We start from the raw sequence: 88,277 nt of genomic DNA, 5'->3' as shown, positions 1-88,277 counted from the left end.
ATCCTCGGAAGGCCTCGGCCACTATCCGGGCACCGACGCGCCGCGCCCTCCCACCACGGCTGCTGCGTCGCCTACACCCTCATCTGGGAAGAGCCGTATTAACCAGTACCAACAACCCAGCTACCGTTCTTCGTCACGAAGTACCAGAGATCATCCACACTCGCCAATTCGGTTACTTCGTCATCAAGGGTGAACTCATCCATCAGGTCCTTGGAATCGGACTCCTTGTCCATGCCAGTCACCTCCTGTTCCTGGGAGAGGCGGGACCAGTAGTTACTTAACATCATTTTGCTCGGCATGGCGGGAGTGTTCACTGATTGTTCACGTTGTCTACACCAGATGTGCTGCTTTCTCATCGACGACTCGACGAAGCACGGACAAGCAGGTGTCCCACTAACGATCGCCAATGGTCTGCCCCCGGCACTGGCTTCCACACATGACGTAGGGTGCTGCCGTGCGCTGGTACGCCAACATTCAGTAGTGAAGAGCAACAGGAACCGATATTCGGGTGAACGAACAGGGAACTGCAGCAGGCTTCCCCTCCAGCACAAGCCACCGAACTGATGATTTTGCTGTGACTTGAGTAGTACCCATATACCTCAGTCACGCGGTTTGAACGTGCCACATGGCTGCGTCCGATGAGCTGAGTCTCATACGACGCACCCCATCCCGCTGGACTTGAGAACCTTCACACCGAAGGAATCGACATGAAAAGGGGGACTGCTGTATGAGTAGGTGACATCTGATCTGTGGTGCCGGTTGGTGCCGCTGGAGGATGTCATCATGCCCAAGCCCTATCCCTGTGAGTTCGGCGACAATGTCGTGCGTGTCGCTCGCCGTCGCGAGGGCAGTGTGTCGATCAAGCAGATCGCGACCGGCCGCCGATTCGACTTCCACCCCCGCTAACGATCGTTTGCTGTAGAAAGCGAAAGGTGGGGCCCGCGTCAGCGGAGCCCCACCCTCTGATCTGGATAACCAGATCAGGCCTTACTTCTTGTCGGAATCCTCGTCGTCATCGGGCTTGTTGGCCACCAAGGTCTCAGTGGTCAGCAGCAGGCCCGCGATGGAGGCCGCATTTGCAAGCGCCGAACGGGTCACCTTCACCGGGTCGATGACGCCAGCGTCGATGAGATTGCCGTAGCTGCCGGTCGTCACGTTGTATCCCTCGTTGTCGCCGAGCTCGGCGATCTTCGAGACGATGACATAACCCTGCTCGCCGCCATTCTCGGCGATCCAGCGCGCCGGCTCGACAACGGCCTTCTTGACGATCTGGGCACCCACGGCCTCATCGCCCGACAGCGCGAGGCTATCGGCTGCTGCGGCGGCGTGCACGAGCGCAGCCCCACCACCTGCGACGATGCCTTCTTCGATCGCGGCGCGCGTGGCGGACACGGCGTCCTCGATGCGGTGCTTCTTCTCGTTGAGCTCCACCTCGGTCGCAGCACCGACCTTGATGACGCAGACACCACCGGCGAGCTTCGCGACCCGCTCGGACAGCTTCTCGCGGTCCCAATCGGAGTCCGTGCGCTCGATCTCGGCGCGCAGCTGCTTGACGCGGGCCTGCACGTCCTCGGTGCTGCCCGAGCCCTGGACGATCGTCGTGTTGTCCTTGCTCACGACGACGCGATGCGCCCGGCCCAGCACGTCGAGGCCGACCTCGCTGAGCTTGAGGCCGACAGTCTCGGAGATCACCTGGCCGCCGGTGAGAATGGCGATGTCTTCGAGGATCGCCTTACGACGATCGCCAAAGGCCGGAGCCTTGACGGCGACGGAGGTGAAAGTGCCACGGATCTTGTTCACGACCAGGGTGGACAGCGCCTCACCGTCGATGTCCTCGGCGATGATGACGAGCTGGCCCTTAGCGGCGATGACCTTCTCCAGCAGGGGGAGCAGATCGTTCATGGCCGAGATCTTGCCGTCGTTGATGAGGATGTAGGGATCCTCGAGCACGGCCTCCATGCGATCCTGGTCGGTCACGAAGTAGGGCGACACATAGCCCTTGTCGAACTGCATGCCCTCGGTGAACTCGAGCTCGGTGCCGAAGGTCTGCGATTCCTCGACGGTGATGACGCCATCCTTGCCCACCTTGTCGAAGGCCTCGGCAATGGTCTTGCCGATCTCCTCGTCACGGGAGCTGATGGTGGCAACGTTCGCCATGTCATCGGTGGTCTGGACCTCGCGGGCCGACGCGCGCAGCGACTCGGTGAGTGCCCCGACGGCCTTCTCGATGCCGCGCTTGAGGCCGACCGGGTTCGTGCCGGAGGCAACAGCCCGCAGGCCTTCGTGGACGAGCGCCTGGGCCAGCACCGTAGCGGTCGTCGTGCCGTCACCGGCCACGTCGTTGGTCTTGGTGGCAACCTCCTTGGCCAGCTGCGCGCCAAGGTTCTCGTAGGGATCGGTCAGCTCGACCTCCTTCGCGACGGTGACACCGTCGTTCGTGATGGTCGGGGCGCCATAGCTCTTGTCGAGGACGACGTAACGCCCCTTGGGGCCCAGCGTCACCTTGACGGTGTTGGCGAGGACGTCCACGCCGCGCTCGAGAGAGCGGCGTGCTTCCTCGTCGAACTGAAGTTGCTTAGCCATCTGTGTGGTCCCGCCCTCTTACTTCTCGACGACCGCGAGCACGTCGCGGGCATTCAACAGCAGGTAGTCCTCGCCGTTGTACTTGACCTCGGTGCCGCCGTACTTGGAGAAGATGACGACATCATCGACCTTGATGTCGACCGGTACGCGAACACCCTTGTCGTCCACACGGCCGGGTCCGACAGCGATGACCTTGCCCTCCTGGGGCTTCTCCTTGGCGGTCTCGGGGATCACCAGGCCCGAAGCAGTGGTGGTCTCAGCTTCCAGAGGCAGAACGAGGACCCTGTCCTCGAGCGGCTTGATCGTGGTTGCCACGTCAAACCCCTTTCTTCACTAGTCTCGCGCCGATTCTTCGACGCACGTGTTCTCTTGGGCGACCAGTGGGACGTCGTCGCGGTGCCATCCCCTGGACTGGCACTCCCCACCGGGGACTGCCAGAAATCACGCTATACCCCAGTTAGCACTCGATCAAGCTGAGTGCCAAGGTCAGTGGGGCATCCGCCTCACCACCAGTGCGCGGGTTCCCTCGGAGGTAGGAGTGAGTATCAGCGTGGCAGCATGGGGCCCTCTGGGGCGCAGCGCGCGTCGCAACTGCGCCGGGTCGACCTGTACGGCGCGCTTCTTGATCTCCAGCCGGCCCACCTCGTGCTCGCCGACCCATCGGCGCAGCACCTTCGTGGCCGGGTCGAGCACGTCGATCACCTCGAAGCCGGTGGCCAGGCCGGTGTCGATCGGCTCATCGGCAGCGAGATAGGCGACCTGGGGGTGCAATCGCCGCAGGCCTGCCCCGATGGAGGAGAGCGCCCCGGCGCGCGAGACCGCGGGATCGGGCTCGTAGAGCCAGTGGCCGAGTGGCCCCACGGGCAGTTCGTCCGCCCCATCGCGGCGGGTGACCTGCAGGCCCTGGGGCAGGAGCACGGCACCGCGCTGCCCCGCCCGGTGATCCGTCGCGGGCAGGGCCCACAGCCCGCACTCCACGAGTTCGCCGTGCTCGCTGACCCAGAGGGCGTCGAGAGCTGCCGGCAGAATCTCCGGAGCGATCCCCGGTCCGAGCTTGACGCACAGACCGGCGCGCCGCGCTGCCATGGCGAGCACAAAGGACCACGGCGGGGAGAGATCCTCGACCCGCCAGCTGCGCCCGCGGGCGGTGCGTCGAGCCGGATCGAGGAAGACGCATGCGTGGGGACCGGCCCGAGCGATCAGTTCATCGGCGACCGCCGTGGCATCCGCGCAGATCACCTGGGCCCCGGGCAGATTATGGGCTGCCAATACGGCTGTCGCGGGATCGGCCTCCACGGCGACGACTCCCAGGCCGGCGTCGAGGAACGCGAGCGCATCGGAGCCGATGCCGCATCCCAGGTCGAGGACCGTGCGCACCCGGGCACCAGCCATCCGCCGGGCTCGCCAGCGCGCCACCGCACCCCGGGTGGCCTGCTCCAGTCCGTCGCGCGTCCACAAGAGCTGTCCCGCCCGCTCCCCCAGCTTCGCCTCGGCCGCCCGGCGCAATTGAATCTGCGTCAAAGCCGCAGCCGCGAGTGCCGGAGGATAATCCCGGCGCATCGCCTCGCCAGCCGCCAGGGACTCGGGCGCCAGGAGCTCGGCAGCCGCCCGCAGCGCCTGCTCGCCGAGCGGCGAGACGAGTGCCCGGGCCGTGTCGATGTCCACCCGGCGATGCTATCGATCCCGGCGACCGCCCCGAAGCGCGCCGGGCGGCCGCCGAACGCGATGGCCGCCACGCCCTCTTCACCCCGCGCAAAGCCAGGCCTGCCGTTTCGCGGCAGCGCCAATCAGCGGCTCATCGACGTGCAGGCCTCGCTCGCGTCCGGGGACCTCACGGCGTGGCTCCCGCGCCAGGACCTGACGGCGTTGAGCCCGCGCCCGGACCCGGCAGCACCGACCAGCTGGCACCAGTCGGGTGACCATCGCGATAGGGGATGACGGCGTGGAACTGTCCGATCGCGTCGTCGAAGACCAGCGGCAGGAAATAGCGGTCGCCCTCCCACATATCCAGACGGGACAGGCCGTCGATGCGCTGCCAGCTCAGTGGGCCCTCGACATTGCCGGCCGGAATATCGCCGTGCCAGGAGTCGACGACGAAGATGAATCCGAACGCATCCGAGCCGTCCGGGTTGAACCCCGGCCAGCTCACCGTCCCCCGCAAACGCATTGAATCCGCTTCGAGGCGAGCCTCCTCGCGCAGCTCGCGGCGCATACCGGCCACCACATCCTCGTCGCGTTCCACCTTGCCGCCGAGGCCGTTGTACTTGCCCAACTGGTCGTCACCCGCACGGGCCGTGCGATGCACCATGAGCACGCGCTCACCATCCGGGTGCCTGATGAAGGCAAGAGTGGTGAGTACCGGGGTGATCACCGGAACACGTCCCAGCTGGGCAGGACGCTCACCGGACCGGCGAGCGCCGCGCGCACCTGACCAGGCACCCGCTGGGGCGCGACGACCACCTGGAAGACGTACTCGTCGAACCACGAGTCGTCCATCGTCCAATAGCCCTTCTCGCCCGCCTCATCGCCCCAGGAGTTCTCGACCCGCCAGCGCCTCGGTCTGGCGTCGACGAGGTCGACGCCAGTGAGGCACATCGCGTGGCTGAGCTCTATCTCGCAGCTCACCAGGCGTTGCTCCTTGGTCATCGCGAGCGGCACACCATAGACACCCTCGTAGTCGTGCAGGCGAGCATGCCAGATGCCAGCCTTCTTCTCGCGCTGCTTGCGTACATCGCAGACGAACCAGACCGGCTCACCGGCACGGATGGTCGCGACGGCCGCCTCCTTGAGCACCGCGAGCTCGGCGCTGACATGCTCGTAGTCCGGGCGGCCGACCATACGGGAGCTACGATCGATCGCATACCGATGGTTGAGGTCTATCCCCGCCCTGGGATCATGGGCGAGCACGAAGTAGTCTGCGAGCCCGTGGGCATAGCGTTCGGCGAACTGCGTGGGGGTCATTCGCCCGACACGCACGAAGTGCTTGTCCTTGTCGCGGTACTGCCACACAAAGTCCCGGGGAGGTGCACCGAGATGGGTGACGAGGATCCGGTGCGTGTCGGCAAGGGCCGAGCGCCTGATGGGCTCGGGATCATCGCCCGCACTGACGGACTCGCGCAGCATCAGGCCTGCCCGGCGCATGAGCGTGCACAGCTGCTCGTTCATGGCTGCGGAGTTCGTTGCGGACTCCGCGTCGGGCATCGCCCAGTGCGGCACGATGCCGTACTTGGTCACCAGATCCACGAACTCCTGCCAGTAGCCGCCGTCGCTGACCGGGGACTCGAAGTCGGCGCGCACCTCGCGATCGTCCAGCGGCCTGGCGGCGTCACGGATTGCGGTGGCGAGGAAGGCATTGCACTTCTCGGCCAGGTCGTGAAAGTAGACGAAGCTCTCGCTGAGTTCGAAGTCCGCCAGCCCCAGTTCGGCAGTGATCTGGGCCCGCAGCACGTTGAGGCCCGCAAAGGCCCAGCACCGGCCCGAGTGCTTCTGGTCGGTGACGGCATGGTCGTCGAGGCGCACCGACACGCTCGAATCCACAGAGCTGACCACCGCGCGGTCCAGACTCAGCGCCTCGACACTCGCGGTGGTGACGGCATTTCGCATTGCGCGGGCCATCGGCTCGTCGAGCATCTCGGCACTGCGGGCCGACAGCCAGCGGGGATCGAGGACGGCCGGCCGGCTGCTGTCCTCGCCACGCGGGCGATCTGCCGAGGTGGGTCCAGTCGTGGTCCTGTTCGGCGTCATCTGGTGTGTGCTCCGTTCCGTCGTAGCTGGAGTCCTGTCAGCAAGATCTGTGCCGCGAGGCAGGCGCCTACGCCTTCCCCGGCCCGCAGACGCAGGTCGAGCACCGGCTCAAGGCCCAACTCGGTGAGCACCTGAGGGTGAATGCCCTCTCTGCTCACCTGACCGGCCACCAGGTGCGACTGGACTGCCGGATTCACCTCGACCGCGGCGAGCGCCGCAACGCTGGTAGCCAGTCCGTCGAGGACCACCATCGCCCCGGCCTGCGCGGCACCGACCACCACTCCCGCGAGAACCGCGAACTCGGGGCCCCCGAGTTCGGCCAATGCCAGCACAGGGTCTCGACGCAGCGCAGCGCAATCGACGCGACCCAGTGCCGCCGCCACCACAGTGGCCTTGCGGTGCATCATCGCCGAATCGGCTCCGGCCCCCAGGCCGGCCGCCAGCTCGGGAGCGATCTCACACAGCGCACAGGCAAGCGCTGCAGCCACTGTGGTGTTCCCCACTCCGATCTCTCCGAGACAGACCAGGCCGTGGGCGGCGAGGCTCGCACCGAGCGCACGGCCCGAGTCGACCAGCCGGGTGGTGTCCTCGATGGTCATCGCCGAAGCCGCGACAAGATCGCCCCTGGGTCCCCTCGGTCGCATCGGGTGGGTCCCCGCGAGCGGTGGACCCTCGATGCCGGCGTCGACAAGGACCACATCGAGCCCGGCTGTCCTCGCGGTGAGGGCGCCCAGCGCAACCCCTTCGACGCTCGCAGCCATCACCTCCCTGGTCACGGCAGGATCGAATGCCGAGACGCCTCGGCCGACAACCGGATGATCCGCAGCGGCGATGACGAGCGTGCCTGTGGCGACCTGCTCACCGCACACGGCGACCAGCCGGTCCAGGGCCTGATCGAGGACGCCCAGCGAACCCGGCGCGGTGAGCATCAGGTCTGCTCGATCCCGGGCATGCACGACGCGTCGCGGTCCGGGGGCCACAAGATCGCTGCGCAGCCGCGAATCGGAGGGCGACCGTACCAGATCACCGGGTGACACGGTGGCGGCAGGTTCCCCCTCGTCCCCCGCCCTCGTCGTGGCAAGTCCCGAGGCGGGCGGCGGCGGCGCATCGTGCGGCCAGCGGTCGGTCATGACGACATCGCGCAGCGGGAGCCGGCGGGACCATCCGCGGCGCTCCAGTCCCGGGAAGGGTGGGCGTTCGTCGGGCCAGCCGAGGCACAGCCAGCCGAGCGTCTCGACGCCAGCGGGCAGGCCGAGCAGGCCGGCAAGCTCCCAGGGGCGCATCAGTGTCACCCAGCCCATGCCCAGGCCAGCGCCCCTGGCGGTCAGCCACATGTTCTCTATGGCGCAGGCGCAGCTCCACATGTCCGCGTCATGGAAGGTGTTCCGCCCGAGAATGCCCTGGGCAGGCGTGCGCCGATCGCAGGCAACGACGATCCCCAGCGGTGCCTCCCGGATTCCTTCGAGCTGGAGATCGAGCAGCTGCCGGGCGCGCTGCGGGCTGAGCTGGGCAGCCTGGCGCAGGCGCTCTCGGTCGGACATCACCGCAACCCGCTCGCGGATCCTCGGGTCACGCACAACGATGAATCTCCACGGCTGCGACTGGCCGACGCTGGGAGCGGCATGACCGGCTGCGAGCACCTCATCGACGAGTCCGGCCGCAACGGCATCGGGACGATAGCGGCGAATGTCGCGCCGCGCCGCGAGAACAGTGGCCAGCGCCTCGCGGGTCGCGGCATCGAAGGCCCAGCCCGCACGGTCCCCCGCCCGCTGGGCGGCCGAGCTGGAATCGCCGATGGTGGGAATCGGCCTGGCCCACAGATGCTCGTCCACAGCCCGCTGGGGCTCATCGGAGGTCACGGGTTCAGCCTAGTCATCGCGGGTCAAACGGCCGGCACGAGCACGGTCTGCACTGGCAGCCCGGAATCTGCGCCGATCCCCAGGCCGCTGGGTGCCAGACCGGCCTTGACAACCTGGGCACCCAGGCAGGCGATCATCGCGCCGTTGTCGGTGCACAGGCCCGGCCGGGGGCGCCTGAGCTCGATGCCTGCCGCCGCAGTGCGCTCCTCCAGCAGGCTGCGCAGCCGGGAGTTGGCCGCCACCCCGCCGCCGATGATCATGTGCCCGATTCCGAAGTGCTGGGCGGCCGCCACCGATTTCGCAGTGAGCACGTCGGCGACGGCCTCCTGGAAGCTTGCGCAGACATCCTCGAGGGGCACCTCGCGGCCCTCGAGCCGGCAGCTCTCGACCCAACGGGCCACCGAGGTCTTCAGACCGGAGAAGCTGAAGTCGAAACGGTGCCGTTCGAGGTCGTGCTGGGCGGTGAGCCCGCGGGGGAAGCGGATGGCTCGGGCATTCCCGCTGGCAGCAGCCTTGTCGATCACGGGGCCGCCGGGATAGGGCATGCCGAGCAGCCGCGCCACCTTGTCGTAGGCCTCGCCGGCTGCGTCGTCGATGGTCGTGCCGATCTCGGTGACCTTGGAGGTGATGTCGTCCACTCGCAGGATCTGGGTGTGCCCTCCACTCACCAGCAGGGCCAGGCAGGGCTGGGCAATGGGACGGGCGGGCTCGCCGTCGGGATGGTCGAGCAGATCGACGGCCACGTGCCCGATGAGGTGGTTGAGCCCGTACAGCGGCTTGTTGAGATAGGCCGCCAGGGCCTTCGCGGCCGACAGGCCCACGACGAGGGAGCCCATGAGGCCGGGTCCGGCGGTCACCGCGATCGCGTCGAGCTCACCGAGATCCACCCCGGAGTCGGCGAGGGCACGGCGCAGGGTGGGCCCGATGGCCTCCAGATGAGCACGTGAAGCCACTTCGGGAACCACTCCGCCGAATCTGGCGTGCAATTCCACCGAGCTGGCGATCTGATTGGCGAGCAGTTGCTCGCCGCGGACGATGCCTACGCTCGTTTCGTCACAGCTCGACTCGATGCCGAGCACCAGCGGCTCAGTCATTCTTCCCCCTCGTGGCAGCCGAGGTCATGGTCTTGGCCATGACCAGGGCGTCCTTGTCTGGACCGTAGTAGTTCTCGCGGCGATGGATCGGGACGAAGCCGGCAGACGCGTAGAGCGCCCGCGCCACGTCATTGTGCTCACTGACTTCGAGCAGCATCCGCTCGGCACCGCATTCGCGGGCACAGACGATGGCCTCGCCGAGCAGCCGCCGGCCCAACCCCTGGCCCCGCTGCTGGGGGGCAACGACGATGCGCAGCAGCTCGGCCTCGCCGAGCATGACACTCACCAGGCAGGCGGCCACGACGTCGCGGCCACGGCGCACCGCGAAACCGTGCCTGCTCGCGGCGAGCAGCTCGGCCTGCCAGGATCGAGCGCTCCAGCGTTCCCGCTGCCCGAAGCCGGCAGCCTCCAAGGCCAGCAGCGAGCTGAGATCCGCCGCACTGAGCACGGATACGAGCTGTGCGGTCTTCACCGGCCGGCCCGGCGCGAGGTGCCCATTCGACGATGCCGCCCCGTGAGGGCGGACTTGCGAGCACCGGGCAATTCGGCATCCGGCTTGCGCAGGTACAACGGCTCGACACCGGCATCGGGCAGCTCGTCGAGGTGGGCGGCCAAAAAGCCAGCGTCGATGGCGCGGGGCGCGGATTCGGGGCGCCGGTCCGCGAGGAGCTCGGGATAGACATCGACTCCCGGCCCGGCGATTGCCATCTCGGGGATCCTCTCCGGCGCACCGACCTGGGGAGTTCCCACCCGGACGCCTTCGCGGTAACGCGCCCAGTAGAGCTCTTTGCGCCGCGCATCGGAGGCGACGACGAATTCGTGAGGTGCCTGCTTGGTTGCCGACCACTGGGCAGCGAGGAGATCGAGGCTGGCAACTCCGCGCAGTGGGGCTCCGCTGATCAGTGACAAGGTGGCTGCCGCGGACAGACCGACTCGCAGCCCGGTGTAGGGGCCAGGGCCGACACCGACGCCGATCCGGCTCAGCTCCCCCCAGGTGGCTCCTGCCTGGGTGAGCATCGCGTCGATGGTGGGAATGAGCAGCTCCACGTGGGAGTGATTGTCGCCGACCGCGCGAGAGGCGACCTGCTGCCCCTCACGGGCGAGGCCGGCGCACACCAGGGTCGAGGTGTCGAGGGCAAGTGTCCAGCGTGTCATGAGGCCTCCTGGCCCGGATTCGATCGACCATGCTCGGGCTGCCCCGAGGCCAGCCGATCCTCGTGGGGGTCGGGGCGGACCTCGCGCCGCAGCGAGTAGAGGTCCTCGGTCTCCCAGCGCGGGCCGTGGGCGCTGAGGTAGACGGTCCTGGTGTCGTCGTCGGGGTCCTCGCTGCGCACGATGTCGATATCGAGGTGGTCTCGCGAGAGACCTTCGGCCAGGCCGGCCCCCCACTCCACCAGGGTCACCGAATCCGCCATCGACGAGTCGAGATCGATGTCCTCCAGCTCGGCGGCCGAGCCCATCCGATAGGCGTCCACATGGACGAGCCCGAGCCCCTCACCGAGGGAGCGATGGATGCGCGCGAGCACGAAGGTGGGTGAAATGATCGGTCCCTGTACCCTCAAGCCGGCGCCCAGGCCCTGGGCGAGCGTGGTCTTGCCCGCACCGAGCTCACCATTGGCGACCAGGAGGTCACCGGCTCGCATCCGCGCGGCGAGGGCACGGCCCAGCGCCCGCATGTCCTCGGCGCTCGGCACGGTGACACTGACCGGCAGCATTCGGGCCAGGATATAGCCGCCCTCGACGGCGTGGTCGATGGTGAAACCGTGCATCTGCCACCACGAGACGAGCTCGGGCAGATCGGACCTGGCCATGAGCTGGATTCGGCGTTTCCCCTGGTCTGCGGCCCACTCCCCGGCACCACGGACGAGCGCGGAGGCCACCCCCTCGTGCTGGTGGCCGGGCAGGACGCTCACTCTGTGCACCATGAGGGTGTCGTCCGGCTGGCTGCTCATGAGCAGGCAGCCCACCGGGGCTCCCCCGATGCTGGCGACCACCCCGCCGCACTCGCGAATCCGGCGTGCCACGTCCTCGACACCGTCCTTGAGGGCGGCTGGCGGCGGATCGACCGGCCGGCGGGCGGCGAAGGAGGTCCGGATGAGAGCCAGCAGGCTTGGCGCGTCGTCCTCGTCCGCCAGCCTCAGCTGCACCTCGTCTTCGGTCACGAGGGCACAGTTTACCGCTGTGGGGGCAGGTGCCCCGCAGCACGGACGCGATCGGGCCGGCCGGGCTGCCAGCCTCAGGACTGCTCGCGAGGGCGACGGGCACGGTTGTGGTCCCCGTGGCCGTGGCGGGGGAAGCGGCGCGGGCCCGAGCCCTGCCGGCGAGGCGGACGGGGCGGGGCCACGATGCCGCGATACTGCTCCTCGGTGATGGGCGCGCCCTCGGGACGTGTACCGCCGGTCAGCTCGGCCAGCACCTCGCCCTCGTGGGCGGGGCGCGGACGGGCGTCGACCCCGGCCTCGCGGGTGATCCGGGCCATCCGCCCGCGCTGACGCGCAGTGACGAGGCTGATCACCAGGCCCTCCTCACCGGCCCGGGCGGTGCGCCCGGCACGATGCAGGTAGTCCTTCGAATCGTGGGGCGGATCCGCCTGCAGGACCAGCGAGACATCGTCGACGTCGATGCCGCGCGCTGCCACATCGGTGGCCACCAACACCGGAATGCGGCCCTCGCGGAAGGCGTGCAGCACGCGGGCGCGCAGCCCCTGCGGCAGCCCGCCGTGCAGGGCACCGGCCATGATGCCGACATGGCGCAGCGCGTCGGCAGTGTCGTCGGCGTCCACCTGGGTGCGCACGAATACGATGGTGCGCCCCGGACGGTTGACCGTCTGGGCGATGATGCCTGCGCGCTCCCGAGCGCTCACCGCGAGCAGCTCGTGACGCATCGTCGTGACACTGGCCTGAGCGCTGTCGACGCCGTGCTCCACCGGGTTGCGCAGATAGCGCCTCACCAGCTCATCGACCTGATTGTCCAAGGTGGCGGAGAACAGCAAGTGCTGGGCCGACCCGGGGATCTCGTCGAGAATCCGGGTGACCTCCGGCATGAAGCCCATGTCCGCCATCTCGTCGGCCTCGTCGAGCACGATGATCTCGGTGACACTCAGATCGGCCGCGCCCCGCTCGATGAGATCGATGAGCCGTCCGGGCGTCGCAACGACGATATCGACTCCGCGCTGCAGGGCGCGCAGCTGTGGGGTGTAGCTCATGCCTCCGGCGACGAGCACGATGCTCAGGCCCATGGTCTGGGCCAGCGGGCGCAGCACGTCATGCATCTGCATCGCGAGCTCTCGGGTGGGGGCGAGCAGGACGGCGCCCGGGCGCGAGTCCTTGCTCGGCTCGCGCGCCGCGAGCCGCGTGATGGTGGGCAATCCGAAAGCCAGCGTCTTGCCCGAGCCGGTCTGGCCACGGCCCAGCACATCGCGTCCCGCCAGTGCGTCGGGAATCGTCGCTGCTTGGATCGGGAAGGGCACGGCGATGCCCTGACCGGCGAGCAGACTTGCCATCAGCTGTGGCACTCCGAGTTCGGCGAAGCCCTCGGAGCGCCTGAGCTGACGCTTCACGGCCTCGGCGCGCGGTTTCTTCGCGACGCGGGGTGCCACCGCGGCGGGAGCCTCGCCGCGATGGGCCTCGCCGCGGCGGGCCTCGTCGCGGCGGCCATGGTTCCATTCGCGGGCCTGTCCTGCCTCGCGGCGTTCAGGACGCGAGCGGCCGTCGTCGCCACGTCCCCAGCCATTGCTGCCGTCCCTGCGGGGCCGATCATCCCAGCCGCCCCGCTCGGGACGCCCGCCGCGGGAGTTCATGGGGCGGGAACCCCAGGCGCTTCGTTCCACACCGCCTCCCCCCGAGCGGCGTTCCGCACCGGCACGACCGGAGCGGGGACGGTCATAGGGGGCACGGTCCTCGCGCGAACCGGCTCTGCCACGCGACCCGGTCCTTCGATCCCGCGCGCCGCGGTCGCCAGCATCGAAGCGATCACCCGATGGGCTGCGGCCCTCATGGTCCGGACCACCTCCGTGCCCGCGCTGGGGGCCGGAGTGGTCGCGCCAGTCATTGCGGTCGCGGTCGCGCCAGTCCTTGCGGTCCCGGTCGCGCCAGTCCTTGCGGTCCTCGCGCGAACGACGGTCCTCGCGCGAACGATCCTGCCAGCCCTCGGAGGCCGGACGCTCCCCGCGCTCATCTCGGCGGCCGGTCGACGGCCCCCACTCGTCGCGGCGGCGCCCCCCGCGTCCGCGAGGGGCATCCGCTCGCCATGCTGGCTTCGAGCCGCCCCTGGACCATTCGCTGCGATTGTGGCGGCCCTGCCCCTCCCGGCTGCCTGCCTCGTCGCGTTCGGCACCGGCATCGCGCCAGCCTCCCCGAGACGCCGGGCGCCCCTGAGGACGCCGATCGACATCGCGGCGCGCATGGTCATGGACATACTTCTTGGGCATCGGCACTCTCATGAGGAATCGGAAGAGCCCAGCAACAGATCTCACGGGGCCGGGGATTGATTAAGACCATCGTAGACGACTGTTCACCGGGGCGACCATTTGGCTGCCGAGCCTTCGCCAGGTGTTCACCCGCTCAGGGCCTGCATGGGCCCGCAGCGACCACCCCGAACTCTAGAATCGAGTTGTGCGTGTGGCGATCGTGACCGAATCCTTCCTCCCCCAGATCAACGGCGTGGCGAATTCCGTCCTGCGGGTCCTGGAGTCACTGAAGGCCGGTGGACACGAGGCGATGGTGCTGGCACCCGATGACCCGAAGGGCGTCCCCTCGCACTATTTGGGCTTCCCTGTGCACACCGTCGGATCGCTGCCTCTGCCGTGGTACACCGACTTCCGGGTGGCCACCGTCACCGTTGCCACCCTTGAGCGCAAACTCGCCGAGTTCGCTCCCGATGTGGTGCACGCTGCCGCCCCCGTGCTCCTCGGGCGCACGGCACTCATTGCGGCCGGCAGGCTCGGCCTGCCCAGCGTCGCGCTGTACCAGACAGACGTGCCGAGCTATGCGGTGCGCTATGGCTACGGCCTGGCGGAGAGCGCGGTGTGGCGCCACATGCGCCGCGTCCACGAGATGGCCACCCTCACGCTGGCCCCGTCCAGCTTCACCATGGGCCAACTGCTCGACCACGGCTTCCCGCGCGTGGGGGTGTGGGGCCGTGGCGTCGACGCGATGCGCTTCCAGCCGGCTCGGCGCGACGAGCACTTGCATGCCACCTGGGCTCCGCACGGTCAGTGCGTGATCGGCTACCTGGGCCGGCTCGGCGCCGAGAAGAGGGTCAGCGATCTGGCAGTGCTCGACGACATCCCCGGGACCCAGCTCGTGGTCATCGGGGACGGGCCACAGCGCGACGAGCTGCGCGAACAGCTCCCCCACGCGATCTTCACCGGCGCCAAGACCGGGGACGAGCTGCCGCGCCACCTGGCCAGCGTCGATGTCTTCGTTCATCCCGGCGAGCTGGAGACCTTCGGACAGACCCTGCAGGAAGCCTCCGCGTGCGCACTGCCGGTGGTGGCACCGAGGAGGGGCGGGCCGATCGACATCGTCCAGGAGGGACGCACCGGCCACCTCTACACCCCGGGCGACATGACCGATCTGCACGACTCGGTTGCCCGTCTGGTTGCCGATCCCGTGCTGCGCCACCGGCTCGGCCAGTCGGCGCGCCTGACCATGGAGCCGCGCACCTGGCCGAAGCTGTGCAGCCAGCTCCACGGCTACTACCTCCAGGCCCTCTCGATGACCCGCCGCAGCGCCGTCGTCGCCGCCTGAACCAGGCCAGCCCCGATCGACGCCAGCCCCGATCGACGCCAGCCCCGATCGACGCATACCCCTCACTGGCTGACGGCTCCCCATGATCACCGTGCCGGGAACTCAGCCCGTCCCAAGATCAACATCGCGCACCCCGGCGCGCCTATCGACAGGCGCGGTGGCGACCAGCTGGGCGATGAGCTGCGGGAAATGACGGGCCAGCACATCGGGGGGATGAGGTCCGGGCATGTCCAGGGCAGCGAGGGCCTGCACCGAAGCGCCGAGCAGGGCTGCCCACCGGGCGTCAAGTCCTGCGGCCAGCAGGGTGCCGCAGACACCGGCCAGGCAATCACCCGATCCGGCCTGGGCAGTCCATGCCGGGCCGGGCACCGCAATGCTGATCCGTCCGTCCGGCTCGGCGATGTACTGGCTGGCTCCCTTGAGCAGCACCACCGCCTGGTGCCGGCGGGCCGCCTCACGTGCCGCACCCAGCGGGTCGGCCGCGACAGCGGAGCGATCGATGCCCAGCAGCGCGGCGAGCTCCCCGGCGTGCGGGGTGAGCAGACAGCCGGCCGGCATGGTGCGCGGCAGAACGCTGAGAGCGTCGGCGTCGATGACAGCGGGGCGGCCGTGAGCCAGCACCGCGTCGAGCCTGGCGCGATCGCCATTACCCCAGCCGCAGCCGGCCACCCATGCCTGGACGCGCCCCGCACCGAAGGTGACCGAGGGCATCGTCGTGGCGATGATCGCGGCGCTGGCCGGCGCACCGCAGAAACGCAGCATCCCGGCGCCTGCCTCCAGTGCCCCGAGAGTGCTCAGCACACCCGCCCCGGGGAAGCGCTGCGAGCCGGTGTCCAGCCCCAGCACCCCCCTGGAGTACTTGTCGCTGCGCGCGTCGGGAACCGGCCAGCGCATCGCCACGTCGGCCGGTTCGGCAAGCTGGATGCGGGGTTCGCCGAGGGCAATGCCGATGTCGGCGACCTCCACCTGTCCGCAGTGCCCAGCGGCGGGCTGCGCCACGTGGCACAACTTGAGGGCCCCGAAGGTGATCGTCCGGGTGGCGCGGAAACAGTCTCGCTCCTGCCAGCCCACACCATCGGCAGCCAACCCGGACGGCAGGTCGACCGACAGCACCGGCACCTCGAGATCGGCGCAGGCCCGGGCGAACTGCGCCACCACGGGATCAAGCCCGGGGCGCCCGCCGATGCCCAGCACCGCATCGATGACGAGATCCACCTCGGGCAGCCCTTCGATGGCATCGACCGGCTCCACCATCGCGCAGCCGGCCGAGAGCGCCGCCTGGTGGCCGGCCGGATGCCAGTGTGACGAGGTGCACCAGACCGCCACATGGCAGCCGGCACGGATCAGATCGCAGGCGGCGAACAGCCCGTCGCCGCCGTTGTCCCCGCGGCCCGCGACGACGAGCACCCGCCCCGGCACGGCCCCGAGCATCTCCATCGCGGACGCCGCGACATGGCCCGCGGCGACGCGCATGAGATCCTCGCCCGGATGCGCGGCGAACCATGCCTGCTCCGCTGCACGGATCTGCTCAACAGTGGCCACACTCTTCATGACACTCAGCGACCTTCCGCGATGGCATAGGCCAGCGACACCCCGGCGTCGTGGCTCAGCGAGAGGTGCACCCGAGTCACTCCCAGAGCCACCGCCCTCGCCGCGACGGTGCCGCGCAGCTCGAAGTGCGGACGGCCCATGTCGTCCACGATCACCTCGGCATCGTGCCAGGCCAGTCCCGGCGGGGCACCGAGCGCCTTGGCCAGCGCCTCCTTGGCGGCGAAGCGGGCGGCGAGTGACTCGGCTCTGCGGGGCCGGCCATCCGCCAGCCGCTCGTGGGGGCACAAGATCCTCTCGACGATGCCCGGACGGCGCTCGCACATCGCCGCGAAGCGCGCCACATCGCACACGTCGACCCCGATGCCGACGATCATCGTGCCCCCTTCGTGATGGGCTTGCGTCTATTCGACTGTCACCGACTTGGCCAGATTACGCGGCTGGTCGACGTCATTGCCCAGCGCCGTGGCCACCTCGCAGGCGAACAGCTGGAGGGGAACGACCGCCAGCACCGGCTGCAGCAGGGTGCTCACGGTGGGCAGCCCGATGACCGTATCGGCGAACTGCACGACGTGCTCATCGCCCTGCTCGGCGAGCACGATGGTCCGCGCACCACGCGCCCTCACCTCCTGGATATTGCTCACCACCTTGTCGTGGAGCTGGTCGCGGCCCTGGGGCGGCACGATGACGAAGACCGGCATGTCGGGATTGATGATGGCGATCGGCCCGTGCTTGAGCTCTCCGGCCGCGAAGCCCTCCGAGTGCAGATAAGCGATCTCCTTGAGCTTGAGTGCCCCCTCCAGCGCCGCCGGGTAGCCGACATGGCGCCCGAGGAAGATGTAGTCCTCCTGGTCGGCCAGCTGATGGGCGAGCTCGTAGACCGTCGATGCGTGGTCGAGCAGTTCCTGCACCTTGGCCGGTAGCTGCTGGAGCTCGTCCATCACATCGCGGATCTCGTCGCCGTACTTCATGCCCCGGATCTGGGCCAGGTAGAGCCCCAGCAGATAGCAGGCCACCAGCTGCGTGGTGAAGCCCTTGGTGGACGCCACCCCGATCTCCGGTCCCGCATGGGTGTAGATGACCGCATCGGATTCCCGTGGGATCGTCGAGCCGTTCGTATTGCAGATCGCGATGACGTGCGAGCCCTGCTCGCGGGCATGACGGATGGCCTGCAGGGTGTCCGCGGTCTCGCCGGACTGGCTGATCGCCACGCACAGCGTCTGGGGGTTGACGATCGGGTCGCGGTAGCGGAATTCGCTGGCCAGCTCCACCTCGCAGGGAATCCGCACCCAGTGCTCGATCGCGTACTTCGCGACCATCCCTGCGTAGTGCGCGGTGCCGCAGCCGATGATGACGATCTTGTCGATTCGGCGCAGCGTCTCGGGGGAGATCCTGATCTCGTCGAGAACGAGCTCGCCACGCGCCGAATAGCGCCCGAGCAGGGTGTCGGCGATCGCCTTGGGCTGCTCGAAGATCTCCTTGCGCATGAACCAGTCGAAGCCGCCCTTCTCGGCGGCCGCCGTGTCCCAGTCGACGTGGTAGCGGCTGGTCTGTACGGGCTGGCCCCAGAAATCGGTCACCTCGAACGACTCGGCGGTGATGGTCACCACTTGGTCCTGGCCCAGTTCGACGGCTTCGCGGGTGTGCTCGATGAAGGCGGCGACGTCGGAGGCGATGAAGTTCTCTCCCGTGCCCAATCCGACCACGAGGGGTGAGTTCCGGCGGGCTGCGACGACCCGGGTCGGGTCCTGCGCGTCGATCGCGACGAGGGTGAAGGCGCCTTCCAGACGGCGGCTGACCGCCTGCATGGCATGGGTCAGATCGGCTCCGGCATCGACTTCGCGGCCGAGCAGGGCCGCGGCGACCTCGGTGTCGGTCTGGGAGATGAAGCGCACGCCGTCGTTCGCGAGCTCGGCGCGCAGGACATCGAAGTTCTCGATGATCCCGTTGTGGACCACGGCGATCCGCCCGTCGCCCGACAGGTGGGGATGGGCGTTCTCGTCGGTCGGGGCACCATGGGTTGCCCAGCGGGTGTGCCCGATGCCAAGGGTGGCGGCAGGCAGCGGCTGGTCCGCCAGCGCCGCTTCAAGGTTGGCGAGCTTGCCGGCCTTCTTGCGCCACTCGATCCGCCCATCGGTCTGGACAGCGACTCCCGCCGAGTCATAGCCACGGTATTCGAGCCGGCGCAACCCGGCGATGATCACGTCAACTGCCTGACGGGGGCCGACATATCCGATGATTCCGCACATGCTTCCCAGACTACGGAAGCCCACCGGCCCGGTCATCCCCGACACGGCGCCGCAGTCCATGCCCGGTAGTGGACAGGCGCGCACTCACGTGATGGGCTCAGTCGCGAGCAGGCGCCCGGCCGTGTGACGCCGCGAAGAACGAGGACGATGTGACAGTCAGCAGACCCGTCGAGGATGCCGCCAACTCCCCCTGGGTGGAACTTCCGCGTGCCCGATGGGCCGAGCTCGCGCAGGACTCCCACATCCGGCTGAGCCGCCAGACCATCGAGCAGCTTCGCAGCATCCAGGACCCCACCGATGACCACGATGTGCGGGAGGTGTACCTGCCGCTCGTCCAGCTCATGGAACTGCACCGCGCCAATCTGGGCCGCCTCTTCGCGGCCCAGAACGGATTCCTCGGCATCATGGACGAACGCACCCCATTCGTCGTAGGGGTGGCAGGTTCGGTCGCGGTGGGGAAATCCACCGTCGCCCGGCTGATCCGCGAGCTGCTGGCGCGGGGCGCCCGCCGGCCCAATGTCGCGCTGGTCTCCACCGACGGCTTCCTGCGTCCCAACGCCGAGCTGCAGGAATCGGGTCTGCTCGACCGCAAGGGCTTTCCGGAGAGCTATGACCGCAAGGCGCTGCTGCGCTTCGTCTCCGATGTGAAGTCGGGCGTTCAGGACCTGTCGGTGCCGGTCTACTCGCAGATCACCTACGACATCGTGCCCGGAGCCAGCGTCACTGTGCATGCCCCCGACATCCTGGTGCTCGAGGGTCTCAATGTCTTGCAGCCGGCACCAACCGGCGGTGTGGCGGTGAGCGACTTCATCGACTTCTCGGTCTATGTGGACGCCGAGGAGGCCGACATCGTGACATGGTTCGTCAATCGGGCGGTCGCCTTCCGCAAGACCGCCGACGATCCCTCGAGCTACTTTCGGACCTTCGCCTCGCTGAGCGACGAGCAGTTCCGCGAGATGGCCCGTCAGGTGTGGGACACCGTGAACGGGCCGAATCTGCGCCGCAACATCGCTCCCACCAGGCCCCGGGCGAGCGTCATCTTGCGCAAGGGCCCGGGCCACCACATCGAGTCGGTGCGGCTGCGGCGGATCTGAGCCGCCCGTTCAGCCGAGGCCGACGCGCTGAGTCACGACCGCCGCGAGCTGCGCGGCGATCCGGTCGGCGTGTTCCTGGCTCTCGGCCTCCACCATCACCCGCACCAGAGGCTCGGTGCCGGAGGGCCGCAGCAGGACCCGTCCTGAGCCGTCGAGTTCCTGGGTGGCGGCTTCCACCTCGTGGAGGATCACCGGATCCAGCGCGGCGCGGGCCTTGTCCACCTGGGCGACGTTGATGAGCGCCTGGGGAAGCCGGTGCATGACAGCAGCCAGCTCGGCCAGCGGACGGCCCGTCTGAGCCACCCGGCCGGCCAGGTGCAGCCCGGTGAGCACGCCGTCTCCGGTGGTGGCGTACTCACTCATGATGACGTGGCCGGACTGCTCGCCGCCGAGCGTGAAGCCGTGGGCGACCATGTCCTCCAGCACATAGCGATCGCCGACCTTCGTGGTGTCCACGGTGATGCCATGCTCGCGCATCGCGAGCAGGAGGCCCAGATTGCTCATCACGGTGGCCACCAGCGTATTGAAGGCGAGCCTGTGGTGTTCCTTGAGGTCAAGGGCAAGAATGCCCATGATCTGGTCGCCGTCGACGACGGCGCCCTTCGCGTCGACACCCTGGCAGCGGTCGGCATCACCATCGAAGGCCAGGCCGAGGTCGGCTTTCTCGGCGACCACCCGAGCCTGGAGACCCTCGATGTGGGTGGAGCCGCAGTGATCGTTGATGTTGAGCCCGTCGGGGCTGCAGTTGATGGCCACGACCTCGGCGCCCTTGGCCTCGAAGGCCCGCTTCGCCGTCACCGAGGACGCGCCGTTCGCGCAGTCCAGCACCACCCGCAGTCCCTCCAGGCTCTGCTCACCCAGCGAGCCCACGAGATGGTCGATGTACAGGTCGAGCAGGCGCTCGTCGCGGCGGATGTGCCCCACGTCGCGGCCGGTCGGGCGCTGCCAGTCGGTGTTGAGCCGCTCCTGGATGGCGTCCTCGATCGAATCGTCGAGCTTCACTCCACCGCGCTGGAAGAACTTGATCCCGTTGTCGGGCATCGGGTTGTGACTGGCCGACAGCATGACCCCCAGATCCACATTGCGGGATTCCACGAGATGTGCCAGGCCCGGGGTGGGGATGACACCCACATCGATGACGTCGACACCGGCGCTGGCCAGGCCGCTCATCACCGCAGCCTGCAGGAACTCCCCCGAGATGCGGGTGTCGCGCCCGACGATCGCCACGGCGCGCCGCCCGTCGAATGCCCCGCTCTCGCCGAGCACGTGAGCAGCGGCCACGGACAGTTCCAGGGCCAGATCAGCAGTGAGGTCGACGTTTGCGATTCCGCGCACGCCGTCGGTTCCGAACAGTCGAGACATAGCGCCGACTCTAGCGGTTCGGGTCCGCGCACCGCCCCGGTGGCATCGCCAGCTCACCGAGGAGGACACCGCAAGCCTCTCCCGAGACGAGTCCGCAGGGTCCGGACGCGACAAGGCCCGGCACCCCCACAGGGTGCCGGGCCGGACTGCGCGGATACCCGGATCAGCGCTTGGAGTACTGGGGAGCCTTGCGGGCCTTCTTGAGACCGGCCTTCTTGCGCTCCTTGATGCGGGCGTCGCGGCTGAGCAGACCGGCCTTCTTCAGGCCGGGACGGTTCGCCTCTTCGTCGATCTGGTTGAGGGCGCGGGCAATACCCAGGCGCAGCGCGCCGGCCTGACCGGTGGTGCCGCCGCCATCGATGCGCGCGATGACGTCATAGGCGCCGACCGCGCCTGCGGTGACGAGGGGCTCGTTGATGAGCTGCTGGTGCACCTTGTTGGGGAAGTACTCCTCCAGGGTGCGACCGTTGACCGACCAGCTCCCGGTGCCGGGCAGCATCCGCACGCGCGCAACGGCTTCCTTGCGTCGGCCAGTGCCGGTGCCGGGTGCGATGACCGCGGGGCGGGAGGTGGAGGCCACTTGGGCGGTTCCCGCCGAGTCGGAGCGATAGGCGATCTCGCGGTTGTTCTCGTCGGTGAACGGCGTGACGCCGGTCTCGATGTCTTCTGCAGGAGTCTGTGACACGGTCGAATCCTCGTTCGTCGGTGCGCTCACTGGGCGACCTGGGTGATCTGATAGGCCTGGGGCTGCTGGGCCTTGTGCGGGTGCTCGGAGCCTGCGTAGACCTTGAGCTTGTTCATCTGCTGATGGCTCAGCTTGTTCTTCGGCATCATGCCCCAGACAGCCAGCTCGACAGCGCGGCGAGGGTCGTGGTCGAGCAGCTCACCGACGGTGGTGGTGTGCAGGCCGCCGGGACGACCGGAGTGACGGTAGCGCAAGGAGTTGGTGCGCTTGTTGCCGGTCACGGCGATCTTGGAGGCGTTCACGATGACGACAAAGTCACCGGTGTCCACATGCGGCGCGTAGGTGGGCTTGTTCTTCCCACGCAGCAGCGTGGCGGCGGTCACGGCAAGACGACCGAGCACGACATCCTCGGCATCGATGACATGCCAGGCCCTGGTTACTTCGCCAGGCTTCGGGCTGTAGGTTGACACGGTCGCAGACCATCTTCCACTAGATTCTCAATGGCTTGTGCGCGAACCCTTGGGTTCGGCCGCGCGATCCGTACCCGTCGCCGGGTCACCAACCACACGTTCCACCCTGGGGGCGCAACAGCGCTCAAGAATAGTCCGGCGAGTGGTTGCCGGTCAAACCACCGATGAGGGTGAGCTGGCCGAGACCGCACGCTGGACCCCTCACCAGGCCCGCCACCAGGACTCGTCGGCTCCGGCCGCACAAGTGCTCCGACGCCCTGGTCGTATTCCAGAAGGTCTGAACCCTGACCGGGGAACCCTCCGGCACAAACCAGATCGCAGCGATTGACTTAGCCTCGATTCACCGATGCCCGAGTGGTCCGATCTTCGGGTCAACGTGGCCGGAATGATCATTCGGGGTATCTCCGGGGGCATCGTCTGGCTGATATTCGGGGCGGCCCTCTGGTTCCACGTGCTGAGCCTGTGGATGATCCTCGTGCTCGTCATCTTGACCCGACTGTCCGACGGGCTTTTCGGCCTGGCGGACAACGCAGTCCTTCGCACGATCGTGCACGACAACGACACGATTGTGCACGACAACGAATCGTTCGTGAAAACCACCAGCATCAACCAGGTCCGCGAGGCGGTAGTGCGGATCGGCGGCGGCCCACTATGCCGCGAAACCTCCCCCTGGCCGGCGCCGGTACCGATGCTGCCGGGCACCATCGCGGCCCGTGGCGGCCCGAGCTCATGCGCGCACCGCGCGGGGCAACCGGACTCGACGGGACGGTCTATCGCGACCAGGGGCCGAATTCCTCACGCTGGCTCTGCGCACCGCCGACGTCGACGATCCGCTTGCCGAAGGGCATCACGCTCACCGGAATCATCTTGATGCTCACCACGGCATTGGCGATCCCGACGATCGTGATGCTCTGCGTGATCGCCGTGAGAATGTGCACCAAGGCGAGCAGCCAGCCGACCGTGACGAACCAGATCACGTTCATCACTGCCGAGCCAGCGCCCGCCCCCGGGCTCTGGACAACGGTCTTGCCGAACGGCCACAGCACATAGCGGGCCATCCGGAACGACGCGATCCCCGCGGGGAATGTGATGATGAGCACGCAGCCGACGATCCCGGCGAGCAGATAGGCCAGGCCGAGCCAGATGCCGCCGAGCAGCAGCCACAGCACATTGAGAATGGTGGACAGAGGTTTGGGCACGACGCTTCCTTTCGTCACGGTGGAATCGAGCCTAGGGGCCACGGACCCACCACGGGCCGGCCATGGCGAGCGGCCCGGGTTCGCACCGGGTATCGCCCGGCCCGCGCCGCGGCCACAGCTGCCGCGGCCCTTGTGCGTTCGTCACGTATGCTGGGGGATCGTGTCCGAGACCACCCAGCACCAGGCCGAGACGCTCGAGCGCCCGCGCCGCGGTGTCGTCTCCTTCGTGCGGCGAAGTCCCCGGATGAACAGTTCCCAGCACCACGCCATGGACACCCTGGCCGGTGAGTTTCTCATCGAGGTGCCCCGGGGACAGCTGTCCACCTCGGTCCGGACGGGTACCCACATCGATCTGGCCCGGGCATTCGGACGCCGGGCCCCCCTCATCGTGGAGATCGGCTCGGGGGTCGGCGACTCGCTCGTCGCGATGGCCGGTGCACGCCCCGAGCACAACGTACTGGCCTTCGAGGTCTACGCTGCGGCAATCGCCTCGACGCTCGGCAAGCTGGCTCGGGCCGGTGTGCGCAATGTCCGGCTCGTCGCCGCGGACGGCACCGAGGGCCTGCGCGAGCTCATCGGAACCGGCACCTTGCGCGAGCTGTGGACCTTCTTTCCCGACCCCTGGCCCAAGAAGCGCCATCTCAAGCGCCGCCTCGTCCAGCCGGCATTCGCCGCGCTGGTCGCCGACCGCCTCGAGGACGGCGGTTGCTGGCGGCTGGCCACCGACTGGGCCGATTACGCGGAACAGATGCGGGCGGTGTGCGAGGCCACACCGGGCCTCGTCAACGACGAGCCGGCCCGGCCCGGGGGCTGGGCTGCGCGTCCGGACCGGCCGATGACCCGCTTCGAGAGGCGTGGCCTGGACGCCGGGCGCGTCGTGCGCGATCTGCGCTACCGCAGGCTCCCCCGCCAATGATTCCCGTGACCACCCGGCGGCTGCGCCTCGACATCGGCTACGACGGCAGCGGATTCCGCGGCTGGGCCGCCCAACCCGGGCAGCGAACCGTCCAGGGTCTGCTCACCGAGTGGATCGACCGGCTGGTGCGCAACCGTCCGCCGACCCAGCTCGTGGTGGCCGGACGGACCGACGCCGGCGTCCACGCCCGAGGGCAGGTCGCCCACATCGACCTGCCGCTCGAGGTCGACCCCGATGACCTCGGTCACCGGCTGGCCAGGGTGCTGCCCCCCGATGTCGTGGTCACCCGGGTGTCCGTGGCACCCGCGGACTTCGATGCCCGCTTCGCGGCGCTGTGGCGTCGCTATGTCTACCGCCTGTGGGACGACAACTCGGTGCCCGACCCGCTGGTGCGCCATCATGTGGTCCGCGTGCCCGGATCGCTGGATCCGCAGCTCATGACGATGGCGGGGTCCCGGCTGCTGGGGCTTCGCGACTTCGTGGCCTTCTCCAAGCACCGCGACGGCGCCACCACCATCCGCACCCTGCTGGAGTGCCGGGCCGGGCGCGGTGAGGACCGCTGCCATGGCGTCGAGCTCACCGTCCGCGCCGACGCCTTCTGCCATTCGATGGTGCGCTCGCTGACCGGGGCGCTCGTCGCGGTGGGCAGCGGCCGGCGTCCACTGGACTGGATCGACGAGGTGGCGTCCAGCACCCGGCGCCATGGCGCAGTGAGGGTCATGCCGGCGGCGGGGCTATGCCTCGAGGAGGTCGCCTATCCCCCACCGGATCAGCTGGCCACCCGAGTAGGGCAATCCCGGGCTGTGCGCTCGCTGGCCCCGGACTACGGCTGTCGGTCCGCCGATCGCCACGCGTCGGGAGGACTGCAATGAGTCACTACTTCGTCACTCCCCAGGGACCCGCCCGTCTGCACCCGGTGCGCGCCAGGCTGTGGGGCCGCGAGGTCGAACTGGATTCCTCACCCGGCGTATTCAGCCAGCACCGCCTCGATCTGGGCACCTCCGTGCTGTTGCGCACTGTCGACCCGCCACCGGACCGCCCGTCCCGCCTGCTCGATCTGGGCTGCGGATTCGGGCCCATTGCGGTAGCACTGGCTCTGGCCTGCCCCCAAGCCTGCGTCGACGCGGTCGATGTGAACCTGCGCGCAGTCGAACTGACCGCCCACAACGCCGCACGGCTCGGTCTGGCCGACCGGATGCGCGCCATGACGCCCAGCGACGCGGATCCCGCGCATCGCTACGACGAGATCTGGTCCAACCCACCCATCCGGGTGGGCAAGCAGGCCCTCCACGAGTTGCTCCTGGAGTGGCTGGGCCGGCTCGCCCCCGAGGGAGTGGCGCACCTGGTGGTGGGCAAGAACCTGGGGGCTGATTCCCTGCAGGGCTGGCTCGTGGAACAGGGCTGGGATGCCCTCCGGGTGGGCTCAGCCAAGGGCTTCCGGGTGTTCGACGTCCGGCGCGCCCTCGGCGGCGCCGAGCAGCCGCCCTCGCCATCACAGCGCTGAGCCGAGCCGGCCGGGCTCCCGGACCCCGCACCGAGGGCTCGTGCCCTGACAACCTGCCCATCGGCCTCCCCCGGTGCGCTCGGCGTGGGGCATCCCCTACAGTCGAGATGACCGTGGACTGCCCTGCATGCCTCGCCGACGACATCCGGGCCGGCCACTCCTGCGCGACCACGAGACCTGGCGCGCACACCTCGTGAGGAGCGCCCATGTCGAGCCAATCCCCCAGTTCACCGATCCTGCGCGATGCCTCAGGCGCCCTGGTGATCGTTTCCCACGACCAGGTCGTCGCTGTCGCCCACGACCCTGCCGGATTCTCGAACAATGTGTCCCGGCATCTGCAGATTCCCAATGGCCTCGACGGGCCGGCCCACACGGCGGCCCGCCGTCTGCTCGATCCCTTCCTGGCCGGCGAGCGGGTGAACGCGCTCGAGCCCAAGCTCGCGGCCATCGCCGAGGAGCTGGTGGCCGAGTTCCACGACGGACACAGCTTCGATGCGGTCGCCGAGCTGGGAGCGCGCTACTCCGTCCGGGCCCAGTCGGCCTGGTTGGGCTGGCCAGCCGAACTCGAGCAGACCCTGCTCGAGTGGGTTCGCGACCACCGCCAAGCGGCCCGCGAGTCCACCCAAGGCGCCCATGCCGATGTCGCGCGCCGCTTCGACGAGATCGTCTCCCAGCTCCTGCAGGAGCGGCGCGAACGGCCTCGTCACGACGTCACCACTGAGCTCGTCGAACTGCGCGACGAGGACGGGATGGCGCTGAGCGACGAGCAGATCATCTCCGTGCTGCGCAACTGGACCGGCGGCGATCTGAACTCCGTGGCGCTGTGCGTCGGGGTCGTCGTCGCCTGGCTGGCCCGCCATCGCGAGCACCAGGCACAGCTCGCCGCGCTGGCGGGCAAGGATCCGCCCGAGGCAGCCCAGCTGCTCGACCATGCCATCGACGAGATCTTGCGCGCCGACGATCCTTTCGTCTCCAATCGACGCCGCGCCACCAACGACACGTCCGTCGCCGGGTGCCCGGTGGCGAGTGGCGAGGTGGTGGTGCTCGACTGGCGGCGAGCCAACCGCGACCCGGCCGTCTTCGGCGATCCGGACAGCTTCGATCCGCAGACCCATGCAGCGGCGAATCTTGTCTACGGCACCGGAGCGCACGCCTGCCCCGGCCGCACGCTCGCCACCCGCGAGCTCCGCGTCCTCACGCAGGCGCTGCTGGGCGCTGGGCGGCTCGTCATGGACGGCCCTGCGGCACTGCGGCGCGAGCACGACCCGGACATCATCCGTTCGGTGAGGGTGCGCATCGAAGGCTGAGAACCGCAGCCGGCGACCCAGCACTTACCAGCAGCCCCTCGGACAGGTAACATCTCGACACGCCTCGCGTCGGGGGAACTCGGTGGGAATCCGAGACTGACCCGCAACCGTGATCCACGATCGTGTGGAGAGCCGGAACACCTGACACGAGGTGAACACCCCAGGATCCGTCGAGGTCACGGAGAAGGTGCAGTCGCTCTTCCTTTCAGCGGCACGCCCGATCAGTGCCCGTGAAAGGAAGAACAATGAAACCAGCCCGCACGATCGCCGCCGTCACCATCGGGCTGTGTGCCGCAGTGAGCTTTGTCGGCTGCTCGTCGTCGGCGTCGACCACCTCTGGCGCGACCGGCACCGCGACTGCCACTGCCACGGCATTGTCCCAGGACCAGTGCACCAGCGACGGCAAGGTGTGGCTGGTGGTCTCCACCGACACCGGAAAGACGCTCGCCAACGAGTGCGTGGGCAACCCCACCACTGGTACCCAAGCGCTGCAGGACGCGAACCTCGCCATCGTGCGTGACGCGAAGGGCCAGTTCATCTGCACCATCGGGAACTATCCCGAGACCTGCCCCACCACCTTCGACAAGTTCTGGCACTACTACCACGCCACACCGGGCGGCAGCTGGGAGTTCTACCAGGTCGGCTCCGACACCTCCAAGCCCGCGGCCGGCAGCATCGAAGGCTGGTGCTATGGCTCCGACTGCACTCCGCAGGGAGCCAAGGGCATTTCGGCACCCTCAGCCAGCGCGTCCGCCTCGGCCTGAACGCAGCCCGCCCGTGAGCAGACTCCTCGCCCGCCCCATGCCGGCGGTCGTGCCAGCACCCCATGCGATCACGGCGACCCGCCGGGCCACCCACCCGTGGGCGTGGTGGTGCTGGGCGATCGGCGCGGCCGCCGCCGTGAGCCTCACCCACAATCTCGCCCTCATCGTGGCGATCAGCGTGGCGGTCACCCTTGTCGTGCTGACCCGCCGCAGCGATGCCCCGTGGGCTCGGGCGATGGGTCTGTACCTCGGCTTGGCAGGCATCATTGTGCTCACCCGGCTCGTCTTCCAGATCACCATCGGCGGGATCCGCTACGGAACGGTGTTGTTCACCCTGCCCCATGTCGCACTGCCCCGGTGGGCCGCAGGCATCGAGATCGGCGGCCCGGTGACCCTTGAGGGCATCGTCTTCACCTTGTCGGACGCCGGCCGGCTCGCCGCCATGATCATCTGCCTCGGCTGCGCCAACGCTCTTGCCAACCCGAGGCAGGCGCTGCGCTGCGTCCCGGCCGCCCTCTACGAGGTCTCGACAGCGCTTGTCATTGCCCTGTCAGTAGCTCCCCAGCTCGTCGAGTCCGCGCAGCGGGTAGCTCGGGCCCGTCGGCTGCGCGGCGGGGGCGCGCGGGGTGTGCGCGCCGCGGGGGCACTCATCGTCCCGGTCCTCCAGGACGCCGTGGAGCGCTCGATGAGCCTGGCTGCCGGCATGGAGTCCCGCGGCTACGGATCCACCCGCGACCAGACCCGGGTGGGACACGGCGCCGGGGCAGCAATGCTGGCCTCACTGGCGTTGCTCGGCTTCGGAGCCTTCGCCCTGTTGTCGCTGTCGGACGGTGCTGCGCTGGCGCTGGTGAGCCTGGGAGCTGGACTTGGCTGCGCGGTGGCCGCGCTGCGCATCGCGGGGCGCCGGCTGGCGGTGACCCGCTATCGGCCCAGCCCCTGGCAGGCCCGCGAGTTCATCACCGCATTCTCGGGTCTGGCGACGCTGGGTGCCATGCTCGTCCTGGCGAGGACAGCGCCCCAGGTGGCGACCCCGACGAACAGCCCGGTGAGCTGGCCGCCGCTCGACCCTCTTATGGCGGTTGTTGTCGGACTCATTCTCGTGCCGATCGCCGTGACGACCGTCCCTCCCGAGGGTCAGGCATGATCACTTTCGACCACGTCGGGTTCCGCTATGCGCCCGGCCTGCCAGCAGTCCTCGACGATGTGAGCTTCACGATTCCCGAAGGCGACCTGTGCCTTCTCGTAGGCAGCACCGGCTCCGGGAAGTCGACCCTGCTCAATGCGGTCAACGGGCTCGTGCCATGGTTCACCGGCGGGCGTCTGTCGGGAACCGTGTGGGTCGACGGGCGCTCCACGCGCACCCACCGGCCCCGGGATCTCGCGGGAGTGGTGGGCAGCGTCGGACAGAATCCGCTGACCAGCTTCGTCACCGACCGCGTCGAGGACGAGATCGCCTACGGCATGGAACAACTGGGCCTGGCGCCCTCCACGATGCGCAAGCGCGTCGAGGAGACGCTGGACCTCATGGGCATCGCCGATCTGCGGAACCGCCCGCTGGCCGATCTGTCCGGCGGGCAACAGCAGCGGGTGGCCATTGCCGCCGTGCTGGCCGCGCAGCCGCGCGTCCTCGTCCTGGACGAGCCCACCAGCGCGCTGGATCCCACGGCCGCCCAGGACGTGCTCGCCTCGATCACCACTCTTGTGCACGAGGTGGGGCTGACCGTCCTGCTCGCCGAACATCGACTGGAACGGGTGATGGAATTCGCCGATACCGTGGCCTGGCTGCCCGGGGACGGCTCGGTGCAGGTGGGCCCTGCTGCGCAGGTCTTGGCGCGCGCCGATGTGCGCCCGCCGCTGGTGGACCTGGCCCGCCGGCTCGACTGGCCTTCCGTGCCCCTCACCGTGCGGGACGCCCGCAGGCGTGTCCGCGCGCTCGGAATCGCCGTCCCCGACCCGCCCCAGCGGGTCCTGCCCACGACATCGGCGGTGCTCGAGCTTGGCGAGCTGGCCGTGCGCTATGGCGAGCTGGTGGCGGTGGACCAGCTGAGCGCCGGTTTTCGGGCCGGCGAGGTCACCGCTCTCATGGGGCGCAATGGTGCCGGGAAGAGCTCTCTGCTGTGGGCCATCCAGGGGGCCGTCGCTAGTTCCGGCAGGGTGGATGTCGACGGCGAGGATCCCCGCACGACGAGTGCGGCAAGGGCGCGCGAACTCGTCACCCTCGTGCCCCAGATCGCCGCTGACCTGCTCTACCTGCCCAGCGTCGCGGCGGAGTGCGCTCAGGCGGACAAGGAGAGCCGGCGACCTGCCGGCACGACCGCCGCCCTGCTCGACGAGCTGGGCGTGCACCTTGCGATGGCACGCGACCCGCACGACCTGTCCGAGGGCCAGCGACTGGCCCTCGTACTGGCAATCCAGCTCGCCAGCCATCCGACGGTAGTGCTGCTGGACGAGCCGACCCGTGGCCTGGACTACGCCACCAAGGCGGCATTGGCGCTCACTGTGCGCGAGCTCGCCGCGCGCGGCAGCTGTGTCATCGTCTCGACCCACGACGTGGAGTTCGCCGCAGCCAGCACCGACCGGACGATGGTGATGGCGGACGGGCAGATCATCGCGGATGGCCCCACCCGCACCACCTGCACGAGCTCCCCGAGCTTCTCACCCCAGCTCGCGAAGGTCTTTTGGCCCCAGCCGATTATCACCGTTGCCGACCTGCCCGTTCCGGTGGCTCGGGCATGAGCACCTCGCTGACCACCCGGCGCCCCGACAGCAGGCCGACTGACAAGGCTGTGGAGGCACCGACTCCCCAGATCCGGCCCCGGCTCTCCCGACGCGCCAGGGCGATGCTCGCCCTGGCCTGCGTCACCGGAGTGCTCGCCTTCTTCTGGCCGCTGTTCCTGCGCCCAGGGGCGCTGCTCGGGTCGGATTCCTCGGGGCGCACCGCCACCCCCTTCGTCATGGCGGCCATCATGGCGGTGGTCCTCGCTCTGCTCATCAGCGAGTTGTCGAACCACGAACTCGATGTCAAGGCGCTCGCCATGCTCGGGGTGCTCACCGCGATCGGTGCCGTGGTACGCCCGCTGAGCGCCGGCACGGCCGGTATCGAAACAGTCTTCTTCCTCATGATCCTGGCCGGGCGGGTCTTCGGCCCGAGCTTCGGCTTCATGCTCGGCGCCCTGACAATGTTCGCCTCTGCGCTCTTGACCGGCGGGGTGGGTACCTGGCTGCCCTATCAGATGCTGGGGGCCGGCTTCGTCGGCCTGCTGCCCGGGCTGCTGCCCCGCCATCACCCGCTACCGGGCAGCAGAGCTGAGATCGTGATGCTGGGCGGCTACGGTTTTGTCTCGGCATTCCTGTACGGCTATCTCATGGACTTCGCCTTCTGGCCCTTCGCTGCCGGGCTCGGTGCCGGTACCCAGGGCGGATTCGACCCCCATGCGAGCCCGCTGCGCAACATCCACACCTTCCTCGTGGTGAACACCGTCACCTCCCTGGGGTGGAATCTGGGCAGGGCCCTCACCAATGTGGTGCTCGTGACGCTTCTCGGTCACCCACTGCTGCGCATCATGCGTCGCACGGCCCGCGTCGGGACTTTCCGCGCGCAGCAGCCTTCGGCTCAGCCCTGAGCGAACCGCGTCCCTGGCGTTCTGGGTGCTGGCCGGGCATCGGGGAATAGCACCCGCTACAGCCCAGTTGTATGCGATAGGTGGCGCCCCGCAGGTCTCTGCGCGTCGGGGCGCCCTGTGCGAAGTAGTAGCGACGTTCACGAAACACCGATCACGGAACGAGGAAACATGGCTGTTTACACTCTGCCGGAATTGCCCTACGACTACTCGGCTCTTGAGCCCTATATCTCCGGGCAGATCATGGAACTACACCACGACAAGCACCACAAGACCTATGTGGATGGGGCCAACACTGCCCTCGAGAAGCTCGCCGAGGCGCGTGACAAGGGTGATTTCGCTCCGATCAACAAGCTCGAGAAGGACCTGGCCTTCAATCTGGCCGGTCATGTGAACCACTCGGTGTTCTGGAAGAACATGGCCCCCAAGGGCAGCGCGCCCGAGCGCCCCGAAGGCGAACTGGGTGCTGCGGTCCAGGAGTTCTTCGGCACCTTCGAAGCGTTCAAGGCCCAGTTCGCGGCGGCAGCCACGGGTATCCAGGGATCCGGGTGGGCCTCGCTGGTGTGGGATCCGCTGGGCAAACGCCTCAACACGCTGCAGTTCTACGACCACCAGAACAACCTGCCGGCCGGCTCCGTGCCGATCCTCCAGCTGGACATGTGGGAGCACGCCTTCTATCTGCAGTACAAGAATGTCAAGGCCGACTACGTGACCAACTGGTGGAATGTCGTGAACTGGACCGACGTCGCCGAGCGTTTCGCCGCCGCCAAGGCCGCCTGAGTCTCGTTCCTGCGTCAATGCCCCCGCCAGTCGGCGGGGGCATTGCTGTCTTGGGCCCGTCGGCGTCCACGCCCCCAGCACTCCGGCTCCCAGCACCACCGGCAGCCTTCTCCCAATTCCTGAGAACTGTGGTTGGTCTTCTTCGCTCACTCTCAGACTTGGGCTAGACTGACTCGCGTCATCGGTGCGTTCCCCCGTGCCACCACGGTTCCATGGAACAACGGGAGTTCATGTGAAGAGGTCGCTTGCCACCGCTATCGCGGGCGGGGTCGGTGTGCTGAGCCTGGCTGCGGGCGGCGTCGGTTTCGCCGCAGCCGACACGAATGTCACGCTCACCGTCGAAGGACAGTCCAGCGAGGCGCATCGGATGGGTGGCACCGTCGAGGACCTCCTTGCCGACCGGGGCATCCATCTCGGCGAGCACGACCAGGTCCTGCCCAGCACGAGCACCCCGCTTCGCGACGGCCAGAAGATCACGGTCCGCTTCGGGCGGCGGGTGACCATCGACATCAATGGTTCCGTTCGCACTGTGTGGACGACCTCCACCACCCTGAGCCAAGTGCTCGCGGAGCTGGGCCTCGACGCGGACGGCACGAAACTGTCCGTTGCACGCACGACCGCAGTGACGCGCGACGGACTGACGCTGTCCGCCACGACTCCGAAGAACGTGACGATCACGGTCGACGGCAGGACCATCACTGCCACCACCACGGCGCCCAGTCTCTGGGCCCTCCTGGCAGAGCAGCACATCACTCTCGGCCCCGCTGACCTCACGAGCGTCAACCTCGATTCCGCCCCGACCGACGGCATGACGCTCGCCATCTCCCGGGTGTCCAGCCAACAGCTCACCACCACCGAGCCGATCGACTTCCAGGTGACGAAGACGCCAAGCGATACCCTCCCCGAGGGCACCACGAAGGTGCAGACTCCCGGGGTGAAGGGAGAGAAGGTCATCACCTGGGAAGTCCACACCATCGACGGCATCGAGAAGAGCCGGGACAAGATCGGCGAATCGGTCACCGCCAAGCCGGTGGACGAAGTGATCCTTGTGGGCACCAAAGAGCCCTCGCCTGCCCCCTCGGGGACGGCCTCGGCAGGCACGGCGGCGACGAGTGCCGCGCCCAGCTCGGCGGGCCTCGATGTCGCCAATGCAGCGATGTGGGACCGGATCGCCGCGTGCGAGTCCGGCGGCAATTGGTCGATTTCCACCGGCAACGGCTACTACGGCGGTCTGCAGTTCTCGGCCTCCACCTGGCTCGCCAATGGTGGCGGCGCCTACGCCCCCTCCGCCAATCTCGCCACACGCGAGCAGCAGATCACGGTCGCCAACAGGCTGTACGCCTCCGCAGGACTGAGCGCCTGGGGCTGCTCAGCCGGCTGACGGCCCCGGTGGCCTGCGCCCGAATCCCGCATCCCGGCGGGCACAGAGAGCGTCTCAGCACTCCCGCGCCGGAGCAGCCACTTCATCGTGGATGCTCAGCATCGCAGCCACGCTGGCCGGCCAGCCATAGCCCTCGGCTCTGCGACGCGCCGCCAGCCGCACCGCGCGGCGGGGGCGCGCCGCAAGCCGTAGCACGGCGTCGGCCAGGCACGAGGGCTCCGGGGCCCCAGACTCCCCACAATCGGTGCTCACCAGTTCGCGGGCACCGCCCCGGTCAGCCGTGACGACCGGCGTTCCGCAGGCCAGCGCCTCAAGAACCGCCAGCCCGAAGGTCTCGGTGGGGCAGACCGACAACGAGATATCGCAGCTGGCCACCCGGGCAGCCAGCTCGGCCCTGTCCGCCACGAAACCATGGAAGAAGACCGGTGCATCCTGCGCAGCAGCGTGCATCTCCAGCTCATCGGGGCCGCCGCCGAAAACATGCAGTTCGATGGGGACGCCTCGCCTGTGCAGCTCGACGGCCGTCCGCACCGCGAGGTCAGGGCTCTTCTCGTGCGAGAGCCTGCCGACCAGGCACAGTCTCAGGGGACGACCACGGGGCGGTTCGCCGCCGGGCAGCAGCCCGGCATGGGGATTGAATGTCGCGAGATCGACTCCCAGCGGCACGAGCCGCAGTGAGGCCTCGGTGGAGGCGAACTCGCCCGCCGAATAGTGTGAGGTGACGACCACCCGGTCGAACAGCCGCGCGAGATGCCGATCGAGCACGCTCACCACCGGCGAGACGTCGAGACGGTGGCGCATCCATCCCGAGATCATGTCATCGAGCCGTTCATGGCTGAACAGCACTGAGCCGACGCCGCAACGGGCCGCCCAGCGCGCTGCGGAGGCCAGCGTCATCTTGTCCGAGCATTCGATGTTCGTCGGGGCGAAGCGCTCAAGGGCCTTCTCGGCCTGCCACGGACGGGCCACCATCCGGTAGGCGCTCGACACCTTCGGCGAGCGGATGGTCACCACCAGGCCCTGCGGGGTTTCGCGTTCGCTGTCCTCGGGGCCCGGCACGACGAGCATGCGTTCATGGCCAGCCGCCACATAGCCCTCGCCGAGAGCAGTGATCGCGACGCGCATGCCTCCCGATGCGGGGCCGACGAAATTGGCCAGCTGGGCGATCCTCATCGTGACCACCCCCGTCTCAGGACAGCACCGCGCGCCCGCTCCGGACGGGGGGACCGGCTGAGCCGGCCCGCACCGGAAGCGGGCGCGCGGTCATCGCTGGGCCTCACTCGGCTGCGGCGGAACCTGCGGCAGGAGTCGTCGCCGCATCTGCGGCAACCTCGACCAATGGCGCATCGGCGGCCTCATCGGCCGTGCTCGCGGTGGCCGGGGACTTCTCGGTCGTGGCGACGGGCTCGGTGACCAGGGACAACACAGCCATCGGGGCATTGTCGCCCTTGCGGTTACCGATCCTGGTGACGCGGGTATAGCCGCCCTCGCGGCCTGCCATCGTAGGCGCGATCTCATCGAACAGCCGGCTCAGCACGAACTTGTCGCGGATCGTCCTGGCTGCCAGCCGACGCGCGTGCAGATCACCGCGCTTTGCCTTGGTCACGAGCGTCTCCGCCAGCGGCTGGACGCGGCGAGCGCGGGTCTGGGTCGTGGTGATCTGGCCGTGCTCGAACAGCTGCGAGGCCAGGTTGGCCAAGATGATCCGCTCATGCGAGGGGGAACCGCCGATGCGTGGACCCTTGGTGGGCTTGGGCATTTCTACATCTCCATTGCTAGGCGCGCCTGCCGGCGCTGTCCGTTGATTGGTGCGCGCCTGCCGGAGCGCGCCTTGAATTGTCGACGCCAGGAGCGCCGCTCAGTACTGCTCGGTCTCGGCGAAATCCCCGCCGTCGTCCTCGTCGTCCTGGTAACGATCGGCTGCGGCGAGCGGATCGAAGCCCGGGGCGCTGTCCTTGAGGCTCAGCCCGAGCTCGGACAGCTTGGCCTTGACCTCGTCGATCGACTTGGAGCCGAAATTGCGGATGTCGAGCAGATCCTGCTCGGAGCGGGAGACCAGCTCACCGACCGTGTGAATGCCCTCCCGCTTGAGGCAGTTGTACGAGCGCACCGTGAGGTTGAGGTCCTCGACCGGAAGCGCCAGGTCGGCGGCGAGCTGCTCGTCGACAGGGCTCGGGCCCATCTCGACGCCCTCTGCCTCGGCATTGAGCTCCCGGAACAGACCGAACAGCTCGACAAGCGTCTTTCCAGCCGACGCCACCGCGTCACGGGGACGGATCGAGGGCTTGGTCTCGACGTCGATGATCAGCTTGTCGAAGTCGGTCCGCGTCTCGACGCGGGTGGCCTCGACCTTGTAGCTGACCTTGAGCACCGGGGAGTAGATGGAATCGACCGGAATCCGGCCGATCTCTGCATCGGGGTCGTTGTTCTGCACGCTGGAGACGTAGCCACGGCCTCGCTCGACGACCAGCTCCATCTCGATGGAGCCCTCCTCGCCGAGGGTGGCGATGTGCATCTGCGGGTTGTAGATCTCGACGCCGGTGGGAACCGCAATGTCTGCAGCCGTGACCTCGCCGGCACCCGACTTGCGCAGGTACATCGGGACCGGCTCGTCCTCCTCGCTCGACAGCACGAGCGACTTGAGGTTGAGGATGATCTCGGTGACGTCCTCGACGACGCCGGGCAGGGTGCTGAACTCGTGCTGGTTGCCCTCGATCTTGATGGAGGTGATCGAGGCGCCGGGGATGGAGCTGAGCAGGGTGCGGCGCAGCGAGTTCCCCAGGGTGTAGCCGAATCCAGGCTCAAGGGGCTCGATGACGAACTGTGACCGGAAGTCGCTGAGGACTTCCTCCGACAGCGTCGGACGCTGGGCGATGAGCATTCTGTTTCCTTTCCGCCCCGACCGCTATATGAGGGGGCGATGGGATCGGCGCCGGGACCACCCCGGGACGCCGAGGGCGCGCAGCCGGCGGCACCGGGCATCCCGGTGCCGCCGCAGCGCAACTACTTGGAGTAGAGCTCGACGATGGCCTGCTCGTTGACGTCCACCGTGATCTGGTCACGGGTCGGCAGCTGGTGCACGAGCACGCGCATCCGATTGGGCTTGACGGTCAGCCACGCCGGAACATCGCGCTCGCCGAAGGTCTCGCGGGCGATGACGAACGGCGTGAGACCCAGGCTCTTCTCGCGGACATCAATGATGTCGAGCGCGCTGACGCGGTAGCTGGGGATGTTGACCTTCTTGCCGTTCACGAGCAGATGACCGTGCGTGACCATCTGGCGGGCCTGGCGGCGCGTGTTCGCGAAGCCGGCGCGGTAGACCACATTGTCGAGGCGGGTCTCGAGGATCTGCAGGAGCAGATCACCGGTCTTGCCCGGGCGACGTGAGGCCTCCTCGTAGTAGTGGCTGAACTGCTTCTCGAGCACGCCGTAGGCGAAGCGGGCCTTCTGCTTCTCCTTGAGCTGCAGGGAGTACTCGGAATCCTTCGTGCGGCCGCGGCCATGCACACCAGGTGCATAGGGCCGGCGCTCGAAGGCCTTGTCGTTGCCGACCAGATCGGTCCCGAAGCGACGGGACTTCTTGGTCATTGGGCCGGTGTATCGGGCCATTTTCTTCAGTCCTTATCTGCTGTGGGTGATCAGACGCGACGACGCTTGGGCGGGCGGCATCCGTTGTGGGGAATGGGCGTCACATCGGAGATGGTCCCCACTTCGAGCCCGACCGAGCCGAGCGAGCGGATCGCGGTCTCGCGGCCGGAGCCGGGGCCCTTGACGAAGACGTCGACACGCTTCATGCCATGGTCCATGGCGCGACGCCCGGCCGCCTCAGCCGCCATCTGCGCGGCGAACGGCGTGGACTTGCGCGACCCCTTGAATCCGACGGTGCCCGCCGAGGCCCAGGCGATGACCGCTCCGGAGGGATCGGTGATGGCGATGATTGTGTTGTTGAAGGTGCTCTTGATGTGGGCCTCGCCGGAGACCACATTCTTCTTCTCCTTGCGCCGCACCTTGGTCTTGGTCGCGGCGCCCTTGCGCACTGCTGTAGCCATAACTCAGTTCTCCTGGAATCCTGGTTCCGCTGCCCGGGGGCTCAGCGGGCCTTCTTCTTGCCGGCGACGGCCTTCTTGCGGCCCTTGCGGGTACGCGCATTCGTGCGCGTGCGCTGCCCGCGCACCGGAAGCCCGGCGCGATGACGGCGGCCCTGATAGGTGCCGATCTCGATCTTGCGCCGGATGTCGGCTGCCACTTCGCGACGCAGGTCGCCTTCGACTTCGTAGTTGGCGTCGATGAAGTCACGCAGCGCGACGAGCTGATCGTCGGTGAGGTCCTTGACGCGGATGTCCGGGCTGATCCCAGTTGCCTGGAGGATCTTGTCGGCACGGGTCTTGCCGATGCCGTAGATATAGGTCAGTGCAATCTCCAGACGCTTTTCGCGTGGGAGGTCAACACCTTGGAGGCGTGCCATCAGGCGGTACCTTTCTCGGTCTGCCAGCCGTTTCGACGACTGCGAAGGTGTGTGGCGTGAGGCGTTCCCGTTGGCCTCCCGGGTTGTTTTCCCCGGCAGCGGGCCCCGGCCTTCGTCCGGGGGTGAGACCGGCGTGCGCCGGCCTTGCTCTCACGTTGATATGGCACGTGGCGAGCCACGGCCGGTCGTGCATTGTTCAGTTGTCCAGTAGAGCTGCGACACTCAGCCCTGGCGCTGCTTGTGGCGCGGATTGGTGCAAATCACCCGCACGACTCCGCGGCGACGGATCACCTTGCAGTTGTCGCAGATCTTCTTGACGCTCGGCTGAACCTTCATCGAGCCTCTCCTCTTGTCGGCCGAAGGGCGACGCCCCCGGTCATGGGTGTTTCTGGTGCTTACTTGTGCCGGTAGACGATCCGGCCGCGCGTGAGGTCGTACGGTGAAAGCTCTACGACGACGCGGTCCTGCGGAAGGATGCGGATGTAGTGCTGGCGCATCTTGCCGCTGATCGTGGAGAGCACCTTGTGGCCGTTGTCCAGCTCAACGCGGAACATCGCATTGGGCAGGGCCTCGACGACAGTGCCCTCCAGTTCGAGGGATCCCTCTTTCTTCGCCATCAACTCTCAATCTCTTGATCGTGAACGCACGCAACGCCTACTCTTCCCTCGCAGATTCACGATCTGGGAGATTCGGGCAGGCTGACAGTCCGGACACAAGCGAATCGGACACAAGTGACCGACGGCCAAGCATACGCCGCGAGCGCGAAGCCGGCAAACCGGCCCGGGTGAACGCTCCCGCCGCGGCCAGTCGCGGTCACGAGTGCGGGCCCTGTGCTGTCCTGGCGGGACTTGACCAGCTCGCGCGGGAGGGGCCGACAATGGCGTCGAGGACTACCCGACCCATGGAGGAAGACATGCCGTTCTTCGTCGTGCATTACACCTATGACCCGGCCAAGGACGCCGATCTCGTGCGTCCGCGTCATCGAGCCTATTTGGCCAAGCTCTTCGACAGCGGTCTGCTGCGTGCCTCGGGTCCCCTGCCCGGCACGGACCCGGCCCAGGCTCTCCTCATCTTCCGCACCGCCGATCTCGCCTCGGCCATCGAGCTGTCCGACTCCGATCCGATGGTCACCGAAGGCATCGTCTCCGATCGTCAGGTGAACGCGTGGGATCCGGTCATCGGGGTGTTCGCGAAGAAAAAGGAGCAGAATCCCAGCTGACGGGGAGTTGTGATCTGCACCGGGTGGCCGCGCCCGGCGGCTCAGAAGACGATCCCGAGGATGATCGCGGCGACAACGATCAGCACAACGACGGCGGCCGAGACGAATACCGCCCGGACCAATCTCGAGCTCGTGTCGGGGCGGGTCACCGGCGTGTTGACCGTGCCAGGCGCAAGATCGGTGTGCCCGCCGCTGCCCGCCGGGTCGGTCGACCGATAGCGGGGGGGCAGGGCCTGCGCCAGTGGCACGAGCTCGCCGAGGGTGGTGGCGGAGTACAGGCCGTCCATGATCTCCTGATAGGAGTCCAGGGGCAGCTCCCCCTTCTCGTAGGCCTCGTTCACCCGGCGAGTGAGCTCATTGCGCTCGTTCTCGGTGACCGGACGCGTGGGCTCGTGGGAGTAATTGGACTCGATGGGCAGGCCGCTCATGCTCCCAGCCTAGGTGTATCCGGCCGTCCCCGGTTCGCAGTCAGCGCGGTTGGCCGCAGGGCCGGCGGGCGTCCGTCCATCCGCCGGCTGTGGTGTTCAGCAGGAATCCCGTTTCACCACGTGCGAGGCCAGCAGCCGCGAGCTGTCCGTTTTCTCACCCCGCAGCCGGGCAAGCAGCATGAGCCCGGCTTCTCGTCCCAGATCGGCTGCATGTCCCTCCATGGTGGTCAGGGCGGGCACCGTCTGGGTGGCCACCGATGAGTTGTCGAAGCTCACCAGCAGCACATCGTCGGGAACCCGCAGACGGTGCTCGGCCAGTACCCTCAGCACGCCCGATGACATGAGGTCGGAGGCCACGAACAGTCCCTCGACATCGGGGTGGAGCGCCAGGAGACGCCGAGTGGCCGCCTCGGCTCCCTGTGGGGTGAAGTCGGCCTCCTGCGTCCAGCTCGGATCGAGACCTGCTTCGACCAAACGGGCCCGGAAGCCGTCGAGACGCATGCGCCCCGAGCCCATGTCCGCCGGTCCTGTGATCGACGCGATCGCCCGGATCCCCCGGTTCACCAAGTACCCGGTGGCCTCATAGGCTGCCCGCTTCTGGTCGACGTCGACCCACAAAGCGCCGGGAACACCGGGGTCGCCCACGAAAACCAGTGTCTGGCCGCTGTTGATCAGCCTCTCGGCCATACTCGTGTGGTGGGAGACGACTAGGGCCCCGTCGGCAATGCCACTGGTGAGGATCCGGGCCATCCGGTCGACGGTATGCCCCGGATGGCTGAGGGCGAGCACTACCTGGTAATCGGTGTCGGCGAAGGCAGACAGTGCGCCGCCGTAGGTCGTGGCGAAGAAGGGATCGGTGAAGACCCGGCTCTCGGTCTCGGGTACCAGCACGGCAACGACTCCGGTGCGCTGGGTGACAAGGCTGCGCGCCGCGTGGTTCGGGTGATAGCCGAGCCGGGCAGTGGCCGCCCTGACCCGTGAGGCGGTCTCGTCGCGCACAGTCGAGGACCGGTTGAGCACCCGAGAGGCTGTTGCCCGGGAGACGCCGGCGGCTGCTGCGACATCGTCGAGTGTCGGCGCGGAATGCACTGCACCCGGCGACTCCGAGTGCGCCTCATCCGGCGACACTGTCCCACCCATCTCAGGCTTCCTGCCTCACGACCGCCCCATTGCTGGAGATGACCGACGCATACCACTGCCCCGACGCCTTGGGCACCCGTGCCATTTTCGCGCCGATCGAGACGATACCGAACTTCTTCTCATAGCCATAGGCCCACTCGAAGTTGTCTGCGAGCGTCCACAACAGATAGCCACGCAGCGGAACACCGTCTCCGATGGCCTGGCGGCAGGCGTCCAGATGGGCGTTGATATAGGCGATCCGGTCGTCGTCGATGACTCTGCCACCCCCAGTACAGGCATCCTGATAGGCCGCGCCATTCTCGGTGATGACGATTTCGGTGCCGGCGGCTGCGGTGTATTCACGGTGCAGCCGCCCGAGCACATGACGCAAACCCTGCGGGTCGACGGACCAGCCCATTGCCGTTTTCGCCAGTTGCGGCCGGGGTGGGAACTGCGCCGAGGGTGCACTGGGATGGGGACTCGGCCGGTTTTCCGTATCCACTGCGGTGTCATGGGCAGCCTTGGCTCCCACGTGACCATGCGCGACCACCTCGGTGGTGTAGTAGTTCACCCCCAGCACGTCGATCGGTGCCGCAATTGCCTCCTGATCACCCTCACGGACGAGGTCATCCGGCCAGTACTGTGCCAAGTCCTCGCGGACATCTAGTGGATACTGTCCCCTGAACAACGGATCGAGGAAGATTCGGTTGGCGGTGCCATCGATACGCCGGGCACAGTCGACATCGCGCGGGTCTGTGGGTTCGGCGGGGCTGGTGGGCGAGAGGTTGAGCGTGATGCCGAGCTTGGCCCCGGCATCTGCCTCGCGCAACGCCCGCGTTGCCCAACCGTGGGCCAACAACAGGTGGTGCACCGCGCGAATGGCCTCGCGGTAATCGGTATGGCCTGGCGCGTGTTCCCCGCTGGCATAGCCGAGGAAGGCCGAGCACCAGGGCTCGTTCAGCGTCGTCCAGGTGCGCACCCGGTCACCCAACCGCTCGTGCAGCAGCATCGCGTAATCGGTGAAACGCGACACCGTGTCCCTGTTCGTCCATCCCCCGGGCAATGAGGCCGGCAGATCCCAGTGGTAGATCGTCAGCCACGGCTCGATGTTGCGTTCGAGCAGACCGTCGACGAGCCGGGAGTAGAAGTCCAGCCCGGGGGCATTACGGCTCCCATCGGCGTGGACGACCCGCGACCAGCTGGTGCTGAAGCGATAGTTCCTGATACCCAGCTCGGCCATCAGGTCAAGATCCTCGGTCCAGCGGTGATAGTGATCGATCCCCGCGGAGCCGTCGTCACCGTTCGCGATGGCGCCCGGCTGCCGGCAGAAGACGTCCCAGATGGAGTCCTCACGCCCGTCTTCATGGGGTGCGCCCTCGATCTGGAAGGACGAGGTGGCCACGCCCCAACGAAATCCCTGCCCGAAGCCGTTCATCCCTTCACCGCCCCGGCCATGATGCCCGAGACGAGCTGGCGCCCGACCACCAGGAAGAGGACCAACAACGGCAATGTCGAGAGCAGGACGCCGGACATGATGAGACTCATGTCCTTCGCATAGCCGGTCTGCAGTAGCTGCAGCGCGACCGGCAAGGTGGGATTCTGGCTGCCCAGCACAATGCTCGGCCAGAAATAGGTGGTCCACGAGGTGACGAAGGTGAACAGGAAAAGCATCGCGGCAGCCGGTCGGGCGGCCGGCAGGGCGACGTGCCTGAAGCTGGCGAACATGCTGCAACCGTCCACCCGAGCAGCCTCCACCAGTTCGTAGGGCAACGCACCACTGAGATACTGGGTCATCCAGAAGACACCGAATGCCGAGACAAGGCCAGGCACGATGACTGCCACCAGCTGGCCTGTCCAGCCCAGCTTTGCCATCACAATGAACAGTGGCACGACACCGAGTTGGGGTGGCACCGCCATTGTCGCCACGATGAATGCCAGCAAACCCCTGCGGCCGTGGAATCTCAATTTCGCGAAGGCAAAACCAGCGAGTGTCGAAAAGATTGCAACCGAGGCCGATTGGATCACGGCAACCATGACGCTGTTGATGAAGGCTCCCCAGAAATCAAGCCCCTCGGTGTGGAACACCCTGGTGAGATTGGAGAGCAGATTTCCCTGCGGTATCAGTCCGGGGATCGGATGCTTGGCTATCTCGATCTGGGAGGAACTGGACAGCAGGAATGTGTAATAGAGCGGGTAGACGGCGATGAGAATCGCCACCACCAGGACAAGGTAAGTGAGCCAACCGGGGCGCCGGATGCCGTGCTCGCGTCGTTCACGCCGCTTCGTCATCCTTGCTGCTCCCGCTCCTGCGAGCTGGCCGGCAAGAACTGCTGAACTCATCGCACACCTGTCTTCCGTCCAGGGCCGTGACGGCCTGAGGGGTTGTCGACCGATGAAATCCGGCTGCTGAGTATGAGATTGAACAGGGCGACGAGCAGAATCACGGCCAGTAGCAGCATCGCGACGGCGGAGGCCCTGCCCATGTTCAGTTGAGGCCCCCAACCCGTGTTGTAGAGGTACATCGTGACCGTCATGAAGTTGCCATTCGAACCGCCGATGGTGGTGAGATCGAACATCCGCGGCTCGTCGAAGATCTGGAGGCCACCGATTGTCGAGGTGATGATGACAAAGATGACTGTGGGTCTGAGAAGAGGCAGGATGACATACCAATAGGTCTTCAGGCGCACCGCACCGTCCACGACCGCGGCTTCGATGACATCGGTGGAGATCGACTGCATGGCGGCCAGCAGGATCAGCGTGTTGTAGCCGGTCCAGCGGTAGTTCACCATTGTCGCGATGGCCAGATGACTCGGCAGTGTGTCGGCATGCCAGCCGATCGGTGAGACGCCGATATTGGCAAGCAGGGCATTGGCCATCCCTGAGCGGTCGGAGAAGATCTCGGTGAAGATCAGCGAGACGGCGACCGGGGCGACAACATAGGGAATGAGCACACCCATCCGCCAGAAAGTCTTGGCACGCAGATTCGCGTCCAGCACAGCGGCCAGGAATAGGGCCGTGATGATCTGCGGAACCGAACTCAGCAGGAAGATGCTGAAGGTATTCCTCAATGCCTGCCAGAAGCCCGGCTGGGCCAGCACGAAAGTGAAATTTGACAGTCCAGCAGGGCCGAGATCACCCTGCAAAAGATCCCACTTCCGGGTCGATATGTAGGCTGTGTAGAGCAGCGGGAAAAGTCCGGTGATGGCCCACACGATGAAGAATGGGGCGATGTACAGATAGGGAGCTGTTTTCACGTCCAACAGGCTCATCCGAGTTGACAGAGTCCGTTTCCGGGCGTCGTGTGCCATGGTCTCCACCTCCTGCGGCCTGCTGACCGCGACCCCGAAGGGATCTGCCCCGGGCCGTGGCCCGGGGCAGAGTGCCGAATGCTATTTGACTTGGGCCTTCGCGTCAGCAACGGCCTTGTTCCACGAGTCGGCCGCATTCGCGGACTTGTCCACGTCGACTCGCCCGATGGCCTCACCGAGGACCGTGTTGATGGTGAAATAGTTCGGGCCCTTGAAGGGCTGGGTGGTCACCGCAGCAGCCCGCGCCGAGAAGATCTTTCCGGTCGGGGCATTGTTGAAGAACTCGTTCGTGGCAGCCAGCACCTTGCTGTCCGCGGCACCGGCCTTCGAGGCCGGGAAATTGCCGGCACTCAGGAAGATCTGCACCTGGACATCGGGAGAGGTGAGCCATTCGGCAAGTTCCTGGGCTTCCTTGGTGTGTTTGCCCTGCTTGGGGACGGTGAGATAGGAACCGCCCCAGTTCCCGGCGCCGCCGGGAAAGACGTTGGCTATGTCCCAACTCGTCACACCCGAAGCATTGGTCTTGATGATCGGCTGCATCCATGCTGGGCACTGCATGGTCGCGAAGGCACCGTTCTGGAAGGCCTTCTGCCAGTCACCGCTCCACTGGCCAAGGCCGGCGGACAGCTTGTTGTCCACCGAGGCGGTGAGCGTCGAGTTGTAGAGATCCTTGATCTGGGTGTTCTGGTCCAGCGGAATGACGGTCTCCGTCGGCTTCGTGGACGAGAAGGGGTTGGCCAACTGCTGGACCCTGGCGTTGAAGACTGCACCGGCCGAGTCGTACCAGCCCACGCCGGGAACCTTGGAGACGAACTGCTTGCCCACGTCGAAATAGTGGTCCCAGTCGCCACTGAGCAATTGCGCGACGCCATCACGATCGGTGGGCAGCCCGGCCTTCTCGAACAGGTCCTTGCGATAGCAGGTGGCCTCGGGCCCGATGTCGGTGGCATCGCCGAGCAGTTCGCCGCTCGTCGTGGTGGCCTGGCTGACGACCCAGTCGGGCCAGCGATCCTTCGTCGTATCACTGCTCAGGTTGACGAACTTGTCGGCGCTCTGCTTGACCTGTGGCAGCCAGTCACCATCGACGGCTTCAATGTCCGAAAGCCCCGAACCGGCAGCCAGCTTGGTGAACAGATTGGTTTTCGCATCGGCCGACTGAGCGACCTTTTTCTGGGTGATCTTCACATTGGGATGGGTCTTGGTGAACTGGGCGAACAAGTCGTCGGTGTACCCGAACTCGTTGAAGGTGGCCACGGTCAGGTTGACCGAGCCACCGGTCGTGGCGTCGCCACTCCCCGAATTCGAGGAGCAACCTGTGGCGATGAGCAGCAGGGCGCATGCTGGTGCAATCGCCACCCGCCATCTGGGGATGCGCATGGGAGACTCCTTTGTCAGTGATTCCGTGTATGACTGAATCGGCTGCAAGACACTTCCACGAGCCGCCATGGCTCTGCCGACACTGGGATGGAAGCGCTTTCAAAGCTGTTTCCATTACAGATGTAAGCGCTTCCATTGTCAATCCCCAGACGCTGAAAAGTCGTGGAGATCGTGCTCTTCAGAACGCGGTGGGGAACACCTCAACGGGCCCATCACGCCACGTCCGTTCCGGCGATGCCACAAGACAGCCGTTGAATGCAGCGAACACCGTGACAGCGAACACCGTGACACGGAGCAGGAACTACTCCAGCCCGCCGTAGGGCACGCCCAGTGCGGCCAGCTGTGCGCGTCCGCCATCGGGTTCGGTGAGCACCCACAGGCCGTCGGGAAGGACGGCGATGGTGTTCTCCCAGTGCGCGGCGCGGGTCGAGTCAACCGTGACGACAGTCCATCCGTCGTCCAGCTCCTCCACCTCATCGCCGCCCAGCGTGACCATGGGCTCGACACACAGGCACATGCCGGGCACAATCTTCGCGCCACGATGGGCCCGCCCGTAATTGGGCACATCCGGAGGCTGGTGCATGGCGGTGCCGATGCCATGACCGGTGTAATCACGGATGATCCCGTAGCTGCGTCCGTGCGAAAGGATCGACTGCTCGACGGCATGCGAGACATCACCGATCCGGTGCCCAGCGGCGATCTGGGCAATACCCGCCCACATCGACTCACTCGTCACATCGATGAGCTGGCGGGAATCGGCATCGATCTGACCCACCGCAAAGGTCCTGGCGGCGTCGCCGTGCCAGCCGTCGACGATGGCCCCATAGTCCACCGAGACGATGTCGCCCTCGTGTACCTCACGCTCGCCCGCGATACCGTGCACAACCACCTCGTTGACCGAGATGCACGCGACACCTGGATAGGGCGGCAGCCCCCAGTCGGCGCCGTAGCCGAGGAAATTGCTCGTGGCGCCATGACGGGCCAGCACCTCGCGACCCACCGCCTCGATCTCGGCTGTCGTGACGCCGGGCTTGGCGGCTTCGCCCATGGCAGCCAGTCCCTCGGCGACGACGAGCCCGGCGACCCGCATGGCGCGGATCTGGTCGAGGGTCTTGACCTCGATGTGCTCGCGGGAGAACATGCTCAGCGGGTCACCGCCGCGTCGACGGCCGCGGCGATGCGCGACGCCACCTCGTCAACGCTGCCCTGCCCGTCGACGCGCACCAGCAGATCGCGCTTCGCATAGGCATCCAGCAGGGGCTGGGTGCTGTCCCGGTAGACGTCCATCCGGTGTCGGATCGTTGTCTCGTTGTCGTCGGCCCGCCCCTCGGTCTGGGCCCGCTTGAGCAGCCGGGCGATGAGCATCTCGGCGTCGACATCGAGGAAGATCACTGCGTCGAGTGTCGTGCCGTGCTGGTCGAGATAGTCGTCCAGTGCGTCGACCTGGTGCATGGTGCGCGGGAAGCCGTCGAGCAGGAAGCCCTTGCGCGCATCGGGCTCGCTCAACCGATTAGCGACGATCTCCTCGGTGAGCTCATCGGGCACGTAGTTGCCCGCCTTCATGATGGCGTCCACCTGCTTGCCCAGCGGCGTGCCGTTCTTCACATTGGCGCGGAAGATGTCGCCGGTGGAAATGGCCGGGACACGGTAGTGCGCGGCAACGCCCACCGCCTGGGTGCCCTTTCCGGCACCCGGAGCACCCATGATGAGCAATCTCATGCGAGGAATCCTTCGTAGTTGCGTTGGTGGAGTTGCGACTCGATCTGCTTCACGGTGTCCAAGCCGACGCCGACCATGATGAGCAGGCTGGTGCCGCCGAACGGGAAGTTCTGGTCGGCGCCGAGGAGGACGATGGCGAGGGTCGGGATGAGGGAGATGAGCGCCAGATACAAGGAGCCGGGCGCGGTGAGCCGACTCAACACATAGGCGAGATAGTCCTCAGTGGGCTTGCCGGCCCGGATGCCCGGGATGAAACCGCCGTACTTCTTCATGTTGTCGCTCACCTCGACCGGATCGAAAGTGATGGCCACATAGAAGTAGGTGAAGAAGATGATGAGCAGGACGTAGATCACGTTGTACGGCACGGAATCCCCGTTGCCCGCCAGATTGCGTCCGATCCAGGCCGCCACCGATCCGGTGGGATGGAAGATCGTGTACAGCACCGGCAGGTAGAGGATCGACGCGGCGAAGATGACCGGGATGACGCCTGCCTGGTTCACCTTGAGCGGGATGTAGGTGGTCGAGCCGCCGAGCAGGCGGTTGCCCACCATTCTCTTGGCGTACTGGACGGGGATCCGGCGCTGGGCCTGTTCCACGTAGACCACGCCCGCCATGACGAGCAGGCCGACGGCCACCACGATGACCAGCAGCAGCCAGCCCTGGTTGCCGGGATGGGCGGTGCGGATTCCCCACATCGAGGCCGGGAAGCGCGCCGCGATCTGGGTGAAGATGAGGATCGACATGCCGTTGCCGACGCCGCGCTCTGTGATGAGCTCACCGAGCCACATGATCAGTGAGGTGCCGGCCGTCATGGTGAGGATCATGACGATGATCGAGAAGATCCCGGTGTCGTAGACGACCGACTGCGCGCACGAGCGATACAGCTGTCCCGAGACAGCCAGCATCGTGAAGCTCGTGGCCTGCAGTACCGCGAGCACGATGGTGAGCCAGCGGGTGTACTTGGTGATCGTCTCCTGCCCGCTGGCGCCTTCCTTCTTGAGGGCCTCCAAGTGCGGAATGACAACGGTCAGCAGCTGCAGGATGATCGATGCCGTGATGTAGGGCATGATGCCCAGCGCGAAGATGGCCAGATGCAGCAGGGCGCCGCCGCTGAACAGATTGACCATCGAATACAGGCCGCCCGCCTCACCGGTCTGGGCGTCTGCGGCGCACGCCTGGATCGCCGAGAGATTCACATTGGGCGTCGGGATGGTGGATCCGAGACGGAACACCACGAGGATGAGCAGGGTGAACCCAATCTTCTTGCGCAGATCCGGGGACCGGAAGGCGTTGAGAAAGGCCGAAATCACATTTGAACTCTCTGTCGGTGGCCACCCGCGCAGTGGTCTTCGGGACGTGGGACAACTCCCGCAGTCTACAGTGCGAGCAGCTGGCGTCCCCACACGCTGCGCGAGGGCGTCCCCACACGCTGCGCGAGAGGATGGCCATGACCCGCACAACCGGAACCTCCGCTCCGGGCACCACCCCCGCACCGCTACATTTGCGTTACAGAACGGTGAATATTCTTGCGAGATTCCTAGGATGGCAGCAAACTCTGTCTCCGCCGGGCAAGGTGACCACAGCCTTGACCATCCGGATGGATGCCCGGACCCGTTCCGACATCTGCACACCACGGCCGTTTGGGGGTCCTCGATGATGCTCTGCCACTTGCGACGCTGCACTCAGCGGGCTGACGGCCCGCGCGACCGCCCCCACAGTTCTCGCGGACGGGTCTGAGCCTTGATCAAGTACCTGCTGCGCAAGGCGCTCGGGTGGCTCGCCATGATCGTGCTGGCCACCAACCTCACCTACTTCTTGGCGAATCTCTTCCTCGACCCCAAGGCCAACTACATCGACCGGCGACCACCGGTGCCGGATGCCCAGCTGAACCAGATGCTCCACCCCTACAATCTGGATCCGACGGTTCCGCTGCTGCACCGCTGGTGGACCTGGCTCACCGACATCGTGCTGCACTGGAACTGGGGCTACTCCCCCGTCGGCCAGTCCGTCAACGACCAGGTCGGATTCCGGGTGTGGAATTCGGCGCAGCTGATGCTGGGTGCCACGATTCTCGCCTGCGTGCTGGGCATCGCCATCGGCGTCTACACGGCGTCGAGGCAGTACAGGCTCGGCGACCGCATCTGGCAGGCCATCTCCATCATCGCCATGAACACCCACATCGTCGTCGCGGCAATGGTGGTGGTGCTCGGCGCCATAGCCTTCAACAATGCGGTCGGCCACCGGATCTTCTACGTGACCGGCTCATCGAGCATCGGGGTGACGGGCTTCTTCAATGTGCTCGTCGACAAGGCTCAACACCTCATCTTGCCGACGATCTGCCTGACCTTCATCAGCTATGCCAACTATCACTTCACGCAACGCTCCCTGCTGCTGGACAACATCAACGCCGACTATGTCCGCACGGCACGAGCCAAGGGCCTCACCAAGGCCCGGGCCATCCGCCACCATGCACTGCGCACCTCCGTCATACCTGTCACGACCCAGGTGGCCTTCGCCATTCCGGGCATCTTCACCGGCGCTGTCATCACGGAATCGATCTTCGGCTGGCAGGGCATGGGCAACTACTTCTACGTGACGATCGCAAAGAACGACATCCACGGCGTCGTGGCAACTGCCGCCTTCGCGGCACTCATGACGGCCGTCGGCGCAGTGCTCGCCGACATCCTCGTCGTCATCATCGATCCACGAGTGAGGGTGAACTGAGATGAGCCATCAACCCGATCCCCCGAGCTCGAACGAGCGCGCGAACTTCTCCGAGCACACCGAGCGCACCCTGCGAGCCGACGAGGGCACGACCGCAGTGGCGGAACGTGATGCGGAAACGCTCGCTGAAACCGAGCTGCCTCGCCGTACCGGGCGGCTGCGGCTGTACGCCCGGCGCTTCTGGCGCAACAAGCCCGCCGTCGTCGGCCTGGGCATCTTCCTCGTCCTTGTCCTCGCAGCGCTCGTCGGGGGGCATCTGAGTCCTTTCACCTACACCGAGATGGACTTCGGGGCCCTGGCCGCGCCACCTGGCACGCAGGGCAGCGTCATCGGCCCCAACGGCGCCTTGGTCAATGGCACCCACTGGTTCGGCACCAATGCCGGAGGACTGGATCTGTATGCCATGCTCATGCACGGATTGGGACGCTCACTGACCATCGCCCTGTCGGTTTCCCTGCTCACCACGCTCATCGCCGCTTTCGTCGGGGCGATGGCCGCGTACCTCGGTGGCTGGGGCGAGCGAGCCATCCTGGCCGTCATCCATTTCCTGCTCATCCTGCCCAGCTTCTTGCTGCTGGCCCTGGTGGCCAACCACTTCTCGGGCTCCTGGCAGATCCTCATCGTCGTGCTCGTCGTGTTCGGCTGGATGCTCCCCGCCCGGGTGATCTGGCAGCTGTCCACGTCGATCCGCGAGCGCGAGTTCATCGCGGCCGCCCGCTTCATGGGGGTGCGCGGGCCGGCGGTCGTCATGAAGCACATCGTGCCGAACATCGGCTCGCTGCTGGTCATCCAGTTCGTCCTCGGCGTGGTCTCCACCGTCATGACCGAGACGGGCCTGTCCTTCCTCGGATTCGGGGTGAAGATCCCCGACGTCTCCCTCGGTGTGCTTCTCCAGGACGGCGTGAACGCCATCTCGAGCACCCCCTGGATCTTCTGGTTCTCGGCCGGCACACTCACCTTGCTCACCGTCTCGATGTCGCTCCTGTCCGATGGGCTGCGAGACGCTCTTGATCCCAACTCGGCTGCCGGAGGCACCGCATGACCTCACCCATCCTGTCCGTCACCGATCTGAAGGTCTCCTTCCCCAGCGAGGCCGGTCGGGTGGATGCCGTGCGAGGCGTCTCCTTCGACCTCCTGCCGGGACGGACCCTGGGCATCGTCGGTGAGTCCGGTTCCGGGAAGTCGGTTACCTCCCTGGCCGTCATGGGCCTGCTCGCCGACTCGGCACGTGTGAGCGGCTCCGTGCGCTTCTCGGGCAAGGAACTCATCGGCCTCAGCGACACCGAGATGACGGCGCACCGCGGCAATGACATCGCCATGGTCTTCCAGGACCCGCTGTCCAGCCTCACGCCGGTGTACTCGGTCGGCGATCAGATCATCGAGGCGCTGCGGGTGAAGAACCCGCACATGTCCGAGCCGGATGCCCAGGCCCGCGCCATCGAACTGCTCGACCTGGTGGGCATCCCGAACCCGGCGCGGCGGGTGAAGTCATTCCCCCACGAATTCAGCGGCGGCATGCGCCAGCGCGTGGTCATTGCGATCGCCATAGCGAACAACCCGCGCATCATCATCGCCGACGAGCCGACCACCGCGCTCGATGTGACGATCCAGGCCCAGATCCTCGACCTGCTCAAGGTGGCCCAGCGCGAGACCCATGCCGCCGTCATCCTCATCACCCACGACATGGGCGTGATCGCCGGTTCGGCCGACGATGTCGTGGTGATGTACGCCGGCAAGGTGGTCGAGCACGCACCGGTGCACGAGATTTTCTCGAATCCCCGGATGCCATACACCATCGGCCTGCTCGGCGCGATCCCCAAGGTGCATCGCAACGACAAGCAGCCGCTGGTTCCCATCTCGGGCAATCCGCCCATCCTCATCGACCTGCCCGCCGGCTGCCCCTTCGCGCCACGCTGCCCGATCGCCGTCGACAAGTGCCGGCAGCTCGAACCCCCACTGGACGCCATTGCGCTCATCGACACCACACCGTCCGAACCGGAGGATCCGCAGCTCAGCGGCGATCTGCACCAGGTGGCCTGCTGGCGCGCCGAGCAGATCCACGGATCCACCCTCGACGGCGAACCGGTCTTCCCGGTGCCCGCGCCGCCCACCTCCGCGACACGGGAAAAGCCTCGCGAAGAGCGCAGCACCACCTTGTCGGTCGAGCATCTGGTCAAGACCTTCCCGCTCGTCAAGGGGGCAGTGCTCAAGCGGCGGATCGGCTCGGTCTATGCGGTCAACGACGTCAGCTTCGACATCAAGACCGGCGAGACGCTGTCCATAGTCGGCGAGTCGGGATGCGGCAAGACCACCACCCTGCTGGAGATCATGGGCTTCGGTGCCGACGTCGAAGGCACCATCACCCTCGACGGCGTGCCGCTCAAGGAACTCGACGCCCGCGGACGCCGCACCCAGCGCAAGAACATCCAGATGGTCTTCCAGGACCCGATGGGCGCGCTGGACCCCCGCTTCACCGTCTACGAGATCATCGCCGAGCCCCTGCACTCGCTGGACTATCCCACGAAGCGGATCGACGGGCGGGTCCGCGAGCTGATGGATCTGGTGGGCCTCGACCCGGCTCATATGGATCGTTTCCCCGGCGCCTTCTCCGGAGGGCAGCGTCAACGCATCGGGATCGCCCGGGCGCTCGCGACCGAGCCCAAGGTGCTGGCACTCGACGAGCCCGTCTCGGCGCTCGACGTGTCGATCCAGGCAGGGGTCATCAACCTGCTCGACCACCTCCAGGCCGAACTCGACCTCTCGTATCTGTTCGTCGCCCACGACCTGTCGGTGGTACGCCATATCTCCGATCGGGTCGCAGTGATGTACCTCGGCAAGATCGTGGAGATCGGCGCCGTGGACGACATCTTCGACAACCCCCAGCATCCCTATACGGAGGCATTGCTCTCGGCCATCCCCCTCCCCGATCCCACCGTGGAACGGCGGCGCAACAGGATCGTGCTGAGCGGCGACATGCCCTCCCCCACCGACAACGAGCCCGGCTGCCGTTTCGCAAGCCGGTGCCCGCTGTTCAAGACTCTCCCGGAAAGCGATCGCATGCGCTGTCTCCACGAGACACCGCCGCTGCACGGGAAAGACGGCACGGACCATCGCAACGCGTGCCATTTCCGCTGACCCCGGCCCCCGCGGGCCCGCGTCACCCATCACAGATGCATGAAGAAGGAGAAGAGATCATGCATACCCTTCCGAAAAAGGCACTCGCCGGGGCAGCCGTCCTGGCGCTTGCCCTCGCCGGGTGCAGTAGCAACGCCTCGAGCACGTCCTCGTCCTCGTCGCCCGCCACGAGCACGAAGCTGCAGTACTCCATCGACGAGCAGCCGGCGTCCAATCTCAAGGACGGCGGCACGCTGAACCTCAGCATCGGCGAGATCACGCCGCAGCTCAACGTCTTCCAGGCCAACATGACCACCGACACGCAGGCCCTGTGGCAGTGGTACAACCCGGTGCTCATCAAGTTCACCCCGGCCGGCGAGATGAAGATCGACAAGAACTATCTCGACTCGGTCGACGCCACGACGAAGGACGGCAATACCGTCGTCACGTACAAGATCAACGACAAGGCCGTCTGGAACAACGGCCAGCCCATCGACTGGACCGCCTTCGAGACCACCTGGAAGGACAACAACGGCTCCGACGAGGCGTATTCAGCGAACACCACCGATGGATACAGCCAGATCAAGTCGGTGACGCAGGGCGACAACGCGAAGACCGCGGTGGTCACCTTCAACGGGCCGTTCCCGTGGTATTCGAGCCTGTTCAATCAGCTGCTCAACCCCGCGGTGAACACCGCCGACGCCTACAACAACGCCTACACCGGCGGCACGCTCGCCAGTGCCCACCCCGAGTGGGGCGCCGGGCCGTACACGCTCAGTGCATTCGATTCCAACGCGGGCACCGTGACCTTCGAGCGCAACCCGAAGTGGTGGGGCGAGAAGGGCAAGCTCGACAAGGTGACCTTCACGGTCCGCGACGACACCCAGGCCGCCCTCAACGCCTTCAAGAACGGCGAGGTCGACGTCGCCGGGGCTGGCACCGCGAACCTGCTGAACCAGCTGCAGGGGCTTGCCGGCACCGAGATCCGCAAGGGCACCTCGCCGGCGATCCGCCTCATCACCCTGAACTCGAAGTCTCCCGCGCTGAGCGATCTTGCGGTGCGCAAGGCGATCGCCGAATCGGTCAACCGCGAACAGCTCCTCCAGGTGATCTTCCAGGGCCTGGACTACACCGAGAAGCCGCTCGGCTCCACGACGCTGTTCCCCTTCCAGAAGGGCTACCAGGACAACTTCTCCAAGGTCGTCCCCAAGACGGACACCGCTGCTGCAGCCAAGGACCTCGAGGGAGACGGATGGTCGAAGGGCTCTGACGGGATCTACGAGAAGAACGGCACGAAGCTGAGCCTCAAGCTGCCGCTGTTCTCCACGAACACCACGACGAAGGCCATGTACCAGGCGCTGCAGACCCAGCTCAAGGCGGCAGGCATCGATGTGCAGATCGTGGAGAAGTCCTCCAAGGACTTCTCCACGACGATCAAGAACAACGACTTCGATCTCATGATCAGCGGCTTCGCTCAGACTGATCCGAATGGCGTGGCCTACTTCTGCCAGGTCTACTGCTCAGACTCCACCCTCAACCACTCCGGCACCGGCAGCGCCGAGCTGGACAAGCTCATCAAGGGCGACGGAGGTCTGCAGTCGCTGCCCACCGCCGAGGAGCAGACCGCCAAGGCGAACGAGCTCGAGGTCAAGGCGATGGGCAGCTTCGGCCTCATCCCGCTGTACTCCGGTCCGGAGATCTACGCCGTGAAGAAGGGGCTGGCCAATGTGGGTGCCGGAGCCTACGCCTCGACGATGAACCTCATCGCCGACTTCCCGGAGAACATCGGCTGGCAGAAGGACGTCGCCTCGTCCTGATCCCCACACCGGAAGTTCGTGATCCCCTGCTGCACTGACACTGCCGCACTGACACTGGGGCCCCGCCATATGGCGGGGCCCCAGTGCATTTCGGGGGCGATGCCTGCATCGGCGCCCGGGGCCGGAATAGCCGTGGGCCATTCCCGGTTGACGGTTGCATGTTCAACGATGTCGTGGACCCGCCCAGCGCGACCCGGGAGCCGGCGCGTGTCCAGGTGCAGATCGGCATCTTCTCCGTCTCGGACCTCACGGCAGATCCCACCAACGGACATACCCCGAGCGAGCACGAGCGCCTCGAGGGCTGGGGACGAATCGCCCGCCACGCCGAGGACATCGGCCTCGACGTCTTCGCGATCGGAGAGCACCACAACCCGCCCTTCTTCTCCTCCTCCCCCACAACGACCCTCGCCTGGATCGCCGCCCAGACCAAACGGCTCATCGTGTCCACCGCGACGACGCTCATCACCACCAACGATCCTGTGAAGATCGCCGAAGACTTTGCCATGCTCCAGCACCTGACGCACGGGCGCGTCGACCTCATGCTCGGGCGCGGCAACACCGGGCCCGTCTATCCGTGGTTCGGCAAGGACATCCGCCAGGGCATCGAGCTGGCGTTGGAGAACTATGCCCTGCTGCACCGGCTGTGGCGCGAGGAACAGGTGGATTGGCAGGGCCGCTTCCGGACCCCGCTCCAGGGCTTCACCTCGGTGCCACGCCCCCTCGACGGGATTCCCCCGTTCGTCTGGCACGGTTCCATCCGCTCCCCCGAGATTGCCGAACAGGCTGCCTACTACGGCAACGGCTTCTTTCACAACAACATCTTCTGGCCACTGGAGCACACCGCCCAGATGATCGCGCTCTACCGGCGCCGCTTCGAGCACTACGGCCATGGCAGCGCGGCGCAGGCCATCGTCGGGGTCGGAGGGCAGTTCTTCATGCGCCGCAATTCCCAGGACGCGATCCGCGAGTTCCGCCCCTATTTCGACAATGCCCCGGTCTACGGACATGGGCCGTCCTTGGAGGAGTTCACCGCGCAGACCCCGCTCACTGTCGGCTCACCACAGCAGGTGCTGGAACGCACGTTGTCCTTCGCGCAGCTGTTCGGGCCCTATCAGCGCCAGCTGTTCCTCATCGACCACGCCGGTCTGCCTCTGCGGACCGTGCTTGAGCAACTCGAGCTCCTTGGCGAGATCCTGCCTCAGATGCGCGAGGGCTTCGCGCACAACCGGCCGGCCGAGGTCCCCGATGCGCCCACTCATGCCTCGCTGCTGGCGGCTCGCGAGAGGGAGCCGCACCGTGACTGAGCGAGCCGTCGGCGAGGACCCGGTGAAGATCCTTGCCATCAGCGCCGGACTGGGCACACCCTCGGCGACTCGGATGCTTGTCGACAAGCTCGCAGCAGCCGTCCGAGGGCAGCTCCCCGCCGTGGCTGCAGCACAACCAGTCGAGATCGTCGAAGTTCGTGAGATCGCCACAGATCTGCTCAGCGCCCAGCTGGGTCACCTCATGCCTGCCGGCCTGCGCCAGCTCCAGCAGCGCATCCATCGGGCCGACGCCCTCATCGCCGTCGCGCCCGTCCACAACGGCCAACCTGCCGCCCTGTTCTCCCTGCTCTTCGAAGTGCTCGACGAGGCCACGCTGCGCGACAAACCGGTATTGCTCGGAGCCACCGGGGGGACGGCGCGCCACTCGCTCGTCATCGACAGGGCCATGCTCCCGATGCTCCACTATCTGCACGCCCTCGTTGCACCGATCAGCATCTTCGCCGCCACCGATGACTGGGCTGGCGACTCCCTTGACCGCCGCGCCCAGCAGGCCGCAGCCTCCCTGCTGCGGCTCGTTCCCGGCACCATCACGACTGCTCGGGGCAGCGCCTCACCGCCGCCGCAAGAACCCCGCGTCACCGAGGGCAACGACTTCGAATCCATGCTGCGCCGGGTCGCCCAGGGCAGACGCGCCGCTGGAGGCTGAGCCTCCGCGGCGAGCCCCAGGGCTGCCGGCCCCAATGTGCCTGTGGGCGGAACCAGCTGCGCTGGTTCCGCCCACAGGCACATTCACGAGGATGGCGCACGCTCACACAGTGGTGACCGAACCGCCCGCCTTCTCGATCTTCTCGCGAGCCGACGCGGAGACGGCGTCGGCGCTGATCTGCAGCGCCACCGTGAGCTCCCCGGTGCCGAGCACCTTCACCGGCTGACCCTTGCGCACCGCACCGGCCGCCACGAGCTCCGCCACGCCAACCGTGCCCCCCTCTGGGAACAGCTCGTTGAGCAGCGACAGGTTGACGACCTGGTAGCTCACCTTGTACGGATTCTGGAAGCCCCGCAGCTTCGGGACCCTCATATGCATCGGCATCGAGCCGCCCTCGAAGCTCTGGGGGACGTTCTTGCGTGCGCCGGTGCCCTTCGTGCCGCGGCCTGCCGTCTTGCCGCCCTTGCCGGCCTCGCCTCGACCGACACGACGCCGATCCTGCTTGGCCCCGGGTGCGGGACGCAGGTGATGGACCTTGATAGGCATGTCTACTTCACCTCCTCCACGACGACCAGGTGACGGGCCGCCCGGATCATCCCGCGGATCTCGGGACGATCGGCCTGGGTCACGGAGTCGCCGATTCGCTTGAGTCCGAGAGCCTTCACCGTCGCGCGGACGGCGGGCTTCTCGCTCACGATGGACTTCGTCTGGGTGATCTTCAGCTCTGCCATCAGATCGCCGCCACTTCTGCATCGTGACGAGCCTGCAGGATCGCGGCCGGGGTGACGTCCTCGACCGACATCCCACGGCGCTTCGCCACCTGCTCGGGATCTTCGAGTGACTGCAGCGCCTCGACCGTGGCATGGACCACATTGATCGAATTGGCCGAACCCAGGGACTTCGCGAGGATGTCCTGGATACCTGCGCACTCGAGCACCGCACGCACCGAGCCGCCGGCGATGACGCCGGTGCCCGGGGAAGCCGGGCGCAGCATGACGACGCCAGCCGCCTTCTCACCCTGGACAGGATGCGGGATGGTGCGCTGGATCATCGGCACCTTGAAGAAGTGCTTCTTGGCCTCCTCGACCCCCTTGGCGATGGCCGCCGGGACCTCCTTGGCCTTGCCATAGCCGACACCCACGGTGCCATTGCCATCGCCGACCACCACGAGTGCGGTGAAGCTGAAACGCCGTCCGCCCTGAACGACCTTGGCCACTCGGTTGATCGTGACAACACGCTCCAGGTACTGATCCCTGGAGCGGTCGTCCTGCTTGTCACGGCCACGACGGTCCTCACGGCCGCGACGCTCGTTGCCCGGTCCGCTTCCGCGGCGCTGGGATGTGTTCATCGCCTGTCCTTACCTTTCCGTCGTCACAGACCGAGACCGGCCTTGCGGGCACCATCGGCAACTGCCGCGACCCGCCCGTGGTACTGATGTCCTGCGCGGTCGAAGACCACCTGCTCGACGCCGGCATCCTTGGCGCGCTGCGCCACCAGCTCGCCCACCTTCTCGGCCTTGGCCGTCTTGTCGGCGCTGAGAGCCCGAAGATCGGCCTCCATGGTCGAAGCCGAAGCCAGCGTGGCGCCAGCGACGTCGTCGATCACCTGAGCGACCATATGGCGTGCACTCTTCGTGACCACGAGGCGAGGGCGCTCGGGGTAACCGAAGATCTTCTTGCGCCCGCGCTTCTGGCGACGCAGCTGCGAGGCCTTGCGCGCGGACAGATGCTTCTGGTGATTGATGTTGATCGCCATGATCACTTACCAGCCTTTCCGACCTTGCGGCGGACGTGTTCGCCGGCGTAGCGGACACCCTTGCCCTTGTAGGGTTCGGGCTTGCGAATCTTTCGGATGTTCGCGGCAACCTCACCGACAACCTGCTTGTCGATGCCCTTGACCGTGAACGTGGTCGCCGACTTCACATCGAAGCTGATGCCCTCGGGGGCATCGACGATCACCGGATGGGAGAAGCCCAGCGCGAACTCGAGCTGGGTCGGGCTCTTGGCGACGACACGGTAGCCGACGCCGACGATCTCGAGCTGCTTCTCGAAGCCCTCGGTGACGCCGGTGACCATATTGGCCACCAGGGTGCGACTGAGGCCGTGCAACGACTTACTCACCCGCTCGTCGTCGGGACGATCGACGATGAGTTCACCGGATTCGGCCTTGCTGATGACGATGGTCTCGGGAAGGGTGCGGCTCAGCGAGCCCTTGGGCCCCTTCACCTCGACGTCCTGGCCGTCAATGGTCACCTCGACACCGGACGGGACGGCGATGGGCAGCCTGCCAATTCGTGACATTTCAGAATCTCCTTAGCTGTCTCGCCGTGCTCACCAGACGTAGGCGAGCACTTCGCCGCCTACGGCCTTCTGGTGCGCCTGCTTGTCGGTCATCAGACCCTGAGACGTCGAGATGATGGCGATGCCCATACCACCCAGCACCTTGGGGAGCTGGTTCGACCTCGCGTAGACGCGCAGACCGGGCTTGCTGATACGCCGAACACCAGCGATGGAACGCTTGCGGTCGTCGCCGTACTTGAGGGTGATGGTGAGGGTCTTGCTCACCTCACCGGCCTTAGGCTCGCTCACCGTGTAGTCGGCGATATAGCCCTCCTGCTTCAAGATCGCCGCGATACGCGTCTTGATCTTGGAGCTGGGCATGCTGGCCTCGTCGTGGAACGCCTGGTTGGCGTTACGCACACGAGTCAGCATGTCTGCGATCGGGTCCGTCATTGTCATGGCTTCGTAGCCTCTTTCTCGCAACGGTTTCCGATTCCACTCGGACCTGCTGCGTTCGATGTTGTGATCGCCGCGTCCCCAGCTCGGCCGCGAACACGGCGGTACGGGGTGGGCCGCCTGGGCGGCCCACCCCACAGATGTCTTCGGCAAGAGCTGCTCTCACCAATCAACCGATCGAGCAGCAAGCTGCTCTCACCAATCGACGGGTCGAGCAGCAAGCTGCTCTCACCAGGACGACTTGGTCACGCCGGGCAGTGCCCCGGCGTGGGCGAGCTCGCGCAGGCAGATCCTGCACAGCCCAAACTTCTTGTACACCGACTTGGAACGTCCACAGCGCTGGCACCGGGTGTAGTTGCGCACGGCGAACTTCGACCCACGGGCCTGCTTGACCTTCAACGCGGTCTTTGCCATCTGTGATCCTTACTTCCGCTTGCCCTGGAAGACGCGCTTCTTGCCGGTCTTCGCATCGTCGACTGTCTTGAAGGGGAAGCCGAGGTGCTTCAGCAGCGCCTTGCCCTCCGCATCGGTGGACGCGCTCGTGACAAAGGTGATGTCCATACCGCGCGTCCGGTCGATCTTGTCCGGATCGATCTCGAGGAACATGACCTGCTCGGTCAGGCCAAAGGTGTAGTTCCCATGACCGTCGAACTGATTGCCGTTGAGGCCCCGGAAGTCACGGATTCGGGGCAGCGCAAGGCTGAGCAACCGATCGGCGAACTCCCACATCCGGTCGCCACGAAGCGTGACATGGCAGCCGATGGCCTGGCCCTCGCGCAGATGGAACTGGGCGATCGACTTGCGAGCCGCGGTGACCTGAGGCTTCTGACCGGTGATCGCCGTGAGATCCTTCACTGCCCCGTCGAGAACCTTCGAGTCGTGAGCTGCCTCACCGACACCCATGTTCACCACGATCTTCGTGAGACCGGGGATCTTCATCGGATTGTCGTACTTGAACTCCTCGAGCAAGGCCTTGACGATCTCCTCGCGGTACTTCTTCTTCAAGCGCGGGGTCTGCTCGGCCGACGCCGCGACGACCTCCTCGACCTTCAGACCTGGTTCCCTGGTCCTGGCCATCAGATCTCCTTCCCGGTCTTGCGGGCAATACGGGTGCCGCGGGTGCCTTCGTACTCCGAGCCGTCGGGACGACGCTTGGTCACCTGCTTGCGCTCGCTGCCCACCCGGGTCAGCACCTCCTTGTCGCCGTCCTTGACGAGGAGCTGGACATTCGACACATGAATCGATGCCTCGGACGCGATGATCCCGCCCTTGACCTGACGTCCCGTGTTCGGGTCGCCGTTGTCGCGCTTGTGGTGCTTGACGATGTTGACACCCTGGACGGTGACACGCTGGGTCTCGGTGTGAACGGCGATGATCTCGCCGACCGCACCCCGGTCCTTACCGGCGATCACCTTCACCCGATCGCCCTTCTTCAGCTTGAACTTCGCCATCTCAGATCACCTCCGGGGCCAGCGAGATGATGCGCATGAATCGCTTGTCGCGCAGCTCGCGGGCCACCGGCCCGAAGATGCGGGTGCCACGGGGCTCGCCGCTCGTGCCGCCCAGGATGACAGCGGCATTCTCGTCGAACTTGATGTAGGAACCGTCCACCCGACGGTGCGACTTCACGGTGCGCACGACGACAGCCTTGACGACCTCGCCCTTCTTCACGTTGCCACCGGGGATGGCATCCTTCACGGCACACACAATGGTGTCGCCGAGCCCGGCGTAGCGACGCTTCGATCCACCGAGAACACGGATGCACAAGAGTTCCTTGGCACCAGTGTTGTCGGCGACCTTGAGCCGCGTCTCCTGCTGGATCATTTCTTCTCCTCTGCCCGACCGGTTCCCTGGGGTCACCCCCCAGGGCCTTGCCAGACTCGTTGTTGACCCCTGGATTTTGCCAGGGGGTGACTCGGCCCCACCAACGCGGATGACGCCGAGAAGTCCTTGCTACTTGGCCTTCTCCACGACCTGCACGAGACGCCAGCGCTTCGTGGCGGACAGCGGACGCGTCTCCATGATGCGTACCCGGTCGCCCTCGCCGGCCTCGTTGTTCTCGTCGTGGGCCTTGAGCCGCACATTCTTCGTCATGACCTTGCCGTAGAGGGCGTGCTTCACACGGTCCTCGACGACGACGACGATGGTCTTGTCCATCTTCGCCGACGCCACAACGCCCTCGCGGACCTTGCGGCCCGCGCGCTCGACGGTCTCTTCGGTCTGGCTCATGCCTCGACCTCTCCTTCACGATCCGGGTCGTCGACGATACCGAGGTTGCGCTCCTGGAGCACGGTGTAGATGCGCGCGATGTCCTTGCGGACCTCGCGCAGCCGTCCACTGTTCTCGAGCTGGCCGGTCGCGGCCTGGAAGCGCAACGCAAACAGCTCTTCCTTCAGCTCGACGACCTTGGCATTGAGCTCGGTGCGCGGCAGCCCGCGCAGTTCGGACGCGGCGACACTCTTGGTCTTTGCCATATCAGTTCTCACCTGATTCGCGCGAGATGATGCGTGCCTTGAAGGGCAGCTTGTGGATGGCCAGGCGCAACGCCTCGTGAGCGATGTCGTCGGTGACGCCGGACAGCTCGAAGAGCACCCGGCCTGGCTTGACGTTGACGACCCAGAACTCCGGAGAGCCCTTGCCCGAACCCATCCGGGACTCGGCCGGGTGCTTGGTCAGCGGACGGTCGGGGTAGACGTTGATCCACACCTTGCCGCCACGCTTGATGTAGCGGGTCATCGCGATACGGGCGGCCTCGATCTGACGGTTGGTCATATAGGCCGGCTGCAGCGCCTGGATTCCGTACTCGCCGAAGGCGAGCTCGGTGCCGCCCTTGGCCATGCCGCGACGAGTCGGATGGTGCTGCTTGCGGTATTTCACACGGCGAGGAATCAGCATGATTTCAGGCTCCTGTGTTCTCAGTGGCTGGCGTCTCCGCAGCGGCTGCGGGGGCGGCTGCGCGAGGTGCCTGCTCCCTTGCGGCGTCAGCACGGCGACGACCGCCGCGCTCACCACGATCGCTGCGCTCGGCGCGGCCAGGACGACGGTTCGGACGCTGACGGCCAGGAGCCGCCTGGCGAGCTGCCTTCTGGGCAGCGCGTTCAGCGCGGGTTCCGGTGACATCGCCCTTGTAGATCCACACCTTCACGCCGATCCGGCCGAAGGTGGTGCGGGCCTCGTAGAAGCCGTAGTCAATGTCCGCACGCAGCGTGTGCAGCGGAACCCGACCCTCGCGATAGCCCTCGGAACGGCTCATCTCGGCGCCACCCAGACGACCCGAGCACTTGATGCGAATTCCCTGGGCCCCGGAGCGGATGGCGGTCTGCTGAGCCTTGCGCATGGCGCGCCGGAAGGCAACGCGCGCACCGAGCTGCTCGGCAATGCCCTGGGCCACCAGCTGCGCGTCGGTCTCGGGCTCCTTGACCTCGAGGATGTTCAGCTGGATCTGCTTTCCGCTGAGCTTCTCCAGCTCGGTGCGCACCCGCTCCGCCTCGGCACCGTTGCGGCCGATGACGATGCCCGGACGAGCGGCGTAGAGGAAAATGGTCAAACGCTCACTGCGACGCTCGATCTCCACCGAGCTGATGCCGGCGCGCTCAAGGTTCTTGGTGAGCCAGGTGCGGATCTTGTCGTCCTCGTTCACGAGCTCGGCATACTGCTTCTCGGCATACCAGCGTGACTTGTGATCGGTGGTGACACCCAGGCGGAAGCCGTTCGGGTTGATCTTCTGTCCCACGCTCAGGCCTCCTTCTGGGTCTCAGTGTCGGTCGCGGTGTCCGCCGCGACCTTGGCGGTCTTGCTCGGTGCCGGTTTGGCCGGGCGGGGCTCCACCACAGCTGTGATGTGGCTGGAACGCTTGAGGATACGGCTGGCCGAGCCCTTCGCCCGAGGACGGATACGACGCATGGTCACACCCTCGTCCACGAAGATCTGGCTGACGTACAGATCGTCGGCACGCAGGTTCTCGGCATTCTCCGCGTTCGCCACCGCGCTCTCGACGACCTTGCGAACGGGCTCGCTGGCCGCTTGGGGTGCAAACCGCAGGGTCGCGATTGCCTGGTTGGCGTTCATCCCGCGCACCGTGTCCGCGACGCGGCGAACCTTCTGGGCACTCATCCGGACGTGACGCGCAATGGCGTACGAGCCAGGACGATCCCCGAGCAGGGCAAGGCGACGGCTGGGTCGCTCATTTGTGTTGCTCATCGAATTCATTCCTTCTCTGCCGCGTCTCAGCGCCGGCGGGCCTTCTTGTCGTCCTTCACATGGCCCCGGAAAGTGCGCGTTGGAGCGAACTCGCCGAGCTTGTGGCCGATCATGCCCTCGGTGACGAACACCGGGACGTGCTTACGACCGTCGTGCACCGCGATGGTGTGGCCGAGCATGTCGGGGGTCACCATCGAGCGCCGCGACCAGGTCTTGATGACGTTCTTGGTGCCGTTCTCGTTCTGCAGATCAACCTTCTTCTGCAGATGCTGGTCGACGAACGGACCCTTCTTCAAGCTGCGAGGCATATCTCCTGGCTCCCACTCAGCGCTTCTTGCCGGACTTGCGGCGACGGACGATCAGCTTGCTGCTGGCCTTCTTCTTGTTCCGGGTGCGCCCCTCAGGCTTGCCCCAGGGGCTCACAGGGTGACGTCCGCCGGATGTCCGGCCCTCGCCACCACCGTGCGGATGGTCGATCGGGTTCATCACGACACCGCGAACGGTCGGACGCACGCCCTTCCAGCGACCGCGACCCGCCTTGCCCCAGTTGATGTTGGAGTACTCGGCATTGCCGACGGCACCGATCGTCGCGCGGCAGCGCACGTCAACCATGCGCATCTCGCCCGAGGGCATGCGCAGCGTGGCGTACTTGCCCTCGCGGGCAACGAGCTGGATCACCGCACCGGCGCTTCGGCCCAGCTTTGCACCGCCGCCGGGACGCAGCTCCACGGCGTGCACCTGGGTGCCGACCGGGATGTTGCGCAAGGGAAGGTTGTTGCCGGGCTTGATGTCGGCCTCGGCGCCGGACTCGACGCGAGTGCCCTGGCCCAATCCGAGCGGAGCGATGATGTAGCGCTTCTCGCCGTCGGCGTAGTGCAGCAGCGCGATACGCGCAGTGCGGTTCGGGTCGTACTCGATGTGCGCGACTGTGGCCGGCACCCCGTCCTTGTCATAGCGCTTGAAGTCAACCCGGCGGTAGGCCTGCTTGTGTCCGCCGCCGATATGGCGCGTCGTGATGCGCCCGGAGTTGTTCCGCCCACCGGTCTTCGACTTCGGCGTGAGCAGTGACTTCTCAGGGGTCGACCTGGTCAGTTCTGCGAAGTCGGCAACGCTGGAGCCGCGGCGGCCCGGCGTTGTCGGCCTGTACTTACGAATAGCCATGAGGTTTCTTCGTTCCTTGTCTGCGCGTCAGCCCCAGGTCACTCGACCGGAGCATTCCCGAAAATGTCGATGTGGTCGTCCGGTGCCAGCGTGATGATCGCGCGTTTGGTGTCGGGACGCTTGCCCGTGCCGAACCGGGTCCGGCGCTTCTTGCCGGGCCGGTTGAGCGTATTGACGCTGAGCACCTTGACCCCGAAGACCGACTCCACCGCGTGGCGGATCTCGATCTTGTTGGCGTTCGGCGACACGATGAAGGTGTACTTGTTCTCGTCCAGCAGCCCGTAGCTCTTCTCGCTCACCACCGGCGCGATGAGTACGTCGTGCGGATCATGAATCTTGAAGTCGCTCACTTCGCGTCCTCCTGTGCGGCCTGCGACGACAGCTCGGTGCCATCGGCCTTGACGGACTTGCCCTTGGCGGCGCCGGCAACGAAGGCGTCGAGCGCTGCCTTGCTGAACACCACGGCGTCGGCAAGCAGCACGTCATAGGTGTTGAGCTGGTCATAGCCGACCACGTGCACACCCGGAAGGTTGCGCAGGCTCAGCCAGCTGGTGGTCTCCTCGCGCTGGAGCACGACGATCACGCGGCGGTAGTCGCCCAGCGCGGCAATGACCGCTCTGGCTGCCTTCGTGCTGGGCTGCGCACCGGGCACGAACTCCTCGACCACATGCAGACGACCCTCACGAGCCCGGTCGGACAGCGCACCACGCAGCGCGGCGACGACCATCTTCTTGGGAGTGCGCTGGTTGTAGCTGCGCGGCGTCGGCCCATGGCTGATACCGCCGCCGGTCCACTGCGGGGCGCGGGTCGAGCCCTGGCGGGCGCGGCCAGTGCCCTTCTGGCGCCACGGCTTCTTGCCGCCGCCGGAAACCTCGGCACGGGTCTTCGTGGAATGAGTGCCCTGACGTGCCGCCGCGAGCTGCGCGGTGACAACCTGGTGCATGAGAGGAATATTGGCCTGCACGTCGAACAGGGCACCCGGCAGCTGTGCGCTGCCGGTCTTCTTGCCCGTCGCATCGACGACATCGACGACATCGACCGTCGTGTTCTCGTTCACTTGGCATCACCCTTCTTGGCGGCGGAACGCACGATGACGAGCCCGCCCTTGTTCCCGGGGATTGCGCCGCGCACGAGGATGAGACCACGCTCGGCGTCGATGCGCGCCACCTGGAGGTTCTGCACGGTCTTGCGCACATTGCCCATCCGGCCGGCCATCCGCAGACCCTTGAAGACGTGACCGGGAGTCGAGCAGGCACCGATGCCGCCGGGCGAACGGTGCTTGCGGTGCACGCCGTGACTGGCGCGCAGGCCCTTGAAGCCGTGTCGCTTGACCACGCCCGCGGTGCCCTTGCCCTTCATGACACCGGTGACGTCGACGACGTCATCGGCCGAGAAGGTATCGACATCGAGCTCCTGACCCAGCGTGTACTCGCTGGCATTGGCGGTACGGATCTCCACCAGGTACTTGCGGGGGGTCACCCCGGCCCGCTCGAACTGGCCCGCAGCCGGCTTGGTGACGGACTTGGCGCGGACGGCGCCGAAGCCGAGCTGGACAGCCGAGTAGCCGTCGGAATCCGGGGTGCGCACCTGCGTCACGACGCAGGGCCCCGCCTGGATCACTGTCACGGGGATGAGGCGATTGTTCTCGTCCCAGACCTGGGTCATGCCGAGCTTTGTGCCCAACAGGCCCTTCACTGTGCGTTCGGTAGTCATGTTCTACGGCCTCACGGAAGCTTGATTTCGATGTCAACACCGGCTGGAAGATCGAGACGCATGAGCGAATCGACCGTCTTCGGCGTCGGGTCGAGGATGTCGATGAGCCGCTTGTGGGTACGCATCTCGAAGTGCTCGCGGCTGTCCTTGTACTTGTGGGGCGAACGAATGACGCACCACACGTTCTTCTCGGTCGGCAACGGCACTGGGCCGGCGACCTTTGCACCCGTCCGAGTGACAGTGTCGACGATCTTGCGCGCCGACGAGTCAATGACCTCATGGTCATAGGCACGGAGCCTGATGCGGATCTTCTGTCCCGCCACGGTTGTTCCCCATATCGCTCAGCTCCACCGGACAAGCCGGTGTCGCGTTCGTCTTGCTCCACCGGACAAGCCGGTGTCGCGTTCCCTTGGCTCCACCGGACAAGCCGGTGTCGCGTTCGTCTTGCTCCACCGGACAAGCCGGTGTCGCGTTCGTCTTGCTCCACCGGACAAGCCGGTGTCGCGTCCCCTCGGCTCATCCAGCGAACTGGCCGAGCCTCTGAGTAGAGGAAATTGAATCGAAAACGCACCGTTTCCGCCACTATTTCCCCTTGTCAAAGTCACATTGCCCGGTACCCGAGGTCGGGCGTGTCGCGGGCCGTTCAGCACAACACGCACCTCTTCGCGTGTGGCTGTGGACTCACAACCAGATTCCCGCATGCAGCCGAAACCGCATCCGGTGAATCCACCCGTCGCCGAGTGACCCACTCACAACCCCGCAGCCCCGACCGGTGTGTGCCGCAAGGCCACCCGCGGTCGCCCGAGGGTTAGAGTGCATCTCTTCCCGAAGACACGCGCCGGCCGTGACGAGAAGGACCCTGGACGAACCAGATCCGGCTCCATCGCGCGCAAACGCCCGTACCCCGGGGAGCAACTTGTCTATGCTCCCACGTCGAGGCCATCCTGACAAATCCACGCGGGGTTCAATCCGCCTCGGTCGGCTGCACGCCCGCCAGGCTCACAGCTGCTTCGCCAGCGCGTCGATCCGGGCGAGCACCGAGGCCCGCCCCAAGATCTCGCAGGTCTCGAACAGCGGGGGGCTCACCTTTCGCCCGCTCGTGGCGACCCGCAGCGGCGTGAACGCCACCCGCGGCTTGATGCCCATCTCGTCGACCAGTCTCGTCCGCAGGCCGGCCTCGATGTGCCGGGCATCGAAGGGCTGCGTCTCGGCGATCACCTGCCGTGAGGCGGCCAGCAATTCCGCTGCGTTGTCGCGCAGCTGCGCCCGGGCGACATCCTCGAGGGCAACCGCGTCATCGGGGACGGTGAGAAAGTCCAGCTGGGCCCAGGCATCCGACAACTTCACGAGCCGCGGCTTGATCATGGCCGCCGATCGGCGGATCAGCTGCGCCCAGCTGGGCGAGGGGTTCTCGCCCCACTGCCCGCTGGCAGTGATGAACTCGACAAGGCGCTCCCCCAGCTGCTCGTCGGAGAGCTGCCGGACGTAGTAGCCGTTGAGCCAGTCGAGCTTCTTCGTGTCGAAGACCGGGCCCACCGTGTTCACCCGCGACCACTCGAATCCGTCGACGAAGTCCTGGAAGCTCTCGACCTCCTGGTCACCAGCCACTGGCGGGTAGGCCAGCAGCTGGAGGAAGTTCCGCAATGCCTCGGGAAGATAGCCCTGCTCCTTGAACCACATGAGCCTCGCCGCCGGGTTCTTGCGTTTGCTGATCTTCGAGTGATCGGTATTGCGCAGCAGAGGCATGTGCGCAAAGGCCGGCAGCTCCCATCCGAGCCACCTGTACAGCAGCAGATGCTTGGGTGTCGAACTGATCCATTCTTCGCCGCGGACCACGGTATTGATGCCCATGAGGTGGTCGTCCACGACCACCGCCAGATGATAGGTCGGGAACCCGTCCGCCTTGAGAATCACCTGGTCGTCGGGGAACGGGGCCCTCACCTCGCCGCGCACCAGGTCCTGGAAACTCAAGGGGGCGTCGTCGGGAATGAGCATCCGCACCACCGGGGTCGGGCTGAATCCCGGCAGCTTCGCTCTCTCCTGCTCGGTCATTCCCAGGCAGAGCCGGTCGTAGCGGGTGTCTTGCTTGTGTTCTGCCTTCTCGGCACGCATCGCCGCGAGTCGCTCGGGGCTGCACCAGCAGCGGTAGGCATGGCCGTCGGCAATGAGCTGCTCGACGACAGGACGATATGCGTCCAGGCGCTCCGACTGGCGGTAGGGGCCATAGGGGCCGCCCAGCTCCGGAGACTCGTCTGGGCCTAGGCCCAGCCACTCCAGCGTTTCGCTGATCTGCTGCTCGCTGCCCTCGACCAGCCGGTTGCGGTCGGTGTCCTCCACCCGCAGCACGAAGCTGCCGCCGGTCTTCGCCGCCCAGGCCTTGTCGAAGAGGGCCATGTACGCGGTGCCGACATGAGGATCACCGGTCGGAGAAGGAGCGACGCGAGTGCGAGCAGGTGTGGTCATAGTGCTGCCGAGTCTAGTGAACGACCCGAGGTCCGCCGAACGAGCAGATCAGCCACGCTGGTGCCGGTAGCGCAGCCAGGGCCCGGCCGCGCGCACCGGCGCATACCCACACCTCTCGAGCACCGCCACAGACGCGACATTGTCCGGCTCGACCTCGGCCAGTACGGTCTCGCAGCCGTGACAATGTGCCCATGACGTGAGTGCATCAAGGGCCTCGGATGCGTATCCGCGATGCCTGGCCGAGGGCGCCAGCCCATAGGCCACTTCGGCCGCGCCGCGCTCGTCGGGCGGGGTGTGGAAGCCGATGTCGCCGATCACCAGCCCATCGCTGCTGCGCACGATGAGATACATGCCGAAACCGGGCACCCAGTTGTCCACCTCGATGCTCTGGCGCAACAGCCTCGCCGCGGCGCTCGTATCGGCATGGGGATAGCCGGGCGCGCACGGCAGGGGGCAGCCGCCGGCGGCCAAGGTCTCGGCTTGCGCCGGATCGACGCTGAGCAGGATCAGCCTGGCAGTGGTCAGCCTCACCCGGCCCGGTGCGTCATTGGTGAGTGGATGGCGGTCCATCCCTCCATGGTGCTCCGCACGGAAGGGTTGGGAGCCCCCTTGTGTTCACGGACCGTGAAACGCTGGCCCCGGTCGCTCACAACGCGCGAGGCCCTTCGCCCGAGACCATAGAATCCGCGGGTCGGGTCATCTGCCGATCACCGCGGAGCCTGCCCGACACAGGCCCATATTTCCTGGAGCACCGCCATGTCCCTCAAGACCCCCACCAACGAACCGGCAAGGAACCTCTCGGCCGCGCCGTCCTCCGCTGCCCCGCCGCCCCCGCATGTCAGCACGCTGGGGCCTCTGCTTCTCGTCAGCCTGGCGCTCCTCTCGGCAGCGGCACCGCTGGGCACCGACATGTATCTCGCGAGCATGGTCCAGCTGGCCCAGGACCTCCACACCTCAGCCTCCGCGGCTCAGCTCACCCTGTCGGCGTTCATGATCGGCATGGGGCTGGGTCAGCTGATCATCGGCCCCATCTCCGACAGCATCGGGCGGCGCAGGCCGCTGGTCATAGGCAGTGTCTGCTTCCTGATCTCCTCGGTGTGCGTAGCCCTGGCGCCCAATATCGAGCTTCTCATCGCGCTGCGATTCGTGATGGGTCTGGCCGGCGGCACTGGCGTGGTGCTGGCACGCGCTGTCGTCGCCGATCTGGCAGATGCGAATGGCGCAGCGAAGGCCTACGCGCTGCTCATGGCCATCCAGGGACTGGCACCGGTCATCGCGCCGGTGCTCGGCGGTGTGCTGAGCGGCCCGATCGGATGGCGGGGAATCTTCGCAGTGCTGGCCATCTTCAACGCGTTCATGGCCCTGGCGGCCATCTTCGTCGTTCCCGAGTCGCTGCCGGCCTCCAAGCGCAATGGTGCCGGTGTCTCCCAGGTCTGGCATGACCTCTCGGCGATGCTCGGCAATCTCCGGTTCATCGGCTACGGGATCATCTTCGCGGTGGGCTTCGGAGTGATGTTCGCCTACATCTCGGCCTCGCCGTTCGTTCTGCAGGGCGAATACGGGCTGAGCAAGATCAACTACTCGCTGGCGTTCGCGGGCAATGCCGTCCTCATGGCCATCGTCGCCGCCGCCTCAGCGCGGCTTGTCGAGCACTTCCAGATCCGGCACCTCATGCTCGTGGGACTCGGACTCATGACGCTCGGCACGGCGGGACTGGTGATCGCCAGTCTGCTCGGCACGACCCCCTTGGGCCTGGTGATAGGCCTGCTCGCGCTGACGCTGGCGGGGATCTCGCTGTCCTCGGGCAACGCCACCGCCCTTGCCATCTCGGCGCTGTCAGGACGAGCTGCTGGCACCGGCTCGGGCCTGCTCGGGGCGGCGCAGTTCCTGGTGGCTGCAGTCGTCTCGCCCCTGGTGGGGCTCGGTCATCGCCCGGTGGTGTCGATGGCGCTCGTCATGGCCGGCTGCCTGGCCATCACCCTCGCGGTGGGGTTGCCTCTGAGTCGCTCGTCACGCGGAGCAGCAACGCCTCAACAGGCCCGGGAGGTCTGAGGGCGCGGTGGCCCGGGCCAGGCCCGCGGCCACCGTATCGGCGGGCTCAGCGCAGCAGCGTGATGCCGTAGCGCACGAAGACCATCATGGCCAGCACGAACAGGAACGAGCCGGTGATGATCCAGTCGTTTCCGGCGGAGACGAACCAGCGCAGCCCTGCGGGGGCGGGGATCACTCGATCACGCACATTGAGCCGGGTAAGACCCGCCCACACCAGCGTTGTCGTCAGGGTGATGAGCAGGCACCACGGGCACAGCGCATGGATGACGAAATAGGACTGCACGAACAGCCACAGGGCAAACAGCAGGCCAACCGTGTAGAGCGCCTGGACGCCCAGCATGTACCAGCGCGGGAAGCGCACACCCGAGAGGATGGCCACCGACACCGCCAGTACGACGGCCTCGAAGAAGATGCCGAGGAAGGCGTTGGGGAAGCCGAGAACTCGGGCCTGCCAGGTGTTGGCGACTGTGGTGCAGGAGATCACCGAATTCACATCGCAGCGCAGCTGGAGGCCCGGGTTGGAGGCCAGCTGCCACGCCTCGATCGACAGCACGAACGATGTGTAGAGACCCAGCAGACCACTGATCACCATCTCGATCGCGGTCCTGGATCGCCATGACTGCGGTGCCGGTTGCAGCAGCTCCACATCGATCTCGTCGTCGTCTTCGGGTGTCGCGGATGTCTGCACTTCGGTCATGGCCTTCCCTCGGCTGTGGGCAACTGTGATTCCTCGCCGCGATTCTCGACCGCTCAGGCGCAGTTCGCCGGGCCAACGAATATCGCTGCGTGCGGGTACCGCCTGCGCGATTCCCCAGATGGCGCCAAGGCTACCCTCAGCGGCTGGAAATCCGGGCGCTGCCCCGGCCAGGCGCTATCGAGACGCCCAAGGGGCCTGGGAGGACAGACAGCTCACCGCAAGGAGCCTGGGACGACAGAAGGCCCGCCCCGAGGGGCGGGCCTTCTGTGCGGCTGCGGATGATCAGACCCGCAGGAGCGGGCTCACTTGTCGATCTTGGTCACGCGACCTGCGCCGACGGTGTGGCCACCCTCGCGGATGGCGAACTTCAGTCCGACCTCCATGGCGATCGGCTTCTGCAGGTGCACCGTCATGTCGGTGTTGTCACCGGGCATGCACATCTCGACACCCTCGGGCAGCTCGACCGTGCCGGTCACGTCGGTGGTGCGGAAGTAGAACTGCGGGCTGTAGTGGCTGAAGAACGGCTTGTGACGGCCGCCCTCCTCCTTCGTCAGCACGTACACATTGCTCTCGAAGTCGGTGTGGGGGGTGGTGGTGCCCGGCTTGGTCACGACCATGCCGCGCTCCACGTCCTCCTTCTTGGTGCCACGCAGCAGCAGACCCACATTGTCGCCGGCCTGACCCTCGTCGAGGATCTTGCGGAACATCTCGACACCGGTAACCGTCGTGGTCTGGGTGTCGCCCAAGCCGACGAGCTCGACGGTCTCACCGGTCTTGATGATGCCGCGCTCGACACGACCGGTGACCACGGTGCCACGCCCGGTGATCGTGAAGACGTCCTCGACGGGCATGAGGAAGGGCTTCGCGGTGTCACGCTCGGGCTGGGGAATGTACTCGTCGACGGCATCCATGAGCTTGATGATGGCTTCGCCCCACTCGGCATCGCCCTCGAGGGCCTTCAGCGCCGAGACCCGGACCACGGGACAGTTGTCGCCGTCGAACTCCTGGCCCGAGAGCAGCTCGCGGGTCTCCATCTCGACGAGCTCGATGAGCTCCTCGTCGTCGACCATGTCGCACTTGTTGAGGGCGACGACGATCGCGGGGACGCCGACCTGGCGGGCCAGCAGAACGTGCTCATGAGTCTGGGGCATGGGGCCGTCGGTGGCTGCCACCACGAGGATCGCGCCGTCCATCTGGGCGGCGCCGGTGATCATGTTCTTCACGTAGTCGGCGTGTCCGGGGCAGTCGACGTGCGCGTAGTGGCGCTTCTCGGTCTGGTACTCGACGTGCGCGATGGAGATCGTGATGCCGCGCTGGCGCTCCTCGGGAGCCTTGTCGATCTGATCGAACGCCTCGAACGAGTTCCACTGCGGGTACTTGTCAGCAAGCACCTTGGTGATCGCCGCGGTGAGCGTGGTCTTGCCGTGGTCGATGTGTCCGATGGTGCCGATGTTGCAGTGCGGCTTCGTCCGCTCGAAATGGGCCTTTGCCACTGGGGCTCCTTCTGAAAGTCGCGTCACGCTGGCTTGCGGGACGCCTGTTGGTTGCTGCGAGGGGCCTCGCAGCTGGTCTTTTCATGTGTGAATGCCGTGCCGGCCTTGCCGGGCACCATGAAGCATGGGCCTGCACCCATGAACCTTTGCAATTCTGGTCCACCGGCGAACGAGAGTCAAACGACGCCGGACCGGACCGGGGGCGCGCCGACATCCGCTGACGCGCCCCCGATGATCACTCCGTGCCGCGTGCCTTGGCGATGATCTCTTCGGCAATCGACTTGGGAACCTCGGCGTAGGAATCGAATTCCATCGTGTACGAGGCCTGCCCGGAGGTCTTGGAACGCAGGTCGCCGACATAGCCGAACATCTCGGACAGCGGGACGAGTGCTCGCACGACCTTGTTGCCGTGCTCCTCGACCATTTCGCGGATATGCCCGCGCCGGCCGTTGAGGTCACCGATGACGGTACCGAGGTAGTCCTCGGGCGTGGTCACCTCGACGGCCATCATCGGCTCGAGCAGGGCCGGATCGGCCCGACGGGCAGCTTCCTTGTAGACCATCGACCCGGCGATCTTGAAGGCCAGCTCGGAGGAATCGACCTCGTGGTAGGCGCCGTCGGTCAGGGTGACCTTGATGTCCTCGACGGGATAGCCGGCCAGCACGCCGAACTGCATGGCCTCCTGGATACCGGCGTCGACGGCAGGGATGTATTCCTTGGGGATCCGCCCGCCGGTCACCGCATTGACGAACTCGTAGCCGCTGCCGGGAGCAGTCGGCTCCAGATCGATGACCACCCGGCCGTACTGACCCGAACCACCCGACTGCTTCTTGTGGGTGTACTCGACACCCTTGACTGCCCGGCGCAAGGTCTCACGGTAGGCCACCTGCGGAACACCGATATTGGCTTCCACGTGGAATTCCCGCTTCATCCGGTCGATGAAGACATCCAGGTGCAACTCACCCATGCCAGCGATGATCGTCTGGCCGGTCTCCTCGTCGGTGTGCACCTGGAAGGTGGGATCCTCCTCGGCCAGCCGCTGGATCGCGATGCCCAGCTTCTCCTGATCGGCCTTCGACTTCGGCTCGATGGCCTGCTCGATGACCGGATTCGGGAAGGTCATGGACTCCAGCACGACCGGCTTGCTGGGGTCGCACAGCGTGTCGCCCGTACCGGTGTCCTTGAGCCCCATCACGGCACAGATCATGCCGGCAGGCATCTCGTCGACCTCTTGGCGCTTGTTGGCGTGCATCTGGTAGATCTTGCCGATGCGCTCCTTCTTGTCCTTGGTCGAGTTCAGCACCTGGCCGCCGGACTTCAGGACGCCCGAGTAGACCCGCACGAAGGTCAGCCGGCCCAGATGGGGATCGGAGGCGATCTTGAAGACCAGGGCCGACAGCGGCTCGTCGCGGTCGGGATGGCGATCGATCTCCACGGACTCGTCCCCGGGCTTGAAGCCGACGATGGCGGGCACGTCGAGGGGGCTCGGCAGGTAGTCGACGATGGCGTCGAGCAGCGGCTGCACGCCCTTGTTCTTGAATGAGGTGCCGCAGGTGACTGCGGTGAAGGCACTGCTCAGGACGCCGCGGCGGATCGCTGCCTTGAGGTCTTCCTTGGTCCAGTCCTCGCCGCCGAGATACATCTCCATGAACTCGTCGTCGTTCTCGGCGACCGTCTCGACCATCTCGGCGCGGGCGGCCTGGGCGGCTTCCGCGAGGTCCTCGGGAATCTCCTCGACCGTGTAGTGCTCACCGAGCTCGGTCTCGCCACGCCACACCTTCGCGTGCATCTCGACGAGATCGACGATGCCGATGAAGTTGTGTTCGGCGCCGATCGGCAGCTGGAGGAGCACGGGAATGGCGTGCAGACGCTCGCGGATGGTCTTGATGCACCAATCGAAGGATGCTCCAGTGCGATCGAGCTTGTTGATGTAGCAGATGCGCGGCACGTTGTACTTGCTCGCCTGGCGCCACACCGTCATCGACTGTGGCTCGACGCCCGCAACGCCGTCGAAGACCGCGACCGCACCGTCGAGCACGCGCAGCGAACGCTCCACCTCGACGGTGAAGTCGACGTGACCCGGCGTATCGATGATGTTGATCTGGTAGTTGTTCCAGAAGCAGGTGGTGGCAGCCGAGGTGATGGTGATGCCGCGTTCCTGTTCCTGCTCCATCCAGTCCATGGTGGCAGCACCGTCGTGCACTTCGCCGATCTTGTGGTTGATGCCGGTGTAGTACAGGATTCGCTCGGTCGTCGTCGTCTTGCCGGCGTCGATGTGAGCCATGATGCCGATGTTGCGCACCTTGGCCAGGTCGGTCTGGAGGTCGAGGGCCACGGTATTCCTACCTCTGTTTCTTGGTGTGATGAGGGGTTTCTGCCCCGGGACAGGGCAGCGCCCCCGCCATTGCGGCGGGGGCCTGCGGAAAGCTCTACCAGCGGTAATGGGCGAACGCGCGGTTCGCCTCGGCCATACGATGGGTGTCCTCGCGCTTCTTGACCGATGCCCCGAGGCCATTGCTGGCGTCGAGGATCTCGTTCTGCAGGCGCTCAGCCATCGTCTTCTCGCGGCGGGCCCGCGCGAAGCTCACGAGCCAGCGCATCGCCAGCGTATTGGAGCGGTGCGGCTTGACCTCGACAGGCACCTGATAGGTGGCGCCACCGACGCGGCGTGAACGCACCTCGACGGCTGGCTTCACATTGTCGAGCGCCTTCTTGAGGGTCTGGACCGGGTCGATACCGGTCTTCTCGCGAGCGCCCTCGAGCGCCGAGTACACGATGGCCTGCGCAGTCGTCTTCTTGCCGTCGAGAAGGATCTTGCTCACGAGCTGGCTCACGAGCGGTGACTCGTAGACCGGGTCGATGATGACCGGGCGCTTCTGGGCTGGTCCCTTGCGAGGCATTACTTCTCCTTCTTCGCGCCGTAGCGGCTGCGCGCCTGCTTGCGACCCTTGACGGCCTGGGTGTCGAGAGCGCCGCGGATGATCTTGTAGCGCACGCCGGGCAGATCCTTCACTCGGCCGCCACGCACCAGCACCATGGAGTGCTCCTGGAGGTTGTGCCCGATCCCGGGGATATAGGCCGTTACCTCGATGCCGGAACTCAGGCGGACACGCGCCACCTTGCGCAGAGCCGAGTTCGGCTTCTTCGGGGTGGTGGTGTACACGCGCGTGCACACGCCGCGGCGCTGGGGCGAGCCCTTCAACGCCGGCGTCTTGGTCTTGCTGACCTTGTCAGTGCGGCCCTTGCGGACCAGCTGCTGGATGGTAGGCACCTGCTGGTATCTCTTTCGTTGTCGAGAGTGATTCTCCTGATGGTGCAACTCCCCCACCACCTGAACGCTCCACCCAGCAACTGGCAGGTGTTCGAAGGACGATGGGTCGTTGCCGCACGATTCCTGGAGCCGCCTGGCCTCCTGTGCAACGTCAGGATTCCGACCGGGAGGGCACGCGCTTTCATCCGGGCAAACCGAACCAAGAAGCGAGCTTAGTCGACACTGCCCCGCTGGTCAAAAAGACCGGGCGGAACAGGATCGGCCGCGACTCGTCCACGGCTCCTCGCGAGGCAGCGCACCGCTACCCCGCCTGGGTGGCGGTGCGGCACACGCTGGCGTGCCGCACCGCCACTATCGCGGAATTCAGCGCATGTCGCCGAAATCCATGTCGTCGAGCGGAACTGCCGATCCCGAGCCGGAGCCGAAATCGTAGTCGAAGGGGTCGTAGTTCATCTGGTAGGAATTCGCCTTCGCCTCGGCGGTCGGCTCCACCCGGATATTGCGGTAGCGATCCAGGCCCGTCCCGACCGGGATGAGCTTGCCGAGGATGACGTTCTCCTTGAGACCGACCAGGTGATCAGACCTGCCATGGATCGAGGCGTCGGTGAGCACCTTCGTCGTCTCCTGGAAGGACGCCGCACTGAGCCACGAATCGGTGGCCAACGATGCCTTGGTGATGCCCATGAGCACCGGACGGCCCTCAGCCGGACGCCCGCCTTCCTCGACCGCCTTGCGGTTCGAGGCCTCGTATCGCTGCCGGTCGACGAGCTCGCCGGGCATCATGTCGGTGTCGCCGGACTCAATGACAGTCACCCGGCGCAGCATCTGGCGGATCACGATCTCGATGTGCTTGTCGTGGATCGGGGAGCCCTGGGAGGCGTACACCTTCTGGACCTCCTGCACCAGGTGCTCCTGCACCTTGCGCACACCACGAACCCTCAGCACGTCCTGCGGATCGATCGTGCCACCGGTGAGCTGCTCGCCGACCTCTACGTGGGCTCCGTCGTAGATCGAATGCCGCACCCGATCGGAGTCCTCGAAGTCGAGGCGTGCGCGCCTGGGCAAGGCGTACTCGACGTCCTCGCCACCGTCGTCGCGGACGATCGTGAGCTTGCGCCCGCGCTCGGTCTCCTCGATCTTCACCCGGCCGTCCGCCTCGGCGATCGGGGCCTTGCCCTTGGGGGTACGGGCCTCGAAGAGCTCGACGACGCGCGGCAGGCCCTGGGTGATGTCATCGCCTGCCACACCGCCGGTGTGGAAGGTACGCATGGTCAGCTGGGTGCCGGGCTCGCCGATGGACTGGGCCGCCTGGATACCGACGGCCTCTCCCACCTCGACCGGCTTGCCGTTGGCGAGCGAGAGCCCGTAGCACTTCGCGCAGGCACCGGTGGTGGCCTCACAGGTGAGCACGGACCGCACCTTGAGGGTGGTCACCCCCGCGGCAATCGCCTTCTTCACCAGGGCCGGGTCCAGGTTCGAGCCGGCCTCGATCACCACATTGCCGTCGGCATCTGTGGCGTCGACGGCGGCAACCCGCCCATAGACCGAGGTGTCCAGCATCTTGCCCGGCACCGGGGTGCCGTCCGGACCCGCCGTCGCAATGGTCTTCACGAGCCCGCGCTCGGTGCCGCAGTCCTCCTCCCGGATGATGACGTCCTGGGAGACGTCGACCAGCCGGCGGGTCAGGTAGCCCGAATCCGCGGTACGCAGGGCGGTATCTGCCTGGCCCTTGCGGCCGCCGTGGGTGGAGATGAAGTACTCCAGAACCGTCAGGCCCTCACGGAAGTTGGACTTGATCGGGCGCTCGATGATCTCGCCCTTCGGGTTGGCCACCAGCCCTCGCATGGCGGCGATCTGGCGCATCTGGGTCATGTTCCCTCGTGCGCCCGAGTTCACCATCATGTAGATCGGGTTGGTCTTGGTGAAGTTCTTCTCCATCGCATCGGTCAGCTCGGCAGTGGCGTCGTTCCAGATCTGCACCAGCTCGCTGCGGCGCTCCTCCTCGGTCACGGCACCGCGGTCGTAGAGCTTGTCGATCTTGGCTGCCTTGGCCTCGTAGGTGGCCATGATCTCGGGCTTGTTCGGCGGCGTCTGCACGTCACCGATGGAGACCGTGACCCCCGAGCGGGTGCCCCACTTGAATCCCATGTCCTTGAGGTTGTCGAGGGTCTCGACCACCACCGGCCTCGGGTACTTGATCGCCAGGTCGTTGATGATCCTGGCCAGCTCCTTCTTGCCCACGTGGCTCTCGACGAAGGGATAGCTCTTGGGCAGCGCCTCGTTGAAGATGACCTTGCCCAAGGTGGTGTCCAGCAGGATCGTGCCGTCCTCCTTGAGCTTGCCGGCCTGGCTCTGCGGCGCGACGATGCCCTCAAGCCTGATGGTGCACTTGGCACGCAGGTCGAGCTCACCCATCGACTCGGCCATCAACGCCTCGGCCTCGGAGCTGAACGCCCGGCCCTCGCCCTTCAGACCGTCGAGGTCCTGGGTGAGGAAGTACATGCCGATGATCATCTCGTGGCTCGGCAGCGCAATCGGCTTGCCGTCGGCAGGCTTGAGGATGTTGTTCGAGCTGAGCATGAGGATGCGAGCCTCGGCCTGCGCCTCGGCGCTCAACGGCAGATGGACCGCCATCTGGTCGCCGTCGAAGTCGGCATTGAAGGCGGCACAGACGAGCGGGTGCAGCTGGATGGCCTTGCCCTCGATCAGCTGCGGCTCGAATGCCTGGATGCCCAGCCGGTGCAGGGTCGGCGCGCGGTTGAGCAGCACCGGATGCTCCTTGATGACCTCGTCGAGGACATCGAAGACCTGCGGGCGCTGGCGCTCGACCATCCGCTTGGCGCTCTTGATGTTGGGCGCGTAGTTGAGGTCGTACAGCCGCTTCATGACGAAGGGCTTGAACAACTCGAGAGCCATCTGCTTGGGCAGGCCGCACTGGTGCATCTTGAGCTGCGGCCCGACCACGATGACCGAACGACCCGAGTAGTCGACGCGCTTGCCGAGCAGGTTCTGACGGAACCGGCCCTGCTTGCCCTTGAGCATGTCGGACAACGACTTGAGCGGGCGATTGCCCGGACCGGTCACCGGACGGCCGCGGCGGCCGTTGTCGAACAGCGAGTCGACTGCTTCCTGGAGCATCCGCTTCTCGTTGTTCACGATGATCTCGGGAGCGCCGAGGTCCAGCAGTCGCTTGAGACGGTTGTTGCGGTTGATCACGCGACGGTACAGATCATTGAGATCGGAGGTCGCGAAGCGGCCACCGTCGAGTTGCACCATAGGGCGCAGATCCGGCGGGATGACCGGAACGGCGTCGAGCACCATGCCCATCGGCGAGTTGCCGGTCTCGAGGAAGGCCGAGACCACCTTGAGGCGCTTGAGAGCGCGAGTCTTGCGCTGGCCCTTACCGGTCTGGATGATCTCGCGCAGCCGCACGGACTCCTCGGCCAGGTCGAAGGTCTCCAGGCGGTGCTTGACGGCCTCGGCACCCATGAACCCATCGAAGTACTTGCCGAAGCGGTTCTTCATCTCGCGGTAGAGCACCTCGTCGCCCTCAAGGTCTTGCACCTTGAGGCCCTTGAAGCGGTCCCAGACGGCGTCGAGACGGTCCAGCTCGCGCTGGGCGCGGTCGCGGATCGTCTTGATCTCCTTCTCGCCGCCGGTCTGCACCTTCTTGCGCAGATCGGCCTTGGCGCCCTCCTCCTCGAGCTTGGCAAGGTCCTCTTCGAGCTTGGCCATGCGCTTGTCGATGTCGGAATCGCGACGCTTCTCGATGTGGCTGCGCTCGGCAGAGACCTTCGCCTCCAGGGAGGGCAGGTCGCGGCTTCGGGCGTCCGCATCGACCCTGGTGATCATATAGGCCGCGAAGTAGATGACCTTCTCGAGATCCTTCGGGGCGATGTCCAGCAGATAGCCCAGCCGGCTCGGGACACCCTTGAAGTACCAGATGTGGGTGACTGGGGCGGCCAGCTCGATGTGACCCATCCGTTCGCGCCGCACATTCGAGCGGGTGACCTCGACGCCGCAGCGCTCACAGACGATTCCCTTGAAGCGGACCCGCTTGTACTTGCCGCAGTAGCATTCCCAGTCGCGAGTCGGCCCGAAGATCTTCTCGCAGAACAGTCCGTCGCGCTCGGGCTTGAGCGTGCGGTAGTTGATCGTCTCGGGCTTCTTCACCTCTCCGTAGGACCACTCACGGATCTGGTCGGCGGTGGCGAGGCCGATCCGGAGTTCATCGTAGGTGTTGACGTCCAGCACGTTGCTTCTCTTTCCCCTGCTCCCAGCAGGCGGTCACAACAATTGGGGATCAGTGGTCGTGACGCCGGGCGGGACCCGGCGTCACGACAGGCAGGCGTCAGCCCTCGGACTCCAACTTGTAGGAATCTGCACCGGGACGACGCGACAGATCGATTCCCAGCTCCTCGACGGAGCGGTAGTCCTCTTCCGTATCGCGCAGATCGATGACATGTCCGTCGGTGCCCAGCACTTCGACGCTCAGGCACAAGGACTTCATCTCTTTGACAAGCACCTTGAAGCCCTCGGGGATACCGGGCTCGGGGATGTTCTCGCCCTTCACGATCGCCTCGTAGACCTTCACTCGGCCCGACACATCGTCGGACTTGATGGTGAGCATCTCCTGCAGGGCCCATGCGGCGCCGTAGGCCTCCAGCGCCCACACCTCCATCTCGCCGAACCGCTGGCCGCCGAATTGGGCCTTGCCGCCCAGCGGCTGCTGCGTGATCATCGAGTAGGGACCGGTGGAGCGGGCATGGATCTTGTCGTCGACCAGGTGGTGCAGCTTCAGCATGTACATATAGCCGACCCCGACCTTCTCCGGGAAGGGTTCGCCACTACGCCCGTCGAAGAGCACCGCCTTGCCGTCGCCGTCGACGACATGATTGCCGTCGCGGTTGGGCAGGCTGTTGGCCAGCAGGCCACCGATCTCTGCCTCGTCGGCACCGTCGAAGACCGGCGTGGCCAGGTGGGCGGCACCGTCGACATGCTGCAGGCCGACCTCGCGCAGACGCTGGGCCCAGGGCTCGTCGCACTCACCGAGATCCCAACCGGAATGGGCGATCCAGCCCAGGTGCATCTCGAGCACCTGCCCCAGGTTCATCCGGCTCGGCACGCCCAGCGGGTTGAGGATGATGTCGACGGGGGTGCCATCGGCCAGGAAGGGCATGTCCTCGATCGGCAGGATCTTCGAGATGACTCCCTTGTTGCCGTGGCGTCCGGCCAGCTTGTCGCCGATCTGCACCTTGCGCTTCTGCGCGACGTAGACGCGAACCATCTGGTTGACACCCGGCGGCAGCTCGTCGTTCTCCTCACGGTCGAAGATGCGCACGCCGATGACGGTGCCCTCTTCGCCATGCGGCACCTTCATCGAGGTGTCGCGCACCTCGCGGGCCTTCTCGCCGAAGATGGCGCGCAGCAGGCGCTCCTCGGGCGTGAGCTCGGTCTCGCCCTTCGGGGTGACCTTGCCGACCAGGATGTCGCCATTGCGCACCTCGGCGCCGATCCGGATGATGCCGCGCTCGTCGAGATTGGCGATCATGTCGTCGGAGACATTCGGGATGTCGCGGGTGATCTCCTCGGGTCCGAGCTTGGTGTCGCGGGCGTCGACCTCGTGCTCCTCGATGTGGATCGAGGTGAGGATGTCCTCGCTCACGATCCGCTGGGACAAGATGATGGCGTCCTCGTAGTTCAAGCCGTTCCACGGCATGAAGGCGCACAGCAGATTGCGGCCCAGGGCGAGCTCGCCGTCATCGGTGCAGGGCCCATCGGCAAGCGGGGTGCCGACCTCGACATGATCGCCCTCGTGGACGATCGGCCGCTGGTTGACGCAGGTGCCCGCATTGGAACGATGGAACTTCTCCAGCCGGAAGGTCTGGTAGGTGCCGTCATCGCACGCAACGTCGATGAGGTCGGCCGTGACACCGGTGACCGTTCCGGGCTTGGTGGCGCAGGTGACCTCGCCGACATCGACGGCCGTGCGGTACTCCATACCGGTGCCGACATAGGGGGCCTCGTTCTTCACGAGCGGCACGGCCTGCCGCTGCATGTTGGCGCCCATGAGGGCACGCGAGGAGTCGTCGTGCTCGAGGAAGGGGATCAACGCGGAACCCACCGACACCATCTGCCGGGGCGAGACGTCCATGTAGTCGACCTCGTCGGGCGGGACCAGGTCGACCTCGCCATGGCGGGTACGTACCAGGACGCGCTCCTCGGAGAAGGCGCCGTCCTCGCCGACCACGGCATTGGCCTGGGCGATGATGTGACGGTCCTCTTCGTCGGCGGTCAGGTAGTCGACGTCATCGGTCACGATGCCTCCGACGACCCTGCGATAGGGCGTCTCGATGAAGCCGAAGGCGTTGACCCGCGCGAAGGACGCGAGCTGGCCGATCAATCCGATATTGGGACCTTCAGGAGTCTCGATCGGGCACATCCGGCCGTAGTGGCTGGTGTGCACATCGCGCACCTCCATGCCCGCGCGATCACGGGACAACCCGCCGGGGCCGAGCGCCGACAGCCGGCGCTTGTGGGTCATCTCGGCCAGCGGGTTGTTCTGGTCCATGAACTGCGAGAGCTGGCTGGTTCCGAAGAACTCCTTGAGCGCCGCAGTGACCGGGCGGACGTTGATGAGCGTCTGCGGGGTGATCGCCTCGATGTCCTGGGTGGTCATCCGATCGCGCACGACCCTCTCCATGCGCCCCAGACCAGTACGCAGCTGGTTCTGGATGAGCTCGCCCACGGTGCGCACCCGGCGGTTGCCGAAGTGGTCGATGTCGTCGGGCTCGACGGGCAGGCCGTTGTCGAGCTCGGTCTTGCCCTCGTGCAGGGCACAGATGTAGTGGATGGCGGCGGTGATGTCGTCCATCGTGAGCACCTGCTGATCGAACGGCTTGTCCAGACCGAGCTTCTTGTTGATCTTGTGGCGCCCGACCTTGGCCAGGTCATAGCGCTTGGGGTTGAAGTAGTAATTCTCCAGAAGGGCCTGGGAGGCATCGCGGGCCGGCGGCTCGCCCGGACGCAGCTTGCGGTAAATGTCGAGCAGGGCCTCGTCCTGGGTGGTGACGTGGTCCTTCTCCATCGTCATCCGAATGGCGTCGTACTGGCCGAACTCGTTGAGGATCTGCTCCTCGGTCCAGCCGAGGGCCTTGAGCAGGACAGTGACGTTCTGCTTGCGTTTGCGGTCGAGACGCACGCCGACCAGATCGCGCTTGTCGATCTCGAACTCCAGCCAGGCGCCGCGGCTCGGGATCACCTTGCACGTGAAGATGTCCTTGTCGCTGGTCTTGTCGGGAGTCTGCTCGAAGTAGACGCCCGGGGAGCGCACCAGCTGGGAGACCACGACGCGCTCGGTGCCGGTGACGATGAAGGTGCCCTTGTCGGTCATGAGGGGGAAGTCCCCGACGAAGACCGTCTGACTCTTGATCTCGCCGGTGTCGTTGTTCATGAACTCGGCGGTCACGAACAGCGGGGCCGCGTAGGTGGCGTCGCGATCCTTGCACTCCTCAATGGTGTACTTCGGCTCCTCGAAGCGGTGGTCCCGGAAACTCAGGGACATCGTCTGGGAGAAGTCCTCGATCGGCGAGATCTCCTCGAAGATCTCCTCAAGCCCGGACTTCGTGTTGACGTCAGTCCGGCCCTGGGCAAGAGCCTCATCCACCTCGCGCTGCCAGACGTCGTTGCCGACGAGCCAGTTGAACGACTTGACCTGCAGATCCAGCAGGTTGGGGATTTCCAGGGGCTCCTTGATCTTGGCGAACGAGATCCTCCCTGTGGAGGAGATGACGTCGGTGTTCTTCAACGCATTGCGCGAGGCGGCCAAGGTGTGGTCCTTCCAAGAACTCGCAAAGGTTCTTTGCATGCAGAACGGCCCGTGTCAACACGGGTCGTCATTGTGGCGATAGGCAAACACCGACTCTACACGTTGTGCGCCGTGGATGCAAGCATGCGCAGCGCACAGCGACGAGCCCTTGACGGGCTCCGACGTTCAGCAACTGCGGCGTCGCTGTGGGGTCGAGACCACGGAGTCGATCATACGCAGGTCGTCCGGCTTGGCAACTCCGCACTCGGATCGCAGACGGGCCACCCGGCGCCCGGGACGCACGAGGGCGGGCCCCACGATCGTGGAACCCGCCCCCATGCGATTGCTTCAGGCAGTCGTCACTTCACGGTGACGGAGGCGCCGGCGGCCTCGAGCTTCTCCTTGGCAGCTGCAGCTGCCTCGGGGGTGACCTTCTCCAAGATGGCCTTGGGGGCTGCCTCGACGAGATCCTTGGCGTCCTTGAGGCCGAGGCTGGTGAGGGCGCGGACCTCCTTGATGACCTGGATCTTCTTGTCGCCTGCGGAGTCGAGGATGACATCCACCTCGGAGGGAGCTTCCTCCTCCTCGGCGGGGGCGGCACCGCCAGCAGCCGGAGCGGCCGCCACGGCGACCGGAGCGGCAGCCTTCACGTCGAAGGTCTCCTCGAAGGCCTTCACGAAATCGGACAGTTCGATGAGGGTCAGTTCCTTGAACTGGTCAAGGAGTTCTTCCTTGCTGAGCTTCGCCATGCTGGGCGTCCTTCCTAGTTGTTCGAGGCGTCTTCGTGCGACGCCGCGTCGGTCGACGCGGAGTCAGCCGCGTCCTCAGTGGCCTCGGCAGCATCGGCTGCTTCGGGTGCCGATTGCTCGGCGGTCTTGAGCTCCTGGTCGCCAGCAGCAGGGTTCCCTGCCCCGCCGATGACCGAGGGATCCTCGTTCGCCTTGGTCTCCAGAGCACCGAGCAGGCGGGCAGCCTGGCTCAGCGGGGCGGAGAACAGAGCCGCAGCATTGCTCAGCGAGGCCTTGAAGGCGCCGGCCAGCTTGGCGAGCAACACCTCACGCGACTCGAGGTCGGCGAGCTTCTTGACTGTTTCGGCGTCGAGGACCTTGCCGTCCAGGACACCGCCCTTGATGACCAGAAGCGGATTGTCCTTTGCGAAGTCCCTCAGTCCCTTGGCCACGGTGGCGACGTCACCGTTGATGAAGGCCACGGCCGTCGGCCCGGTGAGCTGCTCGTCGAGTCCTTCGACGCCAGCCTCCTTCGCGGCGATCCGGGTAAGAGTGTTCTTCGCAACGGCGTAGCTTGCGTCCTCACCGAGCGACCTGCGCAATTCCTTCAGGTTCTGCACGGTGAGCCCGCGGTACTCGGTCAGCACAGCTGCGTTGCTTGAGGAGAACTTCTCCTTGAGCGCGGCGATCGCGGCTGCCTTGTCTGGCCTCGCCATTGGGTCTCCTTCCCACTTCTCGTTCGTGCGAAGGCCACCGACGGCATGAAAAAACCCCGGCGCGCAGGGCCGGGGCAGACGCCGAGCATCGCTCGGCGAAACATCGGAACCTGCGCAGGCGCTCTGTCGAGCATTGAGGCAATGCCGCCAACGGTCTTCGGCTTGGGACAGCCTAGGCCCTCGGTGCCGGACAAACAAACCGGCCATCGCCCGCACCGGTGTCCGAGTGCGTGGGGCCGGGCCCCTCGGCCAGGCAGCCTCGGGTCCGAGCGCTCACGCCGGCTGTCGTCGTCCGGACATCGCCTGGCGGTAGAGCTGGCCGGCCCGGTAGCTGGAGCGCACCAGCGGACCGCTCATCACGCCGAGGAATCCCAGCTGCTGGGCCAGCTTCCCGAAGGCCACGAACTGGGCCGGTGTGACCCAGCGGTCGACGGGGCGCAGGAAGGAGTTGGGACGAAGGTACTGGGTAATGGTGACCAGCTCGGCACCGGTCGCGCGAATCTCGCGTAGTGCTTGCTCGATCTCCTCATCCGTCTCGCCCATGCCGAGAATGAGGTTGGATTTCGCGATCAGCCCGGCCTGGTGGGCCATCCTCAGCACGTCCAGGGAGCCCTGGTAGCTGAAGCCCGGCCGGATCTCGTGGAACAACCGCGGCACCGTCTCGACGTTGTGGCCGAAGACCTCCGGGCGCGCCTCGAAAACCTCGTCGAGCAACTCCGCCCGTCCCGAGAAGTCCTGGGCCAGCATTTCGACGCCGACCCCCGGATTCAGCGCATGGATCTGGCGGATCGTCTCTGCGCACAGCCAGGCGCCCTCGTCGGGCAGATCGTCACGGCACACCGAGGTGACCGTGGAGTAGCGCAGGCCCATCTGGTGCACCGAGCGGGCGACGCGCAGGGGCTCGGACCGGTCATAGCCCTGCGGCCGGGCGGATTCGATCTGGCAGAAGTCGCAGCGCCTGGTGCATCGATCGCCGCCGATGAGGAAGGTGGCTTCCCGCTCCTCCCAGCATTCGAAGATGTTCGGGCAGCCCGCCTCCTGGCAGACGGTGTGCAGCTTGCCTGTCACCATGCGCTCATGCATGTCCTGGTACTCGGGGCCGACGCTCAGCCGGGTCTTGAGCCACGCGGGGCGATCGTGGTCGATGGGGGTACGGGCATTGCGGGCCTCGATGCGCAGCAGGCGGCGAGGCGGGATCTGGGGGCTCACAGCTGAACCACCTTCGGCGTCGTGGTGGGGGCATCTGTCAGCAGGCTGCCGGACCGGGACGGTGCACCGGTCGCGGTGCGATGGTGGAAGGCCAGGTGGGCTCGCCGTTCGATGTCGGGCGACATCGCGTAGGGCGCGAAGCTCAACAACTGCGCGAGATGGGGGTAGAGCTGATCGGCGACGGCGCCCAGCGAGGGTGCGCGCCCCGACTCACGCTCGATCGAGGTGACGTCGGCGTCCTCGAGGCCGCAGGGCACGATGTTGTCGAAGAAGCCGAACTCCGGATTCACATTGAGGGCGAACCCGTGCATGGTGGTCTGGTGGGCGCACCGCACTCCGATGGCGCAGATCTTGCGTTCGGGCCCGGTGCCGTCGGAGGCCAGCCATACGCCTGTTCGCCCAGGCACGCGCCCAGTGCGGATCCCATAGTCGCGCAGCGTCCGGATGACGGCCTCCTCGACCCGCCGAACGTAGTCGACCACACCGACGCCGCGCTGCAGGAAGACGATGGGGTAGCCGACGAGCTGCCCTGGACCGTGCCAGGTGATCTTGCCGCCGCGGTCCACGTCGATGACCGGGCGTCCGTCGAAGGGCCTTTCCTCGGGCTGGGTCTGCCTTCCGGCGGTATAGGTGGACTCGTGTTGGACGAACAGCACGCGGTTGCAGATCTCGTGGTGCGCCACCCGCTGCAGCAGTTCCCGCTGGCGTCCCCAGCCGGTCCGGTAGTCGTAGAGTCCGCCCTCGGCGGCATCGAGGCAGTGCCTTTCCTGGCTCTTCATAGATGAGGGTGTAGGGCATGTCGCGCGGTCGGGTGGCGCGTCGGTGTGGGGGGAGGGGTCGAGGTCTTCCGAGGATGGAGGTT

At 66.4% G+C, this 88,277-nt stretch carries 91 protein-coding genes and 1 riboswitch; of the genes, 21 read left to right on the top strand and 70 right to left on the bottom strand.

The features are described from left to right. Nucleotides 1–98: 98 nt before the first annotated feature. A complete protein-coding gene (locus tag BMX93_RS06890; RefSeq protein ID WP_091969400.1) occupies nt 99–299 on the bottom strand; it encodes a hypothetical protein in 201 nt (66 codons plus the stop codon). A gap of 436 nt (nt 300–735) precedes the next feature. Here BMX93_RS06890 and BMX93_RS12900 point away from each other — a divergent pair, with 436 nt between their 5' ends. Further along, nucleotides 736–906, top strand: a complete 171-nt coding sequence (locus tag BMX93_RS12900) for a hypothetical protein (protein ID WP_177170107.1) — start codon at nt 736–738, stop codon at nt 904–906. Nucleotides 907–987: 81 nt separating this feature from the next. Here BMX93_RS12900 and groL read toward each other — a convergent pair whose 3' ends face one another. The 11 genes from groL to BMX93_RS06835 form a co-directional block, all read right to left on the bottom strand. Beyond that, nucleotides 988–2,583: a chaperonin GroEL gene (gene groL, locus BMX93_RS06885; protein WP_091969398.1), complete on the bottom strand. Its 1,596-nt coding sequence runs from the start codon at nt 2,581–2,583 to the stop codon at nt 988–990. 18 nt (nt 2,584–2,601) lie between these two features. Continuing rightward, complete coding sequence (gene groES / locus BMX93_RS06880) at nt 2,602–2,898, bottom strand: co-chaperone GroES (RefSeq protein WP_091969396.1); 297 nt, start codon at nt 2,896–2,898, stop codon at nt 2,602–2,604. Nucleotides 2,899–3,069: 171 nt separating this feature from the next. Further along, the gene (locus BMX93_RS06875; protein WP_091969394.1) at nt 3,070–4,248 is read right to left on the bottom strand and encodes a THUMP-like domain-containing protein; all 1,179 of its coding nucleotides are present in this window, start codon (nt 4,246–4,248) and stop codon (nt 3,070–3,072) included. A 166-nt stretch (nt 4,249–4,414) separates the two neighbouring features. Beyond that, nucleotides 4,415–4,954, bottom strand: a complete 540-nt coding sequence (locus BMX93_RS06870; RefSeq protein WP_091969392.1) for an NUDIX hydrolase — start codon at nt 4,952–4,954, stop codon at nt 4,415–4,417. Further along, nucleotides 4,951–6,327, bottom strand: a complete 1,377-nt coding sequence (locus BMX93_RS06865; RefSeq protein ID WP_091969389.1) for a C1 family peptidase — start codon at nt 6,325–6,327, stop codon at nt 4,951–4,953. Before BMX93_RS06865 ends, BMX93_RS06870 begins: the two co-directional genes overlap by 4 nt. Beyond that, nucleotides 6,324–8,186 carry a 5,6-dimethylbenzimidazole synthase gene (gene bluB, locus BMX93_RS06860; protein ID WP_245725771.1) on the bottom strand — a complete coding sequence of 621 codons (1,863 nt, stop codon included), beginning with the start codon at nt 8,184–8,186 and terminating at the stop codon, nt 6,324–6,326. Before bluB ends, BMX93_RS06865 begins: the two co-directional genes overlap by 4 nt. 23 nt (nt 8,187–8,209) lie before the next feature. Further along, the gene (gene tsaD, locus BMX93_RS06855; protein WP_091969387.1) at nt 8,210–9,280 is read right to left on the bottom strand and encodes a tRNA (adenosine(37)-N6)-threonylcarbamoyltransferase complex transferase subunit TsaD; all 1,071 of its coding nucleotides are present in this window, start codon (nt 9,278–9,280) and stop codon (nt 8,210–8,212) included. Continuing rightward, nucleotides 9,273–9,752 carry a ribosomal protein S18-alanine N-acetyltransferase gene (rimI, locus tag BMX93_RS12895; RefSeq protein ID WP_177170106.1) on the bottom strand — a complete coding sequence of 160 codons (480 nt, stop codon included), beginning with the start codon at nt 9,750–9,752 and terminating at the stop codon, nt 9,273–9,275. Before rimI ends, tsaD begins: the two co-directional genes overlap by 8 nt. Continuing rightward, complete coding sequence (gene tsaB, locus BMX93_RS06845; protein WP_091969384.1) at nt 9,749–10,435, bottom strand: tRNA (adenosine(37)-N6)-threonylcarbamoyltransferase complex dimerization subunit type 1 TsaB; 687 nt, start codon at nt 10,433–10,435, stop codon at nt 9,749–9,751. The genes rimI and tsaB overlap by 4 nt, the downstream gene beginning before the upstream one ends. Then, nucleotides 10,432–11,442 (bottom strand): tRNA (adenosine(37)-N6)-threonylcarbamoyltransferase complex ATPase subunit type 1 TsaE, encoded by a 1,011-nt coding sequence (gene tsaE, locus BMX93_RS13480; protein ID WP_342735528.1) that lies wholly within the window; start codon nt 11,440–11,442, stop codon nt 10,432–10,434. The genes tsaB and tsaE overlap by 4 nt, the downstream gene beginning before the upstream one ends. Before the next feature lie 74 nt (nt 11,443–11,516). Next, on the bottom strand, nt 11,517–13,709 hold the full coding sequence (locus BMX93_RS06835; protein WP_177170105.1) for a DEAD/DEAH box helicase: 2,193 nt from the start codon (nt 13,707–13,709) through the stop codon (nt 11,517–11,519). A 184-nt stretch (nt 13,710–13,893) separates the two neighbouring features. Between BMX93_RS06835 and BMX93_RS06830 the strand changes: the two genes are divergently transcribed. Next, a complete protein-coding gene (locus BMX93_RS06830; RefSeq protein WP_091969379.1) occupies nt 13,894–15,030 on the top strand; it encodes a glycosyltransferase family 4 protein in 1,137 nt (378 codons plus the stop codon). A 102-nt stretch (nt 15,031–15,132) separates the two neighbouring features. Here BMX93_RS06830 and BMX93_RS06825 read toward each other — a convergent pair whose 3' ends face one another. The 3 genes from BMX93_RS06825 to glmS are packed head-to-tail and all read right to left on the bottom strand — an operon-like array spanning nt 15,133 to nt 18,827. Next, a complete protein-coding gene (locus BMX93_RS06825) occupies nt 15,133–16,581 on the bottom strand; it encodes an NAD(P)H-hydrate epimerase (protein ID WP_091969377.1) in 1,449 nt (482 codons plus the stop codon). A 5-nt stretch (nt 16,582–16,586) separates the two neighbouring features. Beyond that, a complete protein-coding gene (locus BMX93_RS06820; RefSeq protein WP_091969375.1) occupies nt 16,587–16,955 on the bottom strand; it encodes a holo-ACP synthase in 369 nt (122 codons plus the stop codon). Nucleotides 16,956–16,982: 27 nt separating this feature from the next. After that, the gene (glmS, locus tag BMX93_RS06815; protein WP_091969374.1) at nt 16,983–18,827 is read right to left on the bottom strand and encodes a glutamine--fructose-6-phosphate transaminase (isomerizing); all 1,845 of its coding nucleotides are present in this window, start codon (nt 18,825–18,827) and stop codon (nt 16,983–16,985) included. A 149-nt stretch (nt 18,828–18,976) separates the two neighbouring features. Between glmS and coaA the strand changes: the two genes are divergently transcribed. Beyond that, nucleotides 18,977–19,921, top strand: coding sequence for a type I pantothenate kinase (gene coaA / locus BMX93_RS06810; protein WP_091969372.1), 945 nt, complete (start codon nt 18,977–18,979; stop codon nt 19,919–19,921). Nucleotides 19,922–19,930: 9 nt separating this feature from the next. On the opposite strand, the gene glmM is transcribed toward coaA, so the two are convergent. The 4 genes from glmM to BMX93_RS06785 all read right to left on the bottom strand — a co-directional run bounded on the left by glmM (nt 19,931) and on the right by BMX93_RS06785 (nt 23,637). Further along, nucleotides 19,931–21,283 carry a phosphoglucosamine mutase gene (glmM, locus tag BMX93_RS06805; protein ID WP_091969370.1) on the bottom strand — a complete coding sequence of 451 codons (1,353 nt, stop codon included), beginning with the start codon at nt 21,281–21,283 and terminating at the stop codon, nt 19,931–19,933. A 163-nt stretch (nt 21,284–21,446) separates the two neighbouring features. Continuing rightward, entirely contained in the window at nt 21,447–21,968 is a 522-nt protein-coding gene (rpsI, locus tag BMX93_RS06800) for a 30S ribosomal protein S9 (protein WP_091969421.1), read from the bottom strand. Between the two features lie 26 nt (nt 21,969–21,994). After that, nucleotides 21,995–22,438 carry a 50S ribosomal protein L13 gene (gene rplM / locus BMX93_RS06795; protein ID WP_091969368.1) on the bottom strand — a complete coding sequence of 148 codons (444 nt, stop codon included), beginning with the start codon at nt 22,436–22,438 and terminating at the stop codon, nt 21,995–21,997. 770 nt (nt 22,439–23,208) lie between these two features. Further along, complete coding sequence (locus BMX93_RS06785; RefSeq protein ID WP_245725770.1) at nt 23,209–23,637, bottom strand: YccF domain-containing protein; 429 nt, start codon at nt 23,635–23,637, stop codon at nt 23,209–23,211. 160 nt (nt 23,638–23,797) lie between these two features. Between BMX93_RS06785 and trmB the strand changes: the two genes are divergently transcribed. The 10 genes from trmB to BMX93_RS13435 all read left to right on the top strand — a co-directional run bounded on the left by trmB (nt 23,798) and on the right by BMX93_RS13435 (nt 33,909). Next, nucleotides 23,798–24,553: a tRNA (guanosine(46)-N7)-methyltransferase TrmB gene (gene trmB / locus BMX93_RS06780; RefSeq protein ID WP_245725769.1), complete on the top strand. Its 756-nt coding sequence runs from the start codon at nt 23,798–23,800 to the stop codon at nt 24,551–24,553. 5 nt (nt 24,554–24,558) lie between these two features. Then, a complete protein-coding gene (gene truA / locus BMX93_RS06775; protein WP_425438767.1) occupies nt 24,559–25,425 on the top strand; it encodes a tRNA pseudouridine(38-40) synthase TruA in 867 nt (288 codons plus the stop codon). Further along, nucleotides 25,422–26,057 carry a class I SAM-dependent methyltransferase gene (locus BMX93_RS06770; RefSeq protein ID WP_091969360.1) on the top strand — a complete coding sequence of 212 codons (636 nt, stop codon included), beginning with the start codon at nt 25,422–25,424 and terminating at the stop codon, nt 26,055–26,057. The genes truA and BMX93_RS06770 overlap by 4 nt, the downstream gene beginning before the upstream one ends. 206 nt (nt 26,058–26,263) lie before the next feature. Further along, nucleotides 26,264–27,364, top strand: a complete 1,101-nt coding sequence (locus BMX93_RS06765; protein WP_091969358.1) for a cytochrome P450 — start codon at nt 26,264–26,266, stop codon at nt 27,362–27,364. Nucleotides 27,365–27,437: 73 nt separating this feature from the next. Then, a riboswitch (cobalamin riboswitch) is annotated at nt 27,438–27,506 on the top strand. 103 nt (nt 27,507–27,609) lie between these two features. Next, complete coding sequence (locus tag BMX93_RS06760) at nt 27,610–28,128, top strand: hypothetical protein (protein ID WP_091969356.1); 519 nt, start codon at nt 27,610–27,612, stop codon at nt 28,126–28,128. Between the two features lie 13 nt (nt 28,129–28,141). Continuing rightward, nucleotides 28,142–29,272 (top strand): CbiQ family ECF transporter T component, encoded by a 1,131-nt coding sequence (locus BMX93_RS06755; RefSeq protein ID WP_177170104.1) that lies wholly within the window; start codon nt 28,142–28,144, stop codon nt 29,270–29,272. Beyond that, nucleotides 29,269–30,864, top strand: a complete 1,596-nt coding sequence (locus tag BMX93_RS06750) for an ABC transporter ATP-binding protein (protein WP_091969352.1) — start codon at nt 29,269–29,271, stop codon at nt 30,862–30,864. The genes BMX93_RS06755 and BMX93_RS06750 overlap by 4 nt, the downstream gene beginning before the upstream one ends. A gap of 104 nt (nt 30,865–30,968) precedes the next feature. After that, on the top strand, nt 30,969–31,751 hold the full coding sequence (locus BMX93_RS06745) for an ECF transporter S component (RefSeq protein ID WP_245725774.1): 783 nt from the start codon (nt 30,969–30,971) through the stop codon (nt 31,749–31,751). 168 nt (nt 31,752–31,919) lie between these two features. Beyond that, nucleotides 31,920–32,528, top strand: a complete 609-nt coding sequence (locus tag BMX93_RS06740) for a superoxide dismutase (protein WP_091969348.1) — start codon at nt 31,920–31,922, stop codon at nt 32,526–32,528. A gap of 232 nt (nt 32,529–32,760) precedes the next feature. Beyond that, nucleotides 32,761–33,909, top strand: coding sequence for a resuscitation-promoting factor (locus tag BMX93_RS13435; protein WP_091969346.1), 1,149 nt, complete (start codon nt 32,761–32,763; stop codon nt 33,907–33,909). Between the two features lie 54 nt (nt 33,910–33,963). Here BMX93_RS13435 and BMX93_RS06730 read toward each other — a convergent pair whose 3' ends face one another. The 8 genes from BMX93_RS06730 to infA all read right to left on the bottom strand — a co-directional run bounded on the left by BMX93_RS06730 (nt 33,964) and on the right by infA (nt 38,991). Next, complete coding sequence (locus tag BMX93_RS06730; RefSeq protein ID WP_091969344.1) at nt 33,964–35,091, bottom strand: glycosyltransferase; 1,128 nt, start codon at nt 35,089–35,091, stop codon at nt 33,964–33,966. A 94-nt stretch (nt 35,092–35,185) separates the two neighbouring features. After that, complete coding sequence (gene rplQ, locus BMX93_RS06725; protein ID WP_091969342.1) at nt 35,186–35,668, bottom strand: 50S ribosomal protein L17; 483 nt, start codon at nt 35,666–35,668, stop codon at nt 35,186–35,188. Between the two features lie 99 nt (nt 35,669–35,767). After that, nucleotides 35,768–36,790 carry a DNA-directed RNA polymerase subunit alpha gene (locus tag BMX93_RS06720; RefSeq protein ID WP_091969340.1) on the bottom strand — a complete coding sequence of 341 codons (1,023 nt, stop codon included), beginning with the start codon at nt 36,788–36,790 and terminating at the stop codon, nt 35,768–35,770. 122 nt (nt 36,791–36,912) lie between these two features. Further along, nucleotides 36,913–37,518, bottom strand: a complete 606-nt coding sequence (rpsD, locus tag BMX93_RS06715) for a 30S ribosomal protein S4 (protein ID WP_091969338.1) — start codon at nt 37,516–37,518, stop codon at nt 36,913–36,915. A gap of 29 nt (nt 37,519–37,547) precedes the next feature. Continuing rightward, the gene (rpsK, locus tag BMX93_RS06710) at nt 37,548–37,958 is read right to left on the bottom strand and encodes a 30S ribosomal protein S11 (protein ID WP_091969336.1); all 411 of its coding nucleotides are present in this window, start codon (nt 37,956–37,958) and stop codon (nt 37,548–37,550) included. Nucleotides 37,959–37,999: 41 nt separating this feature from the next. Continuing rightward, a complete protein-coding gene (gene rpsM, locus BMX93_RS06705) occupies nt 38,000–38,374 on the bottom strand; it encodes a 30S ribosomal protein S13 (protein WP_091969325.1) in 375 nt (124 codons plus the stop codon). A 222-nt stretch (nt 38,375–38,596) separates the two neighbouring features. Continuing rightward, on the bottom strand, nt 38,597–38,710 hold the full coding sequence (gene rpmJ / locus BMX93_RS06700; RefSeq protein WP_016667967.1) for a 50S ribosomal protein L36: 114 nt from the start codon (nt 38,708–38,710) through the stop codon (nt 38,597–38,599). A 59-nt stretch (nt 38,711–38,769) separates the two neighbouring features. Next, complete coding sequence (infA, locus tag BMX93_RS06695; RefSeq protein WP_091969323.1) at nt 38,770–38,991, bottom strand: translation initiation factor IF-1; 222 nt, start codon at nt 38,989–38,991, stop codon at nt 38,770–38,772. 296 nt (nt 38,992–39,287) lie between these two features. Between infA and BMX93_RS06690 the strand changes: the two genes are divergently transcribed. Continuing rightward, nucleotides 39,288–39,593 (top strand): YciI family protein, encoded by a 306-nt coding sequence (locus BMX93_RS06690; protein WP_091969417.1) that lies wholly within the window; start codon nt 39,288–39,290, stop codon nt 39,591–39,593. 41 nt (nt 39,594–39,634) lie between these two features. Here the strand turns inward: BMX93_RS06690 and BMX93_RS06685 are convergent, their stop codons facing one another. The 9 genes from BMX93_RS06685 to secY all read right to left on the bottom strand — a co-directional run bounded on the left by BMX93_RS06685 (nt 39,635) and on the right by secY (nt 48,854). After that, entirely contained in the window at nt 39,635–40,021 is a 387-nt protein-coding gene (locus tag BMX93_RS06685; protein WP_091969321.1) for a DUF1707 SHOCT-like domain-containing protein, read from the bottom strand. Between the two features lie 96 nt (nt 40,022–40,117). Continuing rightward, nucleotides 40,118–41,161, bottom strand: coding sequence for a LacI family DNA-binding transcriptional regulator (locus BMX93_RS06680; RefSeq protein WP_091969319.1), 1,044 nt, complete (start codon nt 41,159–41,161; stop codon nt 40,118–40,120). A gap of 1 nt (nt 41,162) precedes the next feature. After that, nucleotides 41,163–42,575, bottom strand: coding sequence for a GH1 family beta-glucosidase (locus BMX93_RS06675; protein WP_091969317.1), 1,413 nt, complete (start codon nt 42,573–42,575; stop codon nt 41,163–41,165). Continuing rightward, nucleotides 42,572–43,480 carry a carbohydrate ABC transporter permease gene (locus BMX93_RS06670; protein ID WP_091969307.1) on the bottom strand — a complete coding sequence of 303 codons (909 nt, stop codon included), beginning with the start codon at nt 43,478–43,480 and terminating at the stop codon, nt 42,572–42,574. Before BMX93_RS06670 ends, BMX93_RS06675 begins: the two co-directional genes overlap by 4 nt. Further along, nucleotides 43,477–44,409, bottom strand: coding sequence for a carbohydrate ABC transporter permease (locus BMX93_RS06665; protein WP_245725768.1), 933 nt, complete (start codon nt 44,407–44,409; stop codon nt 43,477–43,479). Before BMX93_RS06665 ends, BMX93_RS06670 begins: the two co-directional genes overlap by 4 nt. Before the next feature lie 120 nt (nt 44,410–44,529). Further along, nucleotides 44,530–45,825, bottom strand: coding sequence for an ABC transporter substrate-binding protein (locus BMX93_RS06660; RefSeq protein WP_091969306.1), 1,296 nt, complete (start codon nt 45,823–45,825; stop codon nt 44,530–44,532). Between the two features lie 301 nt (nt 45,826–46,126). Further along, nucleotides 46,127–46,966 carry a type I methionyl aminopeptidase gene (gene map, locus BMX93_RS06655; protein ID WP_091969304.1) on the bottom strand — a complete coding sequence of 280 codons (840 nt, stop codon included), beginning with the start codon at nt 46,964–46,966 and terminating at the stop codon, nt 46,127–46,129. Between the two features lie 2 nt (nt 46,967–46,968). Further along, nucleotides 46,969–47,544: an adenylate kinase gene (locus BMX93_RS06650; RefSeq protein ID WP_091969303.1), complete on the bottom strand. Its 576-nt coding sequence runs from the start codon at nt 47,542–47,544 to the stop codon at nt 46,969–46,971. Continuing rightward, entirely contained in the window at nt 47,541–48,854 is a 1,314-nt protein-coding gene (gene secY, locus BMX93_RS06645; RefSeq protein WP_091969302.1) for a preprotein translocase subunit SecY, read from the bottom strand. The genes BMX93_RS06650 and secY overlap by 4 nt, the downstream gene beginning before the upstream one ends. A 430-nt stretch (nt 48,855–49,284) precedes the next feature. Between secY and BMX93_RS06640 the strand changes: the two genes are divergently transcribed. The 6 genes from BMX93_RS06640 (at nt 49,285) to BMX93_RS06615 (ending at nt 57,170) form a co-directional block, all read left to right on the top strand. After that, nucleotides 49,285–50,268 (top strand): ABC transporter permease, encoded by a 984-nt coding sequence (locus BMX93_RS06640; protein WP_091969301.1) that lies wholly within the window; start codon nt 49,285–49,287, stop codon nt 50,266–50,268. Between the two features lies 1 nt (nt 50,269). Continuing rightward, a complete protein-coding gene (locus tag BMX93_RS06635; protein ID WP_091969299.1) occupies nt 50,270–51,310 on the top strand; it encodes an ABC transporter permease in 1,041 nt (346 codons plus the stop codon). Then, nucleotides 51,307–53,403, top strand: a complete 2,097-nt coding sequence (locus tag BMX93_RS06630; protein ID WP_091969297.1) for an ABC transporter ATP-binding protein — start codon at nt 51,307–51,309, stop codon at nt 53,401–53,403. The genes BMX93_RS06635 and BMX93_RS06630 overlap by 4 nt, the downstream gene beginning before the upstream one ends. Nucleotides 53,404–53,462: 59 nt before the next feature. Then, nucleotides 53,463–55,199: an ABC transporter family substrate-binding protein gene (locus BMX93_RS06625; RefSeq protein WP_177170103.1), complete on the top strand. Its 1,737-nt coding sequence runs from the start codon at nt 53,463–53,465 to the stop codon at nt 55,197–55,199. Nucleotides 55,200–55,414: 215 nt separating this feature from the next. Continuing rightward, nucleotides 55,415–56,503: an LLM class flavin-dependent oxidoreductase gene (locus BMX93_RS06620; protein ID WP_091969413.1), complete on the top strand. Its 1,089-nt coding sequence runs from the start codon at nt 55,415–55,417 to the stop codon at nt 56,501–56,503. Next, a complete protein-coding gene (locus tag BMX93_RS06615) occupies nt 56,496–57,170 on the top strand; it encodes a CE1759 family FMN reductase (RefSeq protein WP_177170102.1) in 675 nt (224 codons plus the stop codon). The genes BMX93_RS06620 and BMX93_RS06615 overlap by 8 nt, the downstream gene beginning before the upstream one ends. Nucleotides 57,171–57,272: 102 nt before the next feature. Here the strand turns inward: BMX93_RS06615 and rplO are convergent, their stop codons facing one another. The 23 genes from rplO to BMX93_RS06500 all read right to left on the bottom strand — a co-directional run bounded on the left by rplO (nt 57,273) and on the right by BMX93_RS06500 (nt 70,012). Continuing rightward, on the bottom strand, nt 57,273–57,716 hold the full coding sequence (gene rplO / locus BMX93_RS06610; RefSeq protein ID WP_091969290.1) for a 50S ribosomal protein L15: 444 nt from the start codon (nt 57,714–57,716) through the stop codon (nt 57,273–57,275). Between the two features lie 2 nt (nt 57,717–57,718). Next, complete coding sequence (gene rpmD, locus BMX93_RS06605; RefSeq protein ID WP_091969286.1) at nt 57,719–57,901, bottom strand: 50S ribosomal protein L30; 183 nt, start codon at nt 57,899–57,901, stop codon at nt 57,719–57,721. Further along, nucleotides 57,901–58,518 (bottom strand): 30S ribosomal protein S5, encoded by a 618-nt coding sequence (rpsE, locus tag BMX93_RS06600; RefSeq protein WP_091969284.1) that lies wholly within the window; start codon nt 58,516–58,518, stop codon nt 57,901–57,903. The genes rpmD and rpsE overlap by 1 nt, the downstream gene beginning before the upstream one ends. 23 nt (nt 58,519–58,541) lie before the next feature. Further along, a complete protein-coding gene (gene rplR / locus BMX93_RS06595) occupies nt 58,542–58,925 on the bottom strand; it encodes a 50S ribosomal protein L18 (RefSeq protein ID WP_091969411.1) in 384 nt (127 codons plus the stop codon). A gap of 2 nt (nt 58,926–58,927) precedes the next feature. After that, complete coding sequence (gene rplF, locus BMX93_RS06590; RefSeq protein ID WP_091969282.1) at nt 58,928–59,470, bottom strand: 50S ribosomal protein L6; 543 nt, start codon at nt 59,468–59,470, stop codon at nt 58,928–58,930. Nucleotides 59,471–59,500: 30 nt separating this feature from the next. After that, nucleotides 59,501–59,908, bottom strand: a complete 408-nt coding sequence (gene rpsH, locus BMX93_RS06585) for a 30S ribosomal protein S8 (protein ID WP_091969280.1) — start codon at nt 59,906–59,908, stop codon at nt 59,501–59,503. Between the two features lie 225 nt (nt 59,909–60,133). Then, nucleotides 60,134–60,319, bottom strand: a complete 186-nt coding sequence (locus BMX93_RS06580) for a type Z 30S ribosomal protein S14 (RefSeq protein ID WP_091969276.1) — start codon at nt 60,317–60,319, stop codon at nt 60,134–60,136. A 9-nt stretch (nt 60,320–60,328) separates the two neighbouring features. After that, nucleotides 60,329–60,982, bottom strand: coding sequence for a 50S ribosomal protein L5 (rplE, locus tag BMX93_RS06575; RefSeq protein ID WP_091969274.1), 654 nt, complete (start codon nt 60,980–60,982; stop codon nt 60,329–60,331). Then, on the bottom strand, nt 60,982–61,356 hold the full coding sequence (gene rplX / locus BMX93_RS06570) for a 50S ribosomal protein L24 (RefSeq protein WP_091969272.1): 375 nt from the start codon (nt 61,354–61,356) through the stop codon (nt 60,982–60,984). Before rplX ends, rplE begins: the two co-directional genes overlap by 1 nt. A 1-nt stretch (nt 61,357) precedes the next feature. Then, nucleotides 61,358–61,729: a 50S ribosomal protein L14 gene (rplN, locus tag BMX93_RS06565; RefSeq protein ID WP_091969270.1), complete on the bottom strand. Its 372-nt coding sequence runs from the start codon at nt 61,727–61,729 to the stop codon at nt 61,358–61,360. Nucleotides 61,730–61,858: 129 nt separating this feature from the next. Next, complete coding sequence (gene rpsQ / locus BMX93_RS06560; protein WP_091969268.1) at nt 61,859–62,134, bottom strand: 30S ribosomal protein S17; 276 nt, start codon at nt 62,132–62,134, stop codon at nt 61,859–61,861. Then, nucleotides 62,131–62,379, bottom strand: a complete 249-nt coding sequence (gene rpmC / locus BMX93_RS06555) for a 50S ribosomal protein L29 (RefSeq protein WP_091969266.1) — start codon at nt 62,377–62,379, stop codon at nt 62,131–62,133. Before rpmC ends, rpsQ begins: the two co-directional genes overlap by 4 nt. Before the next feature lies 1 nt (nt 62,380). Next, entirely contained in the window at nt 62,381–62,800 is a 420-nt protein-coding gene (gene rplP, locus BMX93_RS06550; RefSeq protein ID WP_091969264.1) for a 50S ribosomal protein L16, read from the bottom strand. A 4-nt stretch (nt 62,801–62,804) separates the two neighbouring features. Continuing rightward, on the bottom strand, nt 62,805–63,638 hold the full coding sequence (gene rpsC, locus BMX93_RS06545; RefSeq protein ID WP_091969262.1) for a 30S ribosomal protein S3: 834 nt from the start codon (nt 63,636–63,638) through the stop codon (nt 62,805–62,807). A gap of 2 nt (nt 63,639–63,640) precedes the next feature. Then, nucleotides 63,641–64,105, bottom strand: coding sequence for a 50S ribosomal protein L22 (gene rplV, locus BMX93_RS06540; RefSeq protein ID WP_091969260.1), 465 nt, complete (start codon nt 64,103–64,105; stop codon nt 63,641–63,643). Between the two features lie 26 nt (nt 64,106–64,131). Next, entirely contained in the window at nt 64,132–64,413 is a 282-nt protein-coding gene (gene rpsS / locus BMX93_RS06535) for a 30S ribosomal protein S19 (RefSeq protein ID WP_091969258.1), read from the bottom strand. Nucleotides 64,414–64,429: 16 nt separating this feature from the next. Next, nucleotides 64,430–65,266 (bottom strand): 50S ribosomal protein L2, encoded by an 837-nt coding sequence (gene rplB, locus BMX93_RS06530; RefSeq protein WP_091969256.1) that lies wholly within the window; start codon nt 65,264–65,266, stop codon nt 64,430–64,432. 38 nt (nt 65,267–65,304) lie between these two features. After that, nucleotides 65,305–65,616 carry a 50S ribosomal protein L23 gene (rplW, locus tag BMX93_RS06525; RefSeq protein ID WP_177170101.1) on the bottom strand — a complete coding sequence of 104 codons (312 nt, stop codon included), beginning with the start codon at nt 65,614–65,616 and terminating at the stop codon, nt 65,305–65,307. After that, nucleotides 65,613–66,323, bottom strand: coding sequence for a 50S ribosomal protein L4 (gene rplD / locus BMX93_RS06520; RefSeq protein WP_091969254.1), 711 nt, complete (start codon nt 66,321–66,323; stop codon nt 65,613–65,615). The genes rplW and rplD overlap by 4 nt, the downstream gene beginning before the upstream one ends. Then, nucleotides 66,320–66,979 (bottom strand): 50S ribosomal protein L3, encoded by a 660-nt coding sequence (gene rplC / locus BMX93_RS06515; protein ID WP_091969252.1) that lies wholly within the window; start codon nt 66,977–66,979, stop codon nt 66,320–66,322. The genes rplD and rplC overlap by 4 nt, the downstream gene beginning before the upstream one ends. 11 nt (nt 66,980–66,990) lie before the next feature. Beyond that, nucleotides 66,991–67,302, bottom strand: coding sequence for a 30S ribosomal protein S10 (rpsJ, locus tag BMX93_RS06510; protein WP_016668002.1), 312 nt, complete (start codon nt 67,300–67,302; stop codon nt 66,991–66,993). A gap of 676 nt (nt 67,303–67,978) precedes the next feature. Beyond that, entirely contained in the window at nt 67,979–69,373 is a 1,395-nt protein-coding gene (gltX, locus tag BMX93_RS06505) for a glutamate--tRNA ligase (RefSeq protein WP_245725773.1), read from the bottom strand. 117 nt (nt 69,374–69,490) lie between these two features. Continuing rightward, nucleotides 69,491–70,012, bottom strand: coding sequence for a GNAT family N-acetyltransferase (locus BMX93_RS06500; RefSeq protein WP_091969247.1), 522 nt, complete (start codon nt 70,010–70,012; stop codon nt 69,491–69,493). Nucleotides 70,013–70,198: 186 nt separating this feature from the next. On the opposite strand from BMX93_RS06500, the gene BMX93_RS06495 reads away from it, so the two are divergent. Continuing rightward, nucleotides 70,199–71,494 (top strand): multidrug effflux MFS transporter, encoded by a 1,296-nt coding sequence (locus tag BMX93_RS06495; RefSeq protein WP_091969245.1) that lies wholly within the window; start codon nt 70,199–70,201, stop codon nt 71,492–71,494. Between the two features lie 46 nt (nt 71,495–71,540). Here the strand turns inward: BMX93_RS06495 and BMX93_RS06490 are convergent, their stop codons facing one another. The 11 genes from BMX93_RS06490 to lipB form a co-directional block, all read right to left on the bottom strand. Beyond that, nucleotides 71,541–72,191, bottom strand: a complete 651-nt coding sequence (locus tag BMX93_RS06490; protein ID WP_091969243.1) for a vitamin K epoxide reductase family protein — start codon at nt 72,189–72,191, stop codon at nt 71,541–71,543. Nucleotides 72,192–72,493: 302 nt separating this feature from the next. Next, a complete protein-coding gene (gene tuf / locus BMX93_RS06485; protein ID WP_091969242.1) occupies nt 72,494–73,684 on the bottom strand; it encodes an elongation factor Tu in 1,191 nt (396 codons plus the stop codon). Nucleotides 73,685–73,919: 235 nt separating this feature from the next. After that, nucleotides 73,920–76,019 (bottom strand): elongation factor G, encoded by a 2,100-nt coding sequence (fusA, locus tag BMX93_RS06480; protein ID WP_091969240.1) that lies wholly within the window; start codon nt 76,017–76,019, stop codon nt 73,920–73,922. 94 nt (nt 76,020–76,113) lie between these two features. Continuing rightward, nucleotides 76,114–76,584, bottom strand: coding sequence for a 30S ribosomal protein S7 (gene rpsG, locus BMX93_RS06475; protein ID WP_091969239.1), 471 nt, complete (start codon nt 76,582–76,584; stop codon nt 76,114–76,116). After that, entirely contained in the window at nt 76,584–76,955 is a 372-nt protein-coding gene (gene rpsL, locus BMX93_RS06470; protein WP_091969237.1) for a 30S ribosomal protein S12, read from the bottom strand. The genes rpsG and rpsL overlap by 1 nt, the downstream gene beginning before the upstream one ends. Before the next feature lie 363 nt (nt 76,956–77,318). After that, nucleotides 77,319–81,209, bottom strand: a complete 3,891-nt coding sequence (locus BMX93_RS06465) for a DNA-directed RNA polymerase subunit beta' (protein WP_091969235.1) — start codon at nt 81,207–81,209, stop codon at nt 77,319–77,321. Between the two features lie 97 nt (nt 81,210–81,306). Next, the gene (gene rpoB / locus BMX93_RS06460; protein ID WP_177170100.1) at nt 81,307–84,783 is read right to left on the bottom strand and encodes a DNA-directed RNA polymerase subunit beta; all 3,477 of its coding nucleotides are present in this window, start codon (nt 84,781–84,783) and stop codon (nt 81,307–81,309) included. 338 nt (nt 84,784–85,121) lie between these two features. After that, nucleotides 85,122–85,511, bottom strand: a complete 390-nt coding sequence (gene rplL / locus BMX93_RS06455; RefSeq protein WP_091969230.1) for a 50S ribosomal protein L7/L12 — start codon at nt 85,509–85,511, stop codon at nt 85,122–85,124. Nucleotides 85,512–85,525: 14 nt separating this feature from the next. Then, a complete protein-coding gene (rplJ, locus tag BMX93_RS06450) occupies nt 85,526–86,206 on the bottom strand; it encodes a 50S ribosomal protein L10 (RefSeq protein ID WP_091969228.1) in 681 nt (226 codons plus the stop codon). 273 nt (nt 86,207–86,479) lie between these two features. Further along, the gene (locus BMX93_RS06445) at nt 86,480–87,415 is read right to left on the bottom strand and encodes a lipoyl synthase (RefSeq protein WP_245725767.1); all 936 of its coding nucleotides are present in this window, start codon (nt 87,413–87,415) and stop codon (nt 86,480–86,482) included. Next, nucleotides 87,412–88,194, bottom strand: a complete 783-nt coding sequence (lipB, locus tag BMX93_RS06440; RefSeq protein ID WP_091969227.1) for a lipoyl(octanoyl) transferase LipB — start codon at nt 88,192–88,194, stop codon at nt 87,412–87,414. Before lipB ends, BMX93_RS06445 begins: the two co-directional genes overlap by 4 nt. Nucleotides 88,195–88,277: the final 83 nt, after the last annotated feature.

The sequence above is a fragment of the Propionibacterium cyclohexanicum genome, assembly GCF_900111365.1.
GTDB classification, from domain to species: domain Bacteria; phylum Actinomycetota; class Actinomycetes; order Propionibacteriales; family Propionibacteriaceae; genus Propionibacterium; species Propionibacterium cyclohexanicum.
Note: the sequence above shows the minus strand (reverse complement) of the source record. Positions and strands in the feature narration are given on the sequence as shown.

Excerpts from the sequence above, each read along its gene's own strand:
- BMX93_RS06890 (WP_091969400.1), bottom strand. The coding sequence starts at position 299 with ATGCCGAGCAAAATGATGTTAAGTAACTACTGGTCCCGCCTCTCCCAG.
- groL (WP_091969398.1), bottom strand. The coding sequence starts at position 2,583 with ATGGCTAAGCAACTTCAGTTCGACGAGGAAGCACGCCGCTCTCTCGAG.
- BMX93_RS06865 (WP_091969389.1), bottom strand. The coding sequence starts at position 6,327 with ATGACGCCGAACAGGACCACGACTGGACCCACCTCGGCAGATCGCCCG.
- tsaD (WP_091969387.1), bottom strand. The coding sequence starts at position 9,280 with ATGACTGAGCCGCTGGTGCTCGGCATCGAGTCGAGCTGTGACGAAACG.
- tsaB (WP_091969384.1), bottom strand. The coding sequence starts at position 10,435 with ATGACACGCTGGACACTTGCCCTCGACACCTCGACCCTGGTGTGCGCC.
- BMX93_RS06835 (WP_177170105.1), bottom strand. The coding sequence starts at position 13,709 with ATGCCCAAGAAGTATGTCCATGACCATGCGCGCCGCGATGTCGATCGG.
- BMX93_RS06825 (WP_091969377.1), bottom strand. The coding sequence starts at position 16,581 with ATGAAGAGTGTGGCCACTGTTGAGCAGATCCGTGCAGCGGAGCAGGCA.
- BMX93_RS06820 (WP_091969375.1), bottom strand. The coding sequence starts at position 16,955 with ATGATCGTCGGCATCGGGGTCGACGTGTGCGATGTGGCGCGCTTCGCG.
- glmS (WP_091969374.1), bottom strand. The coding sequence starts at position 18,827 with ATGTGCGGAATCATCGGATATGTCGGCCCCCGTCAGGCAGTTGACGTG.
- glmM (WP_091969370.1), bottom strand. The coding sequence starts at position 21,283 with ATGTCTCGACTGTTCGGAACCGACGGCGTGCGCGGAATCGCAAACGTC.
- BMX93_RS06770 (WP_091969360.1), top strand. The coding sequence starts at position 25,422 with ATGAGTCACTACTTCGTCACTCCCCAGGGACCCGCCCGTCTGCACCCG.
- BMX93_RS06765 (WP_091969358.1), top strand. The coding sequence starts at position 26,264 with ATGTCGAGCCAATCCCCCAGTTCACCGATCCTGCGCGATGCCTCAGGC.
- BMX93_RS06760 (WP_091969356.1), top strand. The coding sequence starts at position 27,610 with ATGAAACCAGCCCGCACGATCGCCGCCGTCACCATCGGGCTGTGTGCC.
- BMX93_RS06750 (WP_091969352.1), top strand. The coding sequence starts at position 29,269 with ATGATCACTTTCGACCACGTCGGGTTCCGCTATGCGCCCGGCCTGCCA.
- BMX93_RS06745 (WP_245725774.1), top strand. The coding sequence starts at position 30,969 with ATGCTCGCCCTGGCCTGCGTCACCGGAGTGCTCGCCTTCTTCTGGCCG.
- BMX93_RS06740 (WP_091969348.1), top strand. The coding sequence starts at position 31,920 with ATGGCTGTTTACACTCTGCCGGAATTGCCCTACGACTACTCGGCTCTT.
- rplQ (WP_091969342.1), bottom strand. The coding sequence starts at position 35,668 with ATGCCCAAGCCCACCAAGGGTCCACGCATCGGCGGTTCCCCCTCGCAT.
- BMX93_RS06720 (WP_091969340.1), bottom strand. The coding sequence starts at position 36,790 with ATGCTCATCGCCCAGCGTCCGACGCTGTCGGAGGAAGTCCTCAGCGAC.
- rpsD (WP_091969338.1), bottom strand. The coding sequence starts at position 37,518 with ATGGCCCGATACACCGGCCCAATGACCAAGAAGTCCCGTCGCTTCGGG.
- rpsK (WP_091969336.1), bottom strand. The coding sequence starts at position 37,958 with ATGGCTACAGCAGTGCGCAAGGGCGCCGCGACCAAGACCAAGGTGCGG.
- rpsM (WP_091969325.1), bottom strand. The coding sequence starts at position 38,374 with ATGGCACGCCTCCAAGGTGTTGACCTCCCACGCGAAAAGCGTCTGGAG.
- rpmJ (WP_016667967.1), bottom strand. The coding sequence starts at position 38,710 with ATGAAGGTTCAGCCGAGCGTCAAGAAGATCTGCGACAACTGCAAGGTG.
- infA (WP_091969323.1), bottom strand. The coding sequence starts at position 38,991 with ATGGCGAAGAAAGAGGGATCCCTCGAACTGGAGGGCACTGTCGTCGAG.
- BMX93_RS06690 (WP_091969417.1), top strand. The coding sequence starts at position 39,288 with ATGCCGTTCTTCGTCGTGCATTACACCTATGACCCGGCCAAGGACGCC.
- BMX93_RS06685 (WP_091969321.1), bottom strand. The coding sequence starts at position 40,021 with ATGAGCGGCCTGCCCATCGAGTCCAATTACTCCCACGAGCCCACGCGT.
- BMX93_RS06680 (WP_091969319.1), bottom strand. The coding sequence starts at position 41,161 with ATGGGTGGGACAGTGTCGCCGGATGAGGCGCACTCGGAGTCGCCGGGT.
- BMX93_RS06675 (WP_091969317.1), bottom strand. The coding sequence starts at position 42,575 with ATGAACGGCTTCGGGCAGGGATTTCGTTGGGGCGTGGCCACCTCGTCC.
- BMX93_RS06670 (WP_091969307.1), bottom strand. The coding sequence starts at position 43,480 with ATGAGTTCAGCAGTTCTTGCCGGCCAGCTCGCAGGAGCGGGAGCAGCA.
- BMX93_RS06665 (WP_245725768.1), bottom strand. The coding sequence starts at position 44,409 with ATGAGCCTGTTGGACGTGAAAACAGCTCCCTATCTGTACATCGCCCCA.
- BMX93_RS06660 (WP_091969306.1), bottom strand. The coding sequence starts at position 45,825 with ATGCGCATCCCCAGATGGCGGGTGGCGATTGCACCAGCATGCGCCCTG.
- map (WP_091969304.1), bottom strand. The coding sequence starts at position 46,966 with ATGTTCTCCCGCGAGCACATCGAGGTCAAGACCCTCGACCAGATCCGC.
- BMX93_RS06650 (WP_091969303.1), bottom strand. The coding sequence starts at position 47,544 with ATGAGATTGCTCATCATGGGTGCTCCGGGTGCCGGAAAGGGCACCCAG.
- BMX93_RS06635 (WP_091969299.1), top strand. The coding sequence starts at position 50,270 with ATGAGCCATCAACCCGATCCCCCGAGCTCGAACGAGCGCGCGAACTTC.
- BMX93_RS06630 (WP_091969297.1), top strand. The coding sequence starts at position 51,307 with ATGACCTCACCCATCCTGTCCGTCACCGATCTGAAGGTCTCCTTCCCC.
- BMX93_RS06625 (WP_177170103.1), top strand. The coding sequence starts at position 53,463 with ATGCATACCCTTCCGAAAAAGGCACTCGCCGGGGCAGCCGTCCTGGCG.
- rplO (WP_091969290.1), bottom strand. The coding sequence starts at position 57,716 with ATGCCTATCAAGGTCCATCACCTGCGTCCCGCACCCGGGGCCAAGCAG.
- rpmD (WP_091969286.1), bottom strand. The coding sequence starts at position 57,901 with ATGGCAGAGCTGAAGATCACCCAGACGAAGTCCATCGTGAGCGAGAAG.
- rpsE (WP_091969284.1), bottom strand. The coding sequence starts at position 58,518 with ATGAACACATCCCAGCGCCGCGGAAGCGGACCGGGCAACGAGCGTCGC.
- rplR (WP_091969411.1), bottom strand. The coding sequence starts at position 58,925 with ATGGCGATCAACATCAATCACCAGAAGCATCTGTCCGCGCGCAAGGCC.
- rplF (WP_091969282.1), bottom strand. The coding sequence starts at position 59,470 with ATGTCACGAATTGGCAGGCTGCCCATCGCCGTCCCGTCCGGTGTCGAG.
- rpsH (WP_091969280.1), bottom strand. The coding sequence starts at position 59,908 with ATGACAATGACGGACCCGATCGCAGACATGCTGACTCGTGTGCGTAAC.
- BMX93_RS06580 (WP_091969276.1), bottom strand. The coding sequence starts at position 60,319 with ATGGCAAAGACCGCGTTGAAGGTCAAGCAGGCCCGTGGGTCGAAGTTC.
- rplE (WP_091969274.1), bottom strand. The coding sequence starts at position 60,982 with ATGGCCAGGACCAGGGAACCAGGTCTGAAGGTCGAGGAGGTCGTCGCG.
- rplX (WP_091969272.1), bottom strand. The coding sequence starts at position 61,356 with ATGGCGAAGTTCAAGCTGAAGAAGGGCGATCGGGTGAAGGTGATCGCC.
- rplN (WP_091969270.1), bottom strand. The coding sequence starts at position 61,729 with ATGATCCAGCAGGAGACGCGGCTCAAGGTCGCCGACAACACTGGTGCC.
- rpsQ (WP_091969268.1), bottom strand. The coding sequence starts at position 62,134 with ATGAGCCAGACCGAAGAGACCGTCGAGCGCGCGGGCCGCAAGGTCCGC.
- rpmC (WP_091969266.1), bottom strand. The coding sequence starts at position 62,379 with ATGGCAAAGACCAAGAGTGTCGCCGCGTCCGAACTGCGCGGGCTGCCG.
- rplP (WP_091969264.1), bottom strand. The coding sequence starts at position 62,800 with ATGCTGATTCCTCGCCGTGTGAAATACCGCAAGCAGCACCATCCGACT.
- rplV (WP_091969260.1), bottom strand. The coding sequence starts at position 64,105 with ATGAGCAACACAAATGAGCGACCCAGCCGTCGCCTTGCCCTGCTCGGG.
- rpsS (WP_091969258.1), bottom strand. The coding sequence starts at position 64,413 with ATGCCTCGCAGCTTGAAGAAGGGTCCGTTCGTCGACCAGCATCTGCAG.
- rplB (WP_091969256.1), bottom strand. The coding sequence starts at position 65,266 with ATGGCTATTCGTAAGTACAGGCCGACAACGCCGGGCCGCCGCGGCTCC.
- rplC (WP_091969252.1), bottom strand. The coding sequence starts at position 66,979 with ATGACTACCGAACGCACAGTGAAGGGCCTGTTGGGCACAAAGCTCGGC.
- gltX (WP_245725773.1), bottom strand. The coding sequence starts at position 69,373 with ATGGCCCTCTTCGACAAGGCCTGGGCGGCGAAGACCGGCGGCAGCTTC.
- BMX93_RS06500 (WP_091969247.1), bottom strand. The coding sequence starts at position 70,012 with ATGGACCGCCATCCACTCACCAATGACGCACCGGGCCGGGTGAGGCTG.
- BMX93_RS06495 (WP_091969245.1), top strand. The coding sequence starts at position 70,199 with ATGTCCCTCAAGACCCCCACCAACGAACCGGCAAGGAACCTCTCGGCC.
- BMX93_RS06490 (WP_091969243.1), bottom strand. The coding sequence starts at position 72,191 with ATGACCGAAGTGCAGACATCCGCGACACCCGAAGACGACGACGAGATC.
- rpsG (WP_091969239.1), bottom strand. The coding sequence starts at position 76,584 with ATGCCTCGCAAGGGACCAGCCCAGAAGCGCCCGGTCATCATCGACCCG.
- rplL (WP_091969230.1), bottom strand. The coding sequence starts at position 85,511 with ATGGCGAAGCTCAGCAAGGAAGAACTCCTTGACCAGTTCAAGGAACTG.
- rplJ (WP_091969228.1), bottom strand. The coding sequence starts at position 86,206 with ATGGCGAGGCCAGACAAGGCAGCCGCGATCGCCGCGCTCAAGGAGAAG.
- lipB (WP_091969227.1), bottom strand. The coding sequence starts at position 88,194 with ATGAAGAGCCAGGAAAGGCACTGCCTCGATGCCGCCGAGGGCGGACTC.